The sequence below is a fragment of the Pseudomonas sp. TH43 genome, assembly GCF_016650635.1.
Taxonomy (GTDB): domain Bacteria; phylum Pseudomonadota; class Gammaproteobacteria; order Pseudomonadales; family Pseudomonadaceae; genus Aquipseudomonas.
The window spans coordinates 112,996-228,338 of record NZ_JAEKFI010000005.1 but is presented as its reverse complement, the minus strand read 5'-3'; the positions used below and the strand labels follow the sequence as shown (position 1 = coordinate 228,338).

The window sequence follows — 115,343 nt, the reverse complement described above, 5'->3', positions numbered from 1 at the left end:
CTTTTCCGACGATCTCGTGGCCGGGCATCAACGGGTAAACAGCGATGCCCCATTCGTTGCGTGCCTGGTGGATGTCGGAGTGGCAGACGCCGCAGTAGAGGATTTCGATAGCGACGTCGTCGGCGCGCGGGCTGCGACGTTCGAATTTCATCGGGGCGAGGGGCGTGGTGGCCGATTGGGCGGCGTAGCCGATGGCGGTGTACATATGAAACCTCGCAAAAGCAATGACAGGTGAGGCGGCGCATTCTGGGCGCCGACCGCCGCTGCGGCCATGACGATTCCTCCGGGTCTTATGCCTAATCCTCCGGCATGCGGGTTTGATCGGTCGCATTGGCAAAAGGATCTGCGATGATGCTTTTATCCCTTTTTCCATGATTTTTTTTGAAGAACACTTTGATGCAATTGACCCGTCACCTTGATGCCAATGCCAGGCTGGTTTCGCTGATCGAACCTTTGGCGCTGCGCGATGGTTATAGCCAGACCGGGCTTGCGGGCGTGCAGGTGCTGCGCGCCAGTTGCGACGTCGCCCGTGGCCCGCACATTTATGAGCCGAGCCTGATGATCATCGCCCAGGGCAGCAAACTGGCGTTTCTCGGGCCTCGGACGATGGAGTACGGTGCCGGGCATTATCTGATTCAGGCGCTGCCGGTGCCGTTCGAATGCGAAACCTTTGCCTTGCCGGATGCGCCGTTGCTGGGTGTTTCGGTGGCGATTGACCGGGTGCTGCTCGGTGAGCTGGTGCTGGCGATGGGGCTGGCGCCGGGCCGGCATATTCCGGCGCAGACGCCCGAGTCGATGACTTCGGTGGTGCTGGACGACGCCATGCGCGGATGCGTCGAGCGCTTGCTGAGTTGTCTGCACGATCCGCTGGAATGCCAGATTCTCGGGCCGGCGCGAGTGCGTGAGTTGTTGTTCACTGCACTGCGTGGGCCGCAGGCTGATGTGCTGCGCGCGTTGGTGGAACAGCAGGGGCAGTTCGCACGCGTGGCGGCGTCGATCAGTCATCTGCATGCGCATTACACTGAACCGTTGAATGTCGAGACTTTGGCCGGTTGCGCGAATATGAGCGTGTCGACGTTTCACGAGCATTTCAAGCGCAGCACGTTGTTGTCGCCGGTGCAGTATCTGAAGCGCTTGCGACTCCTGAAGGCGCAGACGTTGCTCGTCGCGGAAGGGCTGGGCGTGGCGCAGGTGGCGCATCGGGTGGGGTATCAGAGCACGTCGCAGTTCAGCCGCGAGTACAAACGCTACTTCGAGCGCAGCCCGGGCGACGAACGCGCTGCCTGAGGATTTACACAATCATTGTGGGAGCTGGCTTGCCAGCGATGAGGCCGGCACATTCAGCATAGATATCGCCTGATCCACCGCCATCGCTGGCAAGCCAGCTCCCACAGGTATTGATGTGATGCACTGAATTATGGGCAACAAAAAGGCCCCCGATTCGGGAGCCTTGTTGTCCAGCGTGTCGACTTACATATTCGGGTAAGTCGGGCCGCCGGCGCCTTCCGGCGTGACCCAAGTGATGTTCTGCGAAGGGTCCTTGATGTCGCAGGTCTTGCAGTGCACGCAGTTCTGGGCGTTGATCTGGAAGCGCTTCTCGCCGTCTTCCTTGGTGATCACTTCGTAAACACCGGCCGGGCAGTAGCGCTGCGCCGGTTCGTCGTACAGCGGCAGGTTTTTGCTGATCGGGATGCTCGGGTCGGCCAGCTTCAGGTGGCAAGGCTGTTCTTCTTCGTGGTTGGTACCGGAGATGAACACCGAGCTGAGTTTGTCGAAGCTGAGTTTGCCGTCGGGTTTCGGGTAGTCGATCTTCTTGCAGTCGGCCGCGAGCTTGAGGCAAGCGTAATCCGGCTTGGTGTCGTGCAGGGTGAACGGCAGTTTGCCGCCGAAGATGTTCTGATCGAGCCAGTTGAAACCGCCGCCGACGATGGCGCCGAACTTGTGGATCGCCGGGCCGAAGTTGCGGCTGGCGAACAGTTCGTCGTAGAGCCAGCTCTTCTTGAACGCGTCGACGTAAGTGGTCAGTTCTTCGGTGCCGTCCTTCTCGGCGAACAGCGCCTCAGCCACCGACTCCGCGGCGAGCATGCCGGATTTCATTGCAGTGTGGCTGCCTTTGATCTTGGCAAAGTTCAGAGTGCCGAGGTCGCAACCGATCAGCGCGCCGCCTTTGAAGACCATTTTCGGCAGCGAGTTCAGGCCGCCCTTACAGATCGCGCGGGCGCCGTAGCTGATGCGCTTGCCGCCTTCCAGGTACTGAGCCAGCACCGGGTGATGCTTGAGGCGCTGGAATTCGTCGAACGGCGACAGGTAAGTGTTGCTGTAGGACAGGTCAACGATCAGACCAACTACCACTTGGTTGTTTTCCAGGTGATAGAGGAACGATCCACCGGTGTTCTCGGTGCCCATTATGTCCAGTGGCCAACCGGCGGTGTGCACCACCAGGCCTGGCTGGTGTTTGGCTGGGTCGATTTCCCAGATTTCTTTCAGGCCGATGCCGTAGTGCTGGGCGTCGGCATCGCTGTCGAGGTTGAAGCGCTTGATCAGTTGCTTGCCGATGTGGCCACGGCAGCCTTCGGCGAACAGCGTGTATTTGCCACGCAGTTCCATGCCAGGGGTGTAGAGGCCTTCTTTCGGGTTGCCTTCGCGGTCGACGCCCAGATCACCGGTGATGATTCCGCGGACGATGCCTTGCTCGTCGATCAGCGCTTCCTGAGCGGCGAAGCCTGGGTAGATTTCCACGCCCAGGTTCTCGGCCTGCTGGGCGAGCCAGCGGCACAGGTTGCCGAGGGAGATAATGTAGTTGCCTTCGTTGTGCATGGTCTTGGGCACAAAGAAGTCTGGAATCTTTTGCGCGTTTTCGGCGTTTTTCAGCACGAAAATGTCGTCGCGGGTGACCGGTGTGTTCAGCGGTGCGCCGAGTTCTTTCCAGTCCGGGAACAGTTCGTTCAGAGCGCGTGGTTCGAACACGGCACCGGAAAGGATGTGTGCGCCGACTTCGGAGCCTTTTTCGACCACGCAGACGCTGATTTCCTTACCGGCTTCGGCGGCCTTCTGCTTCAGACGGCAGGCGGCGGACAGGCCAGCGGGGCCGGCACCGACGATGACCACGTCGAATTCCATGTATTCGCGTTCCACAGGCTATCTCCTACTCAAGGCTCAACAGTTTTTTTTCTAATTTGGAGGTTTGATGTCGCTTCCGTTATGCCTTTACGTTAACGTCAAGGGGGATAAAGGAGAAGCCACCTTTCTCTCTAGGGGGCGCATTATATCTACACCACTCCTAGCGTCCAATACAAACGTTTGTTTGAATTGGCTCCAGCCCATAGAAATCAAAGAAGCGCGGCTTATGAACGACCATTTTGCCGTATTGACCGGAATAGGCGTTCCGGTCAAGATACGGGCGGTTTTGCGCTCGTCGTAGGCAGACTGGCGGTTTCAAGAGCACCTCTAAAGACAGGGCACAGGCAGTAGCAGGTGATGTGCAGCGCAGGTTCGGCGCGCAGTCTACACAGCGTGAAGATTCATGACTTGTCAGTCACCACTGACGAACGGTCACAGCGCTTCGCGACGTGAATCACCCCGCACCCAGGTCGGCGTTTTTAGAGGTGCCCTTTTAGCCTGATGAGCATCAACCGCCAGGTTCGCCTAGGCGACTTTCTTTTCACCGGAGAGTAACGAGGAATCCATGAAGGTTCTTGTAGCTGTCAAACGCGTTGTGGATTACAACGTCAAGGTTCGCGTCAAGGCGGACAATTCCGGCGTCGATCTCGCCAACGTCAAGATGTCGATGAACCCGTTCTGCGAAATCGCAGTGGAAGAAGCCGTACGCCTGAAAGAGAAAGGTGTTGCGACTGAAATCGTCGTCGTCTCCATCGGCCCGGCCACCGCTCAGGAGCAGCTGCGTACCGCACTGGCTCTGGGTGCCGACCGTGCCATCCTCGTCGAATCCGCTGAAGATCTGACTTCGCTGGCCGTGGCCAAACTGTTGAAAGCTGTTGTCGACAAGGAACAGCCTCAGCTGGTGATCCTCGGTAAACAGGCGATCGATAGCGACAACAACCAGACCGGCCAGATGCTCGCTGCATTGAGCGGTTACGGTCAGGGCACTTTCGCTTCGAAAGTCGAAGTCTCCGGTGACAGCGTTGCCGTGACCCGCGAAATCGACGGCGGCGCGCAAACCGTTTCCCTGAAACTGCCGGCAATCGTCACCACCGACCTGCGTTTGAACGAGCCGCGTTATGCGTCCCTGCCAAACATCATGAAAGCCAAGAAGAAGCCTCTTGAAGTGCTGACTCCGGACGCTTTGGGCGTTTCCACCGCCTCCACCAACAAGACCCTGAAAGTCGAAGCGCCGGCTGCACGCAGCGCAGGTATCAAGGTCAAGTCGGTGGCTGAACTGGTTGAAAAACTCAAGAACGAAGCGAAGGTAATCTAAATGACTATCTTGGTTATTGCTGAACACGACAACAAAGTGCTGGCCCCGGCCACACTGAACACCGTGGCTGCCGCTGCCAAAATCGGTGGCGACATTCACGTTCTGGTTGCCGGCCAAGGCGCTGGCGCCGTGGCTGAAGCCGCTGCGAAAATCGCTGGCGTGAGCAAAGTCCTCAACGCTGACAACGCGGCTTACGCGCATCAGCTGCCGGAAAACGTTGCTCCTCTGGTTGCAGAGCTGGGCGCTGGTTACAGCCACATCCTGGCTGCCGCGACCTCCAACGGCAAAAACATCCTGCCGCGCGTTGCCGCTCAGCTGGACGTTGACCAGATCTCCGAGATCATCTCGGTCGAAAGCGCTGACACTTTCAAGCGTCCGATCTACGCCGGTAACGCCATTGCTACCGTGCAATCTACTGCTGCGATCAAAGTGATCACCGTGCGTGCCACCGGTTTCGACCCGGTTGCTGCTGAAGGTGGTTCGGCTGCTGTTGAAGCGGTTGGTGCTGCGCACAACGCTGGCACTTCGAGCTTCGTTGGCGAAGAGCTGGCCAAGTCCGATCGTCCAGAGCTGACCGCTGCCAAGATCGTCGTTTCCGGCGGCCGCGGTATGCAGAACGGCGACAACTTCAAACACCTGTACGCTCTGGCCGACAAGCTGGGCGCTGCTGTTGGCGCTTCGCGCGCGGCAGTCGACGCAGGTTTCGTACCGAACGACATGCAGGTCGGTCAGACCGGCAAGATCGTTGCGCCTCAGCTGTACATTGCCGTCGGTATCTCCGGCGCGATCCAGCACCTGGCCGGCATGAAAGACTCCAAAGTGATCGTTGCGATCAACAAGGACGAAGAAGCGCCGATCTTCCAAGTGGCCGATTACGGTCTCGTGGCTGATCTGTTCGAAGCGGTACCCGAGTTCGAGAAGCTGGTCTAATCCAGCAGCCTGACTTATAAAGAGCCCGACCTTTTGGTCGGGCTTTTTTTTGTCTCGGATTTGAGTGGGAGCGTTTTGCCATGGATCTGCGCTGCGGATTGCGTTACTCGGTATTGCTGGGATTGGCCTTGTTGCCGGGTTTGGCTATGGCCGCCGGCAAGTGCGAGCGCCTCGTCGTCACTGGCAGCCCGGATGCGCCGCCCTACCTGTGGCAGGATCCACAAAATCCCAAGCAGTTGATCGGAGCCAGCGCTGATCTGTTGCAACAAGTGGCCAAAGATCTCGGTATCAAGGTCGAATTACTTTATGCCGGCAAACGCTCGCAAGCCCTTGATGAAGTGCGCAGCGGGCGCATGGACATGCTGGCAGACGCGCCGCTGACTTTTAATGAGCTGGAAAACCTCGACTACATTTACCCGCCGCTGCTGCAAAACGACTATCTGGTGTGGACGCGCAAAGGCTCGACACTGGTCTACAGCGAGGCCAAAGACCTCCATGGACACGCGGGTGCGTTGTCGGAAAAGTCTCGGATTACCCAGGCATTTGGCACTTTCGCCGAGCAGAATCTGACCCTCACCCGTACAGCAAACCTTACCCAGGCTCTGCAGAAATTGCTCCTCGGCGAAGTGGAATATGTACTCGCCGGTCGCTATTCGGGCGTGGCCGCCGCACAGGCATTGGGGATGACCAACGACCTGCTGGCGTTTGAGCAACCCATTGATCGGCCGGGGCTGTTCCTGGCGGTTTCCCACAACTCAGCCTGCAACGATCCGTGGTTGCGCGGACAGTTGGCCAAAAAGATGACAGAATTGCCCGCGTCCGGACTGACAGAGGCCGCGCTGCAACGCAATATCGAACGCTGGAAGGCGCAGCAGCAACAACCTGTCAGTGCCCCAAAACAGTAGGGATTCTTAGTGAGTATTCGACCTCTTTTCGCGGCTGTGGCCGTTCTGGCCCTGGCCGGTTGCGCCAGCGATCCGGCACCCAATGAACAAATGCGCCTCACCGAGCAGGCCATCACCCAGGCCAAGGCCGTCGGTGCCACTGCCGACGACGTGCCGGAAATGAAACTGGCCGAAGCCAAGTACGACCGCGCCAAAGGCAATATGGCTGACGAGTCCTATCGCAATGCGCGCATGCGTGCCGAGCAGGCCGAGCTGGATGCACGTTTGGCTGAAGCCAAAGTGCTGACCCAGAAAAGTGAAGAACAGGTGAATGTGCTCAACACCCGCATCGTCCGTCTGCGCAAGCAACTGGGAGATGCCCAATGAGCCCCAAGTCCAAAGCCATCGGTGCACTGATCCTCGCCGGTTGCGCGAGCCTCTACGGCTGCGCCGGTCAACACAGCGAATCGGCTCTGCAAGAGGCGGGCGCTGACTTCCAGAAAGTCAAAGAAGACTCCAACGTGCTGCGCATCGCGCCGAAAGACGTGATCCGTGCCGGAGAATCCCTGGCCCGTGCCGATCGCCTGTCGACCTACTGGGGCAGCGGTTCGGACGTGGTGCATTACGCCTACCTGAGCCAGCGCTACAGCGAAATCGCCCGCGAGCACACCAATCAGGTGCTCAACGAAGAACGCATCGCCAAGCTCGAATTGGAGCGTCAGCGCCTGCAACTGGCCCTGCGGGAATCGAAACTGCTGAGCGTGCAGCAACAGGGCAAGTGGCTGGAAGAGCAGATCGTTGCGCTGGCCACCACGCAGACCGACCGGGGTCTGGTGATGACCCTCGGCGACGTGTTGTTTGATACCGGCGAGGCCGAGCTGAAAAACTCCGCCAACCGTGTAGTGCTGAAGATTGTGCAGTTCCTGCAACTGAACCCGAAACGCGTGGTGCGTATCGAGGGTTACACCGACAGTACTGGCGGCAAGCAGGAGAACCTCAAACTGTCTCGCGATCGCGCCCAAGCCGTGGCTGACGTGCTGATGGATCTGGGTATCGAGGACAAACGCATTCAAGTCGAAGGCTACGGCGACGAATACCCGGTGGACGCCAACGCTTCCGAGCGCGGGCGGGCACAGAACCGTCGGGTGGAAATCGTCTTCTCCGACGAAAAAGGCCAGCTCGGCGCCGCCCGCTAAGGGTTGCGTCTCTGGAAAGCCCGGACTGTCATGCAGTACCGGGCTTTTTTACGTCTGTCGAATGGCTCGCAAATCAGTACAGTCGGGGGCAGACACCGCACTGTATGGTCGACTAAAGTGGCAACTGTCCCAGTACACTTCTAAACTGTTCCGGTATTGTTTCACACAAGAATAAAATGCCCGTGAAATCGAGTGCTGCGTCATGACCAATCTCTTGCTCTACCAACGTATTGCTCAGCAACTGGCCGAAGACATTCGCCGTGGTGTCTATCAACCGGGGGAACGCGTGCCTTCGGTACGCAAGATGAGTTCGCAGCTCAACGTCAGCCATGCGACGGTATTGCAAGCTTATGCCAACCTCGAAGATCAGGGGCTGATTCGCGCACGGCCACAGTCCGGTTACTACGTACACCAGACGCCCGCGCTGATCGCGCCGACGCCGGACATCGCCCGGGTCGAGCGCCCGGGGCTGGTCACGCGCAGCAGTATCATTCAGCAGGTACTGGTCGAGTCGCGCCGCGAAGGCGTGTTCCCGTTGGGCGCAGCGGTGCCCAGCGTCGATTACTTGCCAGTGCGTGCGTTGCACCAGCAACTGGCCAAAGTCACCCGATTCCACAGCCCGCGCGCTTTCAGCTACATGTTCAGCCCCGGTTTTGAACCGCTGCGCCGGCAAGTGGCGATCCGCATGCGCGACGCTGGCGTGGTAGTCGATCCGTCGGAGGTGGTGATCACCCATGGATGTGTCGATGCCCTGCAAATGTCGTTGCGGGTGCTTACCCGTCCGGGCGATCTGATCGCCGCAGAATCGCCAACTTACTATGGCCTCCTGCAGCTGGCCGATCTGCTGGGCCTGAAAGTCATTGAAATTCCCAGCGATCCTGCCACCGGCATGAGCCTTGAAGCGCTGCAACTGGCGGCCAACCAATGGTCGATCAAGGCGCTGGTGCTGACCACGCGCCTGAGCAATCCGCTGGGCGGCACCATGCCTGAAGAGCGGCAGAAACAGCTGCTGCGGCTAGCCTCGGATTTCGATATTCAGATCGTCGAAGACGATATTTATGGCGAACTCATGTTTGAGCAGGGGCGCACCAAGGCGCTGAAAGCCTACGACCGTCTGGACCGGGTGATCTATTGCTCGAGTTTCTCCAAGACCTTGTCGCCCGGTGTGCGCATCGGCTGGATGATCGCCGGCAAGTATCAGCAGGAAATCCAGCGCTTGCAGACGTTCACCACGCACTCGGCGTGCAGCGTTACGCAGATGGCGATTGCCGCTTATCTGGAAAACGGCGGTTATGACCGGCATTTACGGTACATCCGCCAGGAATACCGAAAAAATCTCAGCGCCTTCCAGTTGGCCGTGCAGCAGTACTTCCCCGAAGGCACGCAAATGACCCGGCCCACAGGCGGTTTCATCCTTTGGGTGAGTCTGCCGGGGAGGGTCAATACCCAGGAATTGCATGTTCGCGCATTGCAGCAGGGCATCAGCATTGCACCGGGACTGATCTTCAGTAATACCGAGCAGTTCAACCACTGTATCCGCCTGAATTGCGGCATTCCGTGGAACCGCGAGGCCGAGCGGGCGTTGATGACGCTGGGGTTGCTGGCGACGCAATTGTGTCAGGAAACGGCTGGCGGATTCTGAACGAACGAAGGGTCGCGCTTGTCTTGTGACGTCCAACAAGCGAGCATATGGCCCTCTGCCGTCAGACTCGTTGGGTCCATGAAAGCGATTTTTCCTGCCACCTGGGTTTTGCTGTGCTTGCTGATGATCGGTCATGCGCCTGCTGTTGTGGCGGCCACGGTTCAGGAAAAACCGGCCGCAACCAGCACAGCGAAAAAATCGGCGGCTGTGAAAAAAGCAGTGCCCGCCAAGAAGCCCCAACAGAAAATCGTCAAGAAACGCCCACCGATCGCTGCCAAGTCGAAACCCGCCAGTGAAGTAGCGAAAACCAAATTACCAGCGGCCAAACTCGATCTCAGCCTGCCCAGGGACATGGTTCAAGAACTGAAGCCCAAGGGAACCATTGACCTGCCTAAGCGCGAGCCAATCCTGCCGCAGATGTTCGGCGAAAAAAATAGCGGTTTTCAACTTAACGGCCGTCTGCTCAGCAACGAAATGCAGTTGCAACTGCGCAACGATGAGCGCCGCGAAGTGGAAGGCGCAGCGTTGGATTTCGAATTCAAGCAGTAAATACCATCCGTCTGTGACCCGCAGACCAGACGCTTTGTCGGAGACTGGTCAGTCACATTCACTTATCGGTAAAAAGCCCGGTTCAGGGAATTTTAAACAGCCGTTTTAGCGGTTACTCTGTTCCGCGTCTCTTTTACACATCGCCCGTCGCGAGGATTTGTTCGTCATGAAATGCCGTGAAGGCTGTGGCGCTTGCTGCATTGCCCCTTCCATCAGCTCACCGATTCCCGGCATGCCCCAGGGCAAACCTGCCGGCGAACGTTGCGTGCAACTTTCGGTCGAAAACCTGTGCAGCATTTTTGGCCGCCCGGAGCGCCCGGCAGTCTGTTCCGGCTTCTCTGCCGACATCGAAGTCTGCGGCAGCAGTTCGGAAGAAGCGATCAGACTGATCGGCTGGTGGGAGCAAATGACGGCGGCGTGATGTGTCAAACGAACGGAACTTCAACAATAAGGAATAAGACTATGGGTTCGCTGCATCGTATCGCTGTGTTGTGTGGTTTGACGGCTGTGCTGGCTACGTCGGTTGCTCAGGCGGAAGACTGGAAGGTTGCCAAGAACGAAGAGGGCATCAAGGTTTCTCTGAGTGAAGTGCCGGGTTCGGACTACAAGTCCTATCAGGGTGTCGCGCTGATGAAGACCACCGTTGCCAAACTGCGCGCACTGCAAGAAGACGTTTCCGGCGCCTGCGCCTGGATTCACGAGTGCAAAACCCAGAAACTGCTCAAGCACGAAGGCGACCAGAGCTGGACCTACACCCAGTTCAACACGCCGTGGCCGGTCACGCCGCGTGACTCGGTGCTGCACGTCACCACCGTTGAAGGCGCTGATGGCAGCCTGACCCGTAACCTTGAAGGCGTGCCTAAGTACCTTCCGGAAGAGAAAGGTTTTATCCGTGTGGCACAGGTCAAAGGTTTCTGGAAGTTCGTACCAAAAGGTGACCAGGTCGAAGTGACCTATCAAGTGCACACTGAGCCAGGCGGCAGCGTGCCGGCGATGGTGGCCAACAAGTTCGTGGTGGATGCGCCGTTCAACACCCTCAAAGCTTTGAAAGAGCGCGCCGAGAAGTAAGCAACGCTTTGCACAAAAACGCCCCGATCGATTCGGGGCGTTTTGTTTTGTATCTATATTGTGTTTCCAGATATGCGTTGAACGAAATTTTCACAAAGCGTTCAAGACAATCCGCCCGCACTGTTTACACGCTGTTCCGGCCTTGAATGAAAGTGTCTGACAGCAGGGCAGTAATCAATGGCAATGGTGCGGGTGATCGTGCAACATTTGCGCACCGCGCACGCCCCGGGGTCTGGAATGACCAATAGAGGGCATGGCGCCGCTGTATTTTTTGCAACTTCAACTTCCAATGGGTCCTAAAACGACATGGCAAACCCGGACGCCCTGAATCAGCAGCGATCTTCCAGTCGCCTGCTGCAACCGACCGTCAAATCGCATCTGGCCTACACGCTGCTTTGTGCGCTGGTCATGATGGTGATGTTTTCCGTGCTGCGCCTCGCGCTGCTGGTCTACAACCGCGAGATGATCCTCGACACCCCGGCCTCGACCTTCCTCGAAGCCTTCGCCAACGGCCTGCGTTTCGACCTGCGCCTGGTGGTCTACGTGTGCATTCCGCTGGTGCTGGCGCTGTTCAGCGCCCGTGCCATGGCCGCGCGCGGCTTTTTCCGTCTGTGGCTCACCGTCGCTTCGAGCATCGCGCTGTTCCTCGGCCTGATGGAGATGGACTTCTACCGCGAGTTCCACCAGCGCCTTAACGGCCTGGTGTTCCAGTACGTGAAAGAAGACCCGAAAACCGTGATGAGCATGCTCTGGTACGGTTTCCCGGTGGTGCGCTATCTGCTGGCGTGGGTCATCGGCACGGTCATTCTGACCCTGGCATTCAAAGGTGCCGACCGCGCCACGCGTCCGCGCGGGCCTTTCAGTGGTGGCAGCGTCGGCACGCGTCAGATCGCGCCGTGGTATGCGCGCCTCGGGGTATTCGTGGTTTGCCTGCTGATCTGCGTGGTCGCCGCCCGTGGCACCCTGCGTCAGGGCCCACCGCTGCGTTGGGGTGACGTCTACACCACCGAATCGAACTTCGCCAACCAGCTCGGCCTCAACGGCACGCTGTCGCTGATCGCGGCTGCCAAGGACCGCATGGGCGAAGACCGCGACAACATCTGGAAAGCCACACTGCCGCAAGAACAGGCGCAGAAAGTGGTACGCGAGATGCTGGTGATGCCGGACGACAAACTGGTCGACGCTGACATCGCCGCCGTGCGCCGTGATTACACGCCGCCCGCCGACAAAACCCTGCCGATCAAGAACGTTGTCGTGATCCTCATGGAGAGCATGGCCGGTCACTCCGTCGGTGCCTTGGGCGCGCCGGGCAACATCACGCCGTATCTGGACAAATTGTCGAAAGAAGGCCTGCTGTTCGACCGCTTCTTCTCCAACGGCACGCATACCCACCAGGGCATGTTCGCCACCATGGCGTGCTTCCCTAACCTGCCGGGTTTCGAATACCTGATGCAGACACCGGAAGGCAGCCACAAACTGTCGGGTCTGCCGCAGCTGCTCAGCGCACGCAAGTATGACGACGTCTACGTCTATAACGGCGACTTCGCCTGGGACAACCAGTCGGGCTTCTTCAGCAACCAGGGCATGACCAACTTCGTTGGCCGTAACGACTTCGTCAACCCGGTGTTCTCCGATCCGACCTGGGGCGTGTCCGACCAGGACATGTTCGACCGCGGTCTGGTCGAGCTGAAGGCACGGGAAAACGGCAAGCCGTTCTACGCCTTGTTGCAAACCCTGTCGAACCACACGCCGTATGCCTTGCCGACGCCATTGCCGGTCGAGCGCGTAACCGATCGTGGCAGCCTCAACGAACACCTGACCGCCATGCGTTACTCCGACTGGGCGCTGGGCCAGTTCTTCGAGAAGGCGCGTAAAGAGCCGTACTTCAAGGAGACCCTGTTTGTCATCGTCGGCGACCACGGTTTCGGCAACGAGCGCCAGATCACCGAAATGGACCTGGGTCGCTTCAACGTGCCGATGCTGATGATCGCGCCGGGCATCCAGGAAAAGTTCGGCACCCGTGACCACACCGTGGGTACGCAGATCGACATCGTGCCGACCATCATGGGTCGTCTCGGTGGCGAAGTGCGTCATCAGTGCTGGGGCCGTGACCTGCTCAACCTGCCGGAAGGCGACACCGGTTTCGGTGTGATCAAGCCGTCGGGCAGCGAGCAGACCACTGCGATCGTCACCGCTGACCAGATTCTCGTGCTGCCGAAAGAGAAAGAAATGGCACCGAAGATCTATCAGTACCAGTTGGGCGCCAACCCAAGTGCCGAGATCATTCCTGATGCTCCGCGCACCGCCGAGTTGAAACTCAAGCTTGAGGCGTTCCTGCAAACAGCGACCAAGAGTCTGATGGACAACACCGCCGGTGTGATTAACGGCAAGCCGGACTGATTGCTCGTGCAATAAACTCCGCGCGATAAAAAAGAGGCCCTGAAAAGGGCCTCTTTTTTTTGCGGCTTAGATCGTTATATCCGGCCAAGTAGCAACAGCACCAACAGCACGACCAGCACCACACCAATAATGCCCGACGGACCATAGCCCCAACTTCTGGAGTGCGGGAAGACCGGCAGACCACCGATCAGCAACAGGATCAGGATAATGATAAGAATTGTGCCCATGTCGATTTCCTTGTTGAGAGAGTTCGAGAAGTCTTGGTGTTCAAAGGGCGGCTGGAGAGTAAGTAATTTCCAGACGGCTTACAAAATCCGACCGGTGCGAATGAAAGAAAATTCAATGTTTTTTTAATGTATTTGGATTGCTCGCTTATTTCGTTTGAAGCGCAAGATCAAAAGATCGCAGCCTGCGACAGTGCCTGCGCGAATCGGTGTAGGGACTGCCGCAGGCGGCGATCTTTTGATCCTCCATTCAGCAACTTGATGGAGCGTGGGCGCGCGCAGAACCTTCGCTACACTCCGCGCATCTTCCCCGGAACAACAAGGCTGTCTGCTATGCAAAATCGCATGATGATCACTGGCGCGGGCTCGGGTTTGGGCCGCGAAATCGCACTGCGCTGGGCGCGTGAAGGCTGGCAGCTGGCCTTGTCCGACGTCAGCGAACCCGGCTTGCAGGAAACCCTGAAACAGGTTCGCGAGGCGGGCGGCGACGGTTTCATCCAGCGCTGCGATGTGCGCGATTACAGCCAGCTCACGGCCTTCGCCCAGGCTTGTGAAGAAAAGCTCGGCGGCATCGACATCATCGTCAACAACGCTGGCGTGGCCTCGGGCGGTTTCTTCAGCGAGCTGTCGCTGGAAGATTGGGACTGGCAGATCGCAATCAACCTGATGGGCGTGGTCAAGGGCTGTAAAGCGTTCCTGCCGCTGTTGGAACAAAGCAAAGGCAAGATCATCAACATCGCCTCCATGGCCGCACTGATGCAAGGCCCGGCAATGAGTAACTACAACGTGGCCAAGGCTGGCGTGGTTGCGCTCTCGGAAAGCTTGCTGATCGAACTGGCGCAGCAGGAAGTTGGCGTGCACGTGGTCTGCCCGTCCTTCTTCCAGACCAACTTGCTCGATTCCTTCCGTGGCCCGACTCCGGCCATGAAAGCGCAAGTTGGCAAGTTGCTGGAAAGTTCGCCGATCACCGCCGCCGACATCGCCGACTACATTTATCAGCAAGTAGCCGCCGGTGAATTCATGATCCTTCCCCACGAACAAGGGCGCATGGCCTGGGCGATCAAGCAGAAGAACCCGCAACTGCTCTATAACGAAATGACGTCGATGGCCGAGAAAATGCGCGCCAAGGCCAAACAGAACAACGGCTGACCTTGCCCGTTGGTGCTCGCCTCGTTAGGGTGGCCGCCTGGGTCACCTTGCCGAGATGTGTGCATGCTCAATTATTTGTGGTTCTTCCTCGCGGCGTTGTTTGAAATCGCCGGTTGTTTCGCCTTCTATATGTGGTTGCGCCAGGGCAAAAGTGCGTTGTGGGTAATTCCGGCACTGCTCAGCCTGACCCTGTTCGCGCTGTTGCTGACGCGTGTCGAAGCGGCTTACGCCGGCCGCGCTTATGCCGCTTACGGTGGCATTTATATCGTCGCTTCGATCGGCTGGCTGGCGGTGGTGGAGCGCGTGCGTCCGCTGGGTTCGGATTGGATCGGCGTGGCGTTGTGCGTGATCGGCGCCAGCGTGATTCTGTTCGGGCCGCGCTTCTCTGCGGCCTGAATCGATGGTTTTGTGGGAAGCGTCTGACAGCTCAATGCTGGCGAAGGTGTAAGGCAAGACTGATTTGCCGGCCGTGCATTGTGGCGCGCCGGCAAGCCGCGCATCTTCAGGGTTTGCTAACCCTGAAGGACGAACCTCATGCTTGTACTCAGCCGTGTTGTTGGTGAGTTGATTTCCATCGGTGACGACATTTCCCTGCGCGTTTTGTCAGTCAACGGTTCCAGCGTGCGCTTTGGCGTCGACGCGCCACAGAAGGTCAATGTTCATCGCTCGGAGGTCTATGACCGGATCCAGCGCAAGCAGGCTGCGGAAAAAGCGCGCTGAAGGTTTCAGTCGAAAAGGTGCTTGGGCACGTCGTGCTTGAGCATCAACTGGCACTGCTCGCTTTCCGGGTCGAAGACGATCAGTGCCTGGCCCTTGGTCAGTGCCTGGCGCACGCGCAGCACGCGGGTTTCCAGCGGCGTGTCATCACCGTTGTCGGTACCGTCGCGGGTGACGAAATCTTCGATGAGACGGGTGAGGGTGTCGACTTCAAGAGCGTCGTAGGGAATGAGCATGGGCACCTCGGCTGAATCAATGTCGGGATGCTACGGCGATTGCCGGTTGCCTGCCAGTTTTGTGTTGCTTGATCTGGCCCCTTCGCGAGCAGGCTCGCTCCCACATTTGTAATGCGTTTCCCTGTGGGAGCGAGCCTGCTCGCGAAGGCGATGGTTCTGCCAACAATGATTTAACTGTCCGAACGCTGCCCCACCAGACTGTCCACCGACGGCACCCGCGTATCGCTTTCCATCTGCGTGTCATGCTCGATCTGATGACTGAAGCGATCGAGCGATGCATTCGCTGGCGCCGCATCGCTGGCAAACACCGGCGGACTCAAGATGTAGGCGCCCAACAACCGACTCAGCGCCGCCAGACTGTCGATGTGCGTACGCTCATAGCCGTGCGTCGCATCACAACCAAACGCCAGCAGCGCCGTACGAATGTCGTGGCCGGCCGTCACTGCCGAATGCGCGTCGCTGAAATAATAGCGGAACAGGTCGCGGCGCACCGGTAGCTCGTTGTCACTGGCCAACCGCAGCAAATGTCGCGACAAGTGATAGTCATACGGACCGCCGGAATCCTGCATCGCCACGCTCACCGCGTGTTCGCTGGAATGCTGCCCCGGCGCCACTGGCGCAATGTCGATGCCGACAAATTCACTGACGTCCCACGGCAACGCTGCAGCGGCGCCACTGCCGGTTTCTTCGGTAATGGTGAACAGCGGATGGCAGTCGATCATCAATTCCTGGCCGCTGTCGACGATGGCTTTCAGCGACGCCAGCAACGCGGCAACGCCCGCCTTGTCATCGAGGTGGCGGGCGCTGATGTGCCCGCTTTCGGTGAATTCCGGCAGTGGATCGAAGGCCACCACGTCACCGACGCTGATACCCAGCGAATCACAATCGGCTTTGGTTGCGCAGTAGGCATCCAGGCGCAATTCGACGTGATCCCAACTGATCGGCATCTCGTCCACCGCCGTGTTGAATGCATGCCCGGAAGCCATCAACGGCAACACGCTGCCGCGAATCACACCGTTGTCGGTAAAGAGGCTGACGCGGCTGCCCTCGGCAAATCGGCTCGACCAGCAACCGACCGGCGCGAGGGTCAGGCGCCCGTTGTCCTTCACCGCGCGAACGGCGGCGCCAATGGTGTCGAGGTGCGCAGACACCGCACGGTCAGGGCTGTTCTTTTTGCCCTTGAGCGTGGCGCGAATGGTGCCGCGCCGGGTCATTTCAAACGGGATGCCGAGTTCTTCCAGGCGCTCGGCGACATAGCGCACGATGGTGTCGGTGAACCCGGTAGGGCTGGGAATGGCGAGCATTTCCAGAAGGACTTTTTGCAGGTAGTTCAGATCCGGTTCGGGGATTTGAAGGGTCATGGAAACTCCAGATGGGTTGAGCACATCGATGGTTTCGATGAGGAAAATGTGTGGTGCATGCGAGTCAGTCTTCGCGAGCAAGCTGTGCTCCTGTCCCACAGGGAGCGCAATGACATGTAGGAGCAAAGCTTGCTCGCGAAGGCGTCAGTCCAGTCACTAAGGATTCAAGAAACAGCCGGCTGACTGTGCGGAAACAACAAATCGACAAACCGCTCCGCCGTCGGCTGCGGCTCATGATTGGCCAGACCGGCGCGTTCGTTGGCCTCGATAAACACGTACTCCGGCTGATCCGCCGCTGGCACCATCAAGTCGAGCCCGACCATCGGAATATCCAGCGCCCGCGCCGCACGCACCGCCGCGTCGACCAGTGTCGGATGCAGAATTGCCGTGACATCTTCCAGCGTTCCGCCGGTGTGCAGATTGGCCGTACGGCGCACAAACAAATGCTCGCCGGCCGGCAAAATGCTGCTGTAGTCGTAACCGGCCGCATGCAAGGTGCGCTGGGTTTCGTGATCCAGCGGGATTTTGCTTTCGCCGCTGGTAGCCGCTTGCCGACGCCGGCTCTGCGCCTCGATCAACGCGCCAATCGAATGCTGACCATCACCGACCACTTCTGCCGGCTTGCGAATCGCGGCGGCGACCACTTCAAAACCGATCACCACAATCCGCAGGTCGAGACCTTCATGGAAGCTCTCAAGCAGCACGCGAGTGTCAAATTGCCGGGCGGATTCAATGGCCTGCTGCACCTCTTCAATGCTCTGCAGATCTACCGCCACACCTTGGCCCTGTTCACCGTCGAGGGGTTTGACAACCACCCGTTGATGTTCATCCAGAAACGCCAGATTGTCGTCAGCATTACCGGCCAATTGCTGCGACGGCAGCTGTAGACCTGCGGCTTTCAGCACCTTGTGCGTCAGGCTTTTGTCCTGACACAGACTCATGCTGATCGCGCTGGTCAGATCGCTCAACGACTCGCGGCAACGCACGCGCCGGCCGCCGTGGCTGAGGGTAAACAGCCCGGCGTCGGCGTCATCCACTTGCACATCGATACCACGCCGATGAGCCTCCTCAACGATGATCCGCGCATACGGATTGAACTGCGCCTCTGGCCCCGGGCCGAGAAACAGCGGTTGATTTATGCCGTTCTTGCGCTTGATCGCAAAGGTCGAGAGATTGCGAAAACCGAGCTTGGCGTAAAGGCTTTTGGCCTGACGGTTATCGTGCAAAACCGACAGATCCAGATAGCTCAAACCGCGACTCATGAAGTGTTCGATCAAGTGCCGCACCAGCACTTCGCCGACACCCGGTCGCGAGCATTGCGGATCGACTGCCAGGCACCACAGGCTGCTGCCGTTTTCCGGGTCGTTGAATGCCTTGTGATGATTCAGGCCCATGACGCTGCCGATCACCGCGCCGCTGTCATCGTCCTCGGCCAGCCAATACACAGGGCCGCCCTGATGATGTGGGGTCAGCAGTGAGGCATCGATCGGCAACATGCCGCGCGCCTGATAAAGAAGATTGATCGCCTGCCAGTCCGCCTCACTCTGTGCGCGGCGGATACGGAAGCCGCGAAAAACCCGGGTGGCCTGACGGTAGTCGCTGAACCACAGGCGCAAGGTATCGGACGGGTCGAGAAACAGTTGCGTCGGCTCCAGCCCGAGAATCTGCTGCGGCGCGGCGACGTACAGGGCGATATCACGCTCGCCGGGCTGCTCGTTAAGCAGTTCCCGCGCCAGTGAGGCCGGGTCGGGAAAGGTGTGGCCGATCAGCAACCGGCCCCAACCGCAATGTACGGCGATAGGATCGGCAGCCAGTGCGCTGCCGTCTTCGGCAAAACGCGCCTGCAAGCGTTCATAGGACGGTGTCTGACCGCGGATCAGGCGTTGGTTGATGGCCGTGGCATGGGGTTTCATCGATCAGATTCCTTGTTCACTGAGCCAAAGGTTCAGGGCCGCCAGTTGCCACAGTTTCGAGCCGCGCAATGGCGTCAGTTGGCCCTGCGGATCGGTCAGCAATTTATCGAGCATCGCTGGGTTGAACAGGCCGCGATCCTGACTCGGATCGAGCAGCAGTTCACGCACCCAGTTCAGCGTATCGCCCTGCAAATGCTTGAGACCAGGCACCGGGAAGTAACCTTTCTTGCGGTCGATCACTTCGCTCGGGATGACTCGACGCGCGGCTTCTTTCAACACTTGCTTGCCGCCGTCGGGCAGCTTGAATTTGCCCGGTACGCGGGCAGACAGTTCGACCAGTCGGTAATCGAGAAATGGCGTACGTGCTTCAAGGCCCCAGGCCATGGTCATGTTGTCTACGCGTTTGACCGGGTCGTCGACCAGCATCACTGTGCTGTCCAGACGCAGGGCTTTGTCCACCGCTGCATTGGCACCGGGCTGTGCGAAATGTTCCTTAACGAAGTCGCCGGCGGCGTCATGAGCGGTCAGCCATTTCGGCTGTACGGTGGCAGCGTAATCGTCATAGCTGCGGTCGAAAAATGCGTTGCGGTAGGCCGTGTAAGGATCGGCCGCGCCATCGACTTGCGGATACCAGTGATAACCGGCGAACAGCTCATCGGCGCCCTGGCCGCTCTGTACCACCTTGCAGTGCTTGGCCACTTCACGCGACAGCAGATAGAACGCGATGCAGTCGTGGCTGACCATTGGTTCGCTCATCGCGCGGAACGCGGCGGGCAACTGCTCGATGATCTCTTTTTCGTCGATGCGCAATTGATGGTGCTGCGTGCCGTAATGCTTGGCGATCAGATCCGAATACTGGAATTCGTCGCCACGCTCGCCGCCGGCATCCTGAAAGCCGATGGAAAAGGTCGACAGGTTCTCCACGCCGACTTCACGCAGCAAGCCGACGAGCATGCTCGAATCGACACCGCCGGAGAGCAGCACGCCAACGTCCACTGCCGCGCGTTGACGAATCGCCACCGCTTCGCGGGTGCTGTCGAGGACGCGGTCGACCCAGTCTTCGAGGGTCAGATTTTTCTCGTCCTCGTGTGGGCCGTAGGGCAGGGTCCACCAGGTTTTCTGTTCGGTGGTGCCATCGGCTTCAACACGCATCCAGGTCGCTGGCGGCAGCTTTTCGATACCGGCCAGCAACGTGCGCGGCGCGGGCACCACAGCGTGGAAGTTCAGGTAGTGGTTGAGCGCTACCGGATCGAGGATCGGGTTGATGTCGCCACCCTTCAGCAGTGCCGGCAGCGCCGACGCAAAGCGCAGGCGCTGACCGGTACGCGACAGGTACAGCGGCTTCACGCCGAGACGGTCACGGGCGATGAACAGGCGCTGGGCGTCGCGTTCCCAAATGGCGAAGGCAAACATGCCGTTGAGCTTTGGCAGCAGCGCTTCACCCCAGGCGTGATAACCCTTGAGCAGCACTTCGGTGTCACCACCGGAATAGAAGGCGTACCCCAGCGCTTCGAGCTCTGCACGCAGTTCCGGGAAGTTGTAGATCGCGCCGTTAAAGGCTAGCGAAAGGCCCAGTTGACTGTCGATCATCGGCTGCGCCGAGCCATCCGACAGGTCCATGATTTTCAGGCGACGATGACCCAGGGCAATCGGCCCTTGGGCATGGAAGCCCCACGCGTCGGGGCCGCGGGGGGCCAGGTGATGGGTGATTCGCTCAATGGCTGCAAGGTCTGCAGGTTGATGATCAAAACGTAACTCGCCAGCTAATCCGCACATATAGTCCTTACCGGTTTTTCCGTTGGGGAGGGTATTTCTTCAGTGGCCGACATGGCCGGTACTCAGAAACTGACCCGTGTGAAATTCAGGAGTTTTAGATCGATAAGTTATAAGGACGAGCGGTGCTCAGGCGTTTGCTGGCGCAAAAGCCTGTTTTGCAAAATGTGCGGTACATAGTTATCGGATCTATACAAAATTTCCGGCGATCGCTGCTGAATCGAACCGGATTTTGATTATCCGGCGGCAAGATCGACGCGCTACGGTGCAGCTCGCTATTGCATCCAGGAAGTTTGCGTATGTCCGAACAAGGAAGTGTTACCGCCGACGCACAGCGTCTCGGCAGTTTGCTGGAGATCACCGGGGATCTGGACAAGGCGCACGTGCTGCGAGACCGGCTGCCGTCATGGCTGATGAAGGCTGATGCGGCGTGGATGGACGGCGTGCACAGTGCTTATACGGACGCGCAGCCGCATGACGCCGAACTGAAAAAACTGCTGCGCAAGGTCGAAGGTCTCGAGCCTTTCTGCGCGCGATTGTTGACCAGCACGCTAAAGGAAAAATTTGCCGTGGAGCTGGATGTGTACAACGATTCCCTGTGGATTGTGCACCTCAAGCACACACTCAACACCAACAAGACCCCGGCGATCTGGATCGCCCATACCTACACCGAAAAGTTCAGCCTGTTGCAGGCCGCCATGCAGAACTTTTCTGCCGATCAGGCCCAGGGCAAGGATTTAGGGCACGAGAGCTCGATTCGTCGGGGCAGCAAAGCGCGCAGGGTATCGGAACTGTCCGCCGCTGATTTTGCCAAGTGTTGCCGTGAACTCAATCTCGGCCAGCGCTATCAGATCCATTTGCAGGAAGCCATCGACCTTTCGGTGCCGGTGCAGGATGAGTGGGTCAGCAATTCGGATGCGCAGACGCTGCGCGCCTTGCACCGTCATGAATTGCGCGTCGACTCGCACTTCGCCTACCTGAAAAACGATATCAGCCTGCCAGCGCACCAGATGTTGCTCGAATTGACGGAAAGTGGCGAAGGACTCGCGGCGCGACAGACCGTGTATGACGGAAAACCACTGGTCTGGGAAAGCCTCGAAGTGCTTGATACCTGCATTTGGGGGGCGCTGGTGTTATCGGGCCGCTCTGCACAACAAACAGACGGCAAATGCTTGGTCTATATGCCAGGAGACACCTACCGGAGGCTGTTCGAGTACCCGTCGCTGGACGACTTCAGAATCTACCTGGAGCTCAAATTACAGGTCAAAGCCTACGCCCGGATGTTTGAGCGCTATGTTGGCCAACCTGACCACGGCACCTTTTTCAAGACGTTCGCTGCCAGCCGCAAGCCTACGCAGATCAAACTCAAACCGGTCACTGCCGGGCTCTTGCAGTTTTTTTTCAACAGTTTTGTCGGGAAACTGCAGATTGATTCAAGAACCCTGGCGGTGCCGACAGCTGACTTTGACGCCGATGAACAGCGCAAACGTGAAGAACGACGCCTGGAAATTGCCCTGGCCATCGGCAATCTCGGTGGTTTTTTCGTGCCGGTGCTGGGTCAGTTGATGATGGGAGTGGCAGTCGGCGAGCTACTGAGCGAGGTGTACGAGGGCGTACAGGACTGGCGCGAGGGTGAAAAGAGTGAAGCATTGACCCACCTGTTTTCTGTTGTGGAGAACCTCGCCGCCATGGGGTTGTTTGCAGTAGGGGGCAAGATCGTCCATTCGATTCGTGGCACCGCGACCTCCGCGCCTGAGTTTTTTGACGGTTTCGAGCCAGTGGCGAGTCGCGATGGGCTGACGCGGCTATGGAAACCGAACCTGCGACCTTATCGTTTGCCTCCGAAACAGGCGGCGCAGATCAAGCCCACGAAGCCCGAACAGCTTCGGGTCGAGGATGAGCACTACCTGATAATGGACGATTCGGCTTATCTGGCGCGCTTCAATAAAACCCTCGATGCCTGGCGAATCAACCATCCAGGGAGTCGTGAGCACTATCAACCACCCGTGAAATACAACGGTCGCGGCTGGCAGCACATTCATGAGGATCCTGCTCAGTGGCAGCATCTGCTGTATGCCGTGCGACGTTTGCACCCCGGCACCGCGCAGATGACGGATGAAAGGCTGGAGCAGATTTGCGCACTGACGCAAACCTCGCTTGAACACCTGCAGCAACTGGCCGAGCGGCATCAAGGGGTTTCAGCGCGTTTTGATGACATGGTTCAGCGTTACGCGCTGGAGCAGGAGGTTCGCGATTTCATCTGGCAAATGGAACAACCGAATTTTGCCAGCGCCGAGAATGTCGTGCTGCAACTGCAGGCTCTACCGGATCTGCCGGGCTGGCCGCAGAACCGGTTTTTCAAAGTATTTGATAAAGCGGATGAGCTGATTTCACGCTACCCCGAGCCGCCACCGCTGGATGACGATGAACTGAGTATTCACATCACTCAGGCGCAGATGGAGGCCGGTGAGTTGCTGCAGACGACCGCTGAGGGGATCTATCCGGCAGAACTTGACGCGTTGCTCGGTGAGCCACTTGCGGGGCGGGCGCCGGAGCCCTTGCTGGCGCGACGCATCGGCGCATTGTTGAAGGAAGATTCCCTGCCATTGTTCCAGCGTTTGTACCCGGTGCATGATCGCGCAGTCAGCGCGCAACAGGTCTTGCTCAAGGCGCAATATCCAGACGTGCCTGTCTCTGTACTGGATGAGTTGAGCGCTGGACTCAGTAGTGTTGAACAGACGCATCTGAGCGAGACCCGGCGCATCCCGTTGACCCTTGGCCAGCAGGCGCGCGAGGCTCAAACCGAGATCCGCGTAGACCGTGCCATCAGTGGCCTGAATTTGCCGGCGTTGGCGGATGAACGCACGCGCACGCTGGCGCTGGGCTTGCTCGGAGAGGAGCCCGGTTGGCCGGAAGATTTGCGGATAGAGTTGGTGCAAGACAATCGCCTGGGCAGCGTGCTCGACAGTGCCGGTCAATCGTCGGCGAGCCATCACCGCGTGGTATTGAAGATCGGCAACGCCTATCAGGCAGTCGATGCGCCAGAACAGCCATCGAAAGCGTTGCTGCGTGGCCCGCATGCTTTTTACCAGGCCGTCATTCAGACGCTGTCAGCGGCCGAGCGCAGCGCGTTGGGCATCGCCGGTAGCAATGTTAAAGACGCCGAGCGGCTTCAGATCAGTCTGTCGGCGAAGGCGACGGATCGTGCGCAATGCGCGCGAATCATCGCGCGGCAACCGCGACCGGCGCCGCAGGATCTGTCGTTGTGCCTGGTTGCCGATGCGCCGGCCGACTCTCCCCCGATCTATCCACGGCGCCTGATACGCAAACTCAAAAAGCTCTATCCATGGTTCACCGATGTGCAGGTCAATAGCTACCTCGCTGCGTTGGGCAGCACGCATCTCGAACGCGCCACGGCGCTGCGCAAGCGCCAATTGAGCTTGGAAACACTACGTGCCGAACTCAAGGCCTGGAGTCTCGATGAGGCGCAAATGGCCAAGCTGCCGGGTGATCCGAAGCAGTATCAGGCAGCGCGGCAAAGCGTTGCCTTGAAGCTGGAGAACTGCTGGCGCCATCAGACCTTTCTCGCGGGTGAGGACAACGTGCCCGTGCCGGGCCTGAAGCTGGACGGTATGCGGGTCGGCAACCTGCCAGCGTTTAGCGGCGAAGTAGATTTCGGCCATGTTCAACGTCTGTCATTGCAGAACATGCAGTTGGCCGATGACGTCGGCTATTTTCTCAAGGCATTCAAGGGGCTAAAGCGTCTGGAACTCGACGCAAACAGCATCACTCGGCTGCCGGAAGTGCTGTCGCACATGACGCTGCTGCAAAATCTGAGTCTGCACGACAACGCCCTCGGTCTGAACGCCCACACCGCCGAAAAGCTCGCGCACATGTGCGGTTTGCACGTGCTGGATCTGAGCGATAACCCGCTGGGCGATACACCGGATGTCAGCCAGTTGAAGGCTTTGCTCAAGTTGAACCTGCGCAATACCCGGGCCCGGCAGCTGCCGCAGGGGTTGTTGACATTGTTACGCCTTGAGGAAGCGGATTTGCGCGAAAACGACATCCAGACGCTGCCCGCTGAACTGTTTGAGGCACCGATCGCACTGACCGAGAAAATCAATCTGCGCCTTAATCCATTGGCGCCTCAGAGCCAGCGGGCACTGCAGGCTTACCGCGAGCGTACCGGCGTGGGCATGGGCTATCTGGAGGACGAAATCGGCCTGTTGAGTGATCAGCGTGCTCGTGAAGTCTGGTTGGCGGCGGACACGGCAGAGGGGTATCTGGAACGCTCGGCGACCTGGCAGGCACTCAAGGACGACTGGCGTTCAAGTGACTTTTTCAAAGTGTTCTATCAACTGGTGCACGCGAAGGACAACCGCCTGGTTCATCAGGAAATGGTGCGGCGGGTGTGGGCGGTGCTGGAGGCCGCCGCTGCCGACAGTGAACTGCGCGGGCTGCTGTTTGCGCTGGCGGAGGGGGAGCCCAACTGCGTGGATGCGGCGGCGTTTACCTTCAGCGAGATGGAGGTCAGTGTGATCATCGACCATGCGTTGCGCGCGTCCGGGAGTACCGGGTTGGACGACAAAATGTTGATCGCGCTGGGGCGTGGGCTGTTTCGGCTCGACCGACTGGATACCTATGCCGATCTTTTCAGTGAGCGCCGTAACGTTGTTGACCGGCTCGGCGTGCGGTTGGCGTTTCGCAAGGGGCTGGCGGACTCGCTGGATCTGCCGGGGCAGCCGAAAAACATCACGTATACGCAGGTGGGCGGCGTCACCGCGGAGGACCTCGCCGATGCCCTAGCCGACGTAACGACGGGTGAAATGTCGGCTTCTCTGCAAGCTTTTCTGGTACGGCAGAACTTCTGGCGCCGCCATCTCAAGCAGCACTTTGCACAGGACTTCACGGCCGCGACTGACCCGCTGATGGAAAAGCTCGCAGCATTGAAATCTGACTCTGCGACCTACCAGCGTGATGTGCATGCGCTGCAAAGCGAATATCGACAGGCGCGAGAAGCGCAATTCGAGCGTTTGACCCAGCGGGCGCTGGAACAGCAGGACGTGCGTTCCAGCAATGTGTGCCCGCTGCGTTAACGCGTGCCGCGTATCAGGTTGCGCAAGGCAAAGCGATTCGGGTGACAGGCCTCGGCCACGCTGCGAGGCAGCGGCAACGGTTCGTTGTTCAGCCACGCGGCGAGCAACTCGCCCGATAGCGGCGCGGTGATCAAGCCGCGTGAGCCGTGGCCGCTGTTGACGTAGAGACCGTCAAGCCATGGGCAGGCGATGTCCGGTATCTGGCGCGCATCCTTGCTCAGGGCGGCGTAGGCTTGAATGAACGCTTCGCGGTCGGCGAGGGGGCCGACAATCGGCAGGTAATCGGGGCTGGTGCAGCGGAAAGCGGCGCGGCCCTGAAGGCTTTCGACAGGTTGTTCATTGAGGTGCAGACGGGCGACCAGGTCGCTGGAAATCTCTTCGAGCATCGCCAGATTGCCTTGGTGTTCGGCAGTCGTTGGCGTCAGGTCATCGCTGTTGAAATCGAAACTGGCGCCGAGCGTGTGTTCGCCCAAACGGGCGGGGGCGACGTAGCCTTCGGCGCACACCACGGTGGTCAATGCCTGACTCTGCGCGGTTTCGGCGAGACAAGTGATCTGCCCGCGAATGCGCTTGAGCGGCAGCTCGGCACTTTGTGCAAAACGTTTGATTTCGGCAGCGCCGGCCAATACCACCACCGGTGCGCTGGCGAGTAGACGTTCGCCGTCGAAGGCTTGCCAGTGCTCATCGACCTTGCGCAGCTCAAGCACCTCGTGATGGCTGAGCAACTCGATGTTCGCTTGTGCCGCTTGTGCCTGACACAACGCAGGCGGATGCACCCAGCCACCTTCCGGGTAGTACAAACCGCCATGCGCCAGAGCGACACCGGCGCGGGCCTGTGCCTCAGGCTGATCGAGCCACTGCAACAGATCTTCCGCAAAGGCGTCTGCCAGTTGAGCGTGGCGTTCGGCCTCCTTGGCATTGAAGGCCAATTGCAGCACGCCGCAGTCATCCCAATCCGTGCCACGTTGCAGGGTTTCGAGCAGACGACGGGTGTAACCGAAACCGCTGACGATCAGTTGCGACAACGCGGTGCCATGGGCGGACAGTTTCAGGTACAGCACACCTTGCGGGTTGCCCGAAGCTTCTTGCGCAACGGCTTCGTGGCGCTCCAGCAAACTGACCTGCCAACCGCGAGCGGCGAGGCTCGCCGCCGTGGCGCAACCCGCCAGACCCGCGCCGATCACCAGCGCCCGACGCTCAGCGGAAATGGGCGCAGGACGAGCGAACCACGGTTTTTCAGGAGCGGGCGGCGCAACGTCTGCGGGCCAACCGAGAAACTCGCCGCGGAGGATTTCCCACTTATGGCCGATGCCCGGCGTGCGCTTCATCTTGAAGCCTGCGGCATTGAGCAAACGCCGCACCCAGCCGGTGCTGGTGAACGTGCTGATGGTCGAGCCGGGCGCCGCCAGTCGTGCCAGTTCGACAAACAGTTCGGCGGTCCACATGTCAGGGTTTTTCGCCGGGGCGAAACCGTCGAGGAACCATGCGTCGATCTGCGCATCGAGCTGCGGCAATTGCTCCAGCGCGTCGCCGATCAGCAGCGTCAGCGTCACGCGACCGTTGGCCAGGGTGATGCGCTGAAAGCCTTGATGGATGGCCACGTAATGCTTGAGCAACTGATCGGCCAGCGGCTTGAGTTCCGGCCATAACGCCAAGGCGCGCTGCAGGTCGGCAGGGCTCAGCGGGTACTTTTCGACGCTGACGAAATGCAGGCGCGCACCGGCGACTGCATGTTGCTCGAACAATTGCCACGCGCAGAGAAAATTCAGCCCGGTGCCGAAGCCGGTTTCGCCGATGACCAATCGGCCCGCTGCTGGCAACGCGGCAAAGCGCTCGGCCAGCCGGTTCTGTTCGAGGAACACATAACGGGTTTCATCCAGACCTGACTTGTCGGAAAAATACACGTCATCGAACACTCGCGAACGCGGGCGTCCCTGGTCATCCCAATCGAGTTGGGCGTGGGGCAATACGGGCTTCATGGCAGGCTCGGCAACGACAAGGCGGCCATTCTAGCCGATTGGGCGAGGGGTGCTTGATCCATGGCAAGGCTTGGGTTTGCAAGCTCAAGGACAATGGGTGATTCAAGACCTGAACCGATAACCCCCTCACCACAAGGGTTTCCATGCAAGTCAGGTTTGTCATGCAATTCAAGGGTTGCCAGTCCGCACAAGAGTCAGGGGAATTTCTCCGCCTTGCCCGTGCCCAATGCGCTAGTCTTGCTGAATCCTGGAAGGAGCCGTGCAATGTTTGAATCTGCTGAAATCGGTCACGCCATCGACAAAGAAACTTACGAGGCTGCCGTCCCCGCGTTGCGTGAAGCGTTGCTGGAAGCCCAGTTCGAGTTGCAGCAGCAGAAGCGATTCCCGGTGATCGTGTTGATCAACGGCATCGAAGGCGCCGGCAAGGGCGAGACGGTGAAACTGCTCAACGAGTGGATGGACCCGCGCCTGATCGAGGTGCGCACCTTCGATCAGCAGACCGACGAAGAACTGGCGCGACCACCGGCCTGGCGCTACTGGCGAATGCTCCCGGCCAAAGGGCGGATGGGGATTTTCTTTGGCAACTGGTACAGCCAGATGCTGCAAGGGCGGGTGCATGGTCTGTTCAAGGACCCGCGTCTGGATCAGGCGATCAATGCTGCCGAGCGTCTGGAAAAAATGCTCTGCGATGAAGGCGCGCTGATCTTCAAGTTCTGGTTCCACTTGTCCAAAAAACAGATGAAGGCACGGCTCAAGGCCTTGGCCGATGACCCGCTGCACAGCTGGCGCATCAGCCCGCTGGACTGGCAGCAATCGCAAACCTACGACAAGTTCGTCAAATACGGTGAGCGCGTGCTGCGCCGTACCAGTCGCGACTACGCGCCGTGGCACGTTATTGAGGGAGTGGACGCCAACTACCGCAGTCTGGCGGTCGGCAAGATTCTGCTGGAGGGCCTGCAAAACGCGCTGAAGCGTCCGGATGTGCACAGTGAAGAGGTCAACGCTGCACCGCTGGGCACCGCTGTCGATCAACTGAACCTGCTCGACAGCCTCGATCTGACCCAGCGCCTGGAAAAGAAAGATTACGAAGAACAACTGATCACCGAGCAGGCGCGGCTGTCCGGGCTGATGCGCGACAAGCGCATGCGTCGCCATGCTCTGGTTGCAGTGTTTGAAGGTAACGACGCAGCAGGCAAGGGCGGGGCGATTCGCCGGGTCGCGGCGGCTCTCGATCCGCGTCAGTACAGCATCGTGCCGATTGCCGCGCCGACCGAGGAGGAGCGGGCGCAGCCGTATTTGTGGCGTTTCTGGCGGCACCTGCCGGCGCGCGGCAAGTTCACGGTGTTCGACCGTTCCTGGTATGGCCGTGTGCTGGTGGAGCGGATCGAGGGTTTTTGCAGCCCGGCCGACTGGTTGCGCGCCTACAGTGAAATCAATGACTTTGAAGAGCAGATCGCCGACGCGGGCGTGATCGTGGTCAAGTTCTGGCTGGCCATCGACAAGGACACACAGATGGAGCGTTTCCAGGCGCGTGAAGAGATCCCGTTCAAGCGCTTTAAAATCACCGAAGATGACTGGCGCAACCGCGACAAGTGGGATGCCTATCGCGCGGCGGTGGGTGACATGGTTGACCGCACCAGCACGGAAATATCCCCGTGGACGCTGGTTGAAGCCAACGACAAGCGCTGGGCCCGGGTCAAGGTGTTGCGCACGATCAACCGCGCGCTCGAAGAAGCGTTCGAGAAGTCCGACAAGAAGGCCAAAAAGCACAAGGACTGAACCGATGGGCGCGCATACGCGGGGTGAATGATTGTCGCGGTCGTTGTTGCCGTGGACTTATGCTCAGGTCCACTCTCAACCGACAACAACAATGAGGTATGCCATGCGTGAAGTGGTGATCGTCGACAGCGTGCGGACTGGCCTGGCCAAATCCTTTCGCGGCAAGTTCAACCAGACCCGCCCCGACGACATGGCGGCTCATTGCGTCAACGCATTGCTCTCGCGCAATGACATCGATCCGGCCAGCGTCGAGGATTGCATCGTCGGCGCCGGCTCCAACGAAGGCGCGCAGGGCTACAACATCGGGCGCAACGTGGCGGTGCTCTCGCGCTTGGGCACCGGCACAGCGGGCATGACCCTCAACCGTTTTTGCTCTTCGGGCTTGCAGGCCATCGCGATTGCCGCCAACCAGATTGCTTCGGGTTGCAGCGACATCATCGTCGCCGGCGGCGTCGAGTCGATCAGCCTGACGATGAAAAGCGTCAATACCGATCACCTGATCAACCCGCTGCTCAAGCAGCAGTCACCGGGCATCTATTACACGATGGGCCAGACCGCCGAAGTGGTGGCGCGGCGTTATGGCGTCAGCCGTGAGGCGCAGGATCGTTACTCGCTGCAAAGTCAGCTGCGCACCGCTCAGGCGCAGGCTGCCGGGCTGTTCAATGATGAAATCGTGCCGATGGCGGTCAATTACCGCGTCGAGGACAAGAACAGCGGTGCAGTGCAGATCCTTGATGGCGTCGTCGATCGCGACGACTGCAACCGCCCGGACACGACTTACGAAAGCCTCGCCGGCCTGAAACCCGTGTTTGCCGAAGACGGTTCGGTGACGGCGGGCAACTCGTCGCAACTGTCCGATGGCGCGTCGATGACGCTGGTGATGAGCCTGGAAAAGGCGCTGCAATTGGGCCTCAAACCGAAAGCGTTTTTCCGTGGTTTTACCGTGGCTGGCTGCGAGCCGGACGAGATGGGCATCGGCCCGGTGTTCTCGGTGCCGAAGTTGCTCAAGGCCAAGGGCTTGCAGGTGGCGGATATCGATTTGTGGGAGCTTAACGAGGCGTTCGCTTCACAGTGCCTGTACAGCCGTGATCGGCTGGAGATCGATAACGAGAAGTACAACGTCAACGGCGGCTCGATTTCCATTGGTCACCCGTTTGGCATGACCGGGTCGCGGCAGGTCGGGCATCTGGTGCGGGAGTTGCAGCGGCGTAATCTGCGTTACGGCATCGTCACCATGTGCGTGGGCGGGGGGATGGGTGCGACTGGGTTGTTTGAGGCGGTGCGTTAAGCGCTGACCTGTTTGTAGTCTGATCTACCGCTTTCGCGAGCAGGCTCGCTCCCACAGGTGATCGCATTCCCCTGTGGGAGCGAGCCTGCTCGCGAATGAATTCACCACGGACTAGCGGTTGGAGTCCTGCAGCTGCATCCGCGCGATATAAGCCCGGATTTCCTCCTCAGCCTTCTCGGGACTGTCGAAAGGCCCCTCAAGGGTATTTTCCCGAGTGCTGAAAAAAAGCTCGCCATTGACCCGGCATATGCGATCGCTGCGAAAGTGCGTGGCGGGGGCGGGGTCCTTGCGGCGCATGCCTAACATGACGGGTCTCCTTGATGGCGGTGACTGTGGATCCAAAGAGCTTATGCCTGTAGCACTTACCGTGCCTGCTCTGCCGATCAACGGCACACGTCAATTTAATGCTGCGACCTGCACAGTTTCATTCGCGGCGTGTCCTGAACTGTCCCTGTGTTGCGTACGTTGCCAAGCCTAGAATGAGCGCTCTCGCCAGCAGGCATTGGGGTTCGCATGCACATTTCATCGGGTCGCTGGGTGTACGGCTTGTTCCTGGCGCTGCTGACGGCGTTGTTGTGGGGCATCCTGCCGATCAAGCTCAAACAGGTTTTGCTGGTGATGGACCCGATCACGGTGACCTGGTTTCGCCTGACGGTGTCCGGTGGCTGTCTGTTCATTTATCTGGCCGCGGTCAAACGTCTTCCGAGTCGCAAAGTGCTCGGGCCCAAGGGCGGCTGGCTGGTATTGATGGCGGTGCTCGGGCTCGTCGGTAACTACGTTTTGTACCTGATGGGCCTGAATCTGCTGAGTCCCGGCACTGCGCAACTGGTGGTGCAGATGGGGCCGATCATGTTGCTGATCGCCAGTCTGTTTGTGTTCAAGGAACGCTTCAGCATCGGCCAGGGCATAGGTCTTGCGGTGTTGTTGATTGGTTTTGTGCTGTTCTTCAATCAGCGTCTGGCGGAGTTGCTGACCTCGCTGTCGGATTACACCGCCGGGGTGTGCTGGTGCTGCTGGCGTCGACGGTCTGGACCTTTTATGCGCTGGGTCAGAAGCAGTTGCTGACGGTGTGGAATTCGCTGCAGGTGATGATGGTGATTTATCTGTTCTGCGCGTTGTTGTTGACGCCGTGGGTGCATCCGCTCGAAGCGCTTGAGTTGAGCCCGTTGCAGGGCTGGTTGCTGCTGGCGTGCTGCATGAACACCTTGATTGCCTATGGCGCGTTTGCCGAAGCGTTGGCGCATTGGGAGGCATCGCGGGTCAGTGCGACCCTGGCGATCACGCCGTTGGTGACGTTCAGTGCGGTGGCGATTGCCGCATGGATGTGGCCGGAGTATGTGCATGCCGAGCAGATCAATGGTCTGGGCTATGGCGGGGCAGTGCTGGTGGTGCTGGGTTCGGCGCTGGTGGCGTTGGGGCCGTCGTTGATTGCCGGTCTCAAGGCGCGGCGGATGCGGATTGCAGCCAGTTAGACCGCATTAGCGTTCATCGCGAGCAGGCTCACTCCTACAGGGGAATACGATCCCCTGTAGGAGTGAGCCTGCTCGCGATGACTGACTTTCAGACGATGAGTTTCTTAACCCTTGGCGCCAGCCTCGATCATATTCTCCGGCCGTACCCAGGCATCAAACTCTTCATCCGTCAGATACCCCAGCGCCAAAGCCGCCTCACGCAACGTCAGCCCTTCGCCGTAAGCCTTCTTCGCAATCTCCGCCGACTTGTCATAGCCGATATGCGGGTTCAGTGCGGTTACCAGCATCAGTCCACGTTCCAGATGCTTGGCCATGACTTCGGCATCCGGCTCAAGGCCGGCAATGCAGTGCTGCTGGAAGTTGCTGCAGCCATCGCCGAGCAGGCGGATCGATTGCAGCAGGTTGTGGATGATTACCGGTTTGTACACGTTCAACTGCAAGTGACCCTGACTGGCGGCAATGCCGATGGTCACATCGTTGCCCAACACCTGGCAGGCGAGCATCGACAGCGCTTCGCACTGGGTCGGGTTGACCTTGCCCGGCATGATCGAGCTGCCCGGTTCGTTGGCCGGCAAGCGCACTTCGGCAAAACCTGCGCGGGGGCCAGAGCCAAGCAAGCGCAGATCGTTGGCGATTTTCATCAGCGCCACGGCGAGGGTTTTCAGCGCCCCGGAGAGGCTGGTCAGCGGCTCATGGCCGGCAAGGGCGGCGAACTTGTTCGGTGCGGTAACGAATGGCAGGCCGGACAGCGCCGCCAGTTCTGCGGCAATCGCCTCACCAAAACCGTGCGGTGAATTGAGCCCGGTGCCGACAGCGGTGCCACCTTGCGCCAGTTCACACACCGCTGGCAACGCGGCGCGGATCGCCCGTTCGGCGTAATCCAGCTGCGCTATGAACCCGGAAAGTTCCTGACCGAAGGTGATCGGCGTCGCGTCCATCATGTGCGTGCGCCCGGTTTTCACCAGTTTCATGTGCCGCGCGGCCAGTTCGGCGAGGCCCCCGGACAGTTCGGCAATCGCCGGCAGCAGTTGCTCCTGCACGGCTTTGACGGTGGCGATGCTCATGGCGGTGGGGAAGCAGTCGTTGGAGCTTTGCGAGCGGTTGACGTGATCGTTGGGGTGTACCGGCGTTTTGCCGCCGCGCGGGTTACCGGCCAGTTCGTTGGCGCGCCCGGCGATCACTTCATTGACGTTCATGTTGCTCTGGGTGCCACTGCCGGTCTGCCAGACCACCAGCGGAAACTGGTCGTCGTGCTGGCCGTCGAGCACTTCGTCGGCGGCTTGTTCGATCAGGCGAGCAATGTCGGCGGGCAGGTCGCCGTTGCGGTCATTGACCCGCGCGGCGGCTTTCTTGATCAGGGCCAAGGCGTGCAATACCGGCAGCGGCATGCGTTCCTGACCAATGGCAAAGTTGATCAGCGAGCGTTGCGTCTGAGCACCCCAGTAGGCGTCGTCCGGGACTTCGATCTGGCCCAGGCTGTCGGTTTCGATACGGCTCATCGTGCACACTCCTGTTGGTCTGTTTGCGCAGTTTAGGCCGGCTTCGGCCCAGGTGGTTCCCTCGATCCGATTGTTGACCGGTAAAACCCTGCCAATCAAGCGCGGCAAGGCTCGGGGGTTGAGCCGCAGCGATTTTTAGGCGCAGAATGGTCGCCCTTGGGGTTTTACCTCGCTTTGCTTAAAAGGAAACTCGATGACTCGTCTTCGTGCCATCTGTACCGCGGTTGCACTGGTTTGCGCCAGCGGCCAGGTGCTTGCCGATACCGCCAGCCACAACGCCAGTGCCGAAGCTTTCCTGACCCTGGCGCACGCTGACAAACTGGGCACTCCGGTGTACATGCAAGTGCAGCAAATGTTCGCTCAGCGTTTTGAACAGACCAAAGCCCCGGAATCCAAGAAAGCCACGCTGGAAACCTATCAGGCCAAAGCTAACGCCGCGCTGGATCAGGCCATTGGCTGGAACAAGCTGAAGCCTGACATGGTCAAGCTCTACACCACCAACTTCAGCGAATCCGAGCTGAAAGACCTGGTTGCGTTCTACCAGTCGCCGCTGGGCAAAAAAGTCCTGGAAAAAATGCCGCAGCTGACTCAGCAATCGGCCCAGATGACCCAGGCCAAGCTGGAAAGCGCAGTACCGGTAGTCAACAAACTGCTGGAAGACATGACCAACGAGCTGGCCCCGAAAGGCGCTGCTCCGGCCAAGAAAAAGCCGTAAGCGGAGTTCGTGATGAGCATGCAACAACGCATCGAATCCACGCTGGGCCTGTTACAGCCTGAGCACCTGCAAGTGCTGGATGAAAGCCACATGCACAGTCGCGGGTTGCAAACCCACTTCAAGGCTGTGGTGGTCAGCGCGCAGTTTGAAGGTCTGAACCGGGTCAAGCGCCACCAGAAAGTCTACGGCACGCTCGGCGAGCTGATGGGCGAGTTCCATGCGTTGGCGCTGCACACCTACACCCCGCAGGAATGGGCAGAGACCGGCGCCGCCCCGGCGTCGCCGACCTGTGCAGGAGGAAGCAAGCACTGATATTGGATGCATTTGTGGTGAGGGGGTTTTTGTGGCGAGGGGATTTATCCCCGATGGGTTGCGCAGCAGCCCCAAAACCACAGAACTCGATATACCTGAAAAAACGCATTATCAGGGTTTGGGGCCGCTTCGCGCCCGATCGGGGATAAATCCCCTCGCCACAGAAACATCAGCAGATCCTAAAACCACAGTGTTTTTGCTAGAATCCGCAACGCGCCGCTCACCCGGCGCGTTTTTTTTGAATCCGGTTCACCCTTTGCGAGGGTAGCCACCTGGAGAAATACCCATGACACAACCGATTGTCGTGGCGGCACTGTATAAGTTCGTCACCCTCGAAGATTACGTCAACCTGCGCGAGCCTCTGTTGCAAGCGATGGTCGACAACGAAATCAAAGGCACCCTGCTGATTGCCGAAGAAGGCATCAACGGCACGGTTTCCGGCACCCGCGAAGGCATTGACGGCCTGCTCGCCTGGCTCAAGAACGACCCACGGATGATCGACATCGATCACAAAGAGTCGTACTGCGACGAGCAGCCGTTCTATCGCACCAAGGTCAAACTGAAGAAAGAGATCGTCACCCTCGGTGTCGATGGCGTCGACCCGAACAAAAAGGTCGGCACCTACGTTGATCCGCAAGACTGGAACGCGTTGATCAGCGACCCTGAAGTGCTGTTGATCGATACGCGCAACGATTACGAAGTGTCGATTGGCACCTTCGAAGGCGCCATCGATCCGAAAACCACCAGTTTTCGCGAATTTCCCGACTACATCAAAGAGCACTTCGACCCGGCCGTGCACAAGAAGGTCGCGATGTTCTGCACCGGTGGCATTCGCTGCGAAAAAGCCTCGAGCTACATGCTCGGTGAGGGTTTCGAAGAGGTTTACCACCTCAAGGGTGGCATCCTGAAGTACCTCGAAGAGGTGCCGCAGGAAGAAACCAAGTGGCAGGGCGACTGCTTTGTGTTCGATAACCGTGTGACCGTGCGTCACGACCTAAGCGAAGGCGACTACGATCAATGTCATGCCTGCCGCACACCGGTCAGCGTTGAAGATCGCGCCTCCGAGCACTACGTGGCCGGTATCAGTTGCCCGCACTGCTGGGACAAGCTGAGCGAGAAAACCCGCCGCAGCGCCATCGATCGGCAAAAGCAGATCGAACTGGCCAAGGCGCGCAACCAGCCGCACCCGATCGGCTACAACTATAAGCAAGCATCCACCGAGGCTTAATCATGTCTGCGCGCCTGCTTTATGTGATGGATCCGATGTGTTCCTGGTGCTGGGGGTTCGCTCCCGTGGCCAAGGCATTGGTTGAGCAGGCGCAAGCAGCCGGGGTTGAGCTGCACCTGGTGGTCGGCGGCTTGCGCACCGGCAGCGGTGCAGCGTTGGAACCGACGACCCGCCGTTACATTCTTGAGCACTGGCAAGCGGTCACCGAGGCCACCGGCCAGCCGTTCAAGTTCGACGGCGCGTTGCCCGATGGTTTTGTCTACGACACCGAGCCTGCCTGCCGTGCGATCGTCACCGCGCGCAGTCTGGCGCCGGATTGCGCGTGGACATTGCTGGGGCTGATTCAGAAGGCCTTTTACGCTGAGGGTCGCGACGTCACCCAGGCCAGCGTGCTGGTGGAACTGGCCGAGCAGGCCGGCGTGCCGCGCATCGAATTTGCTGCGCTGTTTGATCGTGCCGATCAGCATGAAGCCACCGCGGCGGATTTCAATTGGGTGCAGGATCTCGGCATCGCCGGGTTTCCGACCCTGCTCGCCGAGCGCAATGGTCAACTGGCGCTGCTGACCAACGGCTATCAACCACTCAGCGAGCTGTCGCCGTTGCTCGGCCGCTGGCTGGAGCGCGCTGCCTGTGCCTGACCTGGCCGATGACACGCCAGCCGTAAAGCGTGTCGACCGGCTGAGCTGGGCAGAAGTCCGGCGATTGGCACTGCATCACAAAAAATCCCTGTGGATCGCTAACGGCGTGGCTGTTCTGGCGACGCTGTGCAGCGTGCCGATTCCGCTGCTGCTGCCATTGCTGGTCGACGAAGTGCTGCTCGGTCACGGCGACGCCGCGCTGAAAGTGATGAACCATGTGCTGCCGTCGATGTGGCAACAAGCGGCAGGCTATATCGGCCTGATGTTGCTGGTGACGCTGACGTTGCGGTGCGGCTCCCTGTGTTTTGGCGTATTGCAGTCGCGGCTGTTTGCACGTTTGGCCAAAGACATCGTCTATCGCATCCGCGTGCGCTTGATCGAACGCCTCAAACGCATTTCTCTGGGCGAATACGAAAGTCTGGGCAGTGGCACGGTGACCACGCATCTGGTCACCGACCTCGATACCCTCGACAAGTTTGTTGGCGAAACCCTCAGCCGTTTTCTGGTGGCAATGCTGACGCTGGTGGGCACTGCGAGCATCCTGATGTGGATGCACTGGAAACTCGCGCTGCTGATTCTGCTGTTCAACCCGCTGGTGATCTACGCCACGGTGCAATTGGGCAAGCGCGTCAAACACCTGAAAAAACTCGAGAACGACAGCACCTCGCGCTTCACCCAGGCGCTGAGCGAAACCCTCGAGGCGATACAGGAAATACGCGCCGGCAATCGTCAGGGTTTCTTCCTCGGCCGGCTCGGGTTGCGGGCGCAGGAGGTGCGCAACTACGCGGTCAACTCGCAGTGGAAAACCGACGCCTCCAACCGCGCCAGCGGTCTGCTGTTTCAGTTCGGCATCGACATCTTCCGAGCGGCAGCGATGCTTACGGTGCTGTTCTCCGATTTGTCGATCGGGCAGATGCTCGCGGTGTTCAGTTATCTGTGGTTCATGATCGGCCCGGTCGAACAACTGCTCAATCTGCAATATGCCTATTACGCGGCGGGCGGCGCGCTGACGCGCATCAACGAGCTGCTGGCGCGCGCCGATGAGCCGCAGTATCCCGGTGGCGTCGATCCGTTCAAGGGCCGCGACACCGTGGGCATTCAGGTGCAAGGCTTGAGCTTCGGTTACGGTGATGAACTGGTGCTGGATCAACTCGATCTGTCGATTGCGCCGGGTGAGAAAGTCGCGATTGTCGGCGCCAGTGGCGGCGGCAAAAGTACCCTCGTGCAATTGCTGCTCGGACTGTACACGCCGCTCTCCGGGACTATCCGTTTCGGCGGTTCGACCCAGCAGGAAATCGGTCTGGATACTGTTCGCGAAAACGTCGCGGTGGTGTTGCAACATCCGGCGCTGTTCAACGACACCGTACGCGCCAACCTGACCATGGGCCGTACGCGCAGTGACGAGGCCTGCTGGCAGGCACTGGAAATCGCCCAGCTCGAAGCGACCATCCGCGCCTTGCCGGATGGCCTCGACAGCATTGTCGGTCGCTCCGGAGTGCGCCTCTCGGGCGGCCAACGGCAACGCCTGGCGATTGCGCGGATGATCCTCGCCGAGCCGAAAGTCGTGATTCTCGACGAAGCCACCTCGGCCCTCGACGCCGCCACCGAGTACAACCTGCATCAGGCCATGGCGCGCTTCCTCAGTGGGCGCACCACGCTGATCATTGCCCATCGACTGTCGGCAGTGAAGCAAGCCGACCGTGTGCTGGTGTTTGACGGTGGGCAAGTGGCCGAGGATGGCGATCATCAGCAACTGATCGCCGATGGCGGTTTGTACGCCAAACTCTATGGGCATTTGCAACGCCACTGAGTGCTCACTTCCAGAGCACGTTCATCGCCTCCGGTCCGCCCTCATAACCAAACTGCTTCATCACCACCGCGCAGGAATCGCACGGCGCCATGGTCGTGGCGATGGTGATCGAGTCCAGGGTTTGCGCATCCGGGTATTTGCCGCGGATCACGCGGATGAGCTTGCTCTCCGTATCCAGTGAAGTCGGCCGTGAGGTCAGGGCTGGCGAGTAGGTCTCGATGTTGTCGATGGTGTGAGGAATCGCGCGGATCTTTCCGGAATCGGAGACGCTGAGCGAAGTCGCCGAGAACCTGCTGGCATGATCAATGTTGATGTAGGTCGTGTCACCGAGCGTTACTTGAGCGGAGTCTTTATGCCGTGCAAACAGGGGCAGGAAGGCGGTGTCGCCCTGTTGCCCGGAGACACTGACATACACTTCCCGGGTGCCGCTTTGCGTGCTGATTTCAGCGAACGCGATGTTTCTCGGGCTGTGCAGCTTGTTCCCCGTGCGGTGGCTGATCAGGTGCTGCAGTTGCTGCATGGTGTTGTCGATCTTCAGTGCCTTCGCTCCGCCCGCCGCTGAATCAACGGTGATCACGGTTTCCTCGAACAATGCATTGAACACCCGCGCCGTGGTCTGCCGAATACTGTCCGGTGCCGCTCGGGACAGTGACCAGGTAGCGGCACCGTCACTGGAATGCCTGACGATCATTCTTGTGGAATGGTCGAACAGAACCGCTTCTCCCGGGCTGGTGTCGACTTTGATCAATCGCAAGGTGTCGGGCGGGTGGGTGAGGCCGCCAATCGGAATGGCAAGTTCTTCCATGGCCTTCAATGCCCGCTCCACTGCTGCGGTACCGTAAATCCGTGCCATGTTGTTGGCGTTGAGCGAGCCGGTGTAGACCGTTGTCAGTTCGTCTCGGAGGTCGGTTGGCAAGCTGTCGGCTTTGCGCAAGGTCAGGGGAGTGGAGAGACTTTGCCCGGGAGGGAGATCGGCAAAAAAGAAATCTCCGGCGTCCAGTCGAGTGAATACGTAATGCTTTGAACCGTCGATGGCCGGCACGATGATCGCCCCTGTTTCAAGGGTATCGACCCGATTGCGCGCACCCAAGGGAATTTCCACGTTGATTCTTGCGTAAATGCCTTTTTGAAAAGCCAGTGTCGCCGGGTGCTGGTTCTTTACTTTCAGGGTCTTCAGCCGCAGTGGTTGCGCGGCAATCGCTGGCGTGTAAATGCTGTCGCCAAACCAGGGTGCCCAGCCTTTGCTCTCGTCAAAACTGCCAACGGCCGGGGTGGGCGCCGGTTCACGGGTGACATAGCGGGTTTGGCACAGGTCATCCCCGGCGCGCTTGACCCGGCATGGCAGCGCTTTGTACAGCGGTTGATCATCAATCAAATCGGCGCGACGCAGGTGGTCGCCGTCGAGGCGGTACGGGATGTCATCGACCAACAGCGTGGTGCGACCATCGACCTCAAATATTTCCCGGACGCGCGCGTGCTCCGGTAGTGCTGCCAGCGCATGGTTTTCAGTCGGCGGCAACGCCTTGAAGGTCGATCTGCCGAGGATGAGTTGTCTGTTGTTGTGCAGACGCGGGCCGTAGGGCAAGGACGTTGCGGGATCGACCAGATGCAGCCGCTTCAAATCCGTTGATCGGGTGTGGCGCACCAGTACGTCGTCAATGCCGTTGATCGTCGCCAATTGGTCGTTCACGGTCAGCGCTTTCCAGTGACCGGGATCGATTGCTTGCGGCAGGTTGTGAAACAGTCGGAAGTTCGCAACTGCGCTCAGCGTTCTGATGCCCGAGGCGCCCGCGCGACCGGCGATGAGCAAGCCTTTTCCCACACCTTTGAGCAGCGACGGAATGCCGTCCAGCGGATTGAGGTTTTTGACTGAAGACAGCAACAGCTTGCGGGTCAGCGTCGAAAAGGTCGGCAGGCTGGCCTTGACGGTCACGCGCGCTGTGCCGGTTGCAGTCTTGATCAAGCGAATCGACCCCGACATGAACTTGCCGATGGGGCAAAGAAACGAGGCCAGGTCCAACAGCAGCCCGACGCCGCCCAGCACGTTGCTGTTGGCATTTTCCGCCTGCAGATCATCAAAGCTGCCCCAGAAAGGCACGAACCCTTTGATGATCGTTACCAGCATTTCCAGGCGGTTTTCGCTTTCTGCCCGGAGGATGTCGAAAGCGCTCATGCCCCGGGCGTCGATGCGCAGTTGCTGCTCATCGACATAGAGAAACGTCGAAGCGATGTAATCGGCCACATCATTCAGGCGCGCGGTCAGCGCTGCCGGTTGACTGCCTGATTCGACTGCGTCTGCGGACGGTACATGCGCCACGTGATCGAAATAACCTATGCAATAAGCTTTTTGCGCAGGCGTCGTGCCATCGAAATGAGCTTTGTCGTCGATCAGCAGTGAAGTGCTGATGTTGCGTTCGGGCGAATAGGTTTGGTTGGGGATGACCGCGTGCAAAGGAAATTCGGTGCGGACGCCAGCGATAGTCGAAAATCGCAAACCGGGTCGTAAACGGATAAGGCCGGCGCTTGGAATGACTTCGTAGTAACTGATCTCGTCGTCCTTGCTCACCTTGAGCAGGAAACCCTTTCTGGCCCTGATGTCTGTCGGGTGCCCGTTCTGCTTGAGTGGGATGCGCAGTCGCAGCACCTCGATATCACCCTGTGAAATCGTCCCGCGTTCAGCGAGGGGCAGGGACGCCATCAGGCTGGCAATCAAGGTTTTATAGGCCTGCGTGGCCGTTGTCAGGTAATGGTTGAAGGCGGATTCAAACACGACGTTGATATTCGGCAGCGTCTTGCCGTTGGCAATGAATCCTCCGGAAAAATAGGGCTGGTAATGCCCAGCGGCATCTTTGCGCTCTAGCAAGCATTGCCGTTTGTTGTCGATCCGCAACGTTGTGCTCGTGCGTGTCGTGCCATCGGCTGCGGTAACGCCCCACCTTTTTTCGTTTTCAAATTGATCGTCAACGTAGAGGTCGAGAAAGGTGTAGCGGGTCAGCTTCACATTCGGCATGTCCCTGAATGAAAGCGATGTGGGTGGATCAAGGGGGAAAAACCGCTGGCCAAGTGATTCCAGTGCGTTGCTGCCAAACTGATCGTCAATAAAGTGCCTGGCCATTTTCAGCCGTTCAGGGATTGGGTCTTCGAGTGCCATTACGGCCGTATTCAAACCTGCGCTGTGGGTTTCCAGTGCCTTTATCGCTCGCACGAAATCTTCCTCGCTGTAGTCTGAGGCGGTTCGCGGCTCAACGAATCCCATGCACACCGCCCATTCCAATGCTGGGCCAAGTCGCAATCCGGCAATATGTTCAAGTTGCTCGGGAGTGGCGCCTTCACTCTGTTGCAGAGGCAGATTGACCAGCGCCTGAAAAGGCAACGACTGTGTGCGATTCAACCCCAGTGCCTCGGCCAGCAGCACGCCGTGCATGAAGTTGACCCACACCACTGAGCTTTTATAGCGCAACTCGGACGGCACATCGGCAACCGCGAAATCCCCGGAGAGCCGGTTCCGGGTAATCCGCGCCAGGATGATCGCCTCTTTGGTATTGGCCGCACGAAGGCTGCGTTGCACGTGCTGTTCGAAGTCATCGTGCAGTACCTGGTAACTCTTGCCCCAGTGGGCAGGGGCTTGCCAGTCGAATCCGGCGAGTGCTTGTGGTTCCTCGGCCAGTGGCTTGTGCAGGTAAAGGCAGATGGCTTTGCAGAGCAGTTGATAGCGCACCGACTCCGTTGTCTTTTCACCCGGCAGCGCGCCATACCACTTGAGGGTTTTCAGCAGGCGGTCTGTCAGATCCTGTGAGGGTGCGGTATCGAGTATTCGCTGGAGAAACACCGAGGGGGTTGCGCGTACGTCTTCGCTGGAGGGGTGATACAGCACGTCGCTGGCCAGGCGGCGGATCAACAGCGGACTCGACTTCATGAAGTCTTTGACGGTTTCGTAGATGCGCTCATCCATCCGTTGCGCGTTGTAAGTGTCGATGCTCATTGACTGCGCGAGCGCAGGCTTCGCGCGTAAAAGTGATCTGTACCGTTTGTGATCGCGGGCGGTAGGGCGGGCAATCAGCGCGTCGATATCCGCGACTTGATCGCGCCCCAGGGCTTGTCTGGCGACGGATTCTGCGGTCTCGGGTGCCGTTGAAGAGGTCAATGTCATGTCGCACTCCTTGCGTAGGGTTTCCTCCAACAGAAGGGGAAACCTGAAGTGCCCAGTAAATCGAGTCTTGCCGTAGCGATGGCGGTACATATATATACGTGCCGCCGGACTGCAATGAGGCTTATCCGCTTCTTGCCGTAACCGGGATCGCCTCCTAGTCTAGGGTGTGGTCTGGTTGCAAAGGATGATCAGGCAGTGCCATACAAGGGATCCCATGAAGCAAAAGCGGACTCTCGGAACGCCTCGGTTGCTGGGCATCGTCTGGCCCTTCATCGCCGTCGTGGTGTTTCAGGCGTTATTGGGTGGCGTGAGTCTTTACGTCCTGTCGGCAGTTCGCGGTTATGTGGCGGGCGAAAGCCTCTGGTCCAAGGGCCAGAAGGACGCCATCTACTACCTCAATCTGTATGCCGACAGTCGTGACGAGGCGATTTTCCTCAAATACAAAAACGCGATTGCCGTCCCCCAGGGTGGCCATCAGCTGCGTTTGGCGCTCGATCGTCAGCCGCCGGACCTGACCTCGGCGCGCGAGGGCATTCTCAAAGGCGGTAACCACCCGGACGACGTCTCCAGCCTGATCTGGCTGTACCTCAATTTTCGTCATTTCAGTTATCTGGAAACCGCCATCGACCGCTGGACCGTGGGCGATGCCTATCTGGTGGAGCTGGATAACGTCGCGCGCGAGATGCACCAAAGGATCACCGGCAACAGCGCCAGCGATACGGATATCCGCCGCTGGAAAGAGCAGATTTTCGCCATCAACGATGGCGTGACGCCGGCGGCCAAGGCGTTCAGCGATGCGTTGGGCGAAGGATCGCGAATGATCCTGCGGCTGCTGCTGTTGACCAACCTGGCCACGGCACTGGGGTTGATCGTGCTGGCCTTGTTGCGCACGCATAAGTTGCTCAAGCAACGCCATGCCTTTGCCGAGGCGCTGCAACTGGAGAAGGACCGCGCGCACATCACCCTGCATTCGATTGGCGACGGGGTGATCACCACTGATGTCGCCGGGGCCATCGATTACATGAACCCGGCTGCCGAGGCGCTGACTCACTGGAAAGCCGAGCAGGCGGCTGGTCTGCCGCTGGCCGCACTGTTCAATTTGCTGGATGACAATGCTCAGACCGAGGGGCTGACGCTGATCGAACACATTCTCAGCGGCCAGCTCAGCGGTGGTAGCGAACACTCCAAGCTGATCCAGCGGCTGGACGGCAGCACGGTGTCGGTGACGCTGGTGGGAGCGCCGATCCGCCATGCCGGAAAAGTCAGTGGCACGGTGCTGGTGCTGCACGACATGACTCAGGAGCGGCAATACATCGCCAATCTGTCGTGGCAGGCCACTCACGATGCGCTGACCGGGCTGGCCAACCGTCGTGAATTCGAATATCGCCTGGAGCAGGCGTTGCACAACCTCACGCGTCAGGGTGGGCGCCACGCGCTGATGTTCCTCGATCTCGATCAATTCAAACTGGTCAACGACACCTGCGGCCACGCGGCGGGCGATGAATTGCTGCGGCACATCTGCGCCTTGTTGCAATCGGGCTTGCGAGAGGGCGATACCCTGGCCCGGCTCGGCGGTGACGAGTTCGGCATTCTTTTGGAAAACTGCGCACCGGAGGCATCGGAAAAGATTGCCGAAAGCCTGCGCCAGACCGTTCAAAACCTGCACTTTGTCTGGAAGGGACGGCCATTTCTGACCACCGTCAGCATCGGCCTGGTGCATATCACCCAGACACCGACCACGCTCGAAACGTCTTTGCGCGCCGCCGACATGGCTTGCTACATGGCCAAGGAAAAGGGCCGTAATCGGGTGCAGGTCTACCATGCCGACGATTCGGAATTGTCGCTGCGCTTCGGTGAAATGGCCTGGGTGCAACGCTTGCATATGGCACTGGAGGAAAACCGCTTCTGTCTCTACGCCCAGCAAATCGCTCCGCTGGGAAGCGTCAAGGAAGAGCGCGCGCACATTGAAATTCTGCTTCGACTGCATGACGAAGCCGGGCGGATGATTTTGCCGGACAGTTTCATTCCGGCCGCCGAGCGTTACGGTTTGATGAGTCAGTTGGACCGTTGGGTGGTGCAAAACGTATTTAAGATTATTGCTCAATGCATTACGGAACAACATGAAGGTCCGTTAGCGATGTGTGCGATTAATCTGTCAGGAATTACTATAGGAGATGACGCGTTTTTGCACTTCCTGCGGGAACAGTTTGTTAACTATGCCATACCGCCTGAAATGATTTGTTTTGAAATTACCGAAACTAGCGCCATTGCAAATTTAGGCAGCGCTATCCGATTTATTAATGAACTCAAAGGTTTAGGTTGTTACTTCTCGCTGGACGACTTTTGCGCCGGAATGTCTTCATTCGCTTATCTGAAACATTTACCTGTAGACTTCCTGAAGATCGACGGGAGTTTCGTAAAGGATATGCTGGACGACCCGATTAACCGCGCAATGGTCGAAGTGATCAATCACATCGGGCATGTCATGGGTAAGCAGACAATTGCCGAGTTTGTTGAAACAACGCTGATTGAGCAGGCATTGCTTGAAATCGGCGTTGATTACGCTCAGGGTTACGTCATCGAACGTCCGCAATTGTTTACCTGTGACAGTTTGCAAAGTCGGCCCGCCAGACCGCAGCCGCTGTTATTCAAAGCGCCTGGCACGTTCCGTTGAAGTCTCTTGCCGATCCTTACAATCACAAATCAAAAGGAGCCGAACAGTGATCGACACATTCAACCGAACCGGACCACTCATGGAAGCTGCAAGTTATCCTGCCTGGGCACAACAGCTCATTCAGGATTGCAGCGAGAGCAAGCGCCGGGTTGTCGAACATGAGTTATATATGCGCATGCGTGATGACAAGCTCAGCGCCAGAACAATGCGTCAGTACCTCGTAGGAGGCTGGCCCGTGGTTGAGCAATTCGCGTTGTACATGGCGCAGAACCTGACCAAGACCAAGTTTGCCCGCCATCCGGGCGAAGACATGGCGCGACGCTGGCTGATGCGCAACATTCGCGTCGAACTCAATCACGCCGATTACTGGCTGCACTGGAGTCGAGCCCATGGCGTGAGCCTGGAAGACTTGCAGGCGCAGCAAGTGCCGCCCGAACTGCATGCCTTGAGTCATTGGTGCTGGCACACCAGTTCGGCCGATTCGCTGATCGTGGCCATCGCCGCGACCAACTATGCAATCGAGGGCGCGACCGGGGAGTGGTCGGCGCTGGTCTGTTCCACGGGTGTCTATGCCGCGGCATTCCCGGAGGAAGATCGAAAGCGTGCGATGAAGTGGCTGAAGATGCATGCCCAGTACGATGATGCTCATCCATGGGAAGCGCTGGAGATCATATGCACCCTGGCTGGCATGAACCCGAGCAAGGCTCTGCAAGCCGAACTACGTCAGGCAGTGTGCAAGAGTTACGACTACATGTACCTGTTCCTGGAGCGCTGTATGCAACTCGAAACGTCGGAGCGTTTGCTGGTAAGCCGTGAGCGCAGGGCTGTAGTCGAAAGCTGATTTTCGGCTTCACGTACAACCCAATGTGGGAGCGAGCCTGCTCGCGAAGGCGGTGTGTCAGTCAACTCATTGTTGAGTGTCAAATCGCATTCGCGAGCAGGCTCGCTCCCACACTGTTTTGTGGCGGTCGAAGAATGTCAGCCCGCCATGGTCAAGCGATTACGGCCTTCACGCTTGGCCACATACAGCGCGCTATCGGCACGTCGCACCAGGCTCTCGGCCGACTCGCCCGGCAACAGCGTCGAGCATCCCAGGCTGACAGTCAGCTCAAGTAACTGGCCATCGGCGTAATACTCCGCCGCCTGCGCCGCATAACGCAAACGCTCACCAACCATTGCCGCCGCCTCACGGCTGGTGTTGGACAGCAGTATCAGAAACTCTTCTCCGCCATAACGAAACACCATGTCGACATTGCGCAGTTGCCCTTTGATCGACGCGGCAACGGCTTTGAGCACGTCATCGCCGGCGCGGTGACCATGACTGTCGTTAACCCGTTTGAAATGGTCGATGTCGAGCATCAGCACCGACAACGGTTGCAGGTGCCGGCGTGACATTTCGATCTCGCGTTGCAGGGTCTGCTCCATGGCGATGCGATTGCCGGCGCCGGTCAACGGATCGCGCAACGCGCTTTGAGTGGCGGCGCGGTAGAGCAGGGCATTGCGCATCGGATAGAGCAGTGACGACAGCAGCGATTCGAGATTGCCTTGTTCCTGATCGTTGAAGCGCTGATTGCGGCGGAACACCAGTTCGCCCATGTGCTCGCCTTCGTGGCTCAGGCTGTAGCTGACGGAATGATGACCACGAGCGCCGAATTCCAGGCGCAGGTCGCTGCCTTGGTGCACGTAGCTCAAGGCGTCCAGCGGAACGAGACGCTGAACTTCTCGGAAAAAAAGACCGAGGATCCGCTGCGGTTCAAGGCTGGTTTGCAGTTGCAGGCTCAGTTGCTGACGCAATTGCGCAAGACTGGTCGGCCGCTCCAGCAAGGGAGGCAGTTGACCAAAGCCCAGGCGTTGCAATTTGGCGCTGTCGAAGTCAATTGCATTGGTCTGGGAGGGTGATTTCATATGGCGTGAGCCCCTAAGCAGTAAGTCTGTCTTACAGGCTGGGTGAGAGCGGCTATGGGCTGCGCGTCATACTGATCCATCAGTCCCGTAGGACATTTGGCGTAAGTTTAGTCTGCCTGATGACGATTAGTAAGCTATCGAAACCGGCCTTGCCCCAGTGCCTTCACACGGCATGCTTTGAGGAAATTTAGAGCGAAAGTCGTGCCATTCGGTTCAGGTTTATTAAAACCCTTTTGATTCAATGGCTTGAGCAATATCGATGAAGGAGGGCGCTGGATAATTGACTTATTTATTGTGGTCGGCAGCGGCAAATCTATGCCGCGACGGTAAACCGCCACGGCAACAAATGCGACGTATGGCACTACTGGGCGTTGAATGCCTGACCATTGATGCCGGTGCTGTCCGGGCCCATCAAGTAGAGGTAGACCGGCATGATCTCCTCGGGTGTCGGGTTGTTCAGCGGGTTTTCGCCTGGGTACGCTTGAGCGCGCATGCTGGTGCGGGTACCGCCGGGATTGATGCTGTTGGAGCGTACCGGCGCAACGCCGTCGACCTCGTCGGCCAGTGTTTGCATCAAGCCTTCGGTGGCGAATTTTGACACGCCGTAGGCGCCCCAGTAAGCACGGCCCTTACGGCCGACGCTGCTGGAAGTGAACACTACCGAGGCGTCCTGCGACAGCTTGAGCAGCGGCAACAATGTGCTGGTCAGCATGAACATGGCGTTGACGTTGACTTGCATGACACGCATGAAGTTTTCCCCGGACAACTGCTCGATCGGCGTGCGCGGGCCAATAATCGAAGCGTTGTGCAGCAAGCCGTCGAGGTGGCCGAATTCGGTCTCGATCATCGCCGCCAGTTCATCGTACTGGTGCGGCAGGGCGGTTTCGAGATTGAACGGAATGACTGCCGGCTGCGGATGGCCCGCTGCTTCGATCTCGTCATAGACCTGAGTCAGATTGGCTTCGGTCTTGCCCAGCAGCAGCACGGTCGCTCCATGCGCGGCGTAGGTTTTCGCCGCAGCCGCGCCAATGCCGCGACCGGCACCGGTGACCAGAATGACCCGATCCTTGAGCAATTCGGGACGAGCGGAGTAATCAAACATAAAAACCTCACAATCCATTTAAACGCTAAAGATCGCAGCCTGCGGCAGCTCCTACAGATAATCACAACCTGTAGGAGCTGCTGCAGGCTGCGATCTTTTTGACCTTGATCAGCAACTGCAGAGCGCGCTATCGAGCACCTTGCGCAATTCCGACGGATGATCCACCACCACGTCCGCGCCCCAATGCCGCGGGTTGTCGTCAGGATGAATGTAGCCAAACGTCACCGCCGCCGTTTTTGTGCCGGCATCGCGCCCCGATTCGATATCACGCAGATCATCGCCCACAAACAGAACCGTCGATGGATCCAGATCAAGCATCTTGCACGCGAGGATCAACGGCTCGGGATCAGGCTTGCTGTTTTTCACGTGATCCGGGCAGATCAGCAGCGCCGAACGCTCGGCCAGCCCCAATTGCCGCATGATCGGTTCGGCAAAGCGCAGTGGTTTGTTGGTGACCACACCCCATACCAGATTGGCCTTCTCGATATCGGCGAGTAGTTCGCCCATGCCGTCGAACAGTTTGCTGTGCACGGCACAACCGACCAGATAACGCTCGAGGAACTCCAGACGCAGCGCCTCGAAGCCCGGCGACTCCGGATCCATCGAAAACGTCACCGCGACCATGGCTTTGGCGCCGCCGGAAATCTCGTCGCGGATGTGCTTGTCGTTGATCGGCGGCAAGCCGCGATCCGCGCGCATTGCCTGGCAGATGGCGATGAAGTCCGGCGCCGTGTCGAGCAGGGTGCCGTCCATGTCGAAAAGGACTGCTCTGATGGCCATCGGCTTACTCCTCGCGCAGGGTCTGGATCATGTAGTTGACGTCTACGTCGTTGGCCAGCTTGTAGTGCTTGGTCAGCGGGTTGTAAGTCAGACCGATGATGTCCTTGACGGTCAGGCCGGCCATGCGGCTCCACGCGCCCAGCTCGGACGGCCGGATGAATTTCTTGAAGTCGTGAGTGCCGCGCGGCAACAGCTTCATGATGTATTCGGCGCCGATGATGGCGAACAGGTACGCCTTCGGGTTGCGGTTGATGGTCGAGAAGAACACTTGGCCGCCCGGCTTGACCATGCGGAAGCAGGCGCGGATCACCGACGATGGGTCTGGCACGTGTTCGAGCATTTCCAGGCAAGTCACCACGTCGAACTGCTCGGGCATTTCCTCGGCCAGGGCTTCGGCGGTGATCTGCCGGTATTCGACGCTGACGCCGGATTCCAGCTGATGCAGTTGCGCGACCGCCAGCGGCGCTTCGCCCATGTCGATGCCCATCACGGTGGCGCCACGCTGGGCCATGGCTTCGCTGAGGATGCCGCCGCCGCAACCGACGTCGAGGACTTTCTTGCCGGCCAGATTGACCCGCTCGTCAATCCAGTTGACCCGCAGCGGGTTGATGTCGTGCAGTGGCTTGAACTCGCTTTCGCGGTCCCACCAGCGATGGGCCAGGGCTTCGAATTTGGCGATTTCGGCGTGGTCGACGTTGCTCATGTGTTCAATCCTCTAAAACTTGAAAAGGGTTGTAGCCGCGGAGGTTGCTCCGCGGTGTTTACGATTCGGTTTGGCCGCTGATGCGCTGGCCCCAGGCGCGGGCGGTGGCGCCCAGTTGTTGTTCGTCCAGTCGCGTCAGGCGGCGGTCGTCGAGCAGTTGTTTGCCGGCGACCCACAGGTGTTTCACGCAATCGCGACCGGTGGCATAGATAAGTTGTGACACCGGGTCGTAGACCGGTTGCTGCGCCAGGCCAGACAGGTCGAAGGCGACGATGTCGGCGGCTTTGCCGATTTCCAGTGAACCAACCTGTGTTTCGATCCCCAGCGCACGCGCGCCATTCAGTGTCGCCATGCGCAGCGCACGATGGGCGTCCAGCGCCGTGGCCGAACCGGCGACGGCTTTCGCCAGCAGCGCGGCGGTGCGGGTTTCGCCGAGCAGGTCGAGATCGTTGTTGCTCGCCGCGCCGTCAGTGCCGACCGCGACATTCACCCCAGCCTGCCACAAACGCTCGACCGGGCAAAAGCCGCTGGCCAGCTTCAGGTTCGACTCCGGGCAGTGAATGACGCTGGTGTTGCTTTCTACCAGCAACGCGAGGTCGTCATCGCTGATCTGGGTCATGTGCACGGCCTGGAAGCGTGGGCCGAGCAGGCCCAGACGGCCGAGACGGGCCAGGGGGCGCTCGCCGCGCTGCTCCAGCGATTGCTGCACCTCAAAAGCGGTTTCGTGGACATGCATGTGGATCGATGCGTCCAGCTCCTCGGCAATCACGCGGATTTTCTCGAGGTTCTCGTCGCCGACGGTGTAGGGTGCATGAGGGCCGAAGGTGATTTTGATCCGCTCGTGATGCTTCAGATCACCGAACAGCTCGACACCCTGACGAATGGCTTCATCGGCGCTGCTGGCACCGGGAATCGGAAAATCAAGGATCGGAATCGCGATCTGCGCGCGAATGCCGCTGTTGTGCACGCGCTCGCTGGCAACCTTCGGGAAGAAGTACATGTCCGAGAAGCAGGTGATGCCACCCTTGATCTGCTCGGCGATGGCCAGATCGGTGCCGTCACGGACAAAATCTTCATCGACCCATTTGGCTTCGGCCGGCCAGATGTGGTTCTCCAGCCAAGTCATCAACGGCAGATCGTCAGCCAGGCCACGGAACAGCGTCATCGCCGCGTGGCCATGGGCGTTGATCAAGCCGGGGCTGAGCAAAACATCCGGTAATTCGCGCACTTCAGTGGCGTTACACTTCAACGCTTCGGCGCGTGGGCCGATAAACACGATGCGCCCGTCGCGGATACCCAGGCCATGCTCCTTGAGCACAACGCCAGCAGGTTCGACGGGTACCAGCCAGGTCGGCAGCAATAATAAGTCGAGCGCAATGGCAGGTTTCGGCATCGAGGGTCGGTTCCAGTGCTTTTGTAAAGGATGGCGAAGTATACCCGAGCGTCTTGGCGGGGGGATCGCTATAATCGGCGGCTTTTGTTCATGAGTGCGGGGTGAGGGATGCGCGATCGACTGTTGGCTGCGGAGAAAGTAAAGGCCATCGATTGGCGAGATGGCGCGCTCCACCTGCTGGATCAGCGTATTTTGCCGTTCGAGGAAACCTGGATTGCCTACACCAGCGCCGCCGGCGTCGCTGAGGCGATTCGCTCGATGGTGGTGCGCGGCGCACCGGCCATCGGTATCAGTGCGGCCTATGGCATTGTGCTCGCAGCCCGCGCGCGGGTCGCTGAAGGTGGCGACTGGTATGCGGCGCTGGAAGAGGATTTTGCCCTGCTGGCCGACTCCCGCCCGACGGCGGTCAATCTGTTCTGGGCGTTGGGGCGCATGCACGATCGCCTCGATCGCTTGAAAGACAATGCCGATCCACTTGCGGCGCTGGAAGCCGAAGCCATCGCCATTCATGAAAGCGACCGCGAAGCCAACCTGACCATGGCGCAACTGGGCGTCGACCTGATCCGCAAGCATCAGGGCAATGCGCAGGCAATTTTGACCCACTGCAATACCGGCGCGCTGGCCACCGGCGGTTTCGGTACGGCGCTGGGTGTCATTCGGGCGGCTTTTATCGAAGGCATGGTTGAACGCGTTTACGCCGACGAAACCCGGCCCTGGCTGCAGGGTTCACGCCTGACCGCGTGGGAACTGGCCAATGAAGGCATTCCGGTGACCCTGAACGCCGACTCCGCGGCCGCGCACATCATGAAAACCAAGGGCGTGACCTGGGTGATCGTCGGCGCTGACCGCATCACCGCCAACGGTGATGTGGCGAACAAGATTGGCACCTATCAACTGGCGGTCAACGCCATGCACCACGGCGTGCGTTTCATGGTCGTGGCGCCGAGTTCGACCATCGACATGAACCTGGCCAGCGGCGACGACATCCCGATTGAGGAGCGTGACGGAGCCGAGTTGCTGGAAGTGGGCGGCAAGCGCGTTGGCGCGGACGTTGAAGCATTCAACCCTGTGTTTGACGTGACGCCGGCGGATCTGATCGATGCGATCGTCACCGAGAAAGGCATCGTCGAGCGCCCGGATACCGCCAAAATGGCCCAGTTGATGTGCCGCAAACGCCTGCATTGATTGGCTCTGACGTCTGTCGGGGCGCCATCGCGGGCAGCTTCACTCCCACAGGTATTGTGATTACTGGAGATCAGTGTGGGAGCTAGTCTGCTGGCGATGAAGCCCTAAAAGTCAATAAACAAGCCTAAACCGATCACAAAATCTTCATTCATTAACTCTCTAAGCCTCTCTCGTCCCCCTTTCAGGCGATTACTGGTCAACTAACTATGCACCATGCGCTTATGGGGGATAGGTGCGTGGCGGCGATTGTGGTAGCATCCGGCGTTTTCCGAGGCAGTCCCACGGGGTTGTCTTCACTGCGCAAATCCAGGGTTCAACTTGTTGATTTGTCGTAAGTCGGCGCATGGCACTCAGTCTGCATCGACGAGCTTCGTGATCCCTATGGATGTGACGAGGTTTCACCAGAAAAAGGAATCGAGCTTCTCATGGGCGAACTGGCCAAAGAAATCCTCCCGGTCAATATCGAAGACGAGCTGAAGCAGTCCTACCTCGACTACGCGATGAGCGTGATCGTCGGCCGTGCACTGCCGGATGCGCGCGATGGCCTCAAGCCCGTGCACCGTCGCGTGCTGTTCGCGATGAGCGAGCTGGGCAACGACTTCAACAAGCCGTACAAGAAATCTGCCCGTGTTGTCGGTGACGTGATCGGTAAGTATCACCCACACGGTGATACTGCGGTGTACGACACCATCGTCCGCATGGCTCAGCCTTTCTCTCTGCGCTACCTGCTGGTAGATGGTCAGGGCAACTTCGGTTCGGTCGACGGCGACAACGCTGCGGCCATGCGATACACCGAAGTGCGCATGACCAAACTGGCGCACGAGCTGCTGGCTGACCTGCACAAAGAAACCGTGGACTGGGTGCCGAACTACGACGGCACCGAGATGATCCCGGCGGTCATGCCGACCCGGATCCCCAACCTGCTGGTCAACGGTTCCAGCGGTATTGCCGTGGGCATGGCGACCAACATTCCGCCGCACAACCTCGGTGAAGTCATCGACGGTTGCCTGGCACTCATCGACAATCCCGAGCTGACTGTCGACGAGCTGATGCAATACATCCCTGGTCCGGACTTCCCGACCGCTGCGATCATCAACGGTCGCGCCGGCATTATCGAAGCCTACCGCACCGGTCGTGGCCGCATTTACATGCGTGCGCGTTCGATGGTTGAAGACATCGACAAGGTCGGTGGTCGTCAGCAGATCGTTATCACCGAACTCCCTTACCAGTTGAACAAGGCGCGTCTGATCGAGAAGATCGCCGAGCTGGTTAAAGAGAAGAAACTGGAAGGCATCACCGAACTACGCGACGAGTCCGACAAGGACGGTATGCGCGTCGTGATCGAATTGCGTCGTGGCGAAGTGCCTGAGGTGATCCTCAACAACCTCTACGCCCAGACTCAGTTGCAATCGGTATTCGGCATCAACATCGTGGCGCTGATCGATGGCCGTCCGCGGATCCTCAACCTCAAGGATCTGCTGGAAGCCTTCGTCCGTCACCGTCGCGAAGTCGTCACCCGCCGTACCGTTTTCGAGCTGCGCAAAGCGCGTGAGCGTGGCCACATTCTTGAAGGCCAGGCCGTTGCCCTGTCGAACATCGACCCGGTGATCGCGCTGATCAAGGCGTCGCCAACTCCGTCGGAAGCCAAGGAAGCGCTGATCAGCACGCCTTGGGAATCCTCGGCGGTGGTGGCCATGGTTGAGCGTGCCGGTGCCGATTCGTGCCGTCCGGAAAACCTCGATCCGCAATACGGTCTGCGTGAAGGCAAGTACTTCCTGTCGCCAGAACAGGCGCAAGCCATCCTGGAACTGCGTCTGCACCGCCTGACCGGTCTGGAACACGAAAAGCTGCTGGCCGAGTATCAAGAGATCCTCAACCAGATCGGCGAGCTGATCCGCATCCTCAACAGCGCCGTGCGTCTGATGGAAGTGATCCGCGAAGAGCTGGAAGTGATCCGCGCCGAATACGGCGACAAGCGTCGCACCGAGATTCTCGATGCCCGTCTCGACTTGACCCTGGGCGACATGATCCCGGAAGAAGAGCGCGTCGTGACCATTTCCCATGGTGGCTACGCCAAGACCCAGCCATTGGCTGCGTATCAGGCTCAGCGTCGTGGCGGTAAAGGTAAATCGGCCACCGGTATCAAGGATGAGGACTACATCGCTCACCTGCTGGTCGCCAACAGTCACTCCACGCTGTTGCTGTTCTCCAGCAAAGGCAAGGTGTACTGGCTGAAGACCTACGAAATTCCAGAAGCATCGCGTGCTGCGCGTGGCCGTCCGCTGGTCAATCTGCTGCCGCTGGAAGCTGATGAAACCATCACCACCATGCTGCAGATCGATCTCGAAGCCTTGCAGAAACGTGCGGGTGCTGAAGATGAAGATGATAGCGACGATGCGATCATCGAAGGCGAAGTGGTTGAAGCTGAAGAAGCCGCCGAGCTGGAAGAGATCGACGGTGAAACTGCCGAGCTGGTGGCTGAGCCAACCGGCGAATTCATCTTCATGGCCACGGCTTCCGGTACGGTCAAGAAAACCCCGCTGGCACGCTTTGCCCGTCCGCGCTCCAATGGCCTGATCGCCTTGAAGCTCAAGGAAGGCGATACGCTGATCGCGGCTGCCATCACTGACGGCGCTAAAGAAATCATGCTGTTCTCCGACGCCGGCAAGGTGATTCGTTTCGCTGAAGCTGCTGTGCGCGAAATGGGTCGTAGTGCTCGCGGTATCCGCGGCATGCGGATCCTCAAGGATCAGAAGCTGATCTCGATGCTGATCCCGGAGTCGGGCGCACAGATCCTGACCGCTTCCGAGCGTGGTTTTGGCAAGCGCACCGCTCTGAGCAAATTCCCGCGCCGTGGTCGCGGTGGTCAGGGTGTGATCGCGATGGTCACCAAAGAGCGTAATGGCAAGCTCGTTGGTGCTATCCAGGTGCAGGAAGGCGAGGAAATCATGTTGATTTCCGACCAGGGCACATTGGTGCGCACCCGTGTTGATGAAGTGTCCAGCCTGGGTCGTAACACTCAGGGCGTGACGCTGATCAAGCTGGCCAACGATGAAACGCTGGTTGGCCTGGAGCGGGTTCAGGAGCCGTCGGAAGTCGAGGGCGAAGAGCTCGAGGGCGAAGAAGGGCTGGTGTCCGGTGCGCAGGTCGTGAGCGACGATGCTGTCGAAGACCAGCAACTCGACGCCGCAGCAGACGAAGAACCGCAGCAATAAGCGGATAAACGAGGGGGCGGATGAGAATTCGCCCCCTTGTTATTTGTCCGGTATGAAATTTCGACATCATGGAGATCCCCTGTGGGAGCGAGCCTGCTCGCGAATGCAGGCGCTGCGGTACCTCTGACGTACCGCGGTGATGCATTCGCGAGCAGGCTCGCTCCCACAGGGCCGTGTTGATCGGTAGTGTGATTTATTGCGTGATACCACCAAATCAGAGCGAGATTGGATGTGAGCAAGCGAGCCTATAACTTCTGCGCCGGTCCTGCGGCGCTTCCTGAAGCTGTCCTGCAGCGCGCCCAGGGTGAACTCCTTGATTGGCACGGCAAGGGTCTGTCGGTCATGGAAATGAGCCATCGCAGTGATGAGTTCGTGTCCATTGCCACCCAGGCCGAGCAGGACCTGCGTGACCTGCTGAATATCCCTTCGAACTATAAAGTGCTGTTTCTGCAAGGTGGCGCCAGCCAGCAGTTCGCGCAGATTCCACTGAACCTGTTGCCGGAAAGCGGCACTGCCGACTATATCGATACAGGCATCTGGTCGCAGAAAGCCATCGAAGAAGCCTCGCGCTACGGTCACGTCAACGTCGCCGCCACCGCCAAGCCTTACGACTATTTCGCCATTCCCGGCCAGAACGAGTGGAACCTGTCGAAAGACGCCGCTTACGTTCACTACGCGCCGAACGAAACCATCGGCGGTCTGGAATTCCAGTGGGTCCCGGAAACCGGTGATGTGCCGCTGGTGGCCGACATGTCTTCGGACATTCTTTCGCGTCCGGTTGATGTCTCGCGTTTCGGCATGATCTACGCCGGTGCACAGAAGAACATCGGCCCGAGCGGCATCGTCGTCAACATCATCCGCGAAGACTTGCTCGGCAAGGCGCGCTCGCTGTGCCCGACCATGCTCGACTACAAAGTCGCGGCCGATAACGGTTCGATGTACAACACGCCGCCGACCTTGGCCTGGTATCTGTCGGGTCTGGTCTTCCAGTGGCTGAAAGAGCAGGGCGGCGTTGAAGCCATCGCCCAACTCAACGACGTCAAACAGCGCACGCTGTACGAGTTCATCGACGCCAGCGGCCTCTACAGCAACCCGATCAACAAGTCGGACCGCTCGTGGATGAACGTGCCGTTCCGCTTGGCTGATGACCGTCTGGACAAACCGTTCCTGGTCGGTGCCGACGAACGCGGTCTGCTCAACCTCAAGGGTCACCGCTCGGTGGGCGGCATGCGCGCCTCCATCTATAACGCTGTCGACATCACCGCGGTCAACGCGCTGGTGGCATACATGGCTGAATTCGAGAAGGAACACGGCTGATGTCCGAGCAAGAACTCAAGGCACTGCGCGTTCGCATTGACGCTCTGGACACCAAAGTCCTCGAGCTGATCAGTGAGCGTGCGCGTTGCGCCCAGGAAGTCGCGCGAGTAAAGATGGCCTCGCTGGCCGAAGGCGAAGTGCCGGTGTTCTATCGTCCCGAGCGTGAAGCTCAGGTGCTCAAGCGCGTGATGGAACGCAATCAGGGGCCGCTGGGCAACGAAGAGATGGCGCGGCTGTTCCGCGAAATCATGTCGTCGTGCCTGGCGCTGGAACAGCCGCTGAAAGTGGCTTACCTCGGCCCTGAAGGCACATTCACCCAGGCTGCGGCCATGAAGCACTTCGGTCACGCGGTGATCAGCAAGCCGATGGCGGCGATCGACGAAGTGTTCCGTGAAGTGGCGGCGGGTGCGGTGAATTTTGGCGTGGTGCCGGTGGAAAACTCCACCGAAGGCGCGGTCAACCACACGCTGGACAGCTTCCTTGAACACGACATGGTGATCTGTGGCGAAGTTGAGCTGCGTATCCACCATCACCTGTTGGTCGGTGAAAACACCAAGACCGACAGCATCAGCCGCATCTACTCCCACGCGCAGTCGCTGGCCCAGTGCCGCAAGTGGCTGGACGCGCATTACCCGAATGTCGAGCGCGTGGCGGTGTCGAGCAACGCCGAAGCGGCCAAGCGGGTTAAAGGCGAGTGGAACTCGGCAGCGATTGCCGGCGACATGGCGGCTGGTCTGTATGGCTTGACCCGTCTGGCCGAGAAGATCGAAGACCGTCCGGACAACTCGACGCGCTTCCTGATGATCGGTAACCAGGAAGTGCCGCCGACCGGTGACGACAAGACTTCGATCATTGTGTCGATGAGCAACAAGCCCGGCGCGCTTCACGAACTGCTGGTGCCGTTCCATGACAATGGTATCGACCTGACCCGTATCGAAACTCGTCCGTCGCGCAGCGGCAAATGGACCTATGTGTTCTTCATCGACTTCGTCGGCCATCACCGTGATCCGTTGATCAAAGGTGTATTGGAAAAGATCAGTCAGGAAGCAGTAGCACTCAAAGTGCTGGGTTCCTACCCGAAAGCAGTTCTGTAAGGGGCGGTAGTAATGAGTGGCAATTTCCTCGCTCTGGCACAGCCGGGCGTGCAACAACTTTCGCCGTACGTTCCGGGCAAGCCTGTGGACGAACTGGCGCGCGAGCTGGATCTGGATCCGGCGAAAATCGTCAAACTGGCGAGCAACGAAAACCCGCTGGGCGCCAGTCCGAAAGCCTTGGCGGCGATCCGTGAAGAGCTGGCCGAGCTGACCCGTTATCCGGATGGCAATGGTTTCGCGCTGAAATCCCTGCTGGCCGAGCAATGCCGTGTCGAGCTGAACCAGGTCACCTTGGGTAACGGTTCCAACGATATTCTTGAGCTGGTCGCGCGGGCCTATCTGGCGCCGGGCCTGAATGCGGTGTTCAGTGAGCACGCTTTCGCTGTGTATCCGATTGCCACTCAGGCTGTCGGCGCTCAGGCCAAAGTGGTTCCGGCCAAAGAATGGGGGCATGACCTGCCTGCGATGCTTGCCGCCATCGACGCCAACACCCGCGTGGTGTTCGTCGCCAACCCGAACAACCCGACCGGCACCTGGTTCGGCGCTGAAGCGCTGGACGAGTTCCTGCAGGATGTTCCGGAGCATGTGTTGGTGGTGTTGGACGAGGCGTACATCGAATACGCCGAAGGCAGCGATCTGCCGGACGGTCTGGATTTCCTCGCCGCTTACCCGAATCTGCTGGTTTCGCGCACTTTCTCCAAAGCCTATGGCCTGGCGGCATTGCGTGTTGGCTACGGTTTGTCCACTCCGGTGGTTGCTGACGTGCTGAACCGCGTTCGCCAGCCGTTCAACGTCAACAGCCTCGCCTTGGCAGCAGCCTGCGCAGCGCTGAAAGACGAGGAGTATCTGGCGCAAAGCCGTCAGCTCAACGAGTCGGGCATGCAGCAGTTGCAGGCCGGTTTTCGTGAGCTGGGTCTGGGCTGGATCGAGTCGAAAGGCAACTTCATCTGCGTCGATCTCGGCCAGGTTGCAGCCCCTGTGTTCCAGGGCTTGCTGCGCGAAGGCGTGATCGTGCGTCCAGTGGCCAATTACGGCATGCCGAACCACCTGCGGGTGACCATTGGTCTGCCGGCGGAAAACAGCCGCTTCCTTGAAGCGCTGCGCAAGGTTCTGGCTCGTGGGTGATGTCACTGCAATGCAATCTGCTGCACCTATGATCGGTCGCCTTGTAGTGGTCGGTCTGGGATTGATCGGTGGTTCTTTTGCCAAAGGCTTGCGTGAAAGCGGCGTGTGCCGCGAAGTGGTCGGGGTTGATCTCGATCCGCAATCGCGCAAGCTGGCGGTCGAGTTGGGCGTGGTTGACCGCTGTGAAGACGACCTGACAGCGGCATGTCAGGGCGCTGACGTGATTCAGTTGGCGGTGCCGATTCTGGCCATGGAAAAAGTGCTCGCGCGTCTGGCGAGCATTGATCTGGGGCAGGCGATTCTGACTGATGTCGGCAGCGCCAAAGGCAATGTTGTGCGCGCGGCGACCGAAGCGTTTGGTGGTATGCCGGCGCGTTTCGTGCCCGGGCATCCGATTGCCGGCTCCGAGCAGAGCGGGGTGGAAGCCTCTAACGCCGAGCTGTTCCGTCGTCACAAAGTGATCCTCACGCCGCTTGAGCAAACCGATCCGGCTGCACTGGCCGTGGTTGACCGTCTGTGGCGCGAATTGGGCGCCGACGTCGAGCACATGCAGGTCGAGCGTCACGATGAAGTGTTGGCTGCGACCAGTCATCTGCCGCACTTGCTGGCCTTCGGCCTGGTCGATTCATTGGCCAAGCGCAATGAAAATCTAGAGATCTTCCGTTACGCTGCCGGTGGTTTCCGCGATTTCACAAGAATCGCCGGAAGCGACCCGGTGATGTGGCACGACATCTTCCTCGCCAACCGCGAGGCTGTTCTGCGCACACTCGATACATTTCGCAGCGACCTCGACGCCTTGCGCGACGCGGTCGATGTAGGGGATGGGCACCAATTGTTGGGCGTTTTCACTCGCGCCCGGGTTGCCCGCGAGCATTTCAGTAAAATCCTGGCCCGCAGGGCCTATGTGGACGCTATGAATTCCAACGATCTGATCTTCCTGGCTCAACCTGGTGGCCGCCTGTCCGGTCGGATTCGCGTACCGGGTGACAAATCCATTTCCCACCGTTCGATCATGCTCGGTTCGCTGGCCGAAGGCGTCACCGAAGTCGAAGGTTTCCTTGAGGGCGAAGACGCTCTGGCGACCTTGCAGGCGTTCCGCGACATGGGCGTGGTCATCGAAGGCCCGCACCACGGTCGTGTGACCATTCACGGTGTTGGTCTGCACGGCCTGAAACCTGCGCCGGGCCCGATCTATCTGGGCAACTCAGGGACATCGATGCGTCTGCTGTCCGGCCTGCTGGCCGCGCAGAACTTCGACAGCACCCTGACTGGCGATGCTTCGCTGTCCAAGCGTCCGATGAATCGCGTGGCCAATCCACTGCGTGAAATGGGTGCCGTGATCGAAACCGCCGCTGAAGGTCGTCCGCCGATGACTATTCGTGGCGGTCACAAGCTCAAAGGCCTGACCTACACCATGCCGATGGCCAGTGCTCAGGTGAAATCCTGCCTGCTGCTCGCCGGTTTGTATGCTGAAGGCAAGACTACCGTTACTGAACCTGCGCCGACCCGTGACCACACTGAGCGCATGCTGCGCGGTTTCGGCTACCCGGTCAGCGTTGAAGGCGCTACGGCGTCGGTCGAGTCCGGCGGCAAATTGACCGCGACTCATATTGAGGTGCCGGGCGACATCTCGTCGTCGGCGTTCTTCCTGGTGGCGGCTTCGATCGCCGAAGGTTCGGAGCTGGTACTTGAGCACGTCGGCATCAACCCGACCCGTACTGGCGTCATCGACATCCTGCGCCTGATGGGTGCGGACATCACTCTGGAAAACCAGCGTGAAGTCGGCGGCGAGCCTGTGGCTGACCTGCGCGTGCGAGCGGCTAAACTCAAAGGTATCGAGATTCCGGAAGAGCTGGTTCCACTGGCCATCGACGAGTTCCCGGTGCTGTTCGTCGCGGCTGCCTGTGCCGAAGGGCGCACCGTGCTGACCGGCGCCGAAGAGCTTCGGGTCAAGGAATCGGACCGTATTCAGGTGATGGCGGATGGTTTGCTCGCGCTGGGCGTAAAATGCCAGCCGACCCCGGACGGCATCATCATCGACGGTGGCCAGATTGGCGGCGGCGAAGTGCATGGTCACGGCGATCACCGTATTGCGATGGCTTTCAGCGTTGCATCGCTGCGCGCCACTGCACCAATCCGCATCCATGATTGCGCCAACGTCGCGACGTCGTTCCCGAACTTCCTCGCGTTGTGCGCGCAGGTCGGTATTCGTGTGGCACAAGAGGCTCAGTCGTGAAAAACATTGCACCGGTCATCACCATTGATGGGCCAAGCGGCTCGGGCAAAGGCACCGTCGCCGGGATCCTGGCCAAGCGTCTGGGCTGGAATCTGCTGGACTCCGGTGCGCTTTACCGCTTGCTGGCATTCGCTGCGCACAACCATGGTGTTGACCTGACCAATGAAGAGCTGCTGAAGAAACTCGCCGCTCATCTGGATGTTCAGTTCATTGCGGCGACCGACGGTCAGCTGCAACGCATCATCCTTGAAGGTGACGAAGTCAGCGACGTCATTCGCACTGAAAGCATCGGTTCCGGCGCTTCGCAAGTGGCGGCTTTGCCGGCTGTGCGCGAGGCGCTGCTGCAGCGCCAGCGTGCTTTCCAGGAAGCGCCGGGTCTGGTGGCCGATGGTCGCGACATGGGGACGGTGGTTTTTCCTGGTGCACCGCTGAAGATTTTCCTGACCGCCAGTGCCGAGGAAAGAGCGCGCCGTCGATATTTGCAGTTGAAGGGCAAAGTCGAGGGTGTTAGTCTGTCGAGTCTGCTAGATGAGATCCGTGCGCGCGACGAGCGTGACACCCAGCGAGCGGTAGCCCCGCTTAAACCGGCGGCTGACGCCATACAGCTGGATTCCACGGAGTTGTCCATCGATCAGGTGCTTGAACGCATCATGAGCGAGATCGCCATTCGCGATATCGCCGGGTGACCAAGAAGGCCACAGGGGACCAGTCATAGTCCTGCGGCGCTTCTTCTATATGAAACTAACCCACACCGTCTGGGGTGTGGAGATGGGCGTATCCTTCGCCCTCATTTACAGGAATTAAAATGAGCGAAAGCTTTGCGGAACTCTTTGAAGAAAGCCTAAAAACCCTGAACCTTCAGGCAGGCTCCATCATCACCGGTGTTATCGTTGATATCGATTACCAAGCTCGCTGGGTAACCGTTCACGCTGGCCTGAAGTCTGAAGCACTCATCCCGCTTGAGCAGTTCTACAACGACGCTGGCGATCTGACTATCAATGTCGGTGACGAAGTTCACGTTGCTCTGGACTCGGTTGAAGACGGTTTCGGTGAAACCAAGCTGTCCCGTGAAAAAGCCAAGCGCGCTGAGTGCTGGATCGTTCTGGAAGCTGCCTTCGCAGCCGAGGAAGTGGTCAAGGGCGTTATCAACGGTAAGGTTAAAGGCGGCTTCACTGTCGACGTTAACGGCATCCGTGCGTTCCTGCCAGGTTCCCTGGTTGACGTCCGTCCAGTGCGCGACACCACGCACCTGGAAGGCAAAGAGCTGGAATTCAAGGTCATCAAGCTGGACCAGAAGCGCAACAACGTCGTCGTTTCCCGTCGCAGCGTCCTGGAAGCCGAGAACTCCGCCGAGCGTGAAGCTCTGCTGGAATCCTTGCAGGAAGGCCAGCAAGTCAAAGGTATCGTCAAAAACCTCACCGATTACGGCGCATTCGTCGATCTGGGTGGCGTGGACGGCCTGCTGCACATCACCGACATGGCCTGGAAGCGCATCAAGCATCCTTCCGAGATCGTCAACGTTGGTGACGAAATCGATGTTAAGGTTCTGAAATACGATCGCGAACGCAACCGTGTTTCCCTGGGCCTGAAGCAGCTGGGCGAAGATCCATGGGTTGCTATCAAAGCCCGTTACCCAGAAAGCACTCGCGTTACCGCTCGTGTAACCAACCTGACCGACTACGGCTGCTTCGCTGAGCTGGAAGAAGGCGTTGAAGGTCTGGTACACGTTTCGGAAATGGACTGGACCAACAAAAACATCCACCCTTCGAAAGTCGTACAAGTCGGCGACGAAGTGGAAGTTATGGTTCTGGACATCGACGAAGAGCGTCGTCGTATCTCCCTGGGCATCAAGCAGTGCAAATCTAACCCATGGGAAGATTTCTCTGGCCAGTTCAACAAGGGTGATAAAATCTCCGGCACCATCAAGTCGATCACCGATTTCGGTATCTTCATTGGTCTGGACGGCGGCATCGACGGTCTGGTTCACCTGTCCGACATCTCCTGGAACGAAGTGGGCGAAGAAGCTGTTCGTCGTTTCAAGAAGGGCGACGAGCTGGACACCGTTATCCTGTCGGTTGACCCAGAGCGCGAGCGTATCTCCCTGGGTATCAAGCAACTGGAAAGCGATCCGTTCTCCGAGTACGTCTCGGTTAACGACAAAGGCGCAATCGTTACTGGCACCGTGAAAGAAGTTGACGCCAAAGGCGCCATCATCGTTCTGGCCGACGATATCGAAGCGACTCTGAAAGCCTCCGAAATCAGCCGTGACCGTGTTGAAGACGCGCGCAACGTTCTGAAAGAAGGCCAGGAAGTAGAAGCCAAGATCATCAGCGTTGATCGTAAGAGCCGCGTGATCCAACTCTCCATCAAGTCGAAAGATGATGCTGAAGAGAAAGAAGCTATCCAGAGCCTGAAAACTGCTCCGGAAGGTGAAGCTGCTGACACCACCATGGCTGGCCTGCTGCGCCAAGCAATGGCGGCCAAACAGAACTAAGTTCTGTTTGATTGTAAAAAGGGCGACTTCGGTCGCCCTTTTTTGTGCCTGCGATTTGGTGAGGTGAGGTGAGGTGGGGTGGTGTGCTGGGCTGATAGTTGAAACCAATTGCTTTTGTTGGTTGTCTGTTTCTTTAATCGGATCAATCGCCTATTCGCGACTAAGCTTGGTCTTAAGCATGCGATAGTCGGGTATAGCCTGGCATAAGGAAATGGATGAACAAGTTTATTGTCCTCGCAGCAATCCTGGTTTTGGCGGGGTGTACCACAAGCGCCAAGACTCATGCGGTGCGTGGCGTCAGTGGAATAGAGATTGATTGTTCGGGGCTGGGCTCCGGTTGGGAGAAGTGCCAGAAGCGCGCTGCAAAGGAGTGCAAGGGCGCCGGCTACAAAGTGGTGACACGATCGGATCAGGCCAAGGATGAAGATGAGTTTCCCTTTGGCTTCAATCCAGCAGGCTACGTGACGCGAACCATGCTGGTGATGTGCCGCTGAGTGAGAGCTCGTCCAGTTTGTTGATTTGATGCCCTGAAAATGGGCGTTTCGACGCTGGTGAAGATATGTCAATCCCTGGGCTGTTCAAAATCTTCCGGGCGTGCTAAAACCTTTCAAGCGCTGATCTAGCTGCTTGAAAAAGAAGGGAAAAATATGACGAAGTCGGAGTTGATCGAACGAATTGTCACCCATCAAGGGCTGCTCTCATCCAAGGATGTGGAGCTGGCCATCAAGACCATGCTTGAACAAATGTCCCAGTGTCTGGCCACCGGTGATCGCATCGAGATCCGTGGGTTTGGCAGTTTCTCACTGCACTATCGCGCTCCACGTGTCGGACGTAATCCGAAGACCGGTCAGTCCGTCAGCCTTGACGGCAAATTTGTTCCGCATTTCAAGCCTGGTAAAGAATTGCGTGATCGGGTGAATGAGGAAGAGGAGGAGGGCGTTTGATCCTCGCTGCTAATTATCAGGGAGATGCTCATGCGTAATCTCAAGCGCATACTTCTTGGCGTTTTTATTCTTTTTCTGGTGTTGGTTATCCTGGCGTTTGTGCTTGAGAACCAGCAATCAGTGTCGTTGTTGTTTTTGGGTTGGTCCGGGCCTCAACTTCCGGTCTCCCTGGTCGTTGTCGTTGCGTTGCTGATCGGTATGTTTATCGGTCCAATACTTGGCTGGTTTCTGGGTCGCTCGTCCAGAGCAGCACGCAAGCGCCTTGTCTGAAAACGACAGGTATAGGGCTTCTGTCGAAATTGCGCTTCAGTCTGTCTATATCCATTAGTAAAACGTTCATTAAGCTGTAAAATGCACCCCTTGTTCGATAGTGGCCTATTCCCACATCGATTCAGACTGACTCTGACGGAAGCCACAAGTTTTGATGGTTTCTGCGTTCATGGATTAGACAGTGCTCATTGGTGTCACTGTCCGCAGCTCAAGGGTATGGTTTCGCGTGAAAATTCTAGTAACCGGCGGCGCCGGGTTCATCGGCTCGGCAGTCATTCGACACATCATCTCCAGTACTGCCGATTCTGTCGTCAACGTCGATAAGCTGACGTATGCCGGTAACCTTGAGTCGCTGGCTGAAGTTAGCGTTGATTCGCGCTACGTGTTTGAGCGCGTCGATATCTGCGACCGTGACGAAATTGATCGCGTCCTGCGTGAACACCAACCGGATGCGATCATGCACTTGGCCGCAGAATCCCACGTTGATCGCTCGATCACCGGTCCGTCCGAGTTTATCCAGACCAATATCATCGGTACTTACACCCTGCTGGAAGCTGCCCGCCAGTACTGGTCTGCGCTGGATGACACCCGCAAAGCTGCTTTCCGCTTTCACCATATTTCGACTGATGAAGTTTACGGCGACCTTGAAGGTCCGGAAGATCTCTTCACCGAAACCACGCCTTATCAGCCTAGCTCGCCGTACTCGGCCAGCAAGGCCAGCTCCGACCATCTGGTTCGTGCCTGGGCACGTACTTACGGCCTGCCGACGTTGGTGACCAACTGCTCGAACAATTACGGCCCTTGCCACTTCCCCGAGAAGTTGATCCCGCTGATCATCCTCAATGCTTTGGAAGGCAAGCCGTTGCCTGTTTATGGCAAAGGTAACCAGGTTCGCGACTGGTTGTATGTCGAGGACCACGCCCGTGCACTGTACAAAGTCGTTACCGAAGGCGTCATTGGTGAGACCTATAACATCGGCGGTCACAACGAGAAGCAGAACATCGAGGTTGTGCATACGCTTTGTGATTTGCTGGATGAATTACGTCCTGACTCTACGCATCGTCCGCATGCAAGCCTGATCACTTACGTGCAGGATCGTCCAGGTCATGACCAGCGCTATGCGATCGATGCAAGCAAGATTCAGCGTGAGCTGGGCTGGACTCCGGAAGAAACCTTTGAAAGCGGCATTCGTAAAACCGTTGAATGGTATCTGAGCAACACTGAGTGGGTCGCTCACGTGAAGAGCGGTACCTATCAGCAGTGGATCGATCAGAACTACGCGGACCGCTCGAATAAAGCATGAAGATTCTCCTGCTGGGTAAGAACGGCCAGGTAGGCTGGGAATTGCAACGCGCTCTTGCTCCCCTTGGCGAGCTGATCGCGCTTGATCGTCATGCAATCGATGGTTTGTGCGGTGATTTGTCCGACCTGGATGCCGTGCGCGCGACCATCAGGCAGGTCAAGCCCGATGTTATCGTCAACGCGGCTGCCTACACTGCGGTTGACAAGGCAGAATCCGAAGCTGAACTAGCCCTTCGAGTGAATGGCGACGCGAGTCGGCTGATTGCGGAGGAGGCTGCGCTCTTGGGCGCCTGGCTCATTCATTACTCGACCGACTACGTCTTTAGTGGTGAGGGTTCGACTCCCTGGCAGGAAACTGATGACGTCGCACCGGTGAATCAATATGGTGCGAGCAAGCTTGCTGGCGAACAGGCAATCATTGCGTCAGGCTGCAAGCATCTGATTTTCCGCACCAGTTGGGTCTACGGAGCTCGCGGCAACAACTTTGCCAAGACTATGCTGCGATTGGCAAAAGATCGCGAAACGCTGAAAGTTATCGCTGATCAGATCGGAGCCCCCACTGGTGCAGATCTGATTGCTGACGTCACGGCGCTGGCAATTCGCCAAGTGCTACAACAGCCGCAGCTGTCGGGTTTGTATCACTTGGCGGCGAGTGGTGAAGTGTCTTGGCACGGTTATGCGACTCACGTGATCGCGTTCGCTCAAGCCAATGGCGAGCAATTGGCTGTGACAACAATCAATCTGATCGATACGACCTCTTACCCGACACCCGCGCGTCGGCCTCTGAATTCACGCTTGAATACTCAGAAGCTGCGCGACAATTTTTCTCTACACTTGCCGGATTGGCAAAGTGGTGTAAACCGAATGCTTAGGGAAGTTCTGAACAAATGAACACGATAAATCGTAAAGGCATCATCCTCGCTGGTGGCTCGGGTACGCGCCTGCATCCGTTGACTCTGGGCGTGTCGAAACAGATGTTGCCGATCTACGACAAGCCGATGATCTTTTATCCGCTGTCGGTATTGATGCTCGCCGGCATGCGCGAAATTCTGATTATCTCGACTCCGGAAGACTTGCCTTGTTTTCGCAAGCTGCTGGGCGATGGCAGCCTGTATGGCATCAAACTGACTTATGCCGAGCAACCGAGTCCTGATGGCCTGGCACAGGCTTTTATCATTGGCGAAGAATTCATCGGTAATGATCCGTGCTGCCTGATCCTGGGCGATAACATCTTTTACGGTCAGCACTTCTCCGACAACCTGCGTTCGGCGACCAGCCAGCAGCATGGCGCAACAGTGTTCGGCTACCACGTTTCCGATCCGGAGCGATTTGGCGTTGTCGAGTTCGATGCGTCGGGCCGTGCGCTGAGCATCGAAGAAAAGCCGCTCAAGCCAAAATCCAGCTACGCCGTGACCGGCTTGTATTTCTATGACAATCAGGTTGTTCAGATTGCCAAGAACATCAAGCCTTCAGAGCGTGGAGAGCTGGAAATCACCGACGTCAATCGTGCGTACCTCGAGCAGAAGTCGCTGAATGTGGAAATGCTGGGTCGTGGTTTCGCCTGGCTGGATACCGGCACCCATGATTCTTTGCTGGAAGCCAGTCACTTCGTTCACACCATCGAGCAGCGTCAGGGCTTGAAAGTCGCCTGCCTGGAAGAAATTGCATTCAACAATGGCTGGATCACGGCCGAGCAGCTTGCGAGTCAGGCTGAAGCGTTGAAAAAGACTGGCTACGGCCAGTACCTGCAGAAATTGCTGAATTCGCCTTCACGGTGATTCGGGGGAGATACTCCCTTCTGTGATTATTTGTCGCAAGCAGGAATGGCATGCCATCAACACAACCCAAGGTTGCAGTTTTACTGGCTGCGTACAATGGTATGCAGTGGATCGAAGAGCAACTGGCTTCGATCCTTTGCCAGTCTGCGGTGGACGTCAGTATCCATATCAGCATCGACACTTCCGATGATGGCACTGAGGCGTGGTGTGAGTCTTTCGCGGCCTTGCACCCTAATGTAAGTGTGCTGCCATCAATCGGACGTTTTGGTGGCGCCTCGCGAAATTTCTTTCGCTTGATGCGCGACGTAAATTTCGGGGCGTACGACTTCGTCGCCTTCGCTGACCAGGATGATGTGTGGCATTCGGATAAGCTGAACCGAGCAACCTATATGTTGCGTGGGCAGGGAGCTGATGCCTACTCCAGTAATGTGACTGCATTCTGGCCGAATGGAAAAACCCACCTTCTTGATAAGGCTCAAGTTCAAGTTGAGTGGGACTATTTGTTTGAAGCTGCCGGGCCTGGCTGTACGTATGTCTTTAGTCAGGATTTGGCTGAGGTGTTAAAGACATCAATCGTTGAAAATTGGCGGGATGTTCAGGACGTCAGCCTGCATGATTGGTATTGCTATGCTTTCTCGCGCAGCCATGGCTATGAATGGATCATCGATACTTACTCTTCAATGCAGTACCGTCAGCACGAGCGGAATCAGGTCGGGGCGAATACAGGTATTAATCCGTTAATTGCTCGTTATAAAACCATTCATGATGGCTGGTGGTTCTCGCAGGTAAAGTTGATAGCGAATCTTGTGGGTGCATCAAAGTCGCCGTTTGTCAGTCGCTGGTTCAAGCTGGGTCGAAAAGAGTTGCTCGCATTGTCTTTAAGTGCGTGTAAGTGTCGGCGCAGGTTTCGCGACAAGATATTTTTCTTTTTTATATGTTTGGCGACCGCGGTTATTGGAAGTAAAACCAAATGAGTGTCTCGCGAGTTCTGGTTACAGGGGCTAGTGGGTTCGTCGGGGAGGCCGTTGTCTACAGGCTGCTTCTTGATCGCCGATACACGCCAGTAGCGGCTTCGCGAGGCAGGACGCGATTGGATGGCCTCTGTCAGGTCGTGCCCTTCGAGTTGGGTGGCGCAGCTACTACGACTTCAATGATGGGAATTGACGTGGTAATCCATGCCGCCGCTCGCGTTCATGTAATGGATGACAAGGCGGTTGATGCGCTTGCGGAGTTTCGACGCATTAATGTCGAAGGTACTGTCAGTCTTGCCCGGAGTGCCGCGGCCGCCGGTGTAAAGCGTTTCATTTTTATCAGCTCGATCAAAGTCAATGGAGAGTCGACCGAGCCGGGCGAACCGTTTCAAGCGGATATTGAACCGCAGCCGATGGATCCTTACGGTATTTCCAAGATGGAGGCGGAAATAGCGTTAAGGGCGGTCGCAAGAGAGACGGGGATTGAAGTGGTGATTATTCGCCCGCCGCTCGTATACGGCCCAGGCGTCAAGGCGAATTTCCTCAGTATGATGCGCTGGCTCGACAGGGGAGCGGTTCTGCCTTTGGGAGCAATCGGGAATCGGCGAAGTCTGGTGGCCATCGGTAACCTTGTGGATCTGCTGGTAGCTTGCATTGATCATCCCGCGGCGGCCGGACAAACCTTTCTTGTCAGCGATGATGCTGATATGTCCACTACTCAATTGCTGGAAAACATGGCGCGTGCTCTTGGTAAAAAGGCGCGGTTGATACCTTTGCCAATATGTGTCCTGAAGTCTGTGGCCTCATGTTTGGGAAGGCAAGGTGTTGCCCAGCGTCTGTGTAGTTCCTTGCAAGTCGATATCAAAAAAACCAGGCATGTACTCGGCTGGGTTCCACCTGTCTCCGTTGAGAAGGCGCTCCGTCAGACTGCGGATTATTACCAGGACTTAAAAAACAGATGATTGTCTGGTGGTTGTTGGGTGTGGTTTTTATCGTCGCCTGCGGGTTGACCTTGTTGTTGCGTCGTTACGCATTGGCCAAAAGCTTAATGGATATCCCGAATGAGCGCAGTTCTCATTCTGTGCCGACCCCAAGGGGCGGGGGAGTTGCAATAGTTGTTGCCTGTGCGCTGGCACTCCCTGTCTTGGGGGGGTACCTGGAAGGGGCGTCGTTGCTGGGTGTGTTGGGTGGTGGGTTACTGATTGCAATCATTGGTTTTGCTGACGATCACGGTCATATAGACGCCAAGTGGCGGCTCCTCGGGCATTTTATAGCTGCAGGCTGGACGCTGTACTGGCTTAACGGTCTTGCACCGCTCCAGTTTTTTGGGGAAAACGTCAACCTTTCGGTGTTAGGCGGTGTATTGGCCGCGTTCTATCTGGTCTGGATGCTCAATCTCTACAACTTTATGGATGGAATCGATGGGTTGGCGAGCGCGGAAGCGATCAGTGCCTGTTTGGGTATGTGTCTGATTTACTGGTGGTTTGGCACGATAGACCTGATCTGGGAGCCGCTGATCCTGATGGGGGCTGTAGCAGGTTTCTTTTGCTGGAACTTTCCTCCTGCGCGAATTTTCATGGGGGACGCAGGCAGTGGGTTCCTGGGGTTTATTCTGGGGGCATTCGCATTGGAGTCTGCCTGGGTTCGGCCTGAGTACTTTTGGTGCTGGATAATACTGCTTGGTGTTTTTATCGTTGACGCGACCTTGACACTGATCCGGAGGCTTCTTCGAGGTGAGAAGGTTTATCAGGCTCATAGGAGTCACGCCTATCAACACGCATCGCGCCGATACCAGAGCCATTTGCTGGTCTCTTCGATTGTGGTGCTGATTAACCTTGCTTGGCTATTGCCGATTGCTTTGCTTGTGGGGGCAGGTTGGTTGAGTGGCGAACTGGGATGTCTGATAGCGTTTGTTCCGCTGGCAGTGCTTGCATGGAAGTTTGAAGCGGGAGTAGCAAGCTGACCGAGGAACGCTGAGCTACTCCGAAGATTTTTTTGATGGCCGGTTTATTGTGTTGCCGTCGCCTTTATATTTTATTAAGTATTGCGGCGGCCACCAGGCTGATGTTTCCTTTGAGCGTCTGCCGATGAACTCCACTTTTCTTCATCAGGCAAAGTCTTGAGAGCAAGCCGCTTTTGCGTGCAGCTTCAAATCGTTCAAGGGTGCATTTATTGTCCTCTGTGAGCTCCGTTCTAATGGAGTTCAGAGTGATCAGGTTTTGCGTGCTCCACTCGCTGAAACGCCCACTTAGCATTTTCAGGATTCGAATGATCTGATTTATGAAGGTTGCATTCGCTCCGATCAGGTTGCCCTCGTGCTGACGATAGAGCAGTGTAGGCTGCTGATCAAAGACAACCTGGCCACCGCACCCGGTTACCAACAGATACGCAAGCCAGTCATGTGCTACGACCGGGGCGTCATCGACGATTCGGCACATCAGATTACGAGCTGCATTGTTGATCAGCATGGTGTTGGCACCGGCGAGGCTTTGCACTAATGCGTTTTCAAAGCACGGGCGCTTGTTGAATAGCGGAGAAAATCCCAAGGGTGCAAGGTTGGCGTTGACCAGCTTTGTTCTGGAGCAGTACATGTGGGGTTTACTGGTGGGAGTTTGAGGTATCTGAGCGATACTCCGAGTCAGTTTGTCTGCAAGCCAGATATCGTCCTGGTCACTGAATGCGAAGTAATCAGCGACAATTTCTCGATTTTTAATTAGTGATAGAAAGTTTTTTGCAAAGCCTTGACGAGGGCCATGCCAGATGGCGATTTTATCTTCGCCCAGCTGTTTCTTGTATTCTTCAAGAATTTCCAGTGTCGCGTCGGTCGAGCCATCATCCGATGCATGGATCGTCCAGTTTTCATGGGTTTGGTTAATGAAGGAGTCCAGTTGTTCCCTGAGAAAGCGCTGACCGTTGTAAGTGCAAACAAGTATGGCGACTTTTTTGCGATCTGTTGAGCGTTCAGTTATCACTGATGGGGCGGGGTCCAATTGGAAGTTATCCTTCGGTTGTTCGGCCATGTTTGAAATCTCTCGCGCCTCGGTCGTGTAGCGCATGTGCTCTGTTATTTAAGAGGCGTGTACGTTCTGCAAATAGCCTGTCAGGTAAGTTGCAGTATTGAATGTAGGTGGACTTTGCGCGAGTTTAACAGCATAGGCGGCTTGGTGGCGAGCGGCAGGGCGAGGAGGTCTTGGTGCTGTTCGATTTCAGGCTCGCTGTCTTCCGTTCAGTGGTCGTATTTCGGCGAAAAAAAGGGATACAATACCGCCGTTAATAAGGTTCAAGGAGCAGAGCGGTGATCGAGCGAATCAATGGATAAACTACGTTCATTTTTACTGGGGTTGCCACGTCGGCAGAAGCGCCTGCTACAGGTCGCCAGCGACGTTGTGCTGGTCTGGCTGGCACTCTGGTTAGCGTTTATCGTCCGCTTGGGCATTGATGACATGTACAACCCGATCAGGGTGCATGCATGGCTTTTCGTGAGCGCGCCCATTGTCGCCATCCCGCTGTTCATACGTATCGGGATGTACCGTGCGGTGATGCGGTATTTTGGTAATGACGCGCTTATTGCCATTGTCAAGGCTGTCAGTCTTTCGTCGCTGATACTTGCGGTGGTCGTCTACTGGTATAGCAATCACGCGAGCGTAGTGCCGCGTTCCATCATTTTCAATTACTGGTGGTTAAGTCTAGTGATTATTGGTGGATTGCGTTTGTGCATGCGCCAGTATTTCATGGGAGATTGGTTTTCGGCTGCCCAGCATGTGCCATTCACCAATCGCGATGATGGTCTGACAAAGGTTGCAGTTTATGGTGCTGGGGTTGCTGGCAACCAACTTGTTGCAGCATTGCGTATGGGCCGGGTAATGCGGCCTGTTGCTTTTATTGATGATGATTCGAGTATCGCCGATCGGTCGATTTCCGGACTTCAAGTTTATAAGCCAAAGCATATACAACAAATGATTGATGTGACGGGCGCTCAGGAGATTCTCCTGGCATTGCCTTCGTCAACGCGGGCGCGCCGCCGCGAAATTCTTAACCTCCTCGAAGGCTTTCCGCTGCATATCAGAAGCGTTCCCAATTTCACTGACCTGGCCAGTGGTCGAGTGAAAGTCGATGATATTCAAGAGGTCGATATTGCTGATCTTCTGGGGCGTGATTCCGTACCGGCACGAGCGGATTTGCTGGCTCATTGTATAAAAGGCAAGGTCGTGATGGTTACGGGTGCCGGTGGTTCTATAGGCGCAGAGCTTTGCCGGCAGATTTTTTTATTGGGGCCTACTGCGCTTTTGTTATTTGATCATGGCGAATTCAACCTTTACAGCATTCTATCTGAGCTTGAGCGCCGAAAAGACCGTGAATCGATCTCGATTCGCCTGCTTCCGATCCTTGGCTCTATCCGTCATCCGCACAAACTTCAGGATGTGATGAAGACCTGGAGGGTCGACACGGTTTATCACGCGGCTGCTTATAAACATGTGCCAATGGTTGAACATAACATCGCCGAAGGTGTACTCAATAACGTCGTTGGCACCTTGAACACTGCGCAGGCGGCGTTGCAAACGGGGGTGTCGAACTTTGTTCTAATTTCCACAGACAAAGCGGTCCGTCCAACGAATGTCATGGGAAGTACCAAGCGGCTCGCGGAACTGATTTTGCAGGCGCTGAGTCGTGAAATGGCTCCGGTGCTGTTTGGTGACAAGGGCAACATCTCGCGAGTGAACAAAACCCGCTTTACGATGGTGCGCTTTGGCAACGTGCTCGGCTCGTCAGGCTCTGTGATTCCGCTCTTTCACAGCCAGATCAAGTCGGGGGGGCCCTTGACGGTCACTCATCCGAAGATCACCCGATACTTCATGACAATACCCGAGGCCGCCCAATTGGTAATCCAGGCGGGATCAATGGGGCAGGGTGGGGACGTTTTCGTTCTTGATATGGGGGAGCCAGTCAAGATTGTCGAGTTGGCAGAGAAAATGATCCATCTATCAGGATTGAGCGTTCGATCGGAAAAAACTCCTCAAGGGGACATCGCTATCGAGTTCACCGGTCTTCGTCCTGGCGAGAAGCTCTATGAGGAACTGCTGATAGGCGACAATGTTTCAGCGACTTCTCATCCCATGATCATGAGTGCGGATGAAGATCATGTGCCGTGGGATGTGCTAAAGGCCAGATTGGGAGAATTGCTGGTCGCTGTTGAGCAGGACGACTACTCACGCGTTCGTCAGCTCCTGCGGGAAACGGTTAGTGGCTACTCGCCTGATGGCGAAATAGTGGACTGGATTTATCAGCAGCGCAGTCTCGATCCCTGAGTCTCCTGCCCTCGCTTGGCAAGGGGGGGGCGGTATGATTCAGTGGCATTTTACGGTATCCTCGTTCGGCGTTTGAGGTGCCGTGTTAGCCTCGGAAAGAGAGTCAAATTTCCAGTTGTCAGGGCTCGCAATTTGTTCGTTCGAGAGATGTTCAGCTCTTCGTAGTATTGAAATGCAATCATTTTTAACAGAACTAAGTAGTCGTTTTGCTTGTCGGGGCGTTCATGAATATTACAGTTACGAAGCCGTTTGTCCCTCCCTTTGGTGAGTTTCAGACTTATCTGCAAGGGGTTTGGGAACGTGAATGGTTTACCAATAATGGGCCGTTGGTGAACGAGCTTGAATTAAAGCTCAAGGAAAAGCTTGACGTCGACCATTTGCTGTTTCTCAGTAATGGTACTATCGCGCTTCAAATTGCGATTCGAGCGCTCGATTTGCAGGGTGAAATCATCACCACTCCGTTCAGTTATGTGGCGACTACTTCCAGTATTGTCTGGGAACGTTGTGATCCTGTTATGGTTGATATCTGCCCGGATACTCTGAATATTGACCCGGAAAAAATCGAGCAGGCGATTACATCGCGGACCTCCGCCATTTTGGCAACACATGTATTTGGCAATCCATGTGATGTAGAAGCAATTGAGAGGATTGCACAAAAACATCAGCTGCGCGTTATTTATGACGCCGCTCACGCGTTCGGTACTCAATATAAAAAGCGTTCGTTGTTGAGCTATGGTGATGTTTCAACCTGTAGCTTTCATGCCACTAAGCTTTTTCATACTATTGAAGGGGGCGCTGTAACTACGTCGAATCCTGATATTCTGAAAAACATGGCAATGATGCGAAATTTTGGCCATTCGTCTCTCACTGAGTTCGGCGGTGTGGGTGTGAATGGCAAGAACTCCGAGGTGCATGCCGCCATGGGGTTGACGAATCTCAAATATGTTGAAGAGATTCTTGAGGTTCGAAAAGCGCTGTGTGAGCATTACAAGTCTGAACTTACGGAACTTCCTATCCGGTTTCAGAGAATTGCTGAAGACACTGATTACAATAACTCATATTTTCCCGTGATATTCGAGAACGAGAATACGCTTCTGCATGTCATGGCAGAGCTGAATTTGAATAATGTCTACCCAAGACGTTATTTCTATCCTTCATTGTCCGAGCTGCCGTATGTAAATGATCAGCGGTCTCCTATCTCTGAGGATATTTCTCGTCGAATCATTTGTCTGCCTCTATACCACACGCTGTCGCGAGAAGAGATAGACATGATTTGCCGTATTATCAAAAGATCTATCAGGTACTAAAATCGGGCAAGGTAGAGGGAGAGAGGTAGCAGGTTATCATTGATAGGCCTAACGTCTCTCTTAAACCAGAATTTGCTGTCATGCATTTAGGAGGCCTTGCGCTCCAATATCTGTATGAACGGATTCAGCCATGTTATGAGTTTAAGTAGGGAAGTGACGCAACGTGTCGGACAAAACGCGCAATATATCAGTTCTCTTGGTTTCATTTAACCATCAAAAGCATATTCGGCAGGCTTTGGATGCCCTAATCGAACAGCGCTTTGATGGCACAATTGAGCTGGTTGTTGCTGATGACAAATCAACTGATGATACGCTCACTATAATCAGAGAGTACGAAGGGAAGGATGCCCGCTTTGCTTTTAAATATCTTGATTACAGTGAAAATCTGGGAATAACCAAGAACTACAAGCGTGGCTTTGCTGCATGTACTGGAGAATACGTGGCGGTCTTGGAGGGAGATGACTACTGGACCAGCCCTCTAAAACTCGAGCGTCAGGCGGAATTCTTGAGAGATCATTGGGAGTCTGACCTTTGCTCTGTCAATTATTTTGTTTATGTTGAGGACAGTGCTCAGATAAGTGCGCGTGTAGCCGCATCCCAGGGCTACAGATTGATCAGCGCTCGGGAGTTAATAGCTGATAATATCGTCGGGAATTTTTCTACATGTATGTATCGACGAACTGCATTGACTCGTATTCCCGAAAAATTATTTGATATTAAGTCCTATGACTGGATCACCAATATTGTGATCGCGAAAAGCACTCTTATCGGTTTCCTTGAAGAACCAATGTCGGTGTACCGTCTGCATGGCGGAGGCGTTTGGACACAAACCCCGCATATCGAAAAGCTGAAAGCACAACTCGATTTATTGCCTGCTTACGATGAGTTAACCGAATTTGTTTTTCATGACGATTTCGAAAAACTGGGCAGTCATCTTCGACATGTAATCAAGGTGTCTCAAATTGGACATGCTACTGAAGCCGTGAGCCAACCCGTTTTGCGTGCAGTTCCTGCCTTCGTTCGTTATACGCCTCCGATCATTTTGATGATGCTGAAATTAATAGTTCCCGTTGCAGTGAAGGACTTGCTTTCACGAGTTTTGAATCGGAGCCGATCAAGATGAAAAAGCCTACCGTTTCTGTAGTAATGGCTACCTATAATCATGCTGGATTTGTTACCGAGACAATAAAAAGTGTTCTCGCCCAGACTGGCGTTGATTTCGAGTTTTTGATAGCTGATGATGGTTCGTCTGATTCGACTAGAGATGTGGTTGCGAATTTCCACGATGAAAGAATCAGGTTTTTTCCATCGGAAGTTAACAAGGGTGCCTGTGTCGTCACCAATGATTTGATTTCCAAGGCCTCTGGTGAGTTTGTCGCGTTAATCAACTCAGATGATTATTGGATCGGTCAGGATAAGCTTTCATTCCAGGTTCAATTCATGCGGGAAAATCCGGAGATTGGTGCCTGCTTTGGAAAAGCAAAATTTGTCGACAAGGAAGGGAAAGGTATTGATAAGAATACGATTCCTTGGGGAGGAGTTTTTGATCAGCCAAACCGTAGCCAAGGAGCTTGGCTACGTCATTTTTTCGATTTAGGCAACTGCATTTGCCACCCTACAATGCTTATCAGGCGTTCGTGTTTTGAGCGGTTAGGGTCGTACAATAATCGGCTTCGCCAACTGCCTGACATGGATATGTGGATACGTCTGGTAAAAAATTACCCTATCCATATTTTTGATAAAGATCTCATTTGTTTTCGAGTGATGCCTGGTGAAAACGCGAGTAGCCAAACTGTCACGAATTCGATCAGAACAATAAATGAGCATTATCTGATTGCGGAACATTTCTTTGCAGATGTTACTTCCAAGCAGCTTCAGGATGGCTTTTCAGATGTGCTGAAAAATAAAGATATACCGTCTGATATACATCTTGATATTGAGAAAGCTCTGTTGTTGATGAACTACAATCAATGGTTAGGGAAACCCTATCAAATGATTGGAATGTTGAAGCTGAACGAACTTCTTAATAGTCCCGAGCACTCGAAAGTCATGATGGAACAATATGCTTTGGATGATAGATGGTTTCAAAAAGAGTTAGGTGAAATCGACGTGCTGCGACCAAAGGTGGTAGCGGTAATAAGTCAACAAAAATCTCGCGTTCTACGTGTCCTGCAACGAGTATACGCTCGACTTGGTAAATAGTACTTTCCGCAATATTGGTTTGGCAGTTGATGTCAAGCCAATATTCCATGTATGAAAAAGGCGTTTGAGCAATAGGTTTTTGATCGCAAGGATGTAAAAAAATAAAATAAATCAATGTATAGTTCTCCGTTTTGATCCGGCTTGTTTTTCTGATTTATTTCTGCTGTTGGTAATGTGTTTATTTAGCCATCCGCGAAAGTCCTTGCATATGTTTTTAGTCATTTTTGACTGGTGAATGCATGTTGGAATTGCAGTCGGAGAGTCCTACTACTTCATATAGGACGATCAGTCGTTTCAAACTCTAATAAAAATGGTGACGAAGCCTTGCTCATTCGTTTAAAATGTGATCCTGTTTGGGTTTTGAGATCGATTCATTTCTCGAAATTTGGAGTGACGAATTAGGTATTAAGTTTTATAGCGGAACTCGTCAGATTGGCGAAAAGATGATTAGAGACATTATTTGATATAAGTGACGAGGAGAGCGTGCCTCCCCTTCGTCGAAGTTTCAACTGGATATGGCTTGAATAATGACTAATAGTTTAATAAGTAACGCTTTGATTGATATCGCTTCTGCAACAAAGCGTTTTCAACTTGTCGGTATGCTCGGGTGGCAGGATGTTAGACAAAGATACCGCCGCTCTTCATTGGGAGCATTCTGGCTGACTGTTAGCATGGGAGTAATGATTGCTTCCATCGGCTTGGTGTTTGGGCAAATTTTTAATACACCCATGCAGGAATACTTGCCCTTTTTGGCGATTGGTATCGTGCTATGGGGGTTCATGTCCTCTATCGTTTCGGAAGGGTGCGTTGCATTTACTTCTGCAGAGGCAATTATTAAGCAGCTTAATATTCCTTTGTTTGTGCATGTGCTGCGTTGTTTTTGGCGAAATACAATTGTGTTGGCACATAACATTGTCATTGTGCCTATTGTGTTTCTTATAGTCGGTAAATCGTTAACGTTGTCAATGCTGCTGGTCGTGCCAGGTTTCTTGCTGTTGGCCATTAATATGCTATGGATATCTTTGGTGCTAGGGGTTTTGAGCACACGGTTTCGCGATATCACTCAAATAATTGTCAACGCAACTCAGGTGATATTTTATCTTACCCCTATCATGTGGGCACCGTCACTACTCCCCGCACGGCATGCGGCATATCTACTCAGTTTCAATCCAGTTTATCATTTGTTAGAGATTACGCGCGGGCCGCTTCTCGGTAACGTTCCTTCTTCGCAAAGTTGGATTTTTGCTGCTGTAATGGCAGTTATTGGGTGGGCGGTCGCGGTTATGGTTTTTAATCGCTATATGCGCCGCATTCCTTATTGGCTCTAACGGATATCTATAATGGCTTCTATTGATTTTACGAATGTTACAGCCGAGTTCCCTATTTATAATGCCAATGGCCGCTCACTGAAAAAACGGCTTATGCAGGTCGCAACGGGTGGTACTCTTTCCGCTGATGATAGAGGGCATGTGGTGGTCCGTGCTCTTGAGGGTCTCTCGTTCTCTTTGAAAGAAGGTGAAAGAGTGGGCCTGTTGGGCCACAACGGCGCCGGCAAGAGTACATTGCTTCGGTTACTTTCCGGTGTATTTGTCCCTACTTCAGGGGTTGCGGAAATTCACGGTGAAGTTGGATCCCTGATCGACATTTCATTAGGTATCGATCACGAAGCAACCGGTAGAGAAAATATTTACTATCGGGCTGCGTTGTTGGGGATAAAGAAGTCTGAAATTGAAAAACGTTTTGAAGAGATCGTGGAGTTTTCAGAACTGGGCGATTTCATCGATATGCCGACTCGAACCTACTCATCAGGTATGCACCTGAGATTGGCGTTTTCTGTTTCGACGATTATTTCACCAGAAATACTCTTGATGGATGAATGGCTTGCTGTTGGAGATGAAAATTTCAAGCATAAAGCGCAAGAGCGAATGACCGATATACTTAACTCGACCAAGATTCTCGTTGTAGCTACCCATTCGCGCGAGTTGGTTTTAAATACTTGTAATCGTGCCATTTGGTTAGAACACGGAAAAATCCGTATGGACGGAGATCCTGAGTCCGTCTCTGCGGCATATTTTGGTTTCTAGCTGAGCAAAAAGCGCTGCCTCGATAGTAGTTTAGATAGTGGAAATCGATCCAATTATATGGGGCAATGCTAAGCAACTATAATAAAGTGCGTTTATGCAGGGTAGTGAATACCCGTGGGTGACTAAAGTGGGAAACTTGAAAAGGTACCTGACTGAGTTGATCGGTCATTTTTCGATACGGAATAAGCACGTTCAGAATGAGTCAATTGTGGAGGAAATAAATGCTCCCGTGTTGACTTCTTTTCAAATGGCCTGTATTGAACTTTTTGATAAAGATTACTATCTTTCAAGTTACCCGGATATTGGATTAGCGGGCGTCGATCCGCTGCAACATTTCATAGATAGTGGCTATTACGAAGGTAGGATGCCACTGTCTATTACCAGTGATGGCGCCGTAAAAAAAATTGACAATGCTCTGTCGCTGGATCCAGAGCACAAAAGTGCAATTGGGTTGAAGCTCACACTTGATTTCTACAATACAAATGTAGATCAAATAACATCAACTCTGAATTGGTTTTTGTCTAAAGAGTCAAGCCGGGAGCTGACGGAGATTTATTCCGATCTCTTGGAAATGACAGCGCTAAAAGTTTTTCTAAGTCTCTACCAAGGGGCTGAAAAAGATAACTCGCTATCTGCTCAGTTGTTATGCGAAAAACTATCTCATATCCTTCCAGAATCCGGAGTTATAAAGCTCTTATTGGCGTTGCTGGCTTTTCGGGCGGATAAAATAGCTTTAGCAGATAGATACTTATCTTTACCTGGGGTATTGGATTCAGTCCCGCCAGAATTGAGTGATTTTTTTAATGAAGCATCCTTGGCATTGAAGGAGGCCAAACTGGTAAACGGTTCGGTTTGCCTGCAAAGCGACCTGCTGTTACTAGACACTACATTCCCTTCCAAGATTTCTTCGTTTCGTTATGGAGAGTTTCGAAGCTATTTGGAAGAAATTCAAGGATGCAGTATACACGTTAAGCCGGAGAACTTGACTCGATATGGTGAAAGTCTCCAGTTTCATCAGCAGGTGGAAAGTCTGACGGCGGAAACCAAAATATCCACTGATCGCCTGAGATATTATGATGCAGATGCTATTGGTAAACCCAAAGTAGCCTATTGTGTTTTTTTAAATCTGGCTGATTATTTTTACTCAAAGGTTGGTGTGCCGTCGGCCCAGCATTTATTGTTCACCCTTTATCCAGGAGGGGGCTTTAATCTGAATGACGAAGACTCCAACTCAAAGCTGAGACGTCTTTGCGATAATCCAAAACTTACAAAAATTATTACAACTCAATTAGCAACTTACCGCTACTTGATTGAAGGCGGATTTTGTAATGCTGATCGAATTCAACATATATATGGCGGTATTATTCCAGAAGTGTTCAAGATGGATCCTGAGATTACTATTCACAGGGATCTGGACAAACCTTTGGATGTTTGCTTTGTAGCGCAGCGGTACTCTGCTACGGGAGCCGAAAAGGGTTACGATGTATTTGTAGAGGTGGTCAAAAAATTTTCGAACAGTCCCAATATTCGCTTTCACGTAGTCGGCGGATTTGATGCCTCTGTTATCGACATAGGTGGTGCGCAGAATATTACCTACTACGGCGCGCGCCCGGCTGAATTTTTTGATGATTTTTATAGGCGGATGGATCTGATCTTGTCACCAAATATACAAGCGTCGGCACTCGATCCAACCCAACCGGAATCGTTCGACGGGTTTCCTACTACTGCTGTAGTCGAGGCAGGCCTGAGGGGCGTAGCGGTGTTTTTGACAGACTTCAAAGGTTTTAATCAACATCTTGATGGAAGCCCGATATTTAAAAGTGACGAGATGGTAGTTATTAATCGGGATGCCGATAGGATTTGCTCGCTCATTAATGAGTATCTGAACGATCGCAAGGGGCTATTTGAGTTGGGGGTTGCCGGCAGGAAATCGATATTGAGAGAGTTTAGTTATGAGGTTCAAATGCGTCCTAGAATCGAGCTTATCAAAAAATGTCTTGCCGATTCGTACTGAGACCTAATATTTTGAAAAATATCAAAGGACACGGGCTGCGTTTCTTTAGCTTTTTCTCGAAGCGGCGTGAAAAAGTTAGTTTGGTTGCCAATGATGATTTGCTCCAGGCAGAGTTGAATAATAGGGTAGCGCAGGTTCAGCCCTATTTCGATGTCAGCTATTGGCAGCGTCAAAGCCCGCGTACGGACGCGGGCTTGGAACCGATAAAAGATTATCTTCAAAGTAGGCGGGGGGATCTGAATCCTCATCCCTTGTTCGATGAAAAGTATTACCAGCAGCAGATTGCCAGTCTGCCGAAGCCACAATCGTCGCTCTTGGAGCATTATTTGCTTGAAGGTGTGGCGCTTGGATTTGATCCATCACCATTTTTCAGTACCTCTTTTTATTTGGATTCATATCCTGATATCAAGGCAGCTGGAGTGAACCCGTTACTTCATTATATTCACGCTGGTATTGGTGAGGGGCGTGATCCTGCGCCTATTGCCAAGATTATTTCGAATGAGCTTAGTTTCTTATCAAGTGGAGTTGAGGATTCGAATGACTTTGTAATAGCATATCGTTCCGTATTTCTAGCTTCGCAAAACGAGATCAGAAGATCACTGCAACTACTTCGTTTGGTTAGGCTTCGGATGCCTTTTGTATTTTTCGTGAAAACACTTGGTCTATGTGCCTGCTTGGCGGGTCGATTGTCATTCGCAAGAAAAGTATTTTCGCGGCTTTCCGATATTCCGGGCGTTCTGGATGGGGAAAAATATTTCCTACACGGGTTGATCCAGGCAGGCTCTATTGCAGAAAGGTTAGGTGATATTGATGCTGCTTACAAAAACTACTTGCTCGCCGCAGAGTTTGGTTTCGATATCGCCAATGATTCTATCTTCCGTCTGGGTCTGATTTGCTTCAGCAATGGACAGACTGAGCAGGGTAGTGTACTCGTAAAGAAAAGCGGTTTGATCACCGATGATTTTGAAGTTTTTAATATGCCGTTCAAGCCTGTGGTGTCCTGCTGCGAGCAAAAAAAATGGGACTATTTTGAGTTAATTCCTCAGCGTGCCATGCAAGAAGCTTCTTTAAGATTCCTGAATAGGGCGCCAGTACTTACTTCTCAAGCGGGAGGGCTCGAAGCGCCTGCGTTCTATTTTTCCCTTTTGCAGAACTGCGTTGCATTTTCAAAGGCGAATATTATTGTAGATCAAGGGCAGTTGCTGTTTGATGGCGTAGTTCATAGTGAATTCTCGCGTTCAGTCGTAGGCGATTCGCATGATGGGCTGAAACTTGTCCTTTCAACAGCTGGTTCCAACGCTTTGGTACAACTGCCAAAAACGCAACCAACGGTTGCTGAAAGTGGCTTGATGATGTTCGGAGTGCAAAGTAATAATTATGGTCACTGGTTTCTAGAGTACCTCCCTAGGATGCTGGCCTATGACAGTGATGTATGCCCTGAGCATTTACCGATTTATGTGAATGCGAACATGCCAAAATCGCATCTGGAATCACTTGATCTGCTTAACTCCAAAAAGCGTGCGGTTATCACATTGCAATCAAATGAAGTAATAGAGTTCGCACATTTGGGTGTGGCCCCTGTGCCAGCATACTTTCCACTTGATGTTCGAGAAGGTGATGCCTATGACACGGTTTGGCCAAGGGATATTTTTTCGTCTCTTAGGGAGCGTATTCTGCGAGCGCTTGGAATTGAGGGGGTAGAAGCACCGGCAGTCCCGAAGCGTATATTTCTATCACGGCGGGGATTTAGTAGCCGCCAACTTGTTAACGAGAGCGAAGTAGAGTCTTACCTGCGCGAACAAGGGTTCACGACGATTTATCCAGAGACGATGAGCTTTTCTGAACAGGTGAGCGTGTTTAGCTCCGCGTCCATAGTGCTCGGTTCAAGCAGTTCAGCGTTAACTAATGCGATATTCTGTAACTCCGATGCCAAGATTGTTGCATTGATAAACGACTGCGCTGATTTCAATTTCAGAGGTTATTCCAGTTTCATTGAGTCTGGTGGTGCTAAGATAATGTTTGTGCAGGGAGAGACGAATGGCGATCAATGGGGAGTTCACCGGTATCATAGAAATTACACTGTTTCCTTAGAAGATATACAGCGAGCAATAGATTGGGCTGCGGAATAGAACAATCTCGTTTTTTAATAGTCAAATTACTAATTTTTCAGTGCCTGCTGGAGTATTTCCAGCAGGCACTGCACGTTCTTCGGTGTGGTGTCTGATTTCTTCAGCGCCGAACGTTGGTCTGACTAAAGATGCACGCCTTCCAGAAATTTTTCCTCAAGCTCCAACAAGTCTCTTTTACGTTCGGAGATACGTTTCGCCGGACTGCCTGAGTATATTCCGAATGCATGACAGTTTTTGGTGATCATGCTGAGTGCACCTACGGCAACGCCTTCTTCCAGAGTGACACCTGGGAGAACGATACTGCCGCAGCCAATGATTACGTGGCGACCGATGTTTATTTCTTTGGTTTTTACATTGGTGAATGCTTCAGGAACGGTGGGGTTGGTCATACTTGCGCCGCTGTAGTCATCGCTACTGCTATAAACGGACACTCGTGATGACAGGCCACTGTAATCTTCCAAAGTGATTTTTGCTGCACCCTGAAGCAAACTGTAAACAGCAATGTGAATGTAGTTACCAATTTTTATTCCTCCTTCACCCGCTGAGATCACGGAGAAGTCATCGATGCGTACGTTGTCGCCAATGGAAATGTTTCCGCAGTTGTAATAGGAGGCTTTATCAGAAAGTCGCGGATTTTGGCCTACGTGCAAAAAACCCATCTTTTCAATTTCTTCTCGAGTCAGCATTCCCATACAAATATCCTTGAACAGTGGAATGAAAAAATATAGTAGCGAATTATACCGCTGTGCTGTTCGACTGCGGTAGCTCGTACGGCCGCGATTGCCTCGGGTGGACGGGGGCTGTCGCTTGGTGCAAAGAGGCGGCGGGTACAGCGTGCCCGCCAATGACCTTAGAATTTAGACTATTACATATTTGGTAAGGAATGAGATTTTGACAGTTTCGCATTGTCGTCTAGTTTTGAGATGCAGCTTAGGAAAATCTGCTTTCTCAAATCAATATCATGGAGCTTCATTATGCGTACCTGTTACTTCCATTCTCTGATTTTTGCTTTCCTCACTAGCGCCTCGATTGCCGCGATTGCAGCACCCGTCGCGACGTCGGAGCCAGTTAAGGCACCGATCGTGATGGACGCTGCAGTTTCTTCCCAAACTGCGAAAATCGATCTCAACGAAGCCGACTCGGCGACGCTGCAAAAGGAATTGTCCGGCGTAGGCGAAGCCAAGGCCAAAGCAATTGTTACGTATCGTGAAACAAACGGGCCGTTCTCCTCGGTCGATGAGTTGCTGGAAGTGAAGGGGATCGGCAAGGCGATTCTGGATCGTAATCGCGAGAAGCTGGAAGTGAACTAAGCTGATTGTTCAACGCCAAGGGGCCGGTCATTGACCGGCCTTTTTGTTTTTCTGTTCGCGAGTTTTGCGTGGAAGGCGAAGGGGACGCTCGTCGGATAGCAAAAAATTACGGCTATCATATTGGCTTTGGATTATGCCTATAATAATTTCCACGCGCTCTGCATCAAAAGGATTCAGAGGCGATCCCTCAAGCATTTCAGGAGTACGGTCATGAATTCTGTTGCAGCCCTAGGTACGGCTCTTGTCACGGGTGCATCGTCCGGTATCGGTGCGATTTACGCTGAACGGTTGGCAGCGCGCGGGTTCGATTTGTTGTTGGTCGCCCGTGATCTGGAGCGCCTGGAAAACGCCGCGAGCCAGTTGCGCGAGGCTCATGGCGTTCAGGTCGAAGTGATGAAGGCGGATCTGACGCAAAAGGATGACGTGCTCAAACTGGAGCAGCACTTACGCAGTGATTCGAGCATCAGCCTGTTGGTGAACAACGCCGGTGTGGCGGCGAACGGATTGCTGGCCAATTCAGACGCGGAACAACTGGAGCGTTTGATCCAGTTGAATGTCACTGCCGTAACGCTGTTGGCCTCTGCAGCCGCGGCGACTTTCGCCAAGGCAGGTCGCGGCACGATCATCAATATCGCCTCGGTGGTAGCGCTGTTTCCTGAGCGTTTCAATGCGACCTACAGTGCCAGCAAAGCTTATGTCTTGAGCCTCACACAATCCTTGAATGCCGAACTCGAAGGTACCGGAGTCAAGGTGCAGGCGGTGCTGCCTGGTGTTACCCGTACGGAAATCTGGGAGCGATCCGGGATCGACGCCAGCGGGATCCCGGCCGAAATGGTGATGGAAGCCGGGGAGATGGTTGATGCCGCGCTGGCCGGTCTGGATCAAGGTGAGCTCGTTACTATCCCATCTCTGCCGGACGCGGGCGAGTGGCATGCCTTTGTTGCTGCACGGCACGTTATGGCACCGAACCTGTCCCGTAGTTCGGCAGCCAGTCGTTACAAGTAAGTTTTCCTGAATCGGTCAGAGGTACACGCGGTATGGATCAGCGTCGAATAGTCGTCACGGGGATGGGCCTAGTTTCACCCTTGGGCAGTGGTGTCGAAATTGTCTGGCAGCGTCTGCTGGAAGGGCGTTCGGGATTGCGCAACTTGCCTGAAGCTGTGGTGGCTGACTTGCCAACGAGTGTTGGCGGCAGGGTGCCAACCGTGGAGGAGGACGCCGAGGCCGGTTTCGATCCGGATCGTGCCACGCCACCCAAAGAGCAGAAGAAGATGGATCGCTTCATTCTGTTTGCCATGGAGGCCGCCCTACAGGCGCTGGAGCAGGCTGGGTGGCATCCGTCCGAAGAAAAAAACCGCGAGCGCACCGCGACGATTATCGGCTCGGGTGTGGGTGGATTCGGCGCGATTGCCGATGCCGTACGTACGACTGACAGCCGCGGCCCGCGTCGTTTGTCGCCCTTCACCATTCCTTCCTTTCTGGTCAATCTGGCGGCCGGTCACGTGTCGATCCAGCATGGCCTCAAAGGTCCACTGGGCGCGCCAGTGACGGCGTGTGCCGCCGGGGTTCAAGCGATAGGAGACGCTGCGCGATTGATTCGCGCCGGTGAAGCCGACATCGCTGTATGCGGCGGGGCGGAAGCTTCGATTGATCGGGTCAGCCTTGCCGGCTTCGCGGCAGCTCGGGCGCTGTCCAGCGGCTACAACGACACTCCGCAGCGTGCTTCGCGACCGTTCGACAGCGGTCGTGACGGTTTTGTCATGGGCGAGGGGGCGGGCCTGCTGGTGATCGAGTCTCTGGAGCACGCCTTGGCGCGTGGCGCGAAACCCTTGGCGGAACTGGTCGGTTACGGCACCACGGCCGATGCCTATCATCTGACAGCGGGGCCTGAAGACGGCAGCGGTGCTCGGCGAGCAATGGAGTTGGCGCTGGCTCAGGCCGGTGTGACGCCGGCCCAGGTGCAGCACCTTAATGCTCATGCCACTTCCACGCCGGTCGGTGATCTTGGCGAGCTGGCGGCGATCAAAAGTGTATTCGGCAAGGAAAACAAAATCGCCGTAACCTCGACCAAGTCCGCCACCGGTCATTTGCTTGGCGCTGCCGGTGGGCTTGAAGCGATCTTCACGTTATTGGCAATTCGTGATCAGGTCGTCCCGCCAACGCTCAACTTCGAAAACCCCGACCCTGCCAGCGAAGGTGTGGACATCGTCCATGGCCAGGCACGGGCGATGCCGATCGAATATGCACTGTCCAACGGCTTCGGTTTTGGCGGAGTGAATGCCAGCGTGTTGTTCAAGCGTTGGCAGGATTAGTCTTCCGACTGTTTGAGATGGTCGCGGGTGACGTCAAGAATGCGCTGCGCAAACTCGGCATCCGCGACACTGCGTGACAGCAACAGAGCGCCGACCAGGGTCGACATGATGACGATGGCCCGGTCGGCACCATTGTCAGCTTCGAGGGTGTTGTCGATCTGCTCCAGTCGCGCGTTGAGTACGGCGTCACTGGTTGGGCTGGGTTGTCCGCGCAATCCCAGTTCCGAGGAGATGGTCAGGAGAGGGCAGCCTTCATGCGGGGAGGTCTTATGCCATTCGGACAGGTAGGTGTCGATAAACACGTGCAGCGGATTTTCCTGCGCAAAGATCTCCGCGCAGAGCCCATCAACTTGATCGCCTGCTTCTTGTAATGCCTTCTCGACCAACTCGTCCTTGGATTTGAAGTGCGAGTAGAAACCGCCGTGGGTCAAGCCCAGCGCCTTCATTAACGGCTGCAGACCGGTCGCGCTGATGCCGTCCTTGCGAAATCGTGCCGAAGCTTCCTTGATGATGCGCTGATGGGTCTGGGCTTTGTGGTCTTGCGAATAACGCATTTGGAACTCTCCGCAACAATGCCCCCATCTTAACCAAGGAAAATTAGATGGTGACTGTACTTCTACTTCTAAAAAGCATTCAGGCAGGTCCGATCGGGTCTGAAAAAACAAACCCCGCCAATCTGGCGGGGTTTTCATTAGCGATCTTGCGCTTCTTTCGCGTCCATTTCCGCGTTGCGTTGCGCGACGCGCTTGCGCTCTTCATCGGTCAGTTCGACCTTGTTGGCGGTGTCTCGCAACATCATCAACCCGCCAACGATCGAGCCGATTGCAACGACCAGAATCAACCAGGCATACCAAGGCATAACGGCTCTCCTTAAAGGCAGATCGGTGGGCGAGGATTTCGCCGTGAACCGCTGCATACAACTTTTGAGCGAAATGAGTTCGCAGTGGTTCCATTCTAGGCCCGTTATGCCCGGTGTATGCGATCAATCCTACAGGCCGGTGAGCATCGCATCGGCCGGTGCATTGGCGCGCAATTGGCCGGTAAGAAGGAAGTAGCCGAAGCCTACAGCCATGAACCCGAGGAAAATCAGCCCGATTAACGCGTTGAACCACGCCATTGCCACCAGGCACACCACCGCCAGCACCAGTGCAATTAGCGGAATGAGCGGATAGCAAGGCGCACGAAAGGTGCGCTCCAGATTCGGTTCCGACTTACGCAGCTTGAACAAACTGAGCATGCTCATGATGTACATCACAATCGCGCCGAACACCGCCATGGTGATCATCGCGGCGGTGAGGGTCATGCCACCGAGGTTGATCAGGCCGTCGCTGTAGATCGCGGCGATGCCGATGATGCCGCCGACGATGATCGCGCGGTGCGGCGTCTGGAAGCGCGACAGTTTCGCCAGCGAGGCGGGCAGGTAACCGGCGCGGGCGAGGGCGAAGAACTGCCGCGAGTAGCCAAGGATGATCCCGTGGAAACTCGCCACCAGCCCGAACAGGCCGATCCACACCAGCATGTGCAGCCAGCCGGAATTGTCGCCGACCACGGTTTTCATCGCTTGCGGCAGGGGATCGTTGATGTTCGCCAGGGTGCGCCAGTCGCCGACGCCGCCAGCAAAGAACATCACACCCATGGCCAACAGCACCAGAGTCAGAATGCCGCTGATGTAGGCCTTGGGAATGGTGCGCTTCGGGTCCTTGGCTTCTTCGGCAGCCATGGCCGCGCCTTCGATGGCGAGAAAGAACCAGATCGCGAACGGGATCGCGGCGAACATCCCGGCAATCGCTGGCGCACCGAACACATCCGAACCGGCCCAGCCATTGAGGGCGAAGTTGCTGAAGCTGAAGGCCGGGGCGACGACGCCCATGAACACCAGCAACTCGGCGACGGCGAGTACGCAGACGATCAACTCGAAGGTCGCCGCCAGTTTGACGCCGAGGATGTTCAAACCCATGAACAAGATGTAGGCGCCGACTGCTGCGTGTTTCGGATCAAGTGCCGGAAACTGCACATTGAGGTAGGCGCCAATGGCCAATGCAATCGCTGGCGGGGCGAAGACAAATTCGATCAACGTTGCCAGCCCGGCAATCAACCCGCCCTTTTCACCAAACGCTCGGCGACTGTAAGCGAACGGCCCGCCCGCGTGGGGAATCGCCGTGGTCAGTTCGGTGAAGCTGAAAATGAAGCAGGTGTACATGGTCGCAACCATGAACGAGGTCACCAGAAAGCCCAGCGTTCCGGCGACGCCCCAGCCGTAACTCCAGCCGAAATACTCCCCGGAAATCACCAGCCCGACGGCGATGCCCCACAGGTGCAGCGTGCCCAGTGTGGGTTTGAGTTGTGTGTTCATGCGGTTGCTCCCTGAACGGTTTGGAAAGCTCGGGGGAGGGCGTGTGCAGTGGGCGTGCCATTGCTGTGAAACAAGTCGTAATGAGTTGAAAGCTGTCGTATCGGGGATGTTCGCCGTGGGATAGCTGCTATTTGTGCGCCAGTTGGGTGCGATGTTGGCGGTTATGCCGTCTTCGCGAGCAGGCCCGCCCATACAGCGCAAAACCCACCTGTAACGCCAGCATAAACCCACTCTTTACGCTTTCTTTATGCCCCGCCGCGCCCCTCGCTCTCGTTCCTTTACAGCCTCCTTTCCGACAATGCCTGCACACACGGCAATACGCCGTAACACGGAGATCTTCCATGAGCGTTCTGGACGGGGTGTCACTGTTTTTGGCAGTGGGGCTGTTCATTTATCTGTTGGTTGCGCTGTTGCGCGCGGATCGGAACTAGGAGCGGCTATGCACAGTTATGACTATTGGCTGATCCTCGTTTTTTTTGCGGTGGTCTTGCTGCCGGCGCCGTTCCTCGGGCGCTTCTACTACAAGGTGATGGAAGGTCAACGCACCTGGCTGACGCCGATTCTCGGTCCGGTCGAGCGCGGCTGTTATCGCATTGCCGGGGTTGATCCGCAGGCTGAGCAGAGCTGGCAGAAATACACGCTGGCGCTGCTTGCCTTCAACCTCGCCGGTTTCCTGCTGCTGTTTGCGATTTTGTTGTTCCAGGATCACCTGCCGCTCAACCCGCAGAACCTGCCGGGTCAGGAGTGGACGCAAGCGTTCAACACCGCCGTCAGTTTCATGACCAACACCAACTGGCAGTCCTACAGCGGCGAAGCGACCCTCAGCTATCTGAGCCAGATGGTCGGTCTCACCGTGCAGAACTTCGTCAGCGCCGCGACTGGCCTGGCCGTGCTGGTTGCGCTGTGCCGTGGTATCGGTCGCAAATCGACGAAAACCCTTGGCAACTTTTGGGTCGACATGACCCGCGCTACGCTCTACGGCCTATTGCCGCTGTGCCTGTTGCTGGCGCTGTATCTGGTCTGGCAGGGCGTGCCGCAAACCTTCGCGCAGTATGTGAATGCGGTGACGATGCAGGGTGTTGATCAAGTGATCCCACTCGGCCCGGCCGCCAGCCAGATTGCGATCAAGCAACTGGGCACCAACGGTGGCGGCTTCTTCGGCGTCAACTCGGCGCATCCGTTCGAGAACCCGACCGCGTGGAGCAACCTGTTCGAAGTGTCGTCGATCATTCTGATCCCGGTGGCGTTAGTGTTCACCTTCGGCCATTACGTCAAAGACCTGCGTCAGAGCCGCGCGATCATCGCCTGCATGCTCGCGCTGTTCCTGATCGGCGGCGCGACCTCGCTGTGGGCTGAATACCAGCCGAACCCTGCGCTGAACAACGTCGCCGTCGAACAGACCGCACCGCTGGAAGGTAAGGAAGCACGCTTCGGCACTACCGCCACCGTGCTCTGGTCGGTGACCACCACAGCGGCGTCGAACGGTTCGGTCAACGGCATGCACGACAGCCTTAACCCGCTTAGCGGCATGGTCGCGCTGGTCAACATGATGGTCGGCGAAGTGATCTTCGGCGGCGTCGGTGCCGGGCTCTACGGCATGTTGCTCAACGTGCTGATCGCGGTGTTCCTCGCCGGTTTGATGATCGGCCGTACACCGGAGTACCTGGGTAAAAAACTACAGGCGCGGGAAGTGCAGTTGCTGGTCGTGACTCTGCTGGTGATGCCGGTCGGCGTGCTGGTGCTCGGCGCGATTGCCGCGACCCTGCCAGGCCCGGCGGCCACCATCAGTAACCCTGGCCCGCACGGTTTCAGCCAATTGCTGTACGCCTACACCTCGGCCAGTGCCAATAACGGTTCAGCGTTCGGTGGACTGAGTGCGAACACGCCGTTCCACAACCTGATGCTCGGCCTGGGCATGTTGATCGGTCGTTTCGGCTACATCCTTCCGGTTCTGGCCTTGGCCGGCAGCCTGGCGATGAAGAAAACCGCACCGATCGGCCAGAACAGCTTCCCGACCCACGGCCCGCTGTTTGTGACCCTGTTGACCGTGACCATTTTGCTGGTGGGCGGCCTGACCTTCCTGCCGACACTGGCGCTCGGCCCGATTGCCGAACATTTAAGTATGGGCTTCTAAGGAATCCATCATGAATATGCACGTTCCTGCATCAAAACCTGCGGTGCCGGCCAAGTCGGCAGAAGCACCGAAAACCGCGATCTCGGCCCTGTGGCGGCCGGCGCTGGTGCAAGCCTTCGTCAAACTCGACCCTCGGCAACTGAAACGTTCGCCAGTGATGCTGGTGGTCGAACTGACGGCGATTTTCACCACCGTGCTGTGCTTCATTCCCGATGCCGATGTGCCAACGTTCGTCGCTGCGCAAATCGCTCTGTGGCTGTGGTTTACCGTGCTGTTCGCCAACTTCGCCGAAGCCTTGGCCGAAGGTCGCGGCAAGGCCCGCGCCGACAGCCTCAAGGCCGGCAGTGAAGGCTTGAGTGCGCGGCGCAAACAGGCCAATGGCAGCTTTCAGGTGGTGCCCGCAGCAAGTCTGCGCAAGGGCGATGTGGTACGCGTCGAAGCGGGGGAGATGATTCCGGGTGACGGCGAAGTCATCGAAGGCATCGCCGCGGTCAACGAAGCGGCGATTACCGGTGAATCGGCGCCAGTGATCCGCGAGTCTGGCGGCGACCGTTCGGCGGTCACCGGCAACACGCGACTGGTGTCCGACTGGTTGCTGGTAAAGATCACCGTCAATCCCGGTGAGTCGACGCTGGATCGCATGATCGCCCTGGTCGAAGGCGCCAAACGCCAAAAAACTCCAAACGAAGTCGCGCTGGATATTCTGCTGATCGGCCTGACCCTGATCTTCTTGCTGGTGGTGGTGACCCTGCAACCGTTCGCCCATTTCGCCAACGGTAACCTGCCGCTGGTGTTTCTGGTGGCGCTGCTGGTCACGCTGATTCCGACCACCATCGGTGGTCTGCTGTCGGCCATTGGTATCGCCGGGATGGATCGCCTGGTGCGCCTGAACGTGATCGCCAAGTCCGGTCGCGCGGTGGAAGCAGCGGGTGATGTGCATGTACTGCTGCTCGACAAGACCGGCACCATCACGTTCGGCAACCGTCGTTGCAGTGCGGTGTACGCCGCACCGGGTGTGAGTGGTCGTGAATTGGCCGAAGGGGCACTGTTCGCGTCGCTGGCCGATGACACGGCTGAAGGCAAGTCCATCGTCGAGTACCTGCGTGGCCTGCATCCGCAGCCTGAGCCGGCGCTGGACACTCTGACTGCCGTGCCGTTCAGTGCGGAAACCCGCTTGTCTGGCGTCGATTATCAGGGCCGCGTGTACCGCAAAGGTGCGGTGGATTCGCTGCTGAGTTTTCTCGGCCAGAAACGTTCGGATCTGGCCCCGGCGCTGTCGCGGGAAATCGACAAGATCGCCCAGAGCGGCGGCACGCCGTTGCTGGTTTGCGCTGACGGCAAGCTGCTCGGTGCGATCCATCTGAAAGACGTGGTCAAACCTGGCATCCGCGAGCGTTTTGCCGAGTTGCGCAAACTGGGGATTCGCACCGTGATGGTCACCGGCGACAACCCGTTGACCGCTGCCGCCATCGCTGCCGAAGCCGGCGTCGATGACGTGCTCGCCGAGGCCACCCCGGAGAAAAAACTCGCGCGCATTCGTCATGAGCAGAACGACGGTCGTCTGGTCGCCATGTGCGGCGACGGCGCCAACGACGCCCCGGCGCTGGCTCAGGCTGACGTCGGCATGGCGATGAACGACGGTACGCAAGCGGCACGCGAGGCGGCCAACATGGTCGACCTCGACAGCGATCCGACCAAGCTGCTGGACGTGGTGCAGATCGGCAAGGAATTGCTGGTCACTCGTGGCGCGCTGACAACCTTTTCCATCGCTAACGACGTGGCCAAATACTTCGCGATTCTGCCGGCACTGTTCGCCTCGATCTATCCGCAACTGGGCGTGCTGAACATCATGCACCTGACCAGTCCGCAGAGCGCGATTCTGTCGGCCATCGTCTTTAACGCGTTGATCATTGTCGTGTTGATTCCGTTGGCATTGCGCGGTGTTCGTGTGCAGGCGGCGAGTGCGGCGGCGTTGTTGCGGCGCAATTTGTTGATCTATGGGTTGGGCGGGATTCTGGTGCCGTTTGTGGGGATCAAGGCGATTGATATGTTGCTCACGGCGTTGCATCTGGTTTGAGGCTGGAAGTGCCCCTCAGCCTAACCCTCCCGAAACGTCGGACCGCCCGTAGGGAGAGGGGATTGACCGAGTGGTTTATCAGAGGTGCATCGACCTGAGATACCGAGCTGAACTCCGGTCCTGAGAAGCACAACGATCGGCTCCCTTTCCCCCTCGCCCCCTTGGGGGAGAGGGCTGGGGTGAGGGGGAAGAGATCCCCCTGACACCCCACCAAAGTTTGCCCAACGAATTCGAGGATTATGATATGTCCACAATGATACGTCCGGCCCTGAGCCTGCTGGTGCTGATGACCCTGGTCACCGGCGTTGCCTACCCACTGGTAGTCACTGGCGTTGCGCAAGTCGCATTCCCCGATCAGGCCAACGGCAGTCTGGTTCACGATGCCGACGGCAAGGTTCGTGGCTCGTCGCTGATCGCCCAGGATTTTGTCGGCGATGCGTGGTTCCATCCGCGTCCATCCGCCGGTGCGTTTGCTACGGTTTCGAGCAGCGCAAGTAACCTGGCACCGAGCAATCCGGCACTCGCCACGCGGGTCATCGACGATGCCAACAAGTTGCAGGTTCCAGGGCAAGGCCCGGTGCCGCTGGCGTTGCTGACCACTTCCGGCAGCGGCCTCGATCCACACTTGCCTCCAGCGGCAATTGCCTATCAACTGGCGCGAGTTGCGGCAGCGCGAAACTTGCCGGTGACGACCTTGCAGCAACTGCTTGATGCGCACATCGAACAGCCGCTGGTGGGGCCGCCGGTAGTGAATGTGCTTGAGCTGAACATGGCCCTGGAAAAACTCTGAATCGGCGGCGCGGCCATTCGCGAGCAGGCTCGCTCCCACAGGAATACGCGTTCCAAATGTGGGAGCGAGCCTGCTCGCGAAGAGGGCCGAAATAACACTGCATAACTATCAGGAAGAGAGAGCATCAAGCATGAGCGACTCCGGCCGCGCCGACGCGCTGTTAGCAGACCTGCCCCGCGATGGCCGTGGCCGGCTGAAGGTTTTCCTCGGTGCCGCCCCCGGTGTCGGCAAGACCTACGCCATGCTTCAGGCCGCCCATACCCAATTGCGCCAAGGCGTGAAAGTCATTGCCGGGGTCGTCGAGACCCATGGCCGCGCCGAGACTGAAGCACTGCTCGGCGGTCTGCCGCAGCAACCCTTGGTGCGCTCGGAATACCGTGGCGTGATGCTCGAAGAAATGGACCTCGATGGGCTGCTCGCCGCCAAACCCAAGCTGGTGCTGGTTGATGAACTGGCCCACAGCAACGCCCCCGGCAGCCGTCACACCAAACGCTGGCAAGATATTCAGGAATTGCTCGCCGCCGGCATCGACGTGTTCACCACGGTTAACGTCCAGCATCTGGAAAGTCTCAACGATCAGGTGCGCGGCATCACCGGCGTGCAAGTGCGCGAAACCCTGCCGGACTGGGTGCTGCAAGAAGCCTACGAACTGCTGCTGATCGACTTGCCACCGCGCGAACTGCTCGAGCGTCTGCGTGAAGGCAAGGTCTACGTGCCCGAGCAGGCCCGCGCGGCCATCGACGCGTTTTTTACCCAGACCAACCTCACCGCGCTGCGCGAACTGGCGATGCAAACCGCAGCGGCACAGGTCGATAACGACCTTGCCCAAGGTTATCGTCAACTTGGTCAAGCGGCCCCGGCTGTACGCGGGCGTTTGCTGGTGGGTGTCGATGGCGATGCGCAGGCCGAGCGCCTGGTGCGTCACGCCAGCCGCGTCGCCCAGCGTCGGCATCTGCCGTGGAGCCTGGTGCACGTCGACAACGGCAGCGTACGTGATGAGCAGTCGCGCCTGCGCCTGCAAAGCGCGCAACAACTGGCCGAACGCCTCGGCGGCGAAGTGGTTTTACTGCGCGCCGGTGAAGTGGCGAAAACCTTGATTCAACACGCGACTGAACGCCGCGCGAGTCTGGTGTTGGTTGGCCAGTCCCGGCCGAGTTTGCGCCGTCGACTGTTCGGCGGCGGCTTGGCGGCGCGTTTGTTGCGTCAGGCCCATGGCCTGGAGATCAACGTCCTCGACAACGATCATGAGCACCATCAACCGCGCCCGCGAAACCCGCTGACCCTGGTGTGGTTCGACTATGCGCTGGCGCTGGTCGCCACGGTGTTGGCCAGTGCGCTGGCGTGGGCGGTGTCGAGTGTGCTGCCGCTGCCGAACATCTCGCTGGTGTTCCTCGCCGCGGTGTTGCTGGTGGCGGTGCGCAGTAGCCTCGGCCCGGCGCTGGCCTGCGCGGCGCTGTCGTTTCTGACTTACGATTTTCTGTTCATTCCACCGAATTTTTCTTTCAGCATCCAGCGCGAAGAAGACGTGCTGACGCTGCTGTTTTTCCTGTTGATGGCAGCGCTCACCGGTAACCTCGCGGCGCGTCAGCGTCGGCAATTGCAGGCGTTGCGCGACACCCAGGAAGAAACCACCGAGCTGCTCGACTTGTCGCGCAAGCTTACGGCTGCGACTGACCGTCAGGCCGTGGTCAGTGCTGCCGCGCAGCACCTCAATGGCTGGAGCGATTTGCAACTGTGTTTGCTCAATCGCGACGGGCAGGGCGGCTGGAAAGTCGAGACCGGCGGGCCGCTGGAGTTTAGCGAGTCCGAACGCGCCGCCGCCGACTGGGCCTGGCAACACGATCAACCGGCCGGCATGGGCACAGGAACCTTGCCGTTCGGGCGTTGGTGGTGGTGGCCGTTGTCGGTCGAGGATGGGCCATTGGCGCTGCTTGGCGTCTGCGCCAAAGAAGGCCAGACCTTGAGCGGCCAGCGTCGGCGCTTGCTCACCGCGCTGAGCCAGCCACTGGCGCAAGCCCTGGCGCGCGCGCAATTGGCGGATGATCTTGAGGCCGCGCGTCTGCACGGCGAAACCGAACAGTTGCGCAGCGCCTTGCTGGCCTCGGTCTCTCACGATTTGCGCACGCCGCTGACCGCCATGCGCGGCAGCATCGACAGCCTGCTTGCATTGGGCGAGGCGATCCCGCTGGAGGATCGTCGCGAGCTGCTCGAAGGCACCCGCGATGAAGCCGAACGCCTCGACCGCTACATCCAGAACCTGCTCGACATGACGCGTCTCGGCCACGGTGCATTGAAACTGGCGCGTGATTGGGTCTCGCCGGCCGACATCGTCGGCAGTTCGCTCAATCGCCTGCGCGCGGTGCTGGCGCCGTTGCAGGTCAGCACCGACGTGCCGGCCGAGCTGCCGCTGCTGTTCGTTCATGCAGCGCTGATCGAACAGGCGCTGGTCAATGTGCTGGAAAACGCCGCGCGTTTTTCACCCGCTCACGGTCGCCTGCAACTGCGCGCCGGGACTGACGACAGTGAGATTTTCTTCTCGGTCAGCGACGAAGGTCCGGGCATTCCCGAAGACGAGCGGGCGAAGATTTTCGACATGTTCTACACCGCCGCGCGCGGTGATCGTGGTGGCCAGGGCACAGGCCTCGGTTTGGCGATTTGTCAGGGTATGGTCGGTGCGCACGGCGGGCGGATCAGTGTCGCCGAGGGCATCGACGGGCGCGGCACCTGCATCACCCTGCACCTGCCATTGCAGACGCAACCGGGGATGGACGATGAAGCCTGAATCCGACTGCGCTACTCTCTTGCCAATCTTTTGTATTGATGTGAATTCATGAGCCAGACCGCGACCATTTTGGTCATCGACGACGAACCGCAGATCCGCAAGTTCCTGCGCATCAGCCTCGCTTCACAGGGCTATAAAGTGCTCGAGGCCGGTACCGGCGCCGAAGGTCTGGCGCAGGCGGCGCTGAACAAACCCGACTTGCTGGTGCTCGACCTCGGCCTGCCGGACATGGACGGCCAGCAGGTGCTGCGTGAGTTTCGCGAATGGGCCACGGCGCCAGTGCTGGTGCTGTCGGTGCGCGCCAGCGAAGGGCAGAAGGTTGAAGCGCTGGATGGCGGCGCCAATGACTACGTGACCAAGCCGTTCGGCATTCAGGAATTTCTTGCGCGGGTGCGCGCGTTGTTGCGCCAGGCGCCAGCGGGTGAGGCGCAGCAGGCGGCGTTGAGTTTCGGCCCGTTGACGGTCGATCTGGCCTATCGGCGGGTATTGCTCGACGGCGTCGAGGTGGCGCTGACCCGCAAGGAGTACGCGGTGCTGGCGCAGTTGGCGCGCCATCCGGGGCGGGTGATCACCCAACAGCAACTGCTCAAGGACATCTGGGGGCCGACGCACACCGAGGACAGTCATTACTTGCGGATTGTCGTCGGGCACTTGCGTCAGAAGCTGGCGGATGACCCGACGCGGCCACGGTTTATCGTGACGGAAGCGGGGGTCGGCTATCGACTGATCAGCGAGAACAACCTTTGAATGTTGTGTTGTCTTTTCGGGCCTCATCGCTGGCAAGCCAGCTCCCACAGGTTTCTCGGGTGTAGCTGGAATATGTGCATCACACCCACCACTGTGGGAGCTGGCTTGCCAGCGATGAGGGCGGTGCAATCAGCCAAGAATTTCAGGACTCTCGGCTCTGTTCACTCTCATACCGATCCAGCGTATCCCGCGCAATCTCGCGCCCCAGCGCGATCAATTCCGGCGCCTTGTAAAACTCGAAAAACCGGCACACCCGCTTCGGCACGTTGATCAGGATATCCGGCGGATAGCCGGCGATCTTGTACTGCGCCAGCGAGGTCTGCATCACCTCGAAACTCTGGTTGATCAAATCCAGCAACGACGCTGGCCCGACGTTATCGATAATGAACGAGCCCGTAGCGGATTTCGGCGCGCCTTCGCGCTCGGGCGCGGCGGCGGGTTGCTGGGCTTCAGGCTCGGCGCCCTCAAGCCACGGATTGATATCCGCTGCCTCCGCTCTCAACGCTTCCTTTTCCAGACGCAATAATTGTTCGGCCTGGGTGCGACGGAACGGCATCTTCGAACCCAGTGAACTGATCAGGCTGTCGAAGCGCGAGCGAAACGCCGGTGGACGCTGGATCACCGGCAGTTTGTAATGGCGCTGGTTGGTCGAGTTGAGATTGACCGCGATGATCAGATCGCAGTGGCTGGACACCACCGGCACAATCGGCAGCGGATTGAGAATGCCGCCATCCACCAGCATCCGGTTACCTTGCATCACGGGGGTGAACAAACTCGGAATGGCTGCCGAGGCACGCATGGCCTGATGCAGGCAGCCTTCCTGAAACCAGATTTCCTGTTGATTGGTGAGGTCGGCGGCGACCGCGGTGTAGGGGATGCGCAGGTCTTCGATGTTGATCTCGCCGACGATCTTGCGAATCTGCCCGAAGACCTTTTCGCCACGAATGGCACCCAGGCGAAAACTCACGTCCACCAGCCGCAACACGTCGAGGTAATCGAGACTTTCGATCCAGTGGCGGTATTCATCGAGTTTGCCCGCGGCATAGATCCCGCCGACCACCGCGCCCATCGAACAACCGGCAATGCAGGCGATGTCGTAACCACGACGTTCGATCTCTTCAATGACCCCGATATGGGCATAGCCTCGGGCGCCACCGGAGCCCAGTACCAGCGCGACACGCTTTTTCATCCAGCTTCCTCCCGACAAGGTTGCACAATGCACCCATCGACGGACAGGCTCAATCGCCAACGTCGTTGAGTACGCCGGTGACGTCGTTTTTTCGCTACCGCTTGCGCCATCAGCACGGTTCTTTTCGCCCGCGCAGTTTCATGCGCGAACGAGGCACTTTTTCGCCGCCAGACCGTCTTACCTGCACGACTGTTAACCTAATTTTGAGGTGTGAGTGATGAAAGCCTGGATCTGTGTGCCGTTGATGGCCCTGGCATTGGCTGGTTGCGCTGGCAAAACCGCTTATCGTGACAGCTGTGGCACTCAGCTCGACGCCGCGTGGCATGAGCTGGATCTGGCCAAGGCCGAAGGCTTTGCCGGCACCGTCAGTTACTCCAAAGCCCTGTCGTTGTTGACGGCGGCCAAGACCCAGCAGCAATTCGAGGGTTTTGAAGGCTGCAGCAGTAAAGCCGAGAAAGCGCGTTTCTATATTCGCGAATCCCGGGCCGGGCGCTAAGCTGCTGATCTGAAGCAAGGATGCTGGATGTTCGCAGCGCCAGACTCATCCCCCAAGTCATTTGAATCAGGAGCAAGTGATGTCTGCGTTGGTTGACCGCTTGGTGGCTCATGTTCTGAGCATTGAAGTGCGCCTGCTGGCCTGTCAGGCGCGGTTGACGGCGCGCACCGACCCTGAGGCGCTGCACGATTTGCGTACCACGGTTCGGCGCTTGCGCAGTCTGCTGCGGCCGTTGCGCGGCTTGCCCGGTGTCGAGCAACTGGAAGAGGCGGCGTCGGCGGTCGGTCAGTTGACCACGCCGTGGCGCGATCGCGAAGTGCTCGCGGCGTATTTGCTCGAACACCAACAGCCGCAAGCCGCGCAACGGCGTATGGCGCAGATGGCCGAGGCCTATCCGGCGCTGGCAGCGAGTGCCGAAGTGGCTTCGCTGCTGATGATTCTCGACGCTTTTCCACGTTTTCTGCGCGCCTCGCAGCGCCAGGGATTGCTCAATGGCTTGGGCAAACGCATCGAAAAGCGTCTCGGCAAACAATGGAAGAAACTCGACCAGGCGTTGCACGATCCCGCCCACGACCGTCATCGCCTGCGCTTGCTGATCAAGCGTGTGCGCTATGGCATCGAAGCCTATCCCGAACTGGATCGCCTGCCGGAAGCAGCGTTGCCACGTTTGAAGTCCGCGCAAGGTGCGTTGGGCGATTGGCACGACTGCTGGCAATGGCTGGCCAGGTCCGAACTGGAAACTGACCTGCTGCCGTGCGTCGCCACTTGGAAAGCGACCATGATCAAGGCTGAAATCAAAGCCGATCGCGTCCTCGAAAAACTCAGCTCAAGCTGTTTCAAATCCTGAGCACCACACCTCCCTTTTAGGAGCAGAGCTTGCTCGCGAAAGCGGCGTATCAGTCGATGAAGATGTTGTCTGATGGTCCGTCTTCGCGAGCATGCTCTGCTTCGACAAAGGCACGGTGGTGTCTGATCTGTCAGCGCATTTGACCGGAATAGACGCTGCGGCGCTGTGCCTGGCTGGTTAAGATCCCTGCATTCATTTTTGCTTTCTGAGGTTGCCATGCGCTTTTGCGATCTGCTTGATGCTGTCCGCCGCCAACCGCAACTGACCATTCCCGCCGAATGGGGTCAGGGCCGCGCCAGTTTCGGCGGCCTGGTCGCTGCGCTGCAATACGAAGCCATGCGCGCCAAGGTCCCGGCAGATCGCCCGGTGCGTTCGTTGGCGATCACCTTTGTCGGGCCGGTCGAACCGGAAGTGCCGGTGAGTTTTGAAGTCGATGTGTTGCGCGAAGGCAAAGCCGTCAGCCAGGTGTTGGGCCGTGCGATGCAGAATGGTCAGGTGGTCACGCTGGTGCAAGGCAGCTTTGGCGCATCGCGGCCCTCGGAAGTCGCCGTTGAAGCCTACCCCGCAGCTGAAATGAAACCTTGGGACGAATGCCAGGAGTTGCCTTACATCAAAGGCGTGACCCCGGAATTCATGCGCCATCTGGCAATGCGCTGGAGTGTTGGCGGTATGCCATTCACCGGTAATCAATCGCGGCTGATGGGCGGCTGGGTGCGTCTGCGCGGTGATGTTCGGGAGGAACCCGTCAGCGAGGCCCATCTGCTCGCACTGGTCGATGCATGGCCACCTGCACTGTTGCCCTATCTGAAGAAGCCTGCACCGGGCAGCACGTTGACCTGGACCATTGAGTTCGTTCAGCCACTACGCGATTTGAGTACGCTGGACTGGTGCCAATACCTGGCAGACATTGAATACGCCGCTGACGGCTACGGACACGTCGCCGCGAAATTGTGGAGCGCGCAAGGGGAACTGATCGCCATGAGTCGCCAGACCGTCACGATCTTTGCCTGAATCAGTGGCGGCGGTGGCGCTCACGCCACGCGCGCCACCAGCCTCCGCTGAGGATAAAACGCGGAAAGGTCAGAAACTGCTCGACCAGTAAGCGCGATACCGCATCTTTACGATCACTGAACGGCTCGGAGGCTTGCGCCTCCAGGCTGTGGCCGTGGCGCTGCAAACCCAGCGCTGCGACGATACCAATCACGCCGATGGCGACGCTGGCCAGGCTCAGGCTGAATACCCCGGAGACGATCAGCAGAAACGCCACGATGAACAACGGCACCGCAATCAGGTGCAGCACCAGATTGGTCGGATGCTGATGATTACCCGGGTATGCGCGCCATTGCCACGCAGGAAGGTTGGGGTGACGTTTGCCCATGTTGACTACTCCTCGATCCATGTTGAACACATGGTTGAAGAATAGGCCGGGGCGCGAAGAGCGGCGAATCAAGGTTGGCTATTGAAGCGATAGGCGTCATCGCAGGATTTGATGTCGTTTCAAATGCCGCCATCGCGGGCAAGCCCGCTCCCACAGTGATCTCCAGTGAACACCGGTTGTGTGAACACCCATGAAACCTGTGGGAGCGGGCTTGCCCGCGATGAGGCCGTCAGAGTTTCAGCTGCCCAATCGCCTTGCTCAACTCCCCCGCCAACGTCGCCAGTTCATTACTGGTGGTCGCCGAATCGACCGTCTGCTGCACGGTGTTCTCGGTCACATCACGAATACTCACCACCGCCCGATTCATTTCCTCGGCGACCTGGCTCTGCTGCTCTGCCGCGACGGCAATCTGCGTGTTGCTCTCGCGCATCTGCGCCACCGCTCCGGTGATTTCCGCCAGTGCCGCGCCAGCCTCTTGTGCCTGCTGTACGCAGTCGTCGGCCTTGTATGAGCTCTCCTGCATGAAATCCACGGCATCGCGCGTACCGGCCTGCAGCGCTGAAACCATGAGGGTGATTTCATCGGTCGAAGTCTGCACGCGTTTCGCAAGATTGCGCACTTCATCGGCGACCACCGCAAAACCTCGGCCCATTTCACCCGCGCGGGCGGCCTCGATGGCGGCGTTGAGGGCCAGAAGATTGGTCTGCTCGGCAATGCTGTGAATCACACTGACCACGCCGTTGATCTTCTGGCTGTCCTCGGCCAGGCGCTGGATCATCTCGGCGGTCTGCTGCACGCCGCTGGAAAGTCCGGCAATCGAATGCTGCACCCGCGCCACCACTTGCTGGCCGCTGCCGGCGAGGCCATCGGCGGTCTGCGACAGATCGCGGGTGGCGCCCGCGTGTTGGGCGATGTGGTAAACCGTGGCGGTCATTTCGTTGATCGCGGTAGCGGCCTGATCGGTTTCACTCTGCTGGCCGAGCATGCCGTGGCGCACTTCGTTCATGCTCGACGCCAGGCGCGCGGCACCGACGTCCAGTTGCCGCGCGGTGTTGGCAACCGTGCTGACCACGCGCTGATAACCGGCCTGCATGGCGTTGAACGCATTGGCCATCTGCCCGACTTCATCTTTGCCGGCCAAAGGGACGCGGGCGGAGAGGTCGCCGCTCTTTTCAACGTGCAGCATCACGTCTTTCAACGTATTGAGCTGGCTGAGCAGAAAACGGATCAGCAACTGCGAAGCGCCGAGCATCGCCAGCATCAGAATGAACACCGCCACTGCGTAATTGGCGAAGCGCTCGCTGAAGACTTGCGTCAGGCTCGGGCCATACGCGATCACGGCGACTTGCTGGTCGTCGGCGCGGCTGAACACTTCAGCCCCCATCAGTGGGTTTTCGCCGAACAGCGGCATGTGGTTGATCTCGTTCCAGCCGTGACTGTCGGTGATCTCCAGCAACGGTTGATCGTTGAGGCGCGGCGCTTCACCGCGTTTGAACGTCAGCACTTGATCAGTCTTGGGCAACGCCTGCCCGGCCGGCCAGGCCATGAGCAATTGCGCCTGGGCTTGAGCCGAGGCTTTCGAGGCGTGGCTGCGCGCCTGCTGTTCGAGTTGTACGGCGTACAACACCAGCAGCAGGGTGGTGATGAAGGCGACCGCGTTGACCGCCCAGAATTTGTACTTCAGCGAGATATTGCTAAGCCAGGCACCCATGGAGGTTTTCTCTGATAGCGGAAACAGCATTGGCAAGGTGCCAGTATTGTGCCGCTATGCAGGACATTGGATTTGATATGGGTCAAAAGATCAAAAGATCGCAGCCCGCGTCAGTTCCAGGTTCCTAACATGAGTCCCATGTAGGAGCTGCCGAAGGCTGCGATCTTTTCGAGTTCACGCCAGCTCAGGTAAACCGTAAAAAGCTCGCGCACACGCGGTCGTGTGCGCCGCCAGATCTTCCTCGGTTTCACCCCGATGCAGCGCCACTTCACGCAGGACTTCGGTCAGATACGCCGGCTCATTGCGGCCGTTTTTCGGCTTCGGTCGCAGCGTGCGCGGCAACAAGTACGGCGCATCGCTTTCCAGCATCAGGCGTCCACGTTTGATCTCTTTGACCAGCGGATGCAGATGCGTGCCGCGGCGCTCGTCGCAGATCCAGCCAGTGATGCCGATGTGCAGATCCAGATCGAGGTAGCTGAACAGAGCCTTTTGCTCGCCGGTGAAGCAATGCACGACGGCGGCCGGCAATTGATCGCGGAAGTCATTCAGTATTTCCAGCAGGCGCTGACTGGCGTCGCGCTCATGCAGAAACACCGGCATCTGCAGGTCGACGGCCATTGCCAGATGCTCTTCGAGCACCTTTTCCTGTTGCGCACGTGGCGAAAAATCGCGATTGAAATCCAGCCCGCATTCACCCACTGCAACCACGTTGGTTTCCTTCAGCAAGCTGCGCAGGCGCCGAGCGCTGTCAGCGTTCCAGTCACTGGCCGAATGCGGGTGAATACCGGCGGTGGCAAACAGTCGCTGTGCGGACTCATCCAGTTGCTGGCAGAGCTCCAGAGCCTGCTCGCTGCCCTCGACGCTGGTGCCGGTCAGCACCAATTGGCAGACCCCGGCGGCATAGGCGCGGTCGAGTACGGCCTGGTGTTTGTCGGCGAAACTTGGGTTGGTCAGGTTGACGCCGATATCGATGAGTTGCATGGTTGCTACCTCGGGCCGAAGGCCGGAAAGCATACCAGAGCTGTAGATTCAGAAGAAAAGCCAAGAACTACAAAGAGTTATAGCTGTCTCTTGATGCCGCGACGCAGCCCGGGTTGGCATAAATGCCATCACTGTGCCAGTCTCTCGCACTTTGCCAGCGCTCCAGGCGCTCTGTTTTCGTCGGTGATTTACGCCGTTCAGCGGTGAAATTGCCCCGTATTCTTTCCGGAGAGTGGATGATTCGTCCCTCGGTTTTGCTGCTGTTGTGTGGATCGTTGCTGCTGCCGATGACGGCGGTTGCGCGCTTGCCCGGGCCGCTGCAAGCGGTGCCGGCCGCCAAGGTTCGCGATCTGTCGGAAATTCGCAGCAGTCGCGTGTTGCGCGTGCTGGTCAACCAGAGCCGCAACAGCTCCGGCGAAGTCCAGGGGCAGGCCATCGGCGTCGAATACCATCGCTTGCGCGCCTTCGAGCAATACCTCAACGGCCACGCCCGCGACGGCCAGGAAGTCACCCTTAAAATCATCCCCAAAGCCAAGGATCAACTGCTCGGTGCCTTGCAGCGTGGCGAAGGTGATCTGGTGGCGCCGGGCGAATTGCTCGAGCTGCAACCGGGGCATGCGGTGGCCAGCAGTGAACCGATCGCCAGCAACGTGCCGTTGGTGCTGGTCGGCATCAAAGGCGAACGCCGTTACACCAAGGTCGAACAACTGGCCGGCAAAACCCTCGCATTGCCCACCGGCAGCGCGGCAGGGGAGGCGGTCAGTCAGCTCAACCAGAAGCTGGCGCTGCACAAACTGGCGCCGATCAAGATTGAATGGGTTGACCCGACACTGGCGGTCGAGGATGTCCTGGAAATGGTTCAGGGTGGCATCTTCCACCTGACCATCGTCGAGCAACCCATCGCCGAGCGCTGGGGCAAGATCCTGCCGAAACTGCGTTTAGACCGGCAATTGATGATCAGCGAACCGGGCGAGGAATACTGGTTCGTACGCCGCGATGCGTCGATGCTGCGCGCGAGCATTGATCGCTTCCTGACCGGTTACAAAAAGCCGTCGAACGAAGACGTAGCGTTTTTGCGCATCTATCGTCGTCTCTATCAAGTCCACTATCCATTGGCCAAGGCTGACCGTCAGCGCTTGGAGAAACTGCGCCCGACCCTGCAAAAACATGCTCAGGCGCAAAACATGGACTGGCTGAACCTGGCGGCGCTGGCGTTCAAGGAGTCGGCCCTGCAACCCAATGCGCGCAGCGGCAGTGGACCGACCGGGTTGATGCAGATCACCCCGTCAGCAGCGCAACGGGTGGGCGTCAACAATATCCAGAATCTTGATGCGAATGTGCAGGCCGGCGCCAAGTACCTGGCGATGATCCGCCGCAAGTTCTTCAGCAGCCCCAAGCTCAACGAGCGCGAGCGTATGGCGTTCACGCTGGCGGCGTACAACATTGGACCGGAGCGGGTTCAGGGCATGCGCGCCGAAGCCCGGCGGCGTGGGCTCAATCCTAATCAGTGGTTCTTCCAGGTCGAGCGCATTGCCATGGAGCAGGTCGGAATGGGGCCGGTCAGCTATGTTAATAGCGTGAACAAGTATTACTTGGCGTTCGACCGGGAGCGGGAGTCGTTGGAGCCCGGTGGGCAGAAAGTCGTCTCACGTAAATGATCTAATAATCTGATTGTTATGGCGAAATATTTACGCTTTTAACATTTGATTTACTGATTAATATAGCGGCCAACCAACACACATAACTTCTCGCAAAACAAGGAATGCCCCATGAGCTCTCTGATCAACAAGGTACTGTTCACCCGCGCTGGCTACGGTCTGACTATTCTGCGCATCGCGGTGGGCGTGATCTTCGCGGCCCACGGCTCGCAAAAACTCTTTGGTCTGTTCGGTGGTTATGGTCTGGCCGGTACCGCGCAGTACATGGACAGCCTTGGTCTGCACCCGGGTTACCTCATGGCGATACTGTCTGGCGGTACTGAATTCTTCGCCGGTCTGGCGCTGATCATCGGCCTGCTGGTTCGCCCGGCAGCACTGGGTTTGACCTTCCTGTCGCTGGTCGCGATCTTCACCGTGCATATCGGCAACGGTCTGTTCATGGCCAACAACGGTTATGAGTTCGCTCTGGCCCTGCTCGGCGGCAGCCTTGCAGTGCTGATCGAAGGCGCCGGCAAGCTCTCGGTGGATCGCGCCATCGCCGGTTGATCCCGAGCTTCGGACAAAAAAATGCCCGTATCGCGAGATACGGGCATTTTTGTTTTCAACGGCTGAACCTTTAAACCATGCAATCAACCGCGGCGACGCAGGGCGTCAATACGCGCTTCCAGCGGCGGGTGGCTCATGAACATGCGAGCGAAACCCTGCTTGATGCCACCGTTGATGCCGAAGGCATTCAGGGTGTCGGGCATGTGTACTGGCAGGCCCTGTTCAGCTCGCAGCCGTTGCAGTGCGCCGATCATCGCGCTGGTACCGGCCAGACGGGCGCCGGCTTCGTCGGCGCGGAATTCGCGTTTGCGCGAGAACCACATGACGATTGCACTGGCCAGAATGCCCAGCACCAGTTCGGCGAAGATGGTCGCCACGTAGTAGGCAATGCCTTGGCCTTCTTCGTTCTTGAAGAGCACCTTGTCGACGAAATTGCCGATGATCCGCGCGAAGAACATTACAAATGTGTTCACCACGCCCTGGATCAGCGCCAGGGTAACCATGTCGCCGTTGGCGACGTGGCCGATTTCGTGCGCCAGCACGGCTTTGACTTCATCGGGCGAAAAACGCTCGAGCAGGCCCTGGCTGACCGCGACCAGCGCGTCGTTCTTGTTCCAGCCGGTGGCAAAGGCGTTGGCCTCGTAGGCCGGGAAGATACCGACTTCGGGCATCTTGATCCCGGCTTCGCGGGACAGTTGCTCAACGGTTTGCAACAGCCATTGCTCATGCCGGGTACGTGGCTGGCTGATGATCTGAGTGCTGGTGCTCATCTTCGCCATCCACTTGGAGATGAACAGCGAGAACAGCGAACCGGCAAAACCAAAGACCGCACAGAAAACCAGCAGCTGATTGAGATTGAGATCAACCCCGTTGGCCGCCATGAACCCGTTGAAGCCGAACAGGCTCAGGGTGATGCTGGCTATCAGCACGACCGCCAGGTTAGTGGCCAAAAACAGCAGGATGCGCATCATGGTTGTAGAAATCTCCTCAAGCTAAAGATGTAGCGTACTGCGGGGTATATAAGGTGCTGCACCGGGCTATTCAACCGAGTGACTATTTCAAACTGTGTCCTACAGCAGATTCTTCGGCACACGCTGGTTTCCCACAGCACACAGCGACATGGACGACAGATAGCCGAGACCCGTCGCTATTACGTCAGGCGTTTGTGAGCACTACGAATCGCAAGTGTAGAAGGCGTGTGAGGGCGGGGGATGTAGAAGTGTTGCTGAATCAGACAGTGCGCAACGTTCGGGCCGTTGCGCACTGCTGGCCAATTACTGGCGGTACGACTTGAGGAAGTTGCCGATGCGGCCGATGGCCATTTCCAGATCATCGACGCGCGGCAGGGTGACCACGCGGAAGTGATCCGGCCACGGCCAGTTGAATGCCGTGCCTTGCACCACCAGCAGCTTCTCGGAGAGCAGCAGGTCGAGCACGAACTTTTCGTCGTTGTGGATCGGGCAGACTTTAGGGTCGATTTTCGGGAATGCGTACAGCGCGCCCATCGGTTTGACGCAGCTTACGCCCGGAATGTCGTTGAGCAGCTCCCAGGTACGGTTGCGCTGTTCCAGCAGACGACCCTGCGGCAACACCAGATCATTGATGCTCTGATAGCCGCCCAGCGCGGTCTGAATCGCATGCTGGCTCGGCACGTTGGCGCACAGCCGCATGTTGGCCAGCATGTCGATGCCTTCGATGTAGCTCTGGGCATTGTGTTTGGGCCCGGAGATGGCGATCCAGCCGGAGCGGAAACCCGCCACGCGGTAGGACTTCGACAGACCATTGAAGGTCAGGCATAGCAGGTCCGGGGCCAGCGAAGCGGTGCAGATGTGCACGGCATCGTCATACAGAATCTTGTCGTAGATTTCGTCGGAAAAGACCACGAGGTTGTGCTGACGGGCCAGCTCGAGCATGCCCAGCAGCACTTCCTTCGAATACACCGCGCCGGTCGGGTTGTTCGGGTTGATGATCACCATCGCTTTGGTATTCGGGGTGATCTTGGCCTTGATATCGGCCAGATCCGGGAACCAGTCGGCGCCTTCGTCGCACAGGTAATGCACGGCGTTGCCACCCGCCAGGCTAACGGCAGCTGTCCACAGCGGGTAGTCCGGGGCCGGTACCAGCACTTCGTCGCCGTTGTTGAGCAGCGCCTGCAACGACATCACGATCAGTTCGGATACGCCGTTACCCAGGTAGATGTCTTCGATGCCGACACCTTCAACGTTTTTTTGCTGGTAGTACTGCATCACTGCCTTGCGCGCGCTGAACAGACCTTTGGAGTCGCTGTAGCCTTGCGCGGTCGGCAGGTTGCGGATCACATCCTGAAGGATTTCGTCTGGTGCCTCGAAACCAAACGGCGCCGGGTTGCCGATGTTCAGCTTGAGGATGCGCTGGCCTTCCTCTTCCAGTCGTTTGGCGTGCTTGAGCACCGGGCCGCGAATGTCGTAGCAGACGTTGGCGAGCTTGTTCGATTTGCTGAACTGCATGGCGATGTGATCCCGAAAATGAACGATCCAGGCGGCGAATGGACAACCGTACTGGGATTCCTGCGTCTTCGCACAGGCGGACGTCTGGAACCGTGGCCTCCAGAATCCGTTTGAATGCGCCCGGTCTGGCTGCCAGACTGGCACGTGACGAGGCGCAATCATACGTGCCGCCCGATCCGTGGAAAAGGTACAGATCGGGCTTTTTCAGCCGCTGAGGTGTGATGATGGAAAAGTTGGAAAAAACCCTGGAAGAATGGAAAGCCATGCTTGATCCGCAGCAGTACGAGGTTTGCCGCCTCAGTGCCACGGAGCGACCGTTCTCCGGCAAATACAACGCCACCAAAACCGACGGTGTTTACCACTGTGTCTGCTGCAATGAGCCGCTGTTCGATTCCGCCACTAAATTCGACTCCGGCTGCGGCTGGCCAAGCTTCTACGCGCCGATCGGCGACAGTGCGATGACCGAAATCCGCGACGTCAGCCACGGCATGATCCGCACCGAAGTGAAGTGCGCTCGCTGCGACGCGCATCTGGGCCACGTGTTCCCGGACGGCCCGCCGCCGACCGGATTGCGCTACTGCATCAATTCGGTGTGCCTGAATCTCGAACCGCGCGAATAACCGGTAGCCCCTGTAGGAGCCTTCGGCAGCTCCTACAGGGGTGGGAGTTTGATTAATTAAATTGCACGCAATTTAATTGCTCGCTATGTTTGTTTTTTCCCGACTTCTTGCGGAGCCCGTCCCATGAGCGACAACCTGCTGAATATTCCCTGCACGACCATCAACGGCGAGCAAAAGACCCTGGCCGACTTCGCCGGTAAAGCGGTGTTGGTCGTCAACACGGCCAGCAAGTGTGGTTTCACCCCGCAATACAAAGGCCTCGAAGCGTTGTGGCAGACCTACAAGGATCAAGGCCTGGTGGTGCTGGGCTTCCCGTGCAATCAGTTCGGCAAGCAGGAGCCGGGCAACGAGGGCGCCATCAGCGAATTCTGCGAGCTGAATTTTGGTGTCAGCTTTCCGCTGTTCAAGAAGATTGAAGTCAATGGCACCGGCGCCCATCCGCTGTTCGTGCAGTTGAAAAAACGTGCGCCGGGCGTACTGGGTTCCCAGGGCATCAAGTGGAATTTCACCAAGTTTCTGATCGGCAAGGACGGCCAGTTGGTCAAGCGCTTCGCCCCGGCCACCAAGCCGCAGGATCTGAGCCGCGAGATCGAAGCCCTGCTCAAATGAACAGCTTGTCGGTCGATTCGCTGAAGCTCGACAGTCAGTTGTGCTTCAAGTTGTATGCGGCGTCGCGGGCAGTGATTCGTGGTTACAAGCCAATGCTCGATCAGCTCGGCCTGACCTATCCGCAATATCTGGCGATGCTGGTGTTGTGGGAATGGCAGGACACCGCGCCGGAGCAACCCACGGTCAAAGCCTTGGGCGAACGCCTGGCGCTGGATTCCGGCACGCTGACGCCGCTGCTCAAGCGACTGGAACAGTTGCAACTGGTGCAGCGTCAGCGTTCGGCGCGCGACGAGCGTGAAGTGCACCTGAGCCTGACCGCAGCCGGGCTTGCACTGCGCGAGCAGGTTGGGCCGCTCAAGGCCCGTTTGCTCTGCGACAGCGGTGTGGATCTGGATCAGCTCAATGGCTTGCGCGACGGCCTTGATCACCTGCTGGGGCAGATCAAAGCGCTGTCGTAGTCGGGATCCACAGATCGAGCAGCGCTGCCAGCTCTTCGCGGCGGAACGGTTTGGCGAGGTAGTCGCTCATACCCGCCGCGCGGCAACGCTCGCGTTCTTCGGACATGGCGTTGGCGGTCAGGGCGACAATCGGCAGATTTGGCCAGCGCCCACTCTGGCGAATCTGCCGGCTCGCCTCGTAGCCATCCATCACCGGCATGTTGCAGTCCATCAGCACCAGGTCGAACTCATGGAATTCCAGCTGATCCAGCGCTTCGGCCCCATGGGCAGCGACTACGACATCACAGCCGAGTTTGCCCAGCATGCCTTTGGCCACCAATTGATTGACCGGGTTGTCCTCGACCAGCAGCACTCGCCCGCGTCTTGTCGAGGGTGGGCTTTCAAGTTGTGTAGCGTTGATGGTGGCAATGTCCGGTTGCAAGGTGCGCCGCAAGTTCTGATAGAGCGCGTTTCGCGCCAGCGGTCGTGCCTGTTGTTGCAGCGGCGCAAGGGCTGCCGCCTCTTCGCTGGGCAGGAAACTGCCGTAGGCGGTTACCAGCAGAATGGGCGCGCCAAGCGTCGGTCGCAGCCCGAACAGGCATTCGGGACAGTCGGTAATCAGCACGTCTGGATTCAGGCCAAGCAATGAGTCGTCGATGGTACGTTGCTCATACTCGAGTCCCCAGCCGGGCAATAGGCTCTTCAGCAACTCCGCCAAACCGCTGCTGCCAGCGGTAATCGCCAGAACTTTTCCGCGCAGCTGCGCCGGGGCGACCGCGCGGGTATGGCAGGGCAGCGGTAATTCGGCGCAAAACTGACTGCCGAAACCTGCCTCGGAACTGATCGTCAGACGCCCCTGCATCGCTTCACAGAGATTGTAGGTCAGCGCCAGGCCCAGCCCGGTGCCGCCGTACTGACGGGTGATGCCGGCGCCAGCCTGAGTGAACGGCTGGAAAATTTTCACCTGCGCTTCCTGCGCGATGCCGATCCCGGTATCGCAGACTTCGATACGCACGCCGTCCTTGTGCGCCGACAAGCGCACATCGACCCGACCAAATCGGGTGAATTTCAATGCGTTGGACAGCAGGTTGCTGACGATCTGCCGAACCCGGGTCGGGTCGCCCAGCACCAGCGCAGGAAACTGCGGGTCGATCAGGCAGGTCAGTTCGACGCTCGGTGCAGCGTTCTGTGACAGCAGGTTGGCGGTGTCTTCGACGAGCGAACCAAGGTCGAACGGAATGTGTTCGAGCTCCAGTTGCCCGGCATCGAACTTGGACAGGTCGAGAATATCGTTGAGTAACTCCACCAGCACTTTGCCCGAGTCGTGGGCGATCGACAGCTGCTGTTGTTGCTCGGCATTCAGCGGGCCGTCCAGCGACAACGCGATCATCCCCAACAGGCCGTTCAGCGGCGTGCGGATTTCATGGCTCATGTTGGCCAGAAACGCCGAGCGCGCTTCGGCCATGTCCAGCGCGGTGCTGCGGGCGACTTCCAGTTCCTGATTGGACTGGCTGAGCCGGGCGTTGATGGCTTTGAGCTCGGCGGTGCGCGATGAAACGATATTTTCCAACTGGCCGAGATAGTCGGTGAGACGGTTTTCGGCGTTGCGCCGCTGCTGGATTTCCGTGGCAATGTTTTCGAACTGTTGATTGGCGACTTTGACCAGCACGCCGATCTCGTCGTTGGCATGGCCGGCCGGGCATTCCAGAGTGGTCGGCTCGGCGCTGCGTGGGTCGCGTCCGCTGAGCTCGCGAATCACTCGCACCAGCGGTTTGGTCAGCATTACGTAGAACAAGGCCAGCAGAATACCGGTGAGGATCAGGCTGCGGGCGAAACCGTTGAGCAGGGTGATTTCCGCCCGACGTAAAAAACGGCTGCCGAATGCATAAGTGTCGACTTCAAGGCTCAAGGCGCCGAGCGATTCTGCGGGCAGGTGATCAAGGTAGAGGCGGTCTTCGAACTGGCGTTTTGCGCCAAACAGAAAGTCGCTGATCACCCGATAGCCGCTTTGCAGTTCGGGGCGTTTGACGCTGGCCAGCACCGTATTGTTGTTGTCCGTCAGTTGCGCCGAGATGATTGCCGGCGAGCGCAGCAGGCCGAGGGTGAGCTCCTGAGCCAGTTCGGCATCGATGTTGTAGGCGATACGCGATGCCGGATTGTGGCTGATTTCCAGCAAAGACAGGATTTCACGGTTGATGGAGGCGTCTTCACTGGCATAATCGATGCCGATTTGCAGCAGGCTGAGCAGCGTGCCCAGAATGAACCCGACCAGCACAGTAAGCTTGGCTTGCTTGTACGATAGCCGGTGGGTGAATTTGATATCCATGGGGTGTTGAACCACTTCCGTTTCCCTTCGCTGCTCAAGCATAGTCGATCATGTATGGATACCGAGGTTCCCGAATCGCCTTGTAACAAGGCCTGGTACGGGGATTTAAGTCTGTGTGTCGTCGCTGGATCGCCATCATCACTGTGAACGTGCCCGAGGAGAAGACGTGGATTCCCGATTGAATGCTTTTCTTGAACGCGCCGAGTCGGTACTGGCGCGGATCGAACCGTTGTTGCCGGCACCCCGTCCGGTGATTGACTGGAGCACTTGTCTGGCGGCGCGCTGGCAGCGTGACGGGCGCAGCGGCTATCTACTGCCACTGGAAGTCAGCCTCGACATGCGCCTGTCCGACCTGATCGGTGTCGATCGTCAGCTCGAACAATTGGGCCGCAATACCCAGCAATTCCTCGACGGCATGCCGGCCAACCACGCGCTGCTCTGGGGCTCGCGTGGTACCGGTAAGTCCTCGCTGGTGCGCGCGCTGTTGGCGGAACACGCCGCGACGGGGCTGCGCCTGATCGAGATCGAGCGCGATCACCTTGCGGACTTGCCGCGCGTGGTCGAGCAGATCGGCAAACTGCCGCAACGCTTCGTGTTGTTTTGCGATGACTTGTCGTTCGAGTCCGGCGAAGGCGATTACCGCGTGCTCAAGAGCGTGCTGGATGGCTCGCTGGAGCAGGCCCCGGAGAACGTCTTGCTGTACGCCACTTCCAACCGCCGCCATCTGGTGCCGGAGAAGGAGAGCGATAACGAAAACTGGAAGCGCGTCGACGGTGAGTTGCATCCCAGCGAAGCGGTGGAAGACAAGATCGCATTGTCCGACCGTTTTGGTCTGTGGCTGTCGTTTTACCCGTTTACCCAAGAACACTTCCTCGACGTCGTCGAACACTGGATCGGCCAGTTGGCGGCCAAGGCCGGCCTGAGCTGGCAGCGCGACGAAGAACTGGACATCCTCGCCGTGCGTTGGGCTACCGGCCGCGGCAATCGCAATGGACGTTGCGCGTACCAATTCGCCCGTTACTGGGTGGGACTGAAATTGTTGGAGCACAAGGCATGATTGATTTGCAACAAAGCGGCCAGGGCCTCGAAGGCTATGGCATGTTGGCCGCACAACTGGAATCGCTGCTGGCGGACGAGCGCGACTTCATCGCCAATGCTGCGCAGTTTTCAGCGTTCCTGTTCAACCAGCTCAATGATTTGAACTGGGCCGGTTTTTACCTCAATCGCAACGAGGAACTGGTACTCGGCCCGTTTCAGGGGCAGATCGCCTGTGTGCGTATTCCGTTCGGTCGTGGCGTGTGCGGCGCCGCGGCGGCCACTCGGCAGACGCAGCGGGTTGAAGACGTTCACGCGTTTCCCGGCCATATCGCCTGCGACAGCGCGTCGAACAGCGAACTGGTGGTGCCATTGGTCAAGGACGGTCGCCTGATCGGTGTACTCGACCTCGACAGCCCGAAGCTGGCGCGTTTCGGCGCGGCTGACCAGGCCGGTATCGAGCAACTGGCAGCGATTTTCCTGCGCCTGACCGACTGCTGATCATGCCGTGAGGCCAGCCTTGTGCAACAGGCTGGCCGAATC

The 115,343-nt window shown here is 57.3% G+C and carries 97 protein-coding genes and 1 pseudogene (2 of these 98 only partly in view); 69 read left to right on the top strand and 29 right to left on the bottom strand.

All coding sequences use genetic code 11. The features are described 5' to 3' along the window. Positions 1–205 carry the 5' portion of an NAD(P)-dependent alcohol dehydrogenase gene (locus JFT81_RS28555; protein ID WP_201230983.1) on the bottom strand. Its footprint begins 848 nt before the window's first position, so 205 of the gene's 1,053 nt are visible here — the first part of the coding sequence; the start codon lies at positions 203–205; the stop codon falls past the left edge of the window. Positions 206–396: 191 nt separating this feature from the next. Between JFT81_RS28555 and JFT81_RS28550 the strand changes: the two genes are divergently transcribed. Continuing rightward, positions 397–1,287, top strand: coding sequence for an AraC family transcriptional regulator (locus tag JFT81_RS28550; protein ID WP_201148342.1), 891 nt, complete (start codon positions 397–399; stop codon positions 1,285–1,287). 183 nt (positions 1,288–1,470) lie between these two features. Here JFT81_RS28550 and JFT81_RS28545 read toward each other — a convergent pair whose 3' ends face one another. Further along, positions 1,471–3,135: an electron transfer flavoprotein-ubiquinone oxidoreductase gene (locus JFT81_RS28545; protein ID WP_201230982.1), complete on the bottom strand. Its 1,665-nt coding sequence runs from the start codon at positions 3,133–3,135 to the stop codon at positions 1,471–1,473. A gap of 550 nt (positions 3,136–3,685) precedes the next feature. Between JFT81_RS28545 and JFT81_RS28540 the strand changes: the two genes are divergently transcribed. From JFT81_RS28540 to JFT81_RS28495, 10 genes are all read left to right on the top strand, one after another. Next, positions 3,686–4,435 (top strand): electron transfer flavoprotein subunit beta/FixA family protein, encoded by a 750-nt coding sequence (locus JFT81_RS28540; protein WP_201230981.1) that lies wholly within the window; start codon positions 3,686–3,688, stop codon positions 4,433–4,435. Beyond that, positions 4,436–5,365: an FAD-binding protein gene (locus JFT81_RS28535; RefSeq protein WP_201230980.1), complete on the top strand. Its 930-nt coding sequence runs from the start codon at positions 4,436–4,438 to the stop codon at positions 5,363–5,365. Between the two features lie 80 nt (positions 5,366–5,445). Then, positions 5,446–6,270 (top strand): transporter substrate-binding domain-containing protein, encoded by an 825-nt coding sequence (locus JFT81_RS28530; protein ID WP_201230979.1) that lies wholly within the window; start codon positions 5,446–5,448, stop codon positions 6,268–6,270. Positions 6,271–6,279: 9 nt separating this feature from the next. Beyond that, positions 6,280–6,636, top strand: coding sequence for a DUF4398 domain-containing protein (locus JFT81_RS28525; RefSeq protein ID WP_201230978.1), 357 nt, complete (start codon positions 6,280–6,282; stop codon positions 6,634–6,636). Continuing rightward, the gene (locus JFT81_RS28520; RefSeq protein WP_201230977.1) at positions 6,633–7,445 is read left to right on the top strand and encodes an OmpA family protein; all 813 of its coding nucleotides are present in this window, start codon (positions 6,633–6,635) and stop codon (positions 7,443–7,445) included. The genes JFT81_RS28525 and JFT81_RS28520 overlap by 4 nt, the downstream gene beginning before the upstream one ends. A 202-nt stretch (positions 7,446–7,647) precedes the next feature. Next, positions 7,648–9,087: a PLP-dependent aminotransferase family protein gene (locus tag JFT81_RS28515; RefSeq protein WP_201230976.1), complete on the top strand. Its 1,440-nt coding sequence runs from the start codon at positions 7,648–7,650 to the stop codon at positions 9,085–9,087. Between the two features lie 78 nt (positions 9,088–9,165). Next, on the top strand, positions 9,166–9,636 hold the full coding sequence (locus tag JFT81_RS28510; RefSeq protein ID WP_201230975.1) for a translation initiation factor 2: 471 nt from the start codon (positions 9,166–9,168) through the stop codon (positions 9,634–9,636). Positions 9,637–9,802: 166 nt separating this feature from the next. Further along, entirely contained in the window at positions 9,803–10,057 is a 255-nt protein-coding gene (locus JFT81_RS28505; protein ID WP_201230974.1) for a YkgJ family cysteine cluster protein, read from the top strand. 41 nt (positions 10,058–10,098) lie between these two features. Beyond that, positions 10,099–10,704, top strand: a complete 606-nt coding sequence (locus JFT81_RS28500; RefSeq protein ID WP_201230973.1) for an START domain-containing protein — start codon at positions 10,099–10,101, stop codon at positions 10,702–10,704. A gap of 306 nt (positions 10,705–11,010) precedes the next feature. Beyond that, entirely contained in the window at positions 11,011–13,104 is a 2,094-nt protein-coding gene (locus JFT81_RS28495) for an LTA synthase family protein (RefSeq protein WP_201230972.1), read from the top strand. Between the two features lie 74 nt (positions 13,105–13,178). On the opposite strand, the gene JFT81_RS28490 is transcribed toward JFT81_RS28495, so the two are convergent. Continuing rightward, on the bottom strand, positions 13,179–13,337 hold the full coding sequence (locus tag JFT81_RS28490) for a DUF3309 family protein (RefSeq protein WP_169432680.1): 159 nt from the start codon (positions 13,335–13,337) through the stop codon (positions 13,179–13,181). A 324-nt stretch (positions 13,338–13,661) separates the two neighbouring features. Here JFT81_RS28490 and JFT81_RS28485 point away from each other — a divergent pair, with 324 nt between their 5' ends. From JFT81_RS28485 to csrA, 3 genes are all read left to right on the top strand, one after another. Beyond that, positions 13,662–14,477 (top strand): SDR family oxidoreductase, encoded by an 816-nt coding sequence (locus JFT81_RS28485; protein WP_201230971.1) that lies wholly within the window; start codon positions 13,662–13,664, stop codon positions 14,475–14,477. A gap of 63 nt (positions 14,478–14,540) precedes the next feature. Beyond that, positions 14,541–14,873 (top strand): YnfA family protein, encoded by a 333-nt coding sequence (locus tag JFT81_RS28480; protein ID WP_201230970.1) that lies wholly within the window; start codon positions 14,541–14,543, stop codon positions 14,871–14,873. Positions 14,874–15,011: 138 nt separating this feature from the next. After that, entirely contained in the window at positions 15,012–15,197 is a 186-nt protein-coding gene (gene csrA / locus JFT81_RS28475) for a carbon storage regulator CsrA (protein WP_201230969.1), read from the top strand. Positions 15,198–15,202: 5 nt separating this feature from the next. Here csrA and JFT81_RS28470 read toward each other — a convergent pair whose 3' ends face one another. From JFT81_RS28470 to JFT81_RS28455, 4 genes are all read right to left on the bottom strand, one after another. Beyond that, positions 15,203–15,430 carry a YheU family protein gene (locus JFT81_RS28470; protein WP_003192759.1) on the bottom strand — a complete coding sequence of 76 codons (228 nt, stop codon included), beginning with the start codon at positions 15,428–15,430 and terminating at the stop codon, positions 15,203–15,205. Between the two features lie 170 nt (positions 15,431–15,600). Then, positions 15,601–16,791: an osmoprotectant NAGGN system M42 family peptidase gene (locus JFT81_RS28465; protein ID WP_201230968.1), complete on the bottom strand. Its 1,191-nt coding sequence runs from the start codon at positions 16,789–16,791 to the stop codon at positions 15,601–15,603. Between the two features lie 164 nt (positions 16,792–16,955). Continuing rightward, positions 16,956–18,704 carry an N-acetylglutaminylglutamine synthetase gene (ngg, locus tag JFT81_RS28460; protein ID WP_201230967.1) on the bottom strand — a complete coding sequence of 583 codons (1,749 nt, stop codon included), beginning with the start codon at positions 18,702–18,704 and terminating at the stop codon, positions 16,956–16,958. A 3-nt stretch (positions 18,705–18,707) separates the two neighbouring features. After that, on the bottom strand, positions 18,708–20,480 hold the full coding sequence (locus tag JFT81_RS28455) for an N-acetylglutaminylglutamine amidotransferase (protein ID WP_201230966.1): 1,773 nt from the start codon (positions 20,478–20,480) through the stop codon (positions 18,708–18,710). A 296-nt stretch (positions 20,481–20,776) separates the two neighbouring features. Here JFT81_RS28455 and JFT81_RS28450 point away from each other — a divergent pair, with 296 nt between their 5' ends. Next, entirely contained in the window at positions 20,777–25,576 is a 4,800-nt protein-coding gene (locus JFT81_RS28450; RefSeq protein ID WP_201230965.1) for an NEL-type E3 ubiquitin ligase domain-containing protein, read from the top strand. Here the strand turns inward: JFT81_RS28450 and mnmC are convergent. Beyond that, complete coding sequence (mnmC, locus tag JFT81_RS28445; RefSeq protein ID WP_201230964.1) at positions 25,573–27,555, bottom strand: bifunctional tRNA (5-methylaminomethyl-2-thiouridine)(34)-methyltransferase MnmD/FAD-dependent 5-carboxymethylaminomethyl-2-thiouridine(34) oxidoreductase MnmC; 1,983 nt, start codon at positions 27,553–27,555, stop codon at positions 25,573–25,575. The genes JFT81_RS28450 and mnmC overlap by 4 nt on opposite strands. 264 nt (positions 27,556–27,819) lie before the next feature. Between mnmC and pap the strand changes: the two genes are divergently transcribed. Then, positions 27,820–29,334 carry a polyphosphate:AMP phosphotransferase gene (pap, locus tag JFT81_RS28440; protein ID WP_201230963.1) on the top strand — a complete coding sequence of 505 codons (1,515 nt, stop codon included), beginning with the start codon at positions 27,820–27,822 and terminating at the stop codon, positions 29,332–29,334. A gap of 103 nt (positions 29,335–29,437) precedes the next feature. Continuing rightward, positions 29,438–30,622: a thiolase family protein gene (locus tag JFT81_RS28435; protein WP_201230962.1), complete on the top strand. Its 1,185-nt coding sequence runs from the start codon at positions 29,438–29,440 to the stop codon at positions 30,620–30,622. Between the two features lie 111 nt (positions 30,623–30,733). On the opposite strand, the gene JFT81_RS28430 is transcribed toward JFT81_RS28435, so the two are convergent. Then, the gene (locus JFT81_RS28430) at positions 30,734–30,928 is read right to left on the bottom strand and encodes a DUF6316 family protein (protein WP_201230961.1); all 195 of its coding nucleotides are present in this window, start codon (positions 30,926–30,928) and stop codon (positions 30,734–30,736) included. Between the two features lie 207 nt (positions 30,929–31,135). Between JFT81_RS28430 and JFT81_RS28425 the strand changes: the two are divergent. Further along, positions 31,136–32,094 (top strand): annotated as a pseudogene (locus tag JFT81_RS28425) (DMT family transporter). 104 nt (positions 32,095–32,198) lie between these two features. Here the strand turns inward: JFT81_RS28425 and JFT81_RS28420 are convergent. Continuing rightward, on the bottom strand, positions 32,199–33,593 hold the full coding sequence (locus JFT81_RS28420) for a class II fumarate hydratase (protein WP_201230960.1): 1,395 nt from the start codon (positions 33,591–33,593) through the stop codon (positions 32,199–32,201). 193 nt (positions 33,594–33,786) lie between these two features. Between JFT81_RS28420 and JFT81_RS28415 the strand changes: the two genes are divergently transcribed. The 5 genes from JFT81_RS28415 to JFT81_RS28395 all read left to right on the top strand — a co-directional run bounded on the left by JFT81_RS28415 (position 33,787) and on the right by JFT81_RS28395 (position 38,296). Further along, complete coding sequence (locus JFT81_RS28415; RefSeq protein WP_008079765.1) at positions 33,787–34,308, top strand: DUF2059 domain-containing protein; 522 nt, start codon at positions 33,787–33,789, stop codon at positions 34,306–34,308. A 12-nt stretch (positions 34,309–34,320) separates the two neighbouring features. Beyond that, positions 34,321–34,620: a BolA family protein gene (locus tag JFT81_RS28410; protein WP_008079766.1), complete on the top strand. Its 300-nt coding sequence runs from the start codon at positions 34,321–34,323 to the stop codon at positions 34,618–34,620. 286 nt (positions 34,621–34,906) lie between these two features. Next, positions 34,907–35,848 (top strand): rhodanese-related sulfurtransferase, encoded by a 942-nt coding sequence (locus JFT81_RS28405; RefSeq protein ID WP_201230959.1) that lies wholly within the window; start codon positions 34,907–34,909, stop codon positions 35,846–35,848. A gap of 35 nt (positions 35,849–35,883) precedes the next feature. Continuing rightward, positions 35,884–36,486, top strand: a complete 603-nt coding sequence (locus JFT81_RS28400; RefSeq protein ID WP_201231102.1) for a DsbA family protein — start codon at positions 35,884–35,886, stop codon at positions 36,484–36,486. Next, positions 36,479–38,296, top strand: coding sequence for an ABC transporter ATP-binding protein (locus JFT81_RS28395; protein WP_201230958.1), 1,818 nt, complete (start codon positions 36,479–36,481; stop codon positions 38,294–38,296). The genes JFT81_RS28400 and JFT81_RS28395 overlap by 8 nt, the downstream gene beginning before the upstream one ends. A gap of 4 nt (positions 38,297–38,300) precedes the next feature. Here the strand turns inward: JFT81_RS28395 and JFT81_RS28390 are convergent, their stop codons facing one another. Then, on the bottom strand, positions 38,301–42,446 hold the full coding sequence (locus tag JFT81_RS28390) for a deaminase domain-containing protein (protein ID WP_201230957.1): 4,146 nt from the start codon (positions 42,444–42,446) through the stop codon (positions 38,301–38,303). Between the two features lie 214 nt (positions 42,447–42,660). Here JFT81_RS28390 and JFT81_RS28385 point away from each other — a divergent pair, with 214 nt between their 5' ends. Next, complete coding sequence (locus tag JFT81_RS28385) at positions 42,661–45,120, top strand: EAL domain-containing protein (protein ID WP_201230956.1); 2,460 nt, start codon at positions 42,661–42,663, stop codon at positions 45,118–45,120. A gap of 46 nt (positions 45,121–45,166) precedes the next feature. Next, entirely contained in the window at positions 45,167–45,961 is a 795-nt protein-coding gene (locus tag JFT81_RS28380; RefSeq protein ID WP_201230955.1) for an iron-containing redox enzyme family protein, read from the top strand. Positions 45,962–46,098: 137 nt separating this feature from the next. On the opposite strand, the gene JFT81_RS28375 is transcribed toward JFT81_RS28380, so the two are convergent. The 5 genes from JFT81_RS28375 to JFT81_RS28355 all read right to left on the bottom strand — a co-directional run bounded on the left by JFT81_RS28375 (position 46,099) and on the right by JFT81_RS28355 (position 51,003). Beyond that, positions 46,099–47,025, bottom strand: coding sequence for a GGDEF domain-containing protein (locus JFT81_RS28375; protein WP_201230954.1), 927 nt, complete (start codon positions 47,023–47,025; stop codon positions 46,099–46,101). 361 nt (positions 47,026–47,386) lie between these two features. After that, a complete protein-coding gene (locus JFT81_RS28370; protein WP_025113079.1) occupies positions 47,387–48,127 on the bottom strand; it encodes a YciK family oxidoreductase in 741 nt (246 codons plus the stop codon). 108 nt (positions 48,128–48,235) lie between these two features. Further along, positions 48,236–48,907, bottom strand: coding sequence for an N-acetylmuramic acid 6-phosphate phosphatase MupP (gene mupP, locus JFT81_RS28365; protein ID WP_201146749.1), 672 nt, complete (start codon positions 48,905–48,907; stop codon positions 48,236–48,238). 4 nt (positions 48,908–48,911) lie between these two features. Further along, positions 48,912–49,610 (bottom strand): bifunctional 2-polyprenyl-6-hydroxyphenol methylase/3-demethylubiquinol 3-O-methyltransferase UbiG, encoded by a 699-nt coding sequence (ubiG, locus tag JFT81_RS28360; RefSeq protein WP_007908399.1) that lies wholly within the window; start codon positions 49,608–49,610, stop codon positions 48,912–48,914. A 58-nt stretch (positions 49,611–49,668) separates the two neighbouring features. Then, the gene (locus tag JFT81_RS28355; protein ID WP_201230953.1) at positions 49,669–51,003 is read right to left on the bottom strand and encodes a TRZ/ATZ family hydrolase; all 1,335 of its coding nucleotides are present in this window, start codon (positions 51,001–51,003) and stop codon (positions 49,669–49,671) included. Between the two features lie 108 nt (positions 51,004–51,111). Between JFT81_RS28355 and mtnA the strand changes: the two genes are divergently transcribed. The 17 genes from mtnA (at position 51,112) to JFT81_RS28270 (ending at position 70,897) form a co-directional block, all read left to right on the top strand. Beyond that, positions 51,112–52,188: an S-methyl-5-thioribose-1-phosphate isomerase gene (gene mtnA, locus JFT81_RS28350; RefSeq protein WP_201146747.1), complete on the top strand. Its 1,077-nt coding sequence runs from the start codon at positions 51,112–51,114 to the stop codon at positions 52,186–52,188. Positions 52,189–52,613: 425 nt separating this feature from the next. Further along, on the top strand, positions 52,614–55,403 hold the full coding sequence (gyrA, locus tag JFT81_RS28345; protein WP_201230952.1) for a DNA gyrase subunit A: 2,790 nt from the start codon (positions 52,614–52,616) through the stop codon (positions 55,401–55,403). Between the two features lie 231 nt (positions 55,404–55,634). Continuing rightward, entirely contained in the window at positions 55,635–56,720 is a 1,086-nt protein-coding gene (serC, locus tag JFT81_RS28340) for a 3-phosphoserine/phosphohydroxythreonine transaminase (protein ID WP_201230951.1), read from the top strand. After that, positions 56,720–57,814, top strand: a complete 1,095-nt coding sequence (gene pheA, locus JFT81_RS28335) for a prephenate dehydratase (RefSeq protein WP_016770924.1) — start codon at positions 56,720–56,722, stop codon at positions 57,812–57,814. Before serC ends, pheA begins: the two co-directional genes overlap by 1 nt. A gap of 12 nt (positions 57,815–57,826) precedes the next feature. Beyond that, positions 57,827–58,939 carry a histidinol-phosphate transaminase gene (gene hisC, locus JFT81_RS28330; RefSeq protein WP_201230950.1) on the top strand — a complete coding sequence of 371 codons (1,113 nt, stop codon included), beginning with the start codon at positions 57,827–57,829 and terminating at the stop codon, positions 58,937–58,939. 28 nt (positions 58,940–58,967) lie between these two features. Then, entirely contained in the window at positions 58,968–61,175 is a 2,208-nt protein-coding gene (locus JFT81_RS28325; RefSeq protein ID WP_242485672.1) for a bifunctional prephenate dehydrogenase/3-phosphoshikimate 1-carboxyvinyltransferase, read from the top strand. Further along, positions 61,172–61,861 (top strand): (d)CMP kinase, encoded by a 690-nt coding sequence (cmk, locus tag JFT81_RS28320; RefSeq protein ID WP_201230949.1) that lies wholly within the window; start codon positions 61,172–61,174, stop codon positions 61,859–61,861. The genes JFT81_RS28325 and cmk overlap by 4 nt, the downstream gene beginning before the upstream one ends. Before the next feature lie 119 nt (positions 61,862–61,980). After that, entirely contained in the window at positions 61,981–63,669 is a 1,689-nt protein-coding gene (rpsA, locus tag JFT81_RS28315; RefSeq protein WP_123375503.1) for a 30S ribosomal protein S1, read from the top strand. A gap of 215 nt (positions 63,670–63,884) precedes the next feature. Beyond that, positions 63,885–64,163 (top strand): hypothetical protein, encoded by a 279-nt coding sequence (locus tag JFT81_RS28310; protein ID WP_201205606.1) that lies wholly within the window; start codon positions 63,885–63,887, stop codon positions 64,161–64,163. 153 nt (positions 64,164–64,316) lie between these two features. After that, positions 64,317–64,613, top strand: coding sequence for an integration host factor subunit beta (gene ihfB / locus JFT81_RS28305; protein WP_003189779.1), 297 nt, complete (start codon positions 64,317–64,319; stop codon positions 64,611–64,613). Positions 64,614–64,643: 30 nt separating this feature from the next. Then, a complete protein-coding gene (locus JFT81_RS28300; RefSeq protein ID WP_201230948.1) occupies positions 64,644–64,883 on the top strand; it encodes a lipopolysaccharide assembly protein LapA domain-containing protein in 240 nt (79 codons plus the stop codon). Positions 64,884–65,109: 226 nt separating this feature from the next. Continuing rightward, positions 65,110–66,186: a dTDP-glucose 4,6-dehydratase gene (gene rfbB / locus JFT81_RS28295; protein ID WP_201230947.1), complete on the top strand. Its 1,077-nt coding sequence runs from the start codon at positions 65,110–65,112 to the stop codon at positions 66,184–66,186. Further along, positions 66,183–67,076: a dTDP-4-dehydrorhamnose reductase gene (gene rfbD, locus JFT81_RS28290; RefSeq protein WP_201230946.1), complete on the top strand. Its 894-nt coding sequence runs from the start codon at positions 66,183–66,185 to the stop codon at positions 67,074–67,076. The genes rfbB and rfbD overlap by 4 nt, the downstream gene beginning before the upstream one ends. Continuing rightward, positions 67,073–67,963, top strand: a complete 891-nt coding sequence (gene rfbA, locus JFT81_RS28285; protein WP_201230944.1) for a glucose-1-phosphate thymidylyltransferase RfbA — start codon at positions 67,073–67,075, stop codon at positions 67,961–67,963. Before rfbD ends, rfbA begins: the two co-directional genes overlap by 4 nt. Before the next feature lie 50 nt (positions 67,964–68,013). Then, on the top strand, positions 68,014–68,937 hold the full coding sequence (locus tag JFT81_RS28280; protein WP_201230935.1) for a glycosyltransferase: 924 nt from the start codon (positions 68,014–68,016) through the stop codon (positions 68,935–68,937). Further along, positions 68,934–69,896 carry an SDR family oxidoreductase gene (locus JFT81_RS28275; protein WP_201230932.1) on the top strand — a complete coding sequence of 321 codons (963 nt, stop codon included), beginning with the start codon at positions 68,934–68,936 and terminating at the stop codon, positions 69,894–69,896. Before JFT81_RS28280 ends, JFT81_RS28275 begins: the two co-directional genes overlap by 4 nt. Beyond that, positions 69,893–70,897: a glycosyltransferase family 4 protein gene (locus tag JFT81_RS28270; RefSeq protein WP_201230930.1), complete on the top strand. Its 1,005-nt coding sequence runs from the start codon at positions 69,893–69,895 to the stop codon at positions 70,895–70,897. The genes JFT81_RS28275 and JFT81_RS28270 overlap by 4 nt, the downstream gene beginning before the upstream one ends. Positions 70,898–70,961: 64 nt before the next feature. Here the strand turns inward: JFT81_RS28270 and JFT81_RS28265 are convergent, their stop codons facing one another. Further along, positions 70,962–71,954, bottom strand: coding sequence for a glycosyltransferase family 2 protein (locus tag JFT81_RS28265; RefSeq protein ID WP_201230927.1), 993 nt, complete (start codon positions 71,952–71,954; stop codon positions 70,962–70,964). 291 nt (positions 71,955–72,245) lie between these two features. On the opposite strand from JFT81_RS28265, the gene JFT81_RS28260 reads away from it, so the two are divergent. The 8 genes from JFT81_RS28260 to JFT81_RS28225 all read left to right on the top strand — a co-directional run bounded on the left by JFT81_RS28260 (position 72,246) and on the right by JFT81_RS28225 (position 83,976). Next, complete coding sequence (locus tag JFT81_RS28260) at positions 72,246–74,240, top strand: nucleoside-diphosphate sugar epimerase/dehydratase (RefSeq protein WP_201230925.1); 1,995 nt, start codon at positions 72,246–72,248, stop codon at positions 74,238–74,240. A 224-nt stretch (positions 74,241–74,464) separates the two neighbouring features. Next, complete coding sequence (locus JFT81_RS28255) at positions 74,465–75,547, top strand: DegT/DnrJ/EryC1/StrS family aminotransferase (protein WP_201230924.1); 1,083 nt, start codon at positions 74,465–74,467, stop codon at positions 75,545–75,547. 163 nt (positions 75,548–75,710) lie between these two features. Further along, complete coding sequence (locus JFT81_RS28250; RefSeq protein WP_201230923.1) at positions 75,711–76,670, top strand: glycosyltransferase; 960 nt, start codon at positions 75,711–75,713, stop codon at positions 76,668–76,670. After that, positions 76,667–77,749: a glycosyltransferase gene (locus tag JFT81_RS28245; protein ID WP_201230922.1), complete on the top strand. Its 1,083-nt coding sequence runs from the start codon at positions 76,667–76,669 to the stop codon at positions 77,747–77,749. The genes JFT81_RS28250 and JFT81_RS28245 overlap by 4 nt, the downstream gene beginning before the upstream one ends. Before the next feature lie 527 nt (positions 77,750–78,276). Further along, positions 78,277–79,077 carry an ABC transporter permease gene (locus JFT81_RS28240; RefSeq protein ID WP_201230921.1) on the top strand — a complete coding sequence of 267 codons (801 nt, stop codon included), beginning with the start codon at positions 78,277–78,279 and terminating at the stop codon, positions 79,075–79,077. Positions 79,078–79,089: 12 nt separating this feature from the next. Next, positions 79,090–79,833 (top strand): ABC transporter ATP-binding protein, encoded by a 744-nt coding sequence (locus JFT81_RS28235; protein WP_201230915.1) that lies wholly within the window; start codon positions 79,090–79,092, stop codon positions 79,831–79,833. A gap of 229 nt (positions 79,834–80,062) precedes the next feature. Continuing rightward, positions 80,063–81,847: a glycosyltransferase family 4 protein gene (locus JFT81_RS28230; RefSeq protein ID WP_201230914.1), complete on the top strand. Its 1,785-nt coding sequence runs from the start codon at positions 80,063–80,065 to the stop codon at positions 81,845–81,847. Between the two features lie 11 nt (positions 81,848–81,858). Next, positions 81,859–83,976: a glycosyltransferase 61 family protein gene (locus JFT81_RS28225; RefSeq protein WP_201230913.1), complete on the top strand. Its 2,118-nt coding sequence runs from the start codon at positions 81,859–81,861 to the stop codon at positions 83,974–83,976. Positions 83,977–84,098: 122 nt separating this feature from the next. Here the strand turns inward: JFT81_RS28225 and JFT81_RS28220 are convergent, their stop codons facing one another. Beyond that, the gene (locus JFT81_RS28220) at positions 84,099–84,668 is read right to left on the bottom strand and encodes an acyltransferase (RefSeq protein ID WP_201230912.1); all 570 of its coding nucleotides are present in this window, start codon (positions 84,666–84,668) and stop codon (positions 84,099–84,101) included. 282 nt (positions 84,669–84,950) lie between these two features. On the opposite strand from JFT81_RS28220, the gene JFT81_RS28215 reads away from it, so the two are divergent. The 3 genes from JFT81_RS28215 to fabF all read left to right on the top strand — a co-directional run bounded on the left by JFT81_RS28215 (position 84,951) and on the right by fabF (position 87,598). Continuing rightward, complete coding sequence (locus JFT81_RS28215) at positions 84,951–85,286, top strand: ComEA family DNA-binding protein (protein WP_201230911.1); 336 nt, start codon at positions 84,951–84,953, stop codon at positions 85,284–85,286. A 210-nt stretch (positions 85,287–85,496) separates the two neighbouring features. Continuing rightward, on the top strand, positions 85,497–86,291 hold the full coding sequence (locus JFT81_RS28210) for an SDR family oxidoreductase (protein WP_201230910.1): 795 nt from the start codon (positions 85,497–85,499) through the stop codon (positions 86,289–86,291). Between the two features lie 32 nt (positions 86,292–86,323). Beyond that, positions 86,324–87,598 carry a beta-ketoacyl-ACP synthase II gene (fabF, locus tag JFT81_RS28205; protein WP_201230908.1) on the top strand — a complete coding sequence of 425 codons (1,275 nt, stop codon included), beginning with the start codon at positions 86,324–86,326 and terminating at the stop codon, positions 87,596–87,598. Here fabF and JFT81_RS28200 read toward each other — a convergent pair. The 3 genes from JFT81_RS28200 to eat form a co-directional block, all read right to left on the bottom strand. Beyond that, positions 87,595–88,152, bottom strand: coding sequence for a TetR/AcrR family transcriptional regulator (locus JFT81_RS28200; protein WP_201230902.1), 558 nt, complete (start codon positions 88,150–88,152; stop codon positions 87,595–87,597). The genes fabF and JFT81_RS28200 overlap by 4 nt on opposite strands. A gap of 137 nt (positions 88,153–88,289) precedes the next feature. Then, entirely contained in the window at positions 88,290–88,457 is a 168-nt protein-coding gene (locus tag JFT81_RS28195; RefSeq protein WP_103305695.1) for a DUF2897 family protein, read from the bottom strand. Between the two features lie 129 nt (positions 88,458–88,586). Further along, positions 88,587–89,951, bottom strand: coding sequence for an ethanolamine permease (eat, locus tag JFT81_RS28190; protein WP_201230901.1), 1,365 nt, complete (start codon positions 89,949–89,951; stop codon positions 88,587–88,589). Between the two features lie 341 nt (positions 89,952–90,292). Here eat and kdpF point away from each other — a divergent pair, with 341 nt between their 5' ends. From kdpF to JFT81_RS28160, 6 genes are all read left to right on the top strand, one after another. After that, complete coding sequence (gene kdpF, locus JFT81_RS28185; protein WP_201148640.1) at positions 90,293–90,382, top strand: K(+)-transporting ATPase subunit F; 90 nt, start codon at positions 90,293–90,295, stop codon at positions 90,380–90,382. A gap of 8 nt (positions 90,383–90,390) precedes the next feature. Further along, positions 90,391–92,085, top strand: a complete 1,695-nt coding sequence (kdpA, locus tag JFT81_RS28180; protein WP_201230900.1) for a potassium-transporting ATPase subunit KdpA — start codon at positions 90,391–90,393, stop codon at positions 92,083–92,085. A gap of 10 nt (positions 92,086–92,095) precedes the next feature. Beyond that, positions 92,096–94,162 carry a potassium-transporting ATPase subunit KdpB gene (gene kdpB, locus JFT81_RS28175; protein ID WP_201230899.1) on the top strand — a complete coding sequence of 689 codons (2,067 nt, stop codon included), beginning with the start codon at positions 92,096–92,098 and terminating at the stop codon, positions 94,160–94,162. A gap of 244 nt (positions 94,163–94,406) precedes the next feature. Continuing rightward, entirely contained in the window at positions 94,407–94,952 is a 546-nt protein-coding gene (gene kdpC, locus JFT81_RS28170) for a potassium-transporting ATPase subunit KdpC (protein WP_201230897.1), read from the top strand. 130 nt (positions 94,953–95,082) lie between these two features. Further along, a complete protein-coding gene (locus tag JFT81_RS28165) occupies positions 95,083–97,734 on the top strand; it encodes a sensor histidine kinase KdpD (protein WP_201230895.1) in 2,652 nt (883 codons plus the stop codon). A 48-nt stretch (positions 97,735–97,782) separates the two neighbouring features. Continuing rightward, positions 97,783–98,481: a response regulator gene (locus JFT81_RS28160; RefSeq protein WP_201230894.1), complete on the top strand. Its 699-nt coding sequence runs from the start codon at positions 97,783–97,785 to the stop codon at positions 98,479–98,481. A gap of 142 nt (positions 98,482–98,623) precedes the next feature. Here the strand turns inward: JFT81_RS28160 and JFT81_RS28155 are convergent, their stop codons facing one another. Beyond that, positions 98,624–99,670 carry a patatin-like phospholipase family protein gene (locus JFT81_RS28155; protein WP_201230892.1) on the bottom strand — a complete coding sequence of 349 codons (1,047 nt, stop codon included), beginning with the start codon at positions 99,668–99,670 and terminating at the stop codon, positions 98,624–98,626. Between the two features lie 217 nt (positions 99,671–99,887). On the opposite strand from JFT81_RS28155, the gene JFT81_RS28150 reads away from it, so the two are divergent. From JFT81_RS28150 to JFT81_RS28140, 3 genes are all read left to right on the top strand, one after another. After that, a complete protein-coding gene (locus tag JFT81_RS28150) occupies positions 99,888–100,166 on the top strand; it encodes a hypothetical protein (protein WP_201230890.1) in 279 nt (92 codons plus the stop codon). Between the two features lie 79 nt (positions 100,167–100,245). Next, entirely contained in the window at positions 100,246–101,013 is a 768-nt protein-coding gene (locus JFT81_RS28145; protein ID WP_201230888.1) for a CHAD domain-containing protein, read from the top strand. Positions 101,014–101,229: 216 nt separating this feature from the next. Next, positions 101,230–102,024, top strand: a complete 795-nt coding sequence (locus tag JFT81_RS28140; protein WP_201230887.1) for an acyl-CoA thioesterase domain-containing protein — start codon at positions 101,230–101,232, stop codon at positions 102,022–102,024. 1 nt (position 102,025) lies between these two features. Here the strand turns inward: JFT81_RS28140 and JFT81_RS28135 are convergent, their stop codons facing one another. The 3 genes from JFT81_RS28135 to JFT81_RS28125 form a co-directional block, all read right to left on the bottom strand. Next, positions 102,026–102,391: an Mpo1-like protein gene (locus JFT81_RS28135; RefSeq protein WP_201230886.1), complete on the bottom strand. Its 366-nt coding sequence runs from the start codon at positions 102,389–102,391 to the stop codon at positions 102,026–102,028. Between the two features lie 229 nt (positions 102,392–102,620). Further along, positions 102,621–104,102 carry a methyl-accepting chemotaxis protein gene (locus JFT81_RS28130; protein ID WP_201230880.1) on the bottom strand — a complete coding sequence of 494 codons (1,482 nt, stop codon included), beginning with the start codon at positions 104,100–104,102 and terminating at the stop codon, positions 102,621–102,623. 174 nt (positions 104,103–104,276) lie between these two features. After that, the gene (locus JFT81_RS28125; protein WP_201230879.1) at positions 104,277–105,083 is read right to left on the bottom strand and encodes a TatD family hydrolase; all 807 of its coding nucleotides are present in this window, start codon (positions 105,081–105,083) and stop codon (positions 104,277–104,279) included. Positions 105,084–105,319: 236 nt separating this feature from the next. Between JFT81_RS28125 and JFT81_RS28120 the strand changes: the two genes are divergently transcribed. Both JFT81_RS28120 and JFT81_RS28115 read left to right on the top strand, forming a co-directional pair. Beyond that, on the top strand, positions 105,320–106,741 hold the full coding sequence (locus tag JFT81_RS28120; protein WP_201230875.1) for a transglycosylase SLT domain-containing protein: 1,422 nt from the start codon (positions 105,320–105,322) through the stop codon (positions 106,739–106,741). 111 nt (positions 106,742–106,852) lie between these two features. Next, positions 106,853–107,287 (top strand): DoxX family protein, encoded by a 435-nt coding sequence (locus tag JFT81_RS28115; RefSeq protein ID WP_201230871.1) that lies wholly within the window; start codon positions 106,853–106,855, stop codon positions 107,285–107,287. 83 nt (positions 107,288–107,370) lie between these two features. On the opposite strand, the gene htpX is transcribed toward JFT81_RS28115, so the two are convergent. Continuing rightward, positions 107,371–108,258: a protease HtpX gene (gene htpX / locus JFT81_RS28110; RefSeq protein WP_201230870.1), complete on the bottom strand. Its 888-nt coding sequence runs from the start codon at positions 108,256–108,258 to the stop codon at positions 107,371–107,373. A gap of 303 nt (positions 108,259–108,561) precedes the next feature. Continuing rightward, positions 108,562–109,773 carry a pyridoxal phosphate-dependent aminotransferase gene (locus JFT81_RS28105; protein ID WP_103304753.1) on the bottom strand — a complete coding sequence of 404 codons (1,212 nt, stop codon included), beginning with the start codon at positions 109,771–109,773 and terminating at the stop codon, positions 108,562–108,564. Between the two features lie 224 nt (positions 109,774–109,997). Between JFT81_RS28105 and msrB the strand changes: the two genes are divergently transcribed. The 3 genes from msrB (at position 109,998) to JFT81_RS28090 (ending at position 111,460) form a co-directional block, all read left to right on the top strand. Next, positions 109,998–110,393: a peptide-methionine (R)-S-oxide reductase MsrB gene (msrB, locus tag JFT81_RS28100; RefSeq protein WP_201230869.1), complete on the top strand. Its 396-nt coding sequence runs from the start codon at positions 109,998–110,000 to the stop codon at positions 110,391–110,393. Positions 110,394–110,516: 123 nt separating this feature from the next. Further along, a complete protein-coding gene (locus JFT81_RS28095) occupies positions 110,517–111,002 on the top strand; it encodes a glutathione peroxidase (protein ID WP_201230868.1) in 486 nt (161 codons plus the stop codon). Next, complete coding sequence (locus tag JFT81_RS28090; RefSeq protein ID WP_201230867.1) at positions 110,999–111,460, top strand: MarR family transcriptional regulator; 462 nt, start codon at positions 110,999–111,001, stop codon at positions 111,458–111,460. Before JFT81_RS28095 ends, JFT81_RS28090 begins: the two co-directional genes overlap by 4 nt. Here JFT81_RS28090 and JFT81_RS28085 read toward each other — a convergent pair. Further along, on the bottom strand, positions 111,444–113,765 hold the full coding sequence (locus JFT81_RS28085; protein WP_201230866.1) for a response regulator: 2,322 nt from the start codon (positions 113,763–113,765) through the stop codon (positions 111,444–111,446). The two genes, JFT81_RS28090 and JFT81_RS28085, sit on opposite strands and share 17 nt — an antisense overlap. 166 nt (positions 113,766–113,931) lie before the next feature. Between JFT81_RS28085 and JFT81_RS28080 the strand changes: the two genes are divergently transcribed. Next, on the top strand, positions 113,932–114,822 hold the full coding sequence (locus JFT81_RS28080) for an ATP-binding protein (RefSeq protein WP_201230863.1): 891 nt from the start codon (positions 113,932–113,934) through the stop codon (positions 114,820–114,822). Then, positions 114,819–115,301 (top strand): GAF domain-containing protein, encoded by a 483-nt coding sequence (locus JFT81_RS28075; protein ID WP_201230861.1) that lies wholly within the window; start codon positions 114,819–114,821, stop codon positions 115,299–115,301. Before JFT81_RS28080 ends, JFT81_RS28075 begins: the two co-directional genes overlap by 4 nt. On the opposite strand, the gene JFT81_RS28070 is transcribed toward JFT81_RS28075, so the two are convergent. Next, positions 115,302–115,343, bottom strand: partial view of an HD domain-containing phosphohydrolase gene (locus tag JFT81_RS28070; protein WP_201230859.1) — the final stretch only. The gene runs 2,904 nt beyond the window's last position; the window shows 42 of its 2,946 coding nt (coding positions 2,905–2,946); the start codon falls outside the window, past its right edge — the gene reads right to left on this strand; it ends in the stop codon at positions 115,302–115,304. It abuts the gene before it with no gap.

Coding starts and splice junctions, on each gene's coding strand:
- JFT81_RS28550 (WP_201148342.1), top strand. CDS start 397: ATGCAATTGACCCGTCACCTTGATGCCAATGCCAGGCTGGTTTCGCTG.
- JFT81_RS28540 (WP_201230981.1), top strand. CDS start 3,686: ATGAAGGTTCTTGTAGCTGTCAAACGCGTTGTGGATTACAACGTCAAG.
- JFT81_RS28535 (WP_201230980.1), top strand. CDS start 4,436: ATGACTATCTTGGTTATTGCTGAACACGACAACAAAGTGCTGGCCCCG.
- JFT81_RS28530 (WP_201230979.1), top strand. CDS start 5,446: ATGGATCTGCGCTGCGGATTGCGTTACTCGGTATTGCTGGGATTGGCC.
- JFT81_RS28520 (WP_201230977.1), top strand. CDS start 6,633: ATGAGCCCCAAGTCCAAAGCCATCGGTGCACTGATCCTCGCCGGTTGC.
- JFT81_RS28515 (WP_201230976.1), top strand. CDS start 7,648: ATGACCAATCTCTTGCTCTACCAACGTATTGCTCAGCAACTGGCCGAA.
- JFT81_RS28510 (WP_201230975.1), top strand. CDS start 9,166: ATGAAAGCGATTTTTCCTGCCACCTGGGTTTTGCTGTGCTTGCTGATG.
- JFT81_RS28505 (WP_201230974.1), top strand. CDS start 9,803: ATGAAATGCCGTGAAGGCTGTGGCGCTTGCTGCATTGCCCCTTCCATC.
- JFT81_RS28500 (WP_201230973.1), top strand. CDS start 10,099: ATGGGTTCGCTGCATCGTATCGCTGTGTTGTGTGGTTTGACGGCTGTG.
- JFT81_RS28495 (WP_201230972.1), top strand. CDS start 11,011: ATGGCAAACCCGGACGCCCTGAATCAGCAGCGATCTTCCAGTCGCCTG.
- JFT81_RS28485 (WP_201230971.1), top strand. CDS start 13,662: ATGCAAAATCGCATGATGATCACTGGCGCGGGCTCGGGTTTGGGCCGC.
- JFT81_RS28480 (WP_201230970.1), top strand. CDS start 14,541: ATGCTCAATTATTTGTGGTTCTTCCTCGCGGCGTTGTTTGAAATCGCC.
- csrA (WP_201230969.1), top strand. CDS start 15,012: ATGCTTGTACTCAGCCGTGTTGTTGGTGAGTTGATTTCCATCGGTGAC.
- JFT81_RS28470 (WP_003192759.1), bottom strand. CDS start 15,430: ATGCTCATTCCCTACGACGCTCTTGAAGTCGACACCCTCACCCGTCTC.
- JFT81_RS28465 (WP_201230968.1), bottom strand. CDS start 16,791: ATGACCCTTCAAATCCCCGAACCGGATCTGAACTACCTGCAAAAAGTC.
- ngg (WP_201230967.1), bottom strand. CDS start 18,704: ATGAAACCCCATGCCACGGCCATCAACCAACGCCTGATCCGCGGTCAG.
- JFT81_RS28455 (WP_201230966.1), bottom strand. CDS start 20,480: ATGTGCGGATTAGCTGGCGAGTTACGTTTTGATCATCAACCTGCAGAC.
- JFT81_RS28450 (WP_201230965.1), top strand. CDS start 20,777: ATGTCCGAACAAGGAAGTGTTACCGCCGACGCACAGCGTCTCGGCAGT.
- mnmC (WP_201230964.1), bottom strand. CDS start 27,555: ATGAAGCCCGTATTGCCCCACGCCCAACTCGATTGGGATGACCAGGGA.
- pap (WP_201230963.1), top strand. CDS start 27,820: ATGTTTGAATCTGCTGAAATCGGTCACGCCATCGACAAAGAAACTTAC.
- JFT81_RS28435 (WP_201230962.1), top strand. CDS start 29,438: ATGCGTGAAGTGGTGATCGTCGACAGCGTGCGGACTGGCCTGGCCAAA.
- JFT81_RS28430 (WP_201230961.1), bottom strand. CDS start 30,928: ATGTTAGGCATGCGCCGCAAGGACCCCGCCCCCGCCACGCACTTTCGC.
- JFT81_RS28420 (WP_201230960.1), bottom strand. CDS start 33,593: ATGAGCCGTATCGAAACCGACAGCCTGGGCCAGATCGAAGTCCCGGAC.
- JFT81_RS28415 (WP_008079765.1), top strand. CDS start 33,787: ATGACTCGTCTTCGTGCCATCTGTACCGCGGTTGCACTGGTTTGCGCC.
- JFT81_RS28410 (WP_008079766.1), top strand. CDS start 34,321: ATGAGCATGCAACAACGCATCGAATCCACGCTGGGCCTGTTACAGCCT.
- JFT81_RS28405 (WP_201230959.1), top strand. CDS start 34,907: ATGACACAACCGATTGTCGTGGCGGCACTGTATAAGTTCGTCACCCTC.
- JFT81_RS28400 (WP_201231102.1), top strand. CDS start 35,884: ATGTGTTCCTGGTGCTGGGGGTTCGCTCCCGTGGCCAAGGCATTGGTT.
- JFT81_RS28390 (WP_201230957.1), bottom strand. CDS start 42,446: ATGACATTGACCTCTTCAACGGCACCCGAGACCGCAGAATCCGTCGCC.
- JFT81_RS28385 (WP_201230956.1), top strand. CDS start 42,661: ATGAAGCAAAAGCGGACTCTCGGAACGCCTCGGTTGCTGGGCATCGTC.
- JFT81_RS28375 (WP_201230954.1), bottom strand. CDS start 47,025: ATGAAATCACCCTCCCAGACCAATGCAATTGACTTCGACAGCGCCAAA.
- JFT81_RS28370 (WP_025113079.1), bottom strand. CDS start 48,127: ATGTTTGATTACTCCGCTCGTCCCGAATTGCTCAAGGATCGGGTCATT.
- mupP (WP_201146749.1), bottom strand. CDS start 48,907: ATGGCCATCAGAGCAGTCCTTTTCGACATGGACGGCACCCTGCTCGAC.
- ubiG (WP_007908399.1), bottom strand. CDS start 49,610: ATGAGCAACGTCGACCACGCCGAAATCGCCAAATTCGAAGCCCTGGCC.
- JFT81_RS28355 (WP_201230953.1), bottom strand. CDS start 51,003: ATGCCGAAACCTGCCATTGCGCTCGACTTATTATTGCTGCCGACCTGG.
- mtnA (WP_201146747.1), top strand. CDS start 51,112: ATGCGCGATCGACTGTTGGCTGCGGAGAAAGTAAAGGCCATCGATTGG.
- gyrA (WP_201230952.1), top strand. CDS start 52,614: ATGGGCGAACTGGCCAAAGAAATCCTCCCGGTCAATATCGAAGACGAG.
- pheA (WP_016770924.1), top strand. CDS start 56,720: ATGTCCGAGCAAGAACTCAAGGCACTGCGCGTTCGCATTGACGCTCTG.
- hisC (WP_201230950.1), top strand. CDS start 57,827: ATGAGTGGCAATTTCCTCGCTCTGGCACAGCCGGGCGTGCAACAACTT.
- JFT81_RS28325 (WP_242485672.1), top strand. CDS start 58,968: ATGATCGGTCGCCTTGTAGTGGTCGGTCTGGGATTGATCGGTGGTTCT.
- rpsA (WP_123375503.1), top strand. CDS start 61,981: ATGAGCGAAAGCTTTGCGGAACTCTTTGAAGAAAGCCTAAAAACCCTG.
- JFT81_RS28310 (WP_201205606.1), top strand. CDS start 63,885: ATGAACAAGTTTATTGTCCTCGCAGCAATCCTGGTTTTGGCGGGGTGT.
- ihfB (WP_003189779.1), top strand. CDS start 64,317: ATGACGAAGTCGGAGTTGATCGAACGAATTGTCACCCATCAAGGGCTG.
- JFT81_RS28300 (WP_201230948.1), top strand. CDS start 64,644: ATGCGTAATCTCAAGCGCATACTTCTTGGCGTTTTTATTCTTTTTCTG.
- rfbD (WP_201230946.1), top strand. CDS start 66,183: ATGAAGATTCTCCTGCTGGGTAAGAACGGCCAGGTAGGCTGGGAATTG.
- rfbA (WP_201230944.1), top strand. CDS start 67,073: ATGAACACGATAAATCGTAAAGGCATCATCCTCGCTGGTGGCTCGGGT.
- JFT81_RS28280 (WP_201230935.1), top strand. CDS start 68,014: ATGCCATCAACACAACCCAAGGTTGCAGTTTTACTGGCTGCGTACAAT.
- JFT81_RS28275 (WP_201230932.1), top strand. CDS start 68,934: ATGAGTGTCTCGCGAGTTCTGGTTACAGGGGCTAGTGGGTTCGTCGGG.
- JFT81_RS28270 (WP_201230930.1), top strand. CDS start 69,893: ATGATTGTCTGGTGGTTGTTGGGTGTGGTTTTTATCGTCGCCTGCGGG.
- JFT81_RS28265 (WP_201230927.1), bottom strand. CDS start 71,954: ATGGCCGAACAACCGAAGGATAACTTCCAATTGGACCCCGCCCCATCA.
- JFT81_RS28260 (WP_201230925.1), top strand. CDS start 72,246: ATGGATAAACTACGTTCATTTTTACTGGGGTTGCCACGTCGGCAGAAG.
- JFT81_RS28255 (WP_201230924.1), top strand. CDS start 74,465: ATGAATATTACAGTTACGAAGCCGTTTGTCCCTCCCTTTGGTGAGTTT.
- JFT81_RS28245 (WP_201230922.1), top strand. CDS start 76,667: ATGAAAAAGCCTACCGTTTCTGTAGTAATGGCTACCTATAATCATGCT.
- JFT81_RS28240 (WP_201230921.1), top strand. CDS start 78,277: ATGACTAATAGTTTAATAAGTAACGCTTTGATTGATATCGCTTCTGCA.
- JFT81_RS28235 (WP_201230915.1), top strand. CDS start 79,090: ATGGCTTCTATTGATTTTACGAATGTTACAGCCGAGTTCCCTATTTAT.
- JFT81_RS28220 (WP_201230912.1), bottom strand. CDS start 84,668: ATGGGAATGCTGACTCGAGAAGAAATTGAAAAGATGGGTTTTTTGCAC.
- JFT81_RS28215 (WP_201230911.1), top strand. CDS start 84,951: ATGCGTACCTGTTACTTCCATTCTCTGATTTTTGCTTTCCTCACTAGC.
- JFT81_RS28210 (WP_201230910.1), top strand. CDS start 85,497: ATGAATTCTGTTGCAGCCCTAGGTACGGCTCTTGTCACGGGTGCATCG.
- fabF (WP_201230908.1), top strand. CDS start 86,324: ATGGATCAGCGTCGAATAGTCGTCACGGGGATGGGCCTAGTTTCACCC.
- JFT81_RS28200 (WP_201230902.1), bottom strand. CDS start 88,152: ATGCGTTATTCGCAAGACCACAAAGCCCAGACCCATCAGCGCATCATC.
- JFT81_RS28195 (WP_103305695.1), bottom strand. CDS start 88,457: ATGCCTTGGTATGCCTGGTTGATTCTGGTCGTTGCAATCGGCTCGATC.
- eat (WP_201230901.1), bottom strand. CDS start 89,951: ATGAACACACAACTCAAACCCACACTGGGCACGCTGCACCTGTGGGGC.
- kdpF (WP_201148640.1), top strand. CDS start 90,293: ATGAGCGTTCTGGACGGGGTGTCACTGTTTTTGGCAGTGGGGCTGTTC.
- kdpA (WP_201230900.1), top strand. CDS start 90,391: ATGCACAGTTATGACTATTGGCTGATCCTCGTTTTTTTTGCGGTGGTC.
- kdpB (WP_201230899.1), top strand. CDS start 92,096: ATGAATATGCACGTTCCTGCATCAAAACCTGCGGTGCCGGCCAAGTCG.
- kdpC (WP_201230897.1), top strand. CDS start 94,407: ATGTCCACAATGATACGTCCGGCCCTGAGCCTGCTGGTGCTGATGACC.
- JFT81_RS28165 (WP_201230895.1), top strand. CDS start 95,083: ATGAGCGACTCCGGCCGCGCCGACGCGCTGTTAGCAGACCTGCCCCGC.
- JFT81_RS28160 (WP_201230894.1), top strand. CDS start 97,783: ATGAGCCAGACCGCGACCATTTTGGTCATCGACGACGAACCGCAGATC.
- JFT81_RS28155 (WP_201230892.1), bottom strand. CDS start 99,670: ATGAAAAAGCGTGTCGCGCTGGTACTGGGCTCCGGTGGCGCCCGAGGC.
- JFT81_RS28150 (WP_201230890.1), top strand. CDS start 99,888: ATGAAAGCCTGGATCTGTGTGCCGTTGATGGCCCTGGCATTGGCTGGT.
- JFT81_RS28145 (WP_201230888.1), top strand. CDS start 100,246: ATGTCTGCGTTGGTTGACCGCTTGGTGGCTCATGTTCTGAGCATTGAA.
- JFT81_RS28140 (WP_201230887.1), top strand. CDS start 101,230: ATGCGCTTTTGCGATCTGCTTGATGCTGTCCGCCGCCAACCGCAACTG.
- JFT81_RS28135 (WP_201230886.1), bottom strand. CDS start 102,391: ATGGGCAAACGTCACCCCAACCTTCCTGCGTGGCAATGGCGCGCATAC.
- JFT81_RS28130 (WP_201230880.1), bottom strand. CDS start 104,102: ATGGGTGCCTGGCTTAGCAATATCTCGCTGAAGTACAAATTCTGGGCG.
- JFT81_RS28125 (WP_201230879.1), bottom strand. CDS start 105,083: ATGCAACTCATCGATATCGGCGTCAACCTGACCAACCCAAGTTTCGCC.
- JFT81_RS28120 (WP_201230875.1), top strand. CDS start 105,320: ATGATTCGTCCCTCGGTTTTGCTGCTGTTGTGTGGATCGTTGCTGCTG.
- JFT81_RS28115 (WP_201230871.1), top strand. CDS start 106,853: ATGAGCTCTCTGATCAACAAGGTACTGTTCACCCGCGCTGGCTACGGT.
- htpX (WP_201230870.1), bottom strand. CDS start 108,258: ATGATGCGCATCCTGCTGTTTTTGGCCACTAACCTGGCGGTCGTGCTG.
- JFT81_RS28105 (WP_103304753.1), bottom strand. CDS start 109,773: ATGCAGTTCAGCAAATCGAACAAGCTCGCCAACGTCTGCTACGACATT.
- msrB (WP_201230869.1), top strand. CDS start 109,998: ATGGAAAAGTTGGAAAAAACCCTGGAAGAATGGAAAGCCATGCTTGAT.
- JFT81_RS28095 (WP_201230868.1), top strand. CDS start 110,517: ATGAGCGACAACCTGCTGAATATTCCCTGCACGACCATCAACGGCGAG.
- JFT81_RS28090 (WP_201230867.1), top strand. CDS start 110,999: ATGAACAGCTTGTCGGTCGATTCGCTGAAGCTCGACAGTCAGTTGTGC.
- JFT81_RS28085 (WP_201230866.1), bottom strand. CDS start 113,765: ATGGATATCAAATTCACCCACCGGCTATCGTACAAGCAAGCCAAGCTT.
- JFT81_RS28075 (WP_201230861.1), top strand. CDS start 114,819: ATGATTGATTTGCAACAAAGCGGCCAGGGCCTCGAAGGCTATGGCATG.